Consider the following 91305-nt stretch of genomic DNA (forward strand, 5'->3'; position numbering starts at 1 on the left):
GAGGTCTGTGGGCGTGAATGGAGACCAGCCGGGGGCAGACCCAAGGGGGGCGCCGCTGAGCAACGACGAAGGGGGCGTCCCGCGCGGGCCGCCCCCTTCGTCGTTCGCGGTCTGCGCCCGCGCGGGGCTCAGACGGTGCGGCGGCGGAGCGCCATCGCACCGGCGCCGATGAGCAGCATCGCGCCGAACGCCCAGGGCCAGGGCGCGGGCGCTCCGGATTCGGCCAGCCGCGCCGGAAGCGCCGCGTTGCCGTTGCCGCCGCCGTTTCCGTCACCGCCGCCGTCGGTGGCCGCGGTCACGGTGATCGGCGTCCACCCGGCGAGGGCCGCATCCGTCGTCACGAACGCGAGCGCGTGCGCTCCCGCCGTGATGCCCGCCGGAACAGGGGCGGTCAGCGCGCCGGACGCGTCGGCGCGCAGCCATCCTCCTGCGGTGGGGGATGAGAACCACCACGCGAAGTACCACTCGTTCGGCGCCAGACCCGACACCGTCGCCGCGGCTCCCACCGCGACCGAGGCGCCGGCGACGACGCCCTGGCGCGTGTCGTCCGTCAGGCGGTCCGCGTGCGGCACCACGGGGCGGGCGACGCGCACGATGGTCTGGGCGCTGAGTCCCAGATCGAACTCCTGGCGGATGCCGAGGTTGAGCCGGTCGACCCGGGTGCCGGGATCGAACGTGGCGGTCCAGCTGTCATCCGCGTTCTGCACGAACTCGCCGCGCACCGGCTGATCCTCGTCGTCGCCGGAGAAGACGAAGCTCGCGCTGTCGAGTTCGACGGAGTCCGGCAGTGTGATGCTGACGGGACCGGGCGCCAGCAGCACCTCGCCGTCGTCGGTGATCGTGGCGCCCTCGATCCGCCATCCCTCGCCCAGCGGGTCGCCCAGCTCGGAGGTGAGATCCGAGGTGCGCTGCGAGACGACGGGCATGCCGCGGACGAAGAGGACGGAGAACGGCGAGCCGTCGGGCACCGCCACGACCGAGATCGCGTAGGTGCCGGGGGTGAGACCGGTGAATCGCGCGGTGCCGGCCCCATCCGTGACGGCGTAGTGCGTGACGCCGCCGCCGGCGGACGCGGCGACCTCCATCCCGGTCACGGGTGCGCCGCCGGGGCGGATGAGGGTGACGTCCAGCCCGCCCGAGAGGTCGATCGCGACATCCGGGTTCTGCACGGCCGACTGCACGGTCACGTCGCGGAGGGCCACGATGTCGTACCCGTCCTCGGTCGCGACGTACACGGCGAGCGTGTAGGCGCCCGGTGCCGCGTCGACCGTGAAGGAGCCGTCGGCATCCACTTCGTCCAGCGCGATGCCGGTGTACCAGGGGTCCTCGGGCAGCGGCATGTCCGACGGCACGAGGTCGACGACGGCCTGCGGGGCATCGGCCGCGCGGGTGATCGTGCCGCCGACGCGTCCCGCGGGGCGCAGCGCCGCATCCACTCCCTCGGTGTCGCCCTGCAGCACCTCGACGGGCTCGGCGCCCTCGGCGAAGGCGGCGTCGATGAAGTAGCGCGCCGTGTACCCGAACGGGGCTTCCTCGGTCGACACCGCATCCGGCAGGAACCGCACGGTGTAGTCGTCGATGGGAAGGCCGGTCGCGATGTAGCGGCCGTCATCGGCGGTCCGCACGCTCGTGTGGAAGCCGTCGTCGCCGGTCAGCTCCGCGGTGCCGGCGAGGGGTGTGCCGGCGGCGGAGCGGATGACGCCCGCCAGGCTTCCCGTCCCGGGTTCTGCCGCGTGCGCCGCGGGTGCCAGCGCCGCCAGCACGGCGGTCGCCGTGAGCAGCGCCGCACCGCGTCGCCACCATGCGCCGGGTGTGAGTGGTCGTCTCGTCGACATGGTTCCCCCTCGGATCCGGAGGCCGGGCGCGACAGGACGCGGCGGGTCTCGCCTCGACGGTAGCGGCAGAGCACGCCGGGGGCGGATCGGTCTGGGTAGTTTCCCGCGTCAGAGACGGCGTCGGCGGCGCGTGAGCCTGACCCCGGGCAGCGGCGGCGCCGGGACCCGCTCGGGGCCGTGGCCGACGACGGGCGCGAACCTCTCGTCACCGGCCTCCCACGCCTCGCGGGCCGCCTCGATCTCCTCGTGCTCGCGCGCCACGAAGTTCCACCACATCACGATCTCGTCCTCGAACGGCTCGCCACCGAGGAGGAAGACGACCGCCCCGTCGGGGCCCGCGTCGATCACCGCGCCGTCGCGGCCCCGCCCCAGATACAGCAGCTGCATGACCCCGAGCGGATCGCCATCCTCGACGACGGGTGCGCCCTCGACGGGCACCAGGGCGTACTCCCAATCGCGGCGCAGCGGCACGCGCACGCGGCCGCCGGCGGGCACCACGATCTCGGCCCCCACGATGGGGGTGTAGGTCGTGGCGGGGGAGTGCACCCCGGCGAACTCGCCCAGCACCACGGTGGCCGAGGCGGCGTCGCCAGCCTCGGCGGGCAGCGAGAGGTGCGGCAGATCCGTGTGCTGCTCGAAGGCGGCCGCACCGTGCCGTCGCGACTCGGGCAGGGCCACCCACAGCTGCAGTGCGTCGAGCGGGATCGGGTCGTCGCCGAGCGAGTACTCGGAATGCGCGATGCCCGCGCCGCTGGTCATGAGGTTCAACTGGCCGCGCGCGATGAGCACATCGCTGCCGACGCCGTCGCGGTGGCGCACCTCGCCCACCAACGGCCACGTCACCGTCTGCAATCCGATGTGCGGATGCGGCTCGACCCGCATCAGGGTCTCCTGCGGCCCGAAACGGTCGAGGAAGCACCAGGCGCCGATCATCGGCAGCTCGCGCTGCGGCAGGGCGCGCATCACCTGCATGCCGCGGAGTCCGCCCAGCGGCACCTCGCGGCTGTCGAGCACGACCCGGCGCGGGCCGTCGCACTCGACGGCGCCCTCGGTGTGGACGTCGGCGTCCGCATCCAGGCGGGTCATGCGTCGGGCCAGTCGATGCGCAGGTCCGCCACCTCGTGCGTCTGCAGGTACCGCACCACGAACGGGCAGCGGGGCACGACCGTCTCGCCCCGCGCCGCCACATCCGCCATCGCCTCGGCGACGAGCGTCGTCGCGAGCCCTCGACCGCTGAAGGCGGGATCGACCACCGTGTGGGGGAAGACGAGCCGGCCCTCGGCGTCGGGTCGGAAGCGGGTGAACCCGGCCTCGTGGCCGTCCACCGTGATGACGTAACGGTCGTCGGCACGCTCGACGCGGACATCCTGCGGTTCGGCCATGGCGGGTCCTCTCGTGGCTGTGCTTCACGGTACCTCCGCCTCAGGGCGGTCGGGTTCGGCCGTCCGGGCGGTTCATCGGGTGCGATCAGGCAGACTCGGACGGTGACCGCTTCTCTCGCCGAACTCGCCCGGACCGCCGGGGACGACGCGGACGCGGTCTACGACGCGTTCGTGGACTGGACGATCGGGCGCGGCCTCACGCTGTATCCCGCGCAGGACGAAGCGGCGATCGAGCTCGTGTCGGGGGCGAACGTCGTGCTGTCGACCCCGACCGGCACCGGTAAGTCGCTCGTCGCGGTGGCCGCCCATGCCGCTTGCCTCGCCCGCGGGGGGCGCACCTATTACACCGCGCCCATCAAGGCACTCGTGAGCGAGAAGTTCTTCGCCCTGGTCGACATCTTCGGGGCGGAGAACGTCGGCATGGTCACGGGCGATTCCTCGGTCAATCCGGATGCGCCGATCGTGTGCTGCACGGCCGAGATCCTGGCGAACCTTGCGCTCCGCGAGGGCGCGGACGCCGATGTCGACCAGGTCGTGATGGACGAGTTCCACTTCTACGGCGACCCCGACCGCGGCTGGGCCTGGCAGGTGCCGTTGCTGCTCCTGCCCCGGGCGCAGTTCCTGCTGATGTCGGCGACCCTCGGCGACGTCACGGCGATCACCGCCGATCTGTCGCGGCGCACCGGGCGTCCCACTGTCGAGGTGACCGGTGTCGAGCGGCCCGTGCCGCTGCATTTCGCGTACGCGCGCATCCCCATCCAGCAGCAGGTCGAGGCGCTGCTCGAGAACGGCGACGCGCCGGTCTACATCGTGCACTTCTCGCAGGCGCAGGCCATGGAGCGCGCGCAGGCGCTCGCGAGCGTCAAGGTCGCCACCCGCACGCAGCGCGACGAGATCGCCGAGGCGATCGGCGGATTCCGCTTCACCACCGCGTTCGGCAAGACGCTGTCGCGGCTCGTGCGGGCCGGCATCGGCGTGCACCACGCGGGCATGCTGCCCCGGTACCGGCGCCTCGTCGAGACCCTCGCTCAGCGCGGGCTCCTGCGGGTCATCTGCGGCACCGACACCCTGGGGGTCGGCATCAACGTGCCGATCCGCACCGTGCTGATCACGGCTCTGTCGAAGTTCGACGGCACGCGGATGCGGCAGCTCAGCGCCCGCGAGTTCCACCAGGTCGCGGGGCGCGCGGGACGCGCGGGGTACGACACCTCGGGCAACGTCGTGGTGATGGCCCCTGAGTGGGAGATCGAGAACGCGGTGGCCCTGGCGAAGGCCGGCGACGACGCATCCAAACGCAAGAAGATCGTGCGCAAGAAGGCGCCGACCGGCGTCGTGAACTGGGGCGAGGGGTCGTTCGACCGCCTCGTCGTCGCCGAGCCCGAGCCGCTCGTGCCGCAGATGCAGCTCACGGCGGCCATGCTCATCAACGTCATCGCCCGCGGCGGCGACGTGTTCGAGAACGTGCGCTCGCTGGTCTTCGACAACCACGAGCCCCGCGCGCGCCGCTACGCGCTCGCGCGCCGGGCGATCGCGATCTTCCGCACCCTCCGCACCGCCGACATCGTCGAGGTGACGGAGGGCGGCCGCGTCCGGCTCACCGTCGACCTGCAGCCCAACTTCGCCCTCAACCAGCCGCTCTCGCCCTTCGCGCTCGCCGCGATCGGCCTGCTCGATCCGGGCATCGAGGTCGGCCGGGGGCCCTCGGTGGAGGCGGGTGCGGCGGGTGCTGGTGCGCCGGGCGCTGGTGGAGCGGCGGGTGCTGGTGTGCCGGGCGAGCCGGTTCTCGGAGAATCCGACGTTTTTCGGACCGTCGCGCCCGAAACCTCCGAGAACGGCGCGGATCTCCGAGAAGCGTTGGGTGAGGATGCGGCGCCGTCGGCCGGCGGCGCGAGGGTCGGCGCCGGGCGCACAGCCGGCAGCGGGCACTACGCGCTCGATGTCGTCAGCGTGATCGAGGCGACGCTCGACGATCCGCGTCCCGTGCTCGCGCAGCAGGAGTTCAAGGCGCGCGGCGAGGCGGTCGCGGCGATGAAGCGCGACGGCGTGGAGTACGAGGAGCGGATGGCGGCGCTCGAGGCCGTGACCCACCCCAAGCCCCTCGCCGACCTGCTGGCGGACTCGTTCGAGGTGTTCGCGTCGAGCCAGCCCTGGGTGCGGGACTTCGAGCTGCGTCCCAAGTCGGTCGTGCGCGACATGTTCGAGCAGGCGTTCTCGTTCGGCGAGTTCGTGTCGTGGTACCAGCTGGGGCGCAGCGAGGGCCTGGTGCTGCGCTATCTCAGCGATGCGTACCGGGCGATCCGTCAGACGGTGCCGGCCGAAGCGCGCACCGAGCAGTTGCTCGATCTGATCGAGTGGCTGGGGGAGCTGGTACGACAGGTCGACTCGAGCCTGGTCGACGAGTGGGAGCGGCTGGTCAACCCGGGCGATCCCGACGAACCCGTCGTCCCGCCCGCGCCGCCCTCGGTCGTCGCGAACCGCCGGGCGTTCACCGTGCTGGTGCGCAACGAGATGTTCCGCCGCGTGCAGCTCGCGGCGCTGCAACGCGACGACGACCTCGTCGCCCTCGACCCGGATGCGGGATGGCCCGAGGCCCTCGACGGGTACTTCGCCGATCACGACGCCCTGCTCACCGGCGGTCCCGCCCGCTCGCCCGCGCTGTGCGCGATCGACGAGTCCGAGGCCGGCGCCGGCTTCTGGACGGTCGAGCAGATCCTCGACGACCCGGAGGGCGACCACGACTGGCGCATCCGAGCGCGGGTGGATCTCCCCGCATCCGCCGAGGAGGGCACCGCCGTCGTCACCGTCACCCAGGTCCTCCGCCTCTAGCCCGCCGTCGGTGCTGCCCTTCGGCCGGTGCTGCCTCTCGGGGACCCGTCTCCATTGCCGAGCGCACATCCTGTCGTCGAGCGCATACCGTCCGGGATGTCCTTTCGGTGACGGGATGTGCGCTCGACCGGGGGAGCCCCGGGAGGGAGGAGCGTGAGGCATCCGCCGCGGGGTTCCTCCCGTGACGGGCCCGTCTCTTCTCGCCGAGCGCACATCCTGTCGTCGAGCGCATACCGTCCGGGATGTCCTTTCGGCGACGGGGTGTGCGCTCGGCGGGGAAGCGCGGCCGGGGAGCTCGGCGGGGAAGCGCGGCCGGGAAGCGCGGCGGGGAGCGCGGCCGGGAAGCACGGCGCGATGCTCGGCGGGGGAGGTCGGCCGGGAGATGGCGGGGCGCATTCACGGCGGGGGCGGGGGAGACTGGGGGGATGAGGATCGCGCGACGGATGAGGGTGGCGGCTGCCCTGGCGGCCGTGCTGGGCGTCGCGCTCGCCGGCTGCGCCGCCGAGCGGCCCGCCCCGGTGCCCTCGCCCACAGCGGCATCGCCCACGCCGTCGCCCACTCCGACGGCGGTCGATCCGATCGACGCCCTGACGCTGGAGCAGCGCGTCGGACAGCTGTTCATGGTGGGCACCTCGGTCGACGGTGCCGATCCGACGACCCTCGCGGCCATCGCCGACCCGGGTATCGGCGGCATCTTCCTGCACGGGCGATCCACCGCGGGAACCGCGGGCACCGCCGCGCTGGTGGCTCAGTTCACCGCGGTGCACCCCGCATCCGCCCCGCATCTGTGGGTCGCGACCGACCAGGAGGGCGGTGACGTGCAGGTGCTCGCCGGCGACGGCTTCGAGCAGATGCCGACCGCGCTCACGTCGGCGCAGCGCGACGACGCGACGCTCCGAACGGATGCTGCGCGGTGGGGCTCGCAGCTGGCCGCCGCCGGGATCGACATGAACCTCGCGCCGGTCGCCGACATCATCACGAGCCCCGAGACATCGCGCCTCAATCAGCCCATCGGCATCTACAACCGCCACTACGGCTACGACGAGGCCACCATCGCGGGCAAGGCCGGAGCATTCGCGCAGGGCATGCGCGACGCGGGGATCCTGCCCACGATCAAGCACTTCCCGGGGCTCGGCCGCGTCACCGGCAACACCGACTACGCCTCCGACGTCGTCGACACCGAGGTCGGCGCCGACGCTCCGGATGTGGCCGTCTATCGCACGCTGCTCGCCGAGGGACCCTCGGTGGTCATGATGGCGACCGCGGTGTACGAGCGCATCGACCCGACCGCGCCCGCCGCCTTCTCGGCGCCCGTCGTGACCGGTCTGCTGCGGGAGGACCTCGGCTTCGACGGCGTCGTGATGACGGACGACCTGTCGGCTCCCGCCCAGGTCGAGAAGTGGGCCCCGGCCGATCGGGCGCTTCTCGCGGTGGATGCGGGCGTCGACCTGCTGCTGCTCTCGGCCGATGCCTCGGTGTTCCCCGAGATGTACGGTGCCGTCCTCGACCGCGCCCGCACCGACCCCGATTTCGCGGACAAGGTCGACGACGCAGCTCGCCGCATCCTCGCCCTCAAGGCGTCGTTCCCCTGACGCGGAGCCGTCCTGCCGCTCCTCCCGCACGGGCTCGGGTCACCGCATCCGCCGGCCGGCCGGCGCCTTACCGTGCTGAGCGGAGGAGATCGAGCGAGCGGAGGGCGGATGTGGCCCGGTCGATCCTCCGCCGGGTGGATCTCCTCCGCTCGGCAGCAGAAGCCAGCAGAAGCCAGCAGAAGCCCCCACCCCCAGCACCACCCACCCCCAGCACCACCCACCCCCAGCACCACCCACCCCCACCACCCCACCCCTTCCGCCGCGGGCGTCGGCACGCCACAATGGGCCGGTGCCGACCCACCTCGCGTTCCTTCGCGCCATCAACCTCGGAGCGAAGCGGGTCTTCCCCAAAGACGACATCCGCCGCACGGTCACCTCGCTCGGGTTCGACGAGGTCGTGACGCACCTCAACACCGGCAACGTGCGATTCACCACGCGGATGCGGTCGCGCCGGCGTATCGAGGAGTCACTCGAGCGGGCGTTCGCCGCCGACCGCGGGTTCGACGTGCCGACGATCGTGTTCACGGTGCCCGAGTTCGTCGACATCGCCGAGACCGCCCGGGAGCTGTCGGCGGCGCGGCCGGGGCTCGCGCGCCACTACGTGTACCTCCTCAAAGAGGAGCTGAGCGCCGAGGCGGCGGCCCAGGTGGAGGCTACGAGCGGGCCGATGGGCGAGATGGTGGTGCGGGGCCGGGCGGCGCACGCGCTCCTCGGCCCGGGGTACGCCGACGGCACGGTCGATCCCCTCGCCGCCGCGAAGCTCCTGGGCGTCGCCACCAACCGCAATCTGAACGTCGTGTCGGGTCTCGCCGATCGCTGGTGCTGACGGCGCGGGGCGTCGGTGGGCCTGGTTACGCTGGAGGGATGAGTTCGTCGCATCCGGATCCCTGGGACACCCCGCCGGATGCGTGGGCTCCGCCGCTCGAAGAGGAGCCCCCGTACGACCTGGCGTACGAGCCGAGTCCGGCCGCGGGCCCGCCCTACGATCTCGCGCCGCCGGATGACGGCTGGATCCCGCCCGAAGACCCGGCTCCCGCCGCACCCCGCCGCGATCTGACGGGCTCCGACCCGCGCGATGTGCTCAAGCAGGTCTACGGGTACGACGCGTTCCGCGGCGATCAGGCCGAGATCGTCGCCCACGTCATGGGCGGCGGCGACGCCATCGTGCTCATGCCCACCGGTGGCGGCAAGAGCGTGACCTATCAGGTGCCGGCGATGGCACGACCGGGCACGGGCCTGGTCGTGAGCCCCCTGATCGCCCTCATGCACGACCAGGTCGAGGCGCTGCTGGCCAACGGCGTGAGCGCGGCGTTCCTCAACTCCACGCAGAGCCCGACCGAGCGTGCCGCGGTCGAGCGCGCGTACGTCGCGGGAGAGCTCGACCTGCTCTACGTGGCGCCCGAGCGCCTGAACCTCGCGGCGACCACCGCGCTCCTGAAGCGGGGCACGCTCAGCGTCATCGCGATCGACGAGGCCCATTGCGTGTCGCAGTGGGGCCACGACTTCCGCCCCGACTACCTCGCGCTCGGCGGGCTCGGCGAGCTGTTCCCGGGTGTGCCGCGGATGGCGCTCACCGCCACGGCGACGCACGCCACCCACAAGGAGATCACCGAGCGGCTTCATCTCGACGACGCCCGGCACTTCGTCGCCAGCTTCGACCGTCCCAACATCCAGTACCGGGTCGAGCCGAAGGTCGATCCGCGTCGGCAGCTCGTGTCGTTCATCCGCTCCCAGCCCGAGAACTCCGCCGGCATCGTCTACGCGTTGAGCCGCAAGAGCGTCGAGCAGACCGCCGAGTACCTGCGCGCGCAGGGGCTCGACGCGCTGCCGTACCACGCGGGTCTCCCGGCCGAGATGCGGGCGACGCACCAGTCGCGATTCCTGCGCGACGACGGTGTGGTCATGGTCGCGACGATCGCGTTCGGCATGGGCATCGACAAGCCGGACGTGCGTTTCGTGGCGCACGTCGACCTGCCGAAGTCCGTCGAGGGCTACTACCAGGAGACGGGCCGTGCGGGTCGCGACGGCGATCCGTCCGTCGTGTGGATGGCATACGGACTGGGCGATGTCGTCCAGCAGCGCCGCATGATCGACCAGAGCCCGGGCGATCGCTCGTACAAGATGCGGCTCGGCCAGCATCTCGACGCCATGCTGGCGCTCTGCGAGACGGTGGGATGCCGCCGGCAGAACCTTCTGGGTTACTTCGGCCAGCCCTCCGAGCCGTGCGGCAACTGCGACACCTGCCTGACCCCGCCCGAGACCTACGACGGGCTCGTGCCGGCGCAGAAGCTGCTGTCGACCGTCGTGCGGTTGCAGCGCGAGCGCAACCAGTCGTTCGGTGCCGGGCAGATCATCGACATCCTGCGCGGCGCCGACACCGAGCGCATCCGGCAGCAGCGCCACAACGAGCTCGCCACCTACGGACTGGGCGCCGACCTCTCCGACCAGGACTGGCGCAGCATCGTCCGGCAGCTGCTGGCCCGCGGCATCCTGGTCGCGCGCGGCGACTACGGCACGCTCGCCCTCGGCGAGGAGGCCGGCGGCGTGCTGCGCGGTGACACCCCGGTGCCGCTGCGCCGTGACGTCATCGGCCGGCCGAGCGGCGGCGGAGGGTCGCGGGCGCGCAAGTCGTCGGCCTCCGACAGCCTCCCCGAGGGCGATCGCGGGCTGTTCGAAGCGCTCCGCGAGTGGCGCGCGCAGACCGCGCGCGAGCAGGGGGTTCCGGCCTACATCGTCTTCGGCGACGCCACCCTCCGTGCCCTCGCCGAGCATCGCCCGGGCAGCATGGGCGACCTCGACGGCATCACCGGCATCGGCGCCAAGAAGCGCGACGCCTACGGCGAGGCGGTACTCGAGGTCATCGCGCGCGCCTGACCCGCGCGATCGCGCGGCTGACCCGCCCGATCGCGCTCACGCCGAGCCCGACTCGATCCTCACACTCCGCTCGGCGACGTCAGATCGAGCGCCCAGGCCGTGACGGTGAGCTCGCCGCCGCGCCAGGGCTCGGTGAACGTGCGGCCGCGCACGAAGCCGGCACCTCGGCAGAGCGCGTTGGATGCGGGGTTGTCTGCCCCCGGGTAGGCGACCAGCAGACGCCGGTCACCGCGGGCCCGTGCGAGCCCGATGATCTGCCGCAGCGCTTCGCGGGCGATGCCGCGCCCCTGGTACGCGGTCTCGACGCCCCAGCCCGTCTCGTAGGACGGCTCGCCGTCGTGGTCGATCCGCCAGAACCCGATGCCGCCGACGGCCACCCCGTCGAGGTCGATGCGGTACATCTGCGCCTCGCCCGAGGTGTTCAGCCGCAGATACCGGGCCTGGCGCTCACGCACCTGCGCGTCGGTCTCGGGGCCACCGAGATGCCGCGTCATGGCCGGGGTGTTGGAGCGTTCCAGCACCGCGAGGTCATCGGGGCCCCAGAGCGTGAGTGCGATCGTCATCGTGCGCCTCCCGCATCCAGTGTGCGCGCGGCATCCGACATCCGCGCGCACACCGATCCGACTACTTGATGGAACCGCGCATGACTCCGGAGATGACCCAGCGCTGCGAGAAGATGTAGACCAGCAGCAGCGGTGCCATCGCCATCAGGTACGACGCGAACGCGACGGTGTAGTCGGTGTTGTACTGCCCCTGGAACACGTACTGCGCGAGCGAGAGCGTGCGATCCGAAGGCGAGGTGAGCACCACGAGCGGCATGATGAAGTCGTTCCACGCCCAGACGCACGTGAGGATGCCGACCGTGGCGTTCATCGGCATCAGCAGGGGGAACACGATCTGACGGAAGACCCGCCAGGTCGAGGCGCCGTCCATCCGCGCCGCCTCTTCGAGCTCGATCGGGATCGAGCGGATGAAGGCGGTGTAGATGAAGATGTTCAGGCTGAGGCCGTAGATCGTGTAGAGCACGATCATGCCCGCGGGGTTGTCGAGCCCGAGCAGCGAGGTCTGCTTGACCAGCGGCAGCATGATGATCGGGAACGGGATGAACAATGCCGCGAGCAGGTAGTAGAACACGCCCTTGAAGAACGGCCGGTGCAGGTTCCGCGCCAGTGCGTAGGCCACGAGCGAGCTCGTGAACAGCGTGAACACGACCGAGCCCACGGTGATGATCGCGGTGTTCAGCAGAGCCTGCGGGAAGTCGGTGCGCTCCCACGCCACGGCGAAGTTGCCCCAGTTGATCGGCCAGGGCAGCTCGAAGCCCGTGCCCGCCGCGAGCTGAGCCGGCGTCTTCAGCGCGACGGCGACAGCGAGGTAGAGCGGGATGATCACGGTCAGCGAGCACACCGCGATCAGCGCTGTCGCCCACCAGTTGGTGCGTCGCGTATCGGTTTCGTCCGCGCCGCCTCGGCGCCGCCGGCGGGGGAGCACGATCGCGGTGGTCGAGTCGGCCTCGATGGGGGTGGTGACGGAGCTGGACATCAGAAGTCGGCCTCTCTGCGCTGAAGGACCCGGAATTGGAGGAGCGAGACGATCGTGATCACCACGAAGAAGATCACCGCGTTCGCGGTCTGGTAGGCGAACTCGCCGCCCGAGAATCCGCCGCGGAAGATGAGCATCGTGACCGATTCGGTCGACGTGCCCGGCCCGCCGTTGGTGAGGGCGATGATCGGGTCGAACACCTGCAGGAACCCCTTCAGGCTCAGCACCACGTTGATCGTGAAGAAGGCGCTGATGAGGGGGAAGGTGATCGAGCGGAACTGCCGGGCGCCGCTGGCCCCGTCGATGGATGCCGCTTCGTAGATGTCGGCGGGAATGGTCTGAAGACCGGCGAGATAGATGATGATCGAGAACGCGCACGCCTGCCACACCGCGAGCACGACGACCGCCGTCCAGGCCCAGTCGGGGTTCGTGAGGATGTTGTCGCGGAACAGGGGGATGCCCTCGAGGATCTTCGGCAGCGAGTTCGAGAACAGGAACTGGAACACGTATCCGACGACGAGCACCGCGAGGATGTAGGGAACGAAGTACACGCCGCGCCAGAAGTTCCGTGCGCGGATCTTGGCGTTGAGCCCCATCGCGATCGCGAGCGAGATGGCGTTGGTGGCCACGGTGGCCACGATCGCGAACAGGAACGAGAACCCGTAGGCCTCGAGTACGCGGTCGTCCCGGAAGATGTTCAGGTAGTTCGCGATGCCCACGAAGTCCCAGGTCCCATACCCGGCGTAGTTCGTGAAACTGAAGAACACGCCGATGATGACGGGCAGCGTGTGGAACGCGGCGAACGCGAGCACGGCGGGCCAGACGAACCAGTAGTACGCACGCGGTGCGAGCGCTCCGCGCCGGCGGGGCGTTGCGGTCCGTCTCCGGGAGGCCGACGATGCGCGGGTGGCCTCGGATGCGGTGAGGGCGGCCATCTCAGTCCTCCTTCGGAGTGATCGTGCGGGCGGCGACCTTGCGCCACTCGTTGTCGAGGGTGCGCAGTGCTGCATCTGCGTTGTCGTCGTACAGGAACTGCTGCACGACGCCGACCACGGGGATGGCGGTGGGTACCTGGTGATCGATGAACCCGGTGATCCGGCCCTCGTCGAAGTACGGCGCGACCGACTGCAGCGCGGGGTCGTCGCTCAGCTCGGCGCCGACGACGGAGGGGACCATGGTCTGCGATGCCGCGAAGCGTTCGATGATCTCGGGCTGGAAGAGGAACTCGATGAAGCGGAGCGCCTCTTCCCGGTGGGGGGTGTCGCGCGCCATCGTCACGGTGACGTCGACGCCCGAGACCAACACGCGGTCGTCGGGATCCTCGGGCACCGGGTAGGGGAAGATGGCCGCGTCGATGTCGGGGTTGACCGCCTTGACCGGGCTGAGTGCCCAGATGCCCTGGAGCATCATCGCGGCGCCTCCCTGCGCGAACAGCGAGGTGCTGTCGTCGTAGGACGCGCCGCGGTAGCCGTCCTGCGAGTACTGGAACAGCTGCGCCTGCTGCGCCATCGCTTCCGGGAAGTCTTTCTCGAACGACGCCGGAGCATCGGGTCCGACGTTCTCCCCCTCGGCGCGCATCTCGTCGAAGAAGCCGTCCTGGCTGTAGTACGCCCCGATGCCGTTCCACGACGGCATCGCGGTCCAGTTCTCGGCGAGCGATGTCGAGAACGGGGTGATGCCCCGCTCGACCAAGGTGTCGCACAGTGCGATGAGCTCGTCCCAGGTCTCGGGAACCCCCAGGCCCTGCTCGGCGAAGATCGCCCGGTTGTAGATGATGCCGTTGGCGTTGTTGACGTAGCCGAGGCTGTTGACCTCGCCGTCGGCGTTGCCGAGTTGCGCGAGGATCTCCTGCACACCGGGGTTGATCGTGTCGAGCACGGGCTCATCACTGAAGTCGTAGAAGACGCCGGCCTCGGCAAGGCGCCCGAAGTTGCCGTTGGCGTTCAAGGTGATGACGTCGGGCGTGCGGTCCTTCACCAGCAGGGTGCGGATCAGGGTCTCGGAATCCGCCACCTGGTTCTGCACGATGCGGATGTCGGGGTTCTGCGCCTCGAACTCGTCGATGATCGTGGCGAAGTCCCCGGTCGCCTCTCCCTTGAACTGGAAGAAGTCGAGTGTGGTCACCTGATCGTCTCCGCCGGCACAGCCGCTCACCGCGAGAGCGGTGACGACGACGCCGACGGCCGCGACCGCGGCTCGTACGGTTCTGGATCTCATGGAAGCGCCTCCTTGCGCGGGGGGATGGAAGGGATCAGACAGCGGTGAGCTCGAGGACGACGGCCTGCTGCGGGTGCTGGACCGGAGGGCGCACGCCGACGGCGCCCAGCGCCCGCCCCGAGAGCACGGTGTCCTGGTGCGCCCAGACGAGCGGCGACTGGGCCGGTTCCTGCACGAGGCCGCCGGGCGTCGCCACGCGGAGGCGGTAGGACCGATCGGGGTCGAGCCCGGGAAGACGCACGCGTCCGCCGGGGGACGCGACCATCGAGGTGACCTGCGTGAGGGTGAAGAACGCCGAGGCGCCGTCGTCGGCGACGACTCCGCGCACGTCGAGCGCCTCCTCGCCCGTGTCGACGTGGATGCTGCGTCCCGTGGCGACCAGCGGGCGCACCCGCTGCGACAGCGCGACCCAGGCGGCGACCGCATCCCGTTCGTCGTCGGTGAGGGTGGTGACGTCCCACTCGATGCCGAAGTGGCCGAACAGGGCGACGGCGCCGCTGAGGCTCAGCGACACCGTGCGGTTCGTGGAGTGCACGTGCGGTGTGGTGAGGTGCATGCCCATCATCTCGGGCGGGACGACGAGCGAGGTGTACCGCTGGTTCTCCAGGCGCTCGATCGGGTCGAGGCAGTCGCTCGTCCAGATCCGGTCGGTGCGGTCGAGGATGCCGAGGTCGACGCGGGCTCCGCCCGAGGCGCAGCTCTCGATCTCAAGGCCCGGGTGCGCGCTCTTCAGCTCGTCGAGCAGCCGGTACACCGCACGGGTGTGGGCGTGCACGCGCGCACCGCCGCCCGGGCCGGAGCCGGCGTCGACGAGATCGCGATTGTGATCCCACTTCAGATAGGAGATGGGGTACTCCGCGAGCAGCGCCGTGAGCGCATCGCGAATGTGGGCGTAGGCCTCGGGTCGACTGAGATCGAGCACCTGCTGTTGACGCGCGGAGGGCGGCAGATCCGTCCGGCCGCGCAGGATCCAGTCCGGGTGGGCCCGCGCGAGCTCGCTGTCGGGGTTGACCATCTCGGGCTCCACCCAGAGCCCGAACTCCATGCCGAGCGAGGTCACATGGTCGACGATCGGATGCAGTCCCTGCGGCCAGACGGCCGGGTCGACCGTCCAGTCGCCCAAGCCGGCGGTGTCGTCGCGACGGCCGAGGAACCACCCGTCGTCGAGCACATAGCGCTCCACGCCGACGGTGGCGGCGACATCCGCCAGACGCGTGAGCGTGTCGAGCGAATGGTCGAAGTAGACGGCCTCCCAGGTGTTGAGCGTGACGGGGCGGGGGCGGGCGGGGTGCTGCGGGCGGGCGCGCCACATGTCGTGGAACCGCCCGGCCATCTCGTTGAGCCCGTCGCCCCAGGACCCGTAGGCCCACGGCGTGGTGGTCTCGGCGCCGGGGGCGAGGGTGAGCTCGCCGGGGCCGAGCAGTTCGCCGGCGGCGAGGAAGGCGTCGCCCGTGGGGGTGCGCTCGGCGAGGATGCGGGTGTTGCCGCTCCATCCCAGGTGCACGGCGTGCACGCGCCCGGTCTCGAACCCGAAGCCGGGGCGGCCCGCTGCCAGCAGCAGCGTGGCGTCGGCGCCGGGGCGCCCGCGGCGGCTCTCGCGGAGGTGCGTGCCGAAGGTGAAGGCGTGGCGCTGCGACGACCGCTCGCGGAGGTGGCGTCCGCTCGTGTCGAGGATCTCGGTGGCGTCCCACGGCACGGGGAAGCTCGCCTGGAGCGAGGTCACCGTGTACGCGTCGTCGCCGGCGTTGCGCAGACTGATCCGTTGGGCGAGCACGCCGCCCTCGCGCAGCCGCAGGTCGATGCGGGCGCGGAGCCCGGCCTCGTCGTCGCGGAGGTCGATGGCGAGGGCGTGCGCGGTGGCATCCGCATGACGCAGCGTCAGGAGCGCGCTCACGCCGCCGCCGTCCGGTCGGTGTCCTTGCAGGCCGGGTGATCCCGCCCATCCGCTGGCGTCGGTGCTCAGCAGGCTCAGCGTGGCCGTGGTGTCGAGTCCGCCCGAGATGCGCTGGGCGTGCGCGGCCGTCGCGAGCGATCGCAGTTCGTCGTCGGATGCGGCGCCCAGATCCTCGCCCCAGTGCACGATGCTCGGGGTGCTCCCGGGCGTCAGATCGACGACGACGCTCGTCCCGTCGCGGCGGAGGTGGGCCACCGTGGGGGGCAGGGGCGCGGCGGCGGATGCGTCGTCGTTGAACATGGGATTACTTCTAGCACGGAATTAACTAGGCGGTCAAGAAGGGTCTCGGCGCGCGCGGAGGCGTCGAATTCGTTCGGCTTCGTGCCAAGATGGAACGAAAGCGCACGAAGGGGAGCGAACTGGATGGTCAGCGAGAGCGAAGTGGCCCTGGCCAAAGCCGTCCTCATCCACGGTCCCCTCTCGCGCAGCGCGCTCACCTCCACGCTCGGGTTGTCGCCGGCCAGTCTCACCCGCCTCGCCAAGCCGCTGCTCGAGCGCGGTGTGATCGTCGAACTGGATGACGTCGCCGACGGCTCGGTCGGACGCCCCTCGCGCCCGCTCGACATCGCGCCGGGACTGGGATCGTTCGTGGGTGTGAAGCTGACGGGCGACCGGGTCTACGCCGTGGCGACCGACATCCGTGCCGAGTCGCTGCGGGGAGAGGAGCGCCGCATCCTCGCCCGTGACCCGGATGCGGTCATCGCCCAGGTCGTCGAGGTCGTCGGTGCTCTCGCGGTCTCCGATCTCGCGGGCATCGGCATCAGTGTGGGCGGTGTGGTGCACGACGGTGTCGTGCGCCACGCGCCCTTCCTCGAGTGGCAGGACGTGGCGCTGGCGCGCCGGTTGGAACAGGCGCTGGGCGTTCCCGTCTCCGTCGAGAACGACGTCGTGGCTCTGGCCGAGGCCGAGCGGTGGTTCGGGCTGGGCCGGGGGATGTCGGGCTTCGCGACCCTCACGATCGGTGCCGGCGTCGGCTACGGGCTCGTCGTCGGCGGCGACGTCGTGCACACCCCCGATGCCACCGCAGGGACCGGCGGCCACATCCCGCTCGACCCGTACGGACCCCTCTGCCAGGACGGTCACCGCGGGTGCGCGCAGGCGATGCTCTCGGCGGGATCGATCGCCGCGCAGGTGTCTGCGGCGCTGCGGCGTCCGGTCGACTACGACCAGGCGCTCGCGCTCGCCGCCGAGGGGGAGCCCGCTGCCCGCGCCGTCATCGACGCCGCCGGGACGGCGCTCGGGCGCATGATCGCGCTCGCCGCCAACTTCAGTCTGCAGTCCTCGGTCGTCCTCGCGGGCGAGGGCGTCGCCCTGTTCGCCCTCGTGGAACCCCTCGTGCGCGCCGCCATCGAGGCGGGACGCGATCCGTTGGCGCAGCCGCTCGACATCCACGTCGACGAGTCCGGCTTCCCCGCCTGGGCGCGGGGAGCGGCCGCCGTGGCGATCCAGGCGGCGATGGACCGCCTCGACGCCCCGGCCTGACCCCGTCGTCATCGCGGGCGAAGCACAACGCGGCAGATGTAGCGCAGGCACAACCCGTTCGCGCCGCATCACCCCGGCCGCTTGTGGAACACATCCAATCGAGTTGGGCAGGCGTTGTGTGCCTCCTACCGTCGGGGGTGTTCTCCCGATCCCACCGAAGGGTGACCTCATGACCGACGCCGTCGTCCGTTCCACCACACCGGCCTCCAGCACGCGCACCCCCGCCGGCGGTGCCCCGGAGGCGCCGCACACCGCCGCGCAGGCCGCCGAGGCGCGGATCGACCTGCGGGCCGTCAACGACCTGCTGCTGGGCACCTGGGCCGACACCCGCCGGGACGCCCGCGAGATGATCAAGGACTCCGCGTTCTGGCGCATCGACGGTCAGACCGTCGCCGAGCACCGTGAGCGTGTGCTCAGCCAGCTGCACCTCCTCGTCGACAACGGCGCCGCGGCCCGGGCCTATCCCGCCGAGTACGGCGGCATCGACAACAACGGCGCCAACATCGCCGGCTTCGAAGAGCTCGTGCTGGCCGACCCCAGCCTGCAGATCAAGGCGGGCGTGCAGTGGGGGCTCTTCGGGGCCGCCATCCAGCAGCTCGGCACCAAGAAGCACCACGACCGGTGGCTCGCGGATGTGGCCTCGCTCGCGCTCCCCGGGGCGTTCGCGATGACCGAGACGGGACACGGCTCGGATGTGGCCGCCATCGGCACCACGGCGACGTACGACGCCGACACCGAGGAGTTCGTCATCCACACGCCGTTCCGCGGCGCCTGGAAGGACTACCTCGGCAACGCCGCCCTGCACGGGCGGGCCGCGACCGTCTTCGCGCAGCTGATCACGGGTGGCGTCAACTACGGCGTGCACTGCTTCTTCGTGCCGATCCGCGACGAGGAGGGGCAGTTCCTCTCCGGCATCGGTGGCGAGGACGACGGCGTCAAGGGCGGGCTGAACGGCATCGACAACGGACGCCTGCACTTCGACCAGGTGCGCGTGCCCCGCGAGAACCTGCTCAACCGCTACGGCGACGTCGCCGCGGACGGTTCGTACTCGAGCGAGATCTCGAGTCCCGGCCGACGCTTCTTCACCATGCTGGGCGCGCTCGTGCAGGGACGCATCTCGCTCGACGGCGCCGCCACCACGGCATCGGCGCTGGGGTTGAAGATCGCGGTCACCTACGCCAATCAGCGTCGCCAGTTCGACTCCGGCGCCGGCACGCCCGAGGTGATGCTCCTCGACTACGGCAAGCACCAGCGCCGGCTCATGCCGCGCCTGGCCACCGTCTACGCCCAGGCCTTCGCTCACGACGAGTTCCTGCAGAAGTTCGACGGCGTGTTCTCGGGGCGCACCGACACGTCCGAAGAGCGCGAGGACCTCGAGACGCTCGCCGCCGCGCTGAAGCCGCTGTCGACCTGGAACGCGCTCGACACCCTGCAGGAGTGCCGCGAGGCCTGCGGCGGCGCCGGGTTCCTCGCCGAGAACCGCCTCGTGGGGCTGCGCTCGGACCTCGACGTGTACGTCACCTTCGAGGGTGACAACAACGTGCTCCTCCAGCTCGTCGGCAAGCGGCTGCTCGCCGACTTCGCCCGGCAGTTCAAGGGCAAGGACACCGCGGCGCTCGCCCGGTACGCCGTCGGCCAGACGGCGGGCAAGGTGTTCCACGGTGCGGGGCTGCGTCGCCTGGGCCAGTCGGTCGCCGACCTGGGGTCGACGGCGCGCTCGGTCGAGCTGGGACTCCGCGAAGACCAGCAGCACGAACTCCTCGCCGATCGCGTGCAGCAGATGGTCGCCGATGTCGCGGGGCGTCTCCGTCCCGCGGGCAAGCTCGCCCCGGCCGAGGCCGCGGCGCTCTTCAACGAGAACCAGGCCGACCTGATCGAGGCCGCCCGCGCCCACGGCGAGCTGCTGCAGTGGGAGGCCTTCACCGACGCCATCCACCGCATCAACGACGACGGCACGCTGCAGGTGCTCACCTGGCTGCGCGACCTGTTCGGCCTCAGCGTCATCGAGAAGCACCTGGCCTGGTACCTGCTGCACGGGCGCCTGTCGACGCAGCGCGCCGGCGCGGTGTCGCGCTACATCGGCCGACTGTCCTCCCGCCTCCGTCCCCACGCGCAGGACCTCGTGGATGCGTGGGGCTTCGAGCCCGAGCACGTGCGCGCCCCCATCGCCTCTGGCGCCGAGCAGGCCCGCCAGGACGAGGCCCGGGCGTACGTCGAGGCGCTCGTCGCATCGGGCGATGCGCCCGTCTCCGAGAAGTCGCTGTCGAAGAAGTGACGGTGCGCCGCCGCCCCGGCCGTGTCCGCTGTCGCGGCTAGGGTGGCGGTGTGATCGACCTCGTGAGCACGGACGGGCGCCCGCGGTGCGGGTGGAGCGGGAGCGATGCCGAGTACATCCGCTATCACGACGAGGAGTGGGGTCGGCCGCTGCACGGCGACCGGGCGCTCTTCGAGAAGATGAGCCTCGAGGGGTTCCAGGCGGGCCTCAGCTGGATCACGATCCTGCGCAAGCGCCCGCGGTTCCGTGAGGTCTTCGCGGACTTCGACGCACCGAGCGTGGCGGGCTTCGGCGACGCCGAGATCGAGCAGCTCATGGCGGATGCGGGCATCGTGCGCAACCGCGCCAAGATCGAGGCCGTCATCGGTAACGCCGGGATCGTGGCCACGATGGCGCCCGGTGAGCTCGACGCCCTCGTCTGGTCGTTCCGCCCGCTCGCGTCGCGGGAGAGGCCCGTCTCGTTCGCCGACGTTCCCGCCGTCACGGTCGAGTCGACCGCTCTGAGCAAAGAGCTCCGTCGCCGCGGATTCCGTTTCGTCGGACCCACCACGATGTACGCGCTGATGCAGTCCGCCGGCCTGGTCGACGACCATCTCGTGGGGTGCTGGCGCGCCGCCTGAGCCGTGCGGTCGCGTCAGCGGCCGGTGTCGAAGAGGATTGCGGAGAAAGCTGGGCCGTCGCGAGCTGCCGCTCGGCGCGGTCTACCGTCTCCGGGTCTGTGCAAGCACCCACACGGCGCCGGCCACCGTCACGACGCTGAGCAACGCCAACGGGATCGCGTTCCCTCCAGACGCCGAAACCAGAAGCGTTGCGACGGACACCAGGATGACCGCGAGTATCGCCGCAGAACGAAGCAGTGTCTTCACACGAGTCCCCATGCGTACGCGGTACTCACGCCAACGCTAAGAGTTCCGAAGCAAGTCCCGGCCCACACTGTCACGCCGCGCCAAGCGCCAGCCTTGGTGCCCCCGTCGGCTCGGGCTCGCCTGCCCGGCGGAGCTGAGCGGAAGAGGAGCTGCCTGCACCGGTCATCCGTTTCCGTCTCGTTCGCCCGTTCTTCTCGGGCGTGCTCTCAATGACATCACCAGTTGGATGATCGTCACGACCATGCCTACGACGAAGCCAACTCCAAACAAGATGAGGATCGGGAGGGGAATGTCGTCGAAGCCGGCGATGAGGCCCCAGATCATGCCCAGGAGGACAGCCGCGGAAGCAAGGGATCCGATGCACATGACCCTCACGAGCTCCGTCGACTTCTCGTCCAACGTTCCCCCTTCCTGGGCGAAGGTGACGAAGAGCTGGGCGACGAGCGGGTATGTCGTTTTGGTGAGCGGCCGAGCCCCCTGCCCCACGCCTCTATGCAATCAGTCAGCCGAACGCCCGTAAAGGAAATCTGGATGTCCGCGCTGGGCGGAGGGATACCCTGCGTACGAGCAATCCCGCTCACAGATCGCCCTCGCGAAGGTGTTCAGGAGGTTGCGATGCGGAAGAGTCGTGTCGCGGGCGCGATGGGCTGGTGGATCGTACTGCTGCTGGTCACAATCGGCGCCCTTGTCATCACGTCGTTCTCGCGGCTCAGCGTGGCCGGTTGCTCGGAGTCATGTGACTACGGCGCTTTCGGATGGGCGATGTACAGCTTCTACATCGCCGCCGCAGTCATCCTATTCGCCGCGCTTGGGAGCATCTATCTTCTCCGCGATCGTGGATGGTTCGCCGTGGCTGCGCCGTTGCTGGGGATGATCCTGCTGGTGGTGGCGTTCGCCGTCAGCTACGCCTTCGCGCGAGCCGCCCTCGACATGCCGTTGCTGTGATCCGACGCCTTCTCGCTCTCGCGACTATCGCTGCGGCGTCACTGCAGCTTGCATCGTGTGCGACGCCGGCCTCTCCGGTCGAGAGTCGCAATGGCGAGGCGCTGATGGTGGCGGTCAACGGCGAGGAATCCGCCCTGTGGTCAGCGGTTCTCGATGAGCGGACATTGGTGCTGACGGTTCCGGAATCGGCCGGTTGCACGATCGATCCGACGCTGTCCGGCGTCGATGATGCCGCGAAGGTCGTGCACGTAGAGGCAACGTCCGTCAGCGACGGCGAGTGTGCAGCGAACCTCTTTCTCGCGGCCAAGGAGCTGACGGTGGGGACGGACGTGCGTGGGTACGCCGTGCATGTCCGCTTCGACGCTGGCTAGCCGACGGCGGTCAGCGGCCGGTGTCGAAGAGGTGGCGTCCGTTGTGGCCGAGCACCTTGACCACGACGCCCCGGCGATGAAGCTCGGCGACCGTGCGTGTCTCCTCGTCGATGTCGCGCCCCAGCGCGTGCACGCTCGCGACGACCAGCACATCGCCCGCGACCAGGCGGCCGAACAGTCGCGCGAGCCGCGACTCCCAGCTCTCCAGCGTCTCGGGCGCCGGGTGACGGAAGCCGTCGATGGGCACGCCGAAGCGCGTCAGCTCATCGCGCTGCGCGACGACGGAGGGCATGTCGTCGCGGTTGATGACGAGTCCGACCAGCCGCGACCCGGCGGGGCGGGCGCGCCACCAGTTGCGGTCGGACTGGAGCTCGGTGAAGCACTTGGGGCACTCGGCGGCCTGGTGCGGCAGATGCACGGGGCTCGTGACCGCGTCGTCGAGCACAGCGTCGTGCACGTGGGTTGCGTCGGTCATGCGTCCATTCTCTCCCGGATGCGGCGCAACCCGGTAGGCCTCAGTCCTCGTCGTCGACGCGCAGCTCGAGGCTCAGCTGATCGGCATCGAGCTCGGCCAGAGCGTGTCGCAGCGCCGCGGTCGAGAAGGTGCCGCTCGCGCCCACCTCGATCAGTCGCACGCGCATGGCCTCGATGAGCACCAGTCGCAGCTCCAGCACTTCGCGCGCGGCCGCCGACACGTCATCGTCGGGTGGGTCGACCAGCCGCATCCCCACCTTGTCGACGATGCGTTCCGTGAAGGGCGACCCGTCGCGCCGCGCGAGCGCCGGGTCCTGCAGGGCGGCCGAGGCGGCGGTGCGCAGCTCGTCGTCGAGGCGGCGCTGCTCTTCGCGGGTCGGGCCGGCGGGCTCCACCGGGATGCGCAGCATCCGCACGAGGAGGGGGAGCGTGAAGCCCTGCAGCAGCAGGCTCACCACGGCCACCATGAAGGCGATGAAGATGAGCAGCGGCCGGTGCTCGGTCTCGCGGGGAAGGGTCTGCGCCGCGGCCAGGGTCACGACGCCCCGCATCCCCGCCCACACGATGATCGTGCCGTGCTTCCACCCGAGCGGTGCGTTGCGGTAGTAGTCGAAGTCGGCCATCATCCGGCTGACGCGCAGGCGCAGGCCCGGAATGCGGCGCTGCAGTTTCTCGGCGTCGATCGGGCGCCGCGGCGCGCGGGTGCCGTCGGCCAGCCCGTCGATGTGCGCTTGGATGCCGCTCCAATCGGCGCGCGCGTACCGCTTCGCGCGTTTGCCCTGGGTCCAGATGAGGATCGCGACGTAGACACCGCGGACCGCGACGATGATGCCGAGCGCGGCGAGGGCGAGGGACGTCCCCTTCCACAGGCCGCCGTTCTCGGAGAGGTTCGACGAGACGACATCCGACAGCTCCAGGCCCATCACGAGGAAGACGCCGCCCTCGAGCATGAGCTCGATCGTGCGCCAGTTGAGCTCCTCCGACAGGCGCTGTTCGGCGGTGAACCACCGGGCGGCCCCCTGCCCCGTCACGATGCCCGCCACGACCGCGGCCACGAGTCCCGAGCCGCCCAGGGCCTCGGTGGGGATGTAGGCGATGAACGGCACGGCGAAGCTGATGGCGGTGTTGGCGGCGGAGTGACCGATCCACGCGCGCAGACGGAGGTTGAGCAGACCGACGATGGCGCCCACGACGAGGGCGATGAGCACGCCCCAGAAGAAGGTGCCGAGGGTGAGACCGAACGAGAAGCCGCCGGCGATGGCGGCGATCGCGGTGCGCAGCAGCACGAGCGCCGTGGCGTCGTTCAGCAGGCTCTCGCCCTCGAGCATCGTCACCACGCGCGGCGAGATGCCCATGCGCTTGACGATCGAGGTGGCCACGGCATCCGTCGGCGACAGGATCGCGCCGAGGGCGATGCCGAGCGCCAGGTCGAGGCCCGGGATGACCCAGGAGAAGAAGAAGCCCAGCAGCACCGCGCTGCCCACGACCAGCAGCACCGACAGCCCGGCGATCGGCCGGAAGTCGCGACGGAACTCGATCGCGGGCAGCGAGACGGCCGAGGAGTACAGCAGCGGCGGCAGCACGCCGACGAGGATCCACTCCGGATCGATCGGCGGGATGTTCGGCACGAAGGGCAGGAGCGCCAGCAGCAGACCGATCGCCACGAGCACGAGCGGACCCGCGATGTTGAGGCGGCGACCGAGGGCGGTGACGATCGCCACGACGACGATCCCGCCCACGACGACGGCGAGCTCGCCCACGTCAGATCTCCCCGCGGTCGGCGGTGCGGTGCGGGCGAAGGCACGTCGTCATGCGTCGAGCATATGGGGCGCCGAGGGGCGCCACAGTGCGGCGTCGGCGCGGAGACCGGGGCGCCGTCCGCGGTGATTCCGCGGCGGCACGGTACCGTGAAGCCATGACCGTGAGCGAACTCGACGACGTGCTGTACCCGCCGATCGAGCCGTTCGAGACGGGTGAGCTGTTCGCCGGCGACGGCCAGCGGATCTACTGGGAGCAGTCGGGCAACCCCGAGGGCAAGCCCGTCGTCTTCCTCCACGGCGGGCCCGGCGGCGGGACGTCGCCCTGGCACCGCCGCTTCTTCGACCCCGAGCGCTACCGCATCGTGCTTCTCGACCAGCGCGGATGCGGCAAGTCCACGCCGCACGCGAGCGACCCGGCCGCCGACCTGACCTACAACACGACGTGGCACCTCGTGGCCGACCTCGAGCTGCTGCGTCGAAACCTCGGGATCGACCGGTGGCAGGTCTTCGGGGGATCGTGGGGCAGCGCCCTGGCGTTGGCCTACGCGCAGGCGCATCCGGATGTCGTCTCGGAGCTGGTGCTACGCGGCATCTTCACCCTTCGTCGTCACGAGCTGGAATGGTTCTACGAGGGCGGCGCCGCCGCGATCTTCCCGGATCTCTGGGAGGACTACGTGGCCGAGATCCCCGTGCTCGAGCGCAGCCGCATGATCGAGGCCTACCACCGGCGGCTGTTCGACGCCGACCCGGCGGTGCACCGCCCGGCGGCGCTCGCCTGGACGCGCTGGGAGGCGTCGACGCTCACCCTCCGCCCGGACCCGGTGCTGGTCGAGGGCATGACCGATGCGGACGCGGCCACCGCGTTCGCCCGGATCGAGAACCACTACTTCGTCAACGCGGGCTGGTTCCGCGAGGGGCAGCTGATCGAGGACGTCGACCGCATCCGACGCATCCCCGCCGTGATCGTGCAGGGGCGCTACGACGTCTGCACCCCGATCATGACGGCCTGGGACCTGCATCGTGCTTGGCCCGAAGCGGACCTCGTGGTGGTGCCGGACGCATCCCACTCGGCATCGGAGCCGGGGATCGCCGCCGAGCTGCGCGCCGCGACCGACCGCTTCGCGAGCTGACCGCGCCCGCTTCTCGGAGAAACACGCGTTTCTCGGAGCTTTCCGCCGGAATCGTCCGAGAAGCGGGCGTTGCTCCGACAACCGTGCGTCGCGAACGGCGGGCTCAGGCGCCCATCGCGAGCGCCAGGGTCACCGCGAGCCCCGCGGGGTTGCGGTCGATCAGGTAGCGGGTCAGGCCCTCGCTGACGGCGGCGCCGGTGCGGGCCGTCACGAACCACGGCGGGGTCGGCAGCACGGTGAACCGGCCGCCCGTCGCCCAGCGCGGGAAGGGCCGGAAGGGCCCGCGCAGCACGGACCGCTCCACCGCATCGAGCAGCAGGGTGTTGTGCACGACACCGATGCCGCTCCCGACATCCCGGATGTCGGAGCCCGGGAACGCGCCCCACGACAGGATCGGCGTCGCGAACAGCACCCCCGTCCAGGCGTTGATCGCGATGCCGCCGTACCGCAGGGCGGCGACCGCGCGCTCGAAGCCCGCGCCGAGAGCGATCTCGGTGTCGGGGTCGACCAGGATGTTGGCGCCGAGCGTGCCCGTGAGGTGGTCGTTGGCGTGGGCGACGGCGGCGTCGAGGAACACCTGCCCCTCGCCCTGCAGCTGCACGACGCCGAGCACCGGCGCGAAGTACTCGGTGGACTCGATCGCGCCCGGCTCCTGCCCGCGCGGCACCTCGACGAGCAGGCGCGAGTGCGCGGCCGACGACTGCGCCTGCGGGTACGCGGCGGTGGCATCGGCGAGCCGCTCGTCGGCGCGCGGGTACCAGACCGGCCGCTCGGGCGCATCGGCGTAGGCCGTGTGCAGATGGCGCAGGAAGGCCTCGCGCTGGGGCCAGTCCGCGCTGAGGATCACGACCTGACCGGCGATGCAGTTGTGCCCGCTGTTGTGCAGGCGCATGGTCGCGATATGCGCGGCCTGGAAGCGCAGGTCGGCCTCGGTCCATTCGCCCGGCACGACGATGATGGGCGAGACGCCGCCGAGCTCGGCGGTGATGGGCACCGCGAGTCGCGGGTCGTCATCGGCCCGTCGAGCCGCGGCGGCGTCGCCCGTGCCCCACACGATCGCGTCGAAGGTCTGCGCCGATCCCGTGATGTGGATGTGGTCGATGCCCGCGTGCGTGGTGAGGTACGCGCCCACGTCGCCCGCGCCGCGCACGATGCGGAGCGCGTCGATCTCGATGAGGGGCGCCAGCGCCTGCTCGAAGACGGGCACCAGCGCATCCTGCGTCGGGTTGACCTTCAAGAGCGATACCCGGCCCTCGGCCAGCAGTTCGTAGAGCACGTCGAGCACGGGGATGGCGGTGATGTTGCCGGCGCCCAGCACGAGGCCCACCTCGGGGCGCTCGCTCCGGCGCACCTGCGCGAGGCCGGCGTCCCGCACGGCGTCGGCCGCCGTGGTGCCCGGCCGCAGCCACACCTCGCCGGTGAAGCCCGAGAGCAGCAGCGCGTCGATGCGCGTGCGCGGAAAGACATGGGCGCGGGTGCGGTCGCCGGGAGCGGTGTCGATCCGCACGCCGTCGAGCGGGCTTCCTCCCGCCGCGAGGCGGCGCAGCGTCGCGATGTACCCGTCGAGCGCGCCGAGGACGGCGTACGGGCCCGAGAGCCATTCCTCGCCCCGGAGCGGGTGGCCGGGGGCGAGTCCTTTGGATGCGGCGGCCACATCCGCCCACGTGGCCGCGACGTCGCCGACGCCCGCGTGGATGCGTTCGAGCACCTCGGCGCGGCGGGTGAGCGACAGCGCCGCCCAGCCGGCGGCTCCGGTGCGCAGGACGCCGATGTGGTGGTCGAGCTGTTCGTGCCCGTCCGGAAGGCCGGCCTCGGCGGGGCGGGCGGGGTCGGCTGCGGGCACGGCGGTCTCCTTCGGGGTCGGCCCGGACGGGCCAGCACCAGTCTGGTCGATGATCCCGCCCGTCCGACAGTGCCGAGGGGCGACGGCTCTCAGGTGCGACGGCGCGCCCGCTCTCGCATCAGATCAGACCGAGCGCGGCGAGGTCCCACCGCAGCACGGGCGCGATCCGTTCCGAGTACGCCGTGGTCAGGTGCGTCTGGTCGTACTTGGTGGGGATGTCGCCCGCGAACGCCGGGCACACCCCCTCCCAGCAGCTGAAGGGCAGCGAGCTGATCGCGTGGTCGCCGGTGGACGCGGCGGTCTGCTCCGCGGCGGTCTCCATCTGCTGCCAGGTGGACGACACCGAGACGGCGCAGTCGTAGGGCGAGGTGACGGGCGAGTAGCAGCGCCCGAGATCCGCTCCCTCGGGCGGGGGCGCGAGGTAGACGATGCGGCCGGGCAGGCCGTAGCTCGCGGCCTCGGCCTGCTGCGATGAGATGAGCGCCGCCGCCGACAGGTTCGCCCCGCCCGGCGTGTGGCCCAGCGTGTAGGCGTTCGACATCACGACGAGCGAGGGGGCGTCGGCGATGACCATCGCCCGCACGTCGGCCTTCCGCCCGGGGCACGCGTCCATGACCCCGGCGCCATCGTTCTGCACCGGCAGATCCGTGAACCGACAGCCGTAGAGCCCCACCGTCGTCACGCGGATGGCGCCGCCGCTGTCGTCCGCCATCTTGCGGAACGCGGGCGCGTAGGCCATGGCCGTCGAGTCGCCGACGAGGTAGATGTGCGTCGGGGCGTCGGCGCTGCCGGTGCTGCAGCGCCCGGCATCCGGGGTCGTGTCGGGGGAGAAGCAGTCGCGGGCGGGGTTGGTCGCCGAGGACCGGGCGATGACCTCGTCGAGCGAGGGGTGGAGGCTCGGCCACTGCGTGGCGCCCGCCGCATCCGCCAGCTGACGCTGCAAGGCCGGGGTGGGATCGGGGGTATCGCCGGCGTCGGGCGCGGCCGACACGAGCGGGCCGAGCGAGGGGCCGCCGAAGGTGCTCTGCACGACCAGCACCACGGCGAGCGCGGCGATCGCGAAGCCCGCGCCCGTCAGTGCGACCTGCGACCCGAAACGTGCCCGCCACGCGGCCCATGCCGATTCGGCGGGGATCGTGCCCGTCGCCGCCTCGAGGGGCGCGGCGGTGCGCGGGGGGACGAACGGCTCGGGATCCGGGTCGGCGAGCACGGGGGCGTCCGCAGGCTCGATCGCTGCGGCCGGGAGGGGGCGGGGCGAGCCCGGGTAGTAGCGGGCGGTGCCGGGCGCCCAGCCCGCCGGGCGGGTCGTGACGATCGCGGCCCGGGGTGCCGGGGCAGCGACGGCCGGGGCATCGGTGAGCGGGGCGTCGGCGGGTGCGGCGTCATCCGCCGCGCGCGCCGAGGGCGCCCGGCCGCCCAGGAACGGCGCGTAGCGCAGCGGCTGCTCGACGACGAGATATGACGTGAGTGAGAGCACCGCGATGGAGCCGAGCATGAGCCAGGTCGATACGTCGCCGTCGGGCAGCAGCACGGCGGCGAACACGATGACCGGGAAGTGCCAGAGGTACAGCGAGTACGACATGTCGCCCACGAACACGCTGACCGGGTTCGTCAGCGGGAAGAGATGGCGGTGGCGCGGGTCGCCCGCCACCCCGCCCGCGATGACGAGCGCGGCGGCCGCCACGGGGAGCGCCGCCCACGGCGCGGGGAAGGCGGTGGCCTCCGGGTCGATCACGGCGAACGACGCGACGATGCCGCCGAGCCCGATCCATCCCATCGCGGCGCCGAGGCCGCGCGGGATCCGCGCGAGCAGGGGCGCGGCCGCGGCCAGAACGGCGCCCGCGGCGAGCTCCCACACCCGGGTGAGGGTGGAGAAGTAGGCGACCGTCGGCTGGCTGCCGGTCTGCACCAGGGCCCAGGCGAACGAGGCGACGACCACGGCGCCCGCGGCCGCGCCGACCACCCATGCGAGCCGACGCCGGGTGCGGGCGGCGGCCGGAACGAGCAGCACGAGGATGAGCAGCAGACCCGGCCACACCACGTAGAACTGCTCTTCGACCGACAACGACCAGAAGTGCTGCAGCGGCGACACCGCGTCGGTCGCGTGGAAGTAGTCCGTGCCCTCGGCGGCGAAGTGCCAGTTGGCGGTGAAGACCGCCGACCAGACGGCGTCCCACAGCGTTTGCTCCGCGCGGACGCGGTTGAACACGACGAACCCGGCGGTCGCCACGAGCGCCAGGACGGTCACCGCGGCGGGCAGGATGCGGCGTGCCCGGCGGGCATAGAACCCCCGCAGATCCACGCGGCCGTGGGCGTCGAGCTCGCGCAACAGGAGCCCCGTGATGAGGAAGCCGGACACCACGAAGAACACGTCGACCCCGACGAACCCCCCGCGGGGCCAGCCGAACGCGTGCGCGCCGACGACCGCGAGCACGGCCAGGGCGCGGAGGCCCTGAATGTCGCGGCGCGCGCGGGAAGGAGGGGTGGGGAGGGAGGTGTTCACATACGGTCCGGAAAGCCGCATACGAGTGTAGTGGGAGCGATCCCACACCGGGTGGCGGCTCGTGCCGCCGCAGGGTCAGATCAGCGCGAGCGAGCGGAGCTTCGCCTCGACATCGGCGTTCGAGGGTTCGACGTGGTGGGATGCGTCCGGGTACACCACGACCGGGATGTTGGTGCGTCCCGAGATCTCGTGCGCCACATCCGCCGCGGCGGGGTCGGCGACGAGATCGACGTACGTGTACGCGACGCCGAGCTCATCGAGCTGGGACTTGGTGCGGCGGCAGTCGCGGCACCAGTCGGCGCCGAACATCGTGATCCCGGATGTGGTTTCGGTCATGCCAACCAGCGTACGAGTGAACGGGCGGTGGCGGGCGGGTGACGAATTGCTTAGCGGATTCCTGTGGGGATGCCCAGCCCTGTATTTCGGGGCCGTGCTGCGTGTCAGGATGGTGACCGACGCCCGAATTCGAGCGCCGATCGGTCTCTCTTCGAGGCGGTACGCATGCAGGTCACGGTGATCGTTCCCACGTTCAACGAGGCGCCCAACGTGGCAGAACTCGTCCGTCGGATCGCCGCGGGAGCTCACGGCTTCGACATCGACATCCTCTTCGTCGACGACAGCACGGACGACACGGCGGATGTCATCCGCACCGTCGCCCGTACCTCTCCCGTCCCCGTCCGGCTCATCCGGCGCGACGAGCCGACCGGCGGCCTCGGCGGCGCGGTCGCCGCGGGCCTGGAGGCGGCGGCATCCGATGTCTGCGTCGTGATGGACGGCGACCTGCAGCATCCCCCGGAGGACATCGCCCGGCTCGTCGCGCGGTTCCGGCGCGGCGACGTCGACATGGTGGTCGCCTCCCGCTACATCGCGGACGGGGCGTCGGCGGGGCTCGCCGACCGCAGCCGCGTCTTGGTCTCGCGCGGCTCGACCGCGGTCACGAAGGCCATGTTCCCGGTGCGCCTCAAGAACGTCTCGGACCCGATGACCGGGTTCTTCCTCGTGGATCGGCGAGCGATCGACCTCGAGCAGCTGCGTCCGCGCGGGTTCAAGATCCTGCTCGAGATCCTCGCGCGCCGCCCCCTGCGCGTCGCCGAGATCCCGTTCTCGTTCGCGCACCGGTTCGCCGGGGATTCGAAGGCGTCGTTCTCGCAGGGGCTCAGCTTCCTCGCCCAGCTCGCCGCGCTCCGCTTCGGCAAGATGTCGATGTTCGCCGTCATCGGCGCCGCGGGCGCGGTGGCGAACCTGGCGATCGTGTGGGTCCTCTCGCACGCCGGCATGACGGATCTCGCTGCCATGATCATCGCGGCCGAGACCACGATCCTCGCCAACTTCCTGCTGCAGGAGCGCTACGTCTTCCAGGACATGCGCGATCAGGCATCCGGCTTTCTCAGTCGCTTCCTGAAGTCGTTCTTGTTCAACAACGCCGAGCTCCTCATCCGCATCCCGCTCACGGCGCTGATGATCTCGACGTGGCATATCTCGGTCGTCATCGCGACCGGCATCACGTTGGTCGCGGCGTTCGTGGTCCGCTTCCTGTTCCACTCGCTCGTCGTCTACGCGCCCCGCCGCCGCAAGGCGGAGTCGTCCGTGCCCTCCCGCGCGCGGCACTTCGTCGAAGAGCTGGACCGTCAGGCGCTCCGCCCCGGCGAGCTCTGAGCCCGCCGGCCGTGCGGCACCTCAGCCGACGAGGTTGATGAAGGCGTCCAGGCCCATGCCGTAGTTGATGCGGATCGTCGGCATGGCCAGCTTGTCGGTACCCGCGCGGACGTACCCGGGCTCGACCGTGCGTGCCATCTCGAAGCCCGCCTGACGCAGCGCCTCTTTCGCGTTCTCGTCGTAGTGCCCGAACGGGTACGCCATGACCTCCTTCGCCCCGAGGATCTGCGCAGAGGTCTCCATGTCGGCGACCATGTCGGCGACCGGCCAGTTGACCATCCGACCCTGGCCGTTGTCGCCGGCGGTGTGCATGTCGTGCGTGTGGGAGCGCTGCAGGACGTACATGTTCGGCGTCGGCTCGGTGCGCGCCGAGGTGATGACGAACGACGTGGTCGGGATGCCGTAGGCCTGCACGACGGGCGCGGCGAGCTCGAGCCAGCTCGAATCGGCGTCGTCGTCCGTGACGACCGCCGAGCGGGACGGCAGGTACAGTCGCCCGTCGATGAACGCGCTCACCTCATCCCACAGCGGCAGGTAGAACCCGGTCTCGGCCAGGTACGACATGTGCGCGTCGAAGTCGCCCGTGTACGCGTAGTTGGCCTTCAGCCACCCGCTCTCGCCCTCGGGCTTGGTGGTGAACTGGTGGTACATCAGGATCGGCAGGCCGACGTCCTCCGCCGCCACCTCGTCGGGGGTCTTCCACGATCCGTAGAGGGTGGTCTGCGCATCGGCGCAGGTGACCACATCCGCGCCGTTGACGCGCGCGCCCACCGTGTAGGCGGCGGCATCCTCGGGGGTCGCGTACCAGCCGGCGAACACCGCGCCCTCGCGGGCGGGGATGGGCAGGTAGGCGTACAGCGCGCCCTGCGATTGCAGCTGCGGAGCATCGGTGATGCCGTCGCCGGCGAAGCTCACGGCGCAGGCGTTCGGGTCGTCGCTGCCGGCGAGCAGCTGCTGGGCCGGGGTGAGCGGAGGGGGCGTCGGGGTCGCGGTGGCGGGCGCGGGCGTCCCGGCTGTCTCGGGCTCCACCGGGCCCTGGGCGCGGATGAGCGCGACGGCGGTCACCGCGACGACGGCGATCACGAGGGCGACGGCGGCGACGATCGTGACGGTCAGGCGGCGACGGCGACGAACCGTGAGGTGGCGTCCGCGCTGCTGGCGTCGCGTGGCGTTCATGTGTCCCCCGTGGCCGTTCAGCCCTCGCGCGCGGCGGGTGCCGCGACCGCAGCGATCCTAACGGGCGGCGGCTGTTTCCCCCGGGATGCCCACCCGGTGCCGCCCGCATCGACGGTCGTAGACTGACCCGGCCCGCAGCTCCGGGCGCGACGGACCCCGAGGAACGAAGATCTCATGCCCCACTCCGCTGCCGGCCTCGCCTATCGCGAGGCCCGCGACATCCTCCTCACCCACGCGCACGACGCCGACGCCGCCCGCGCCGACTTCGTCTGGCCGGATGTGGGCGACCACTTCAACTGGGCCGTGGACTGGTTCGACGCCATCGCCGCGGGCAACGAGCGGCTCGCGCTGCGCGTGCGCGAGGAGGACGGACGCGAGCAGTCCCGCACGTACGAGCAGATGCGCGCGCGGTCCAACCGCGTCGCCAACTGGCTGACCTCCATCGGCGTGCGCCGCGGCGAGCGCGTCCTGCTCATGCTCGACAACCGGGTCGAGCTGTGGGAGGCGATGCTGGCGATCATGAAGATCGGCGCCGTCATCCTGCCGACCTCGGTGGTGCTCGGCGCCGACGACCTCGCCGATCGGATCGCGCGGGCCGCCGTCCGCGTCGTCGTGGCGGATGCGGAGGACGCGGCAAAGTTCGACGGCATCGACGGTGACTTCCTCCGTGTGGCCGTCGGCGGCGACCGGGACGGGTGGGCATCGTTCACCGACGCGGATGCGGCATCCGATGCGGCCCCCGGAGTGGTCGTCGCCTCGAGCGACACGGCGATCGTGTACTTCACCTCGGGCACGACCTCGCGCCCGAAGATGGTCGAGCACACGCACGTCTCGTACCCGGTGGGCCACCTCAGCACGATGTACTGGATCGGTGTGCGCCCGGGCGATGTGCACATGACGATCAGTGCGCCGGGGTGGGGCAAGCACGCGTGGAGCCTGTTCTTCGCGCCGTGGATCGCCGAGGCGACGATCTTCGTCTACAACTACGGGCGGTTCGACGCGGTCGCGCTGGTCGACCAGCTCGACCGCGCCGGTGTCGACACGTTCTGCGCGCCACCGACGGTGTGGCGGATGCTCATCCAGGCCGACCTGGAGAAGAAGCCCCGGGCGCTGCGCGAACTGCTCTCGGCGGGGGAGCCGCTCAACCCCGAGGTGATCGCGACCATCCAACGCTGGTGGGGCCTCGGCATCCGCGACGGGTACGGGCAGACCGAGCTCACGGCCGTCATCGGCAACACTCCGGGAGCGCCGATGGTGCCCGGATCCATGGGGCACCCCCTGCCGGGCATCGACGTCGTCCTGCTGGATCCGGTGACGGGCGAGCCCACCGACGAGGGCGAGATCTGCCTGCCGACGGAGCCCGTGCGTCCGCTCAACCTGACGCCCGGCTACATCGGTGAACCCGACCGGACGGCGAAGGTCGAGTACGGCGGTTTCTACCACACGAGCGACGTCGCCTCGCGGGACGCCTCGGGCGCGCTCACCTTCATCGGCCGCACCGACGACGTCTTCAAGGCCAGCGACTACAAGGTGTCGCCGTTCGAGGCCGAGTCGTTGCTGCTCGAGCATCCCGCGGTCGCCGAGGCGGGTGTCGTGGGCGCGCCCGATGCGGTGCGTCTGAACACCGTCAAGGCGTATGTCGCGCTCGCCGCGGGCTGGGCTGGGGATGCGGCCACGGCACGCAGCATCCTGGCGCACGCCCGCGAGCACATGCCGCCGTACATGCGCGTGCGCCGCGTGGAGTTCTTCGAGCTGCCCAAGACGATCTCGGGCAAGATCCGCCGCGTCGAGCTGCGCGAGCGCGAGGAGCGCCGCGCCCACGAGCGCATCGACACCGAGTTCCGCGAGTCCGACTTCCCCGACCTCAAGCGCTGACCCCGGGGCCGGGCGCGAGCCGGTTGGCGGTGCTGGTGCTGGTGCGAGTGCTGGCCCGGTGCTGATGCGAGTGCGGGTGCGGGTGCTGGCCCGGTGCTGATGCGAGCCCGCGAAACTCTGCTCACTCGTCGCATATGCAGGGTGCGCCGGCGCGGGACCCCGCTTTCGCGACGAGCGAGCGTGCCGCGCCGTGCCATCCTTTGCTCACTCGTCGCATATGCAGTGTGCGCCGATGCGAGACCCCGCTTTCGCGACGAGTGAGCATGGATGACGCGACGAGTGAGGATGGATGACGGGTGAGCGCGGACCTCACCGTCTCCTCCGTTGCTCACTCGTCGCGAATGTGGGGTGCGTCGGCGCGAGGACCCGACATATGCGACGAGTGGGCAAGGCGGCGGCACCAGGGGCGCGACGGCACCGCGCACGCGCCGGCACCACAGGCGCGCCGGCACCGCGCACGCGCCGGCACCACGGGCGCGGGCCGCGCGTGCGTCTACGGGCTGGGGAGGGCGGCGTCAAGGCCGCGCCCCGTTCACGCGGGCGCCGTAGCATCGCCGACATGTCCGACGCGAACACGACCCCCGACACTCTCGGATCGACCGATGGCGATGCCGTCGAGAAGGATCCCGCCGATTGGGTCACAGGCGATGAACCCATGACGGCTCCCCAACGCAGCTACCTCGACACGCTCGCGCGTGAGGCCGGCGAAGAGGTGACGGCTGATCTGACGAAGGCCGAGGCTTCTGAGCACATCGACCGGCTGCAGGAGAAGACGGGCCGCGGCACCAGCTGACCCATCCTTGACGACGAGGGGCGTGCCATCCGGCGCGCCCCTCGTGCATTGCGGTCAGTGAACGGCGGTGTCGGCGGGCGCGGTGCGCCACTCGTGCAGCGTGACCGTGAGGTCCGATCGCGTCGGTGCGCACACATACGGACCCGCGGATGCGGTGAGGGTCTCGTCGAAGGGCAGCACACGCAGGAGTCGCAACTCGTCGCCGTCGACCCCGGCGCGGACGATGAGCGCCCCGAGGCTCCAGCTGACGCGGACGCGCACCCGCTCGCCCTGCCACTCGGGCACGGCGCCCACCGACCAGTCGGAGCGGACATCGGTGACGACGGCACCCGCGCCGAGCGTTCCCTCGGCGTACTCGAGCCCGGCCTTGATCCAGCGCTCGTCATCGACCCGCACGAACACCCCGGCCTGGTCGAACTCGCCGGTGAAGTCGGCGGTGAACACGACTTCGACGGCCGTCCCCGCCGTGAACGGGGCGAGCAGCGCGTGCTCGGTGTCGTGCACGAATCCGTAAGCGGTGTGGCGCCAGGCGTCGCTCGTCTCGACCGCTGTCACGAGAAGATCCTGACCGTTCTCCACAGCGGCAACAGGCGGATGCGTCCAGGTGCCGGTCGACCAGTCGTTCCGGGTTCCACGCGGTTCGGTCATCCCTCGATCCTGGCAGGTCCGGTGCGCGCCGCGCATCCCTAGGATGAGCGCGAGCGAACGAGAACGAGGAGACCTCATGGCGTTGACGAGCTTCTATCCCGTGCTGCAGGTGGCCGATCCGCGCGCGGCCGCGGCGTTCTTCACAGCGCACCTCGGCTTCGAGGAGACGTTCGCGGCCGAGTGGTACGTGAGCCTGCGCTCCGGCACGTACGAGCTCGCTCTGTTGCAGCACGACCACGAGACCATCCCCGCCGACTTCCGCGGCCGTGTGTCGGGGATCCTGCTCAACGTCGAGGTCGCCGATGCGCGCGCCGAGTATCGGCGACTCGTGGATGAGGCGGGCCTGCCGGTGCGGCGCGACCTGCGTGACGAGGCGTTCGGTCAGCGGCACTTCATCGTCGAGGGCCCGGAGGGCGTGCTCATCGACGTGATCGAGAACATCGAGCCGTCGGCGGAGTTCGCCGAGGCCTACGCCGGCTGATCGGGCTCACCAGGCCTCGCCGGGGCGCGGGAGGCGCACCGTCCATCCGAGGCGCGTGAGGGCGGTGTCGAGTCGTTCCGCCTGCACGGTGGCCACCTCCAGCGATGCGTCGGAGCACACGTCGACCGTGAGCGGCGGGGGATCGGCGAACTTCGGGATCTGCACCTCGGCCCAGGCGTTCGGCGCGAGACCGACCCGAGGGAAGGCGGTGCCCGCGTGGTCCACGACCGAATCGGCGGCGAACGCGATCACATCCAGTGCGTCGAGCTTGGTGATCGGCATGTCGACGACGAGGGTGACGACGAACGGTCCGCTGGCGGTGTCGCGCATGTCGCCTCCGTGGTCTGAGTGGTGCTCCCGCTGCGCAGCTGAGAGATGCACGAGAGGGATGGATGCCGGGCGCCCGCCGACTCATCATGTGGTGTCCGTGAGGATACGCCCTGCGGCCGTTCGGATCGCGTGAGGGAGCTCGGATCCGCCCGGGAGCGCGCGTAGACCGAACACCATGACTCTCACCGCCCTCCTTCCCACTCTCCGCGACAGCATCCCCGCGCCGTTCGACGCCGCCGCATGGCCGGCCGGATCCGCGCCCACCCTCGACGACGTCACCGTGCGCGCGATGTCGGTGGGGCGTTACGCGGATATCTGCGGCACCCCCTGCGTCTGCACGGGTCCCGCCGTCATCCCGCTCTCGGGTGGGATGGCCTCGACGACGCTGTCGACGACCGTCGTGGTGGCGACGGTCGTCGAAGTCGCGAGCGGCACGCTGCGCCTGGACGCGTGCGTCGTCGGGCTCGGAGCCGTGTGGCGCGAAGCGCGGTTGATCGGCCGCATCTCGCACGCCTACGACGTGCGCTTCTCGGTCGCCGGTGCGCACGGCGAGGATGCCGGCGGGTCGGTGGTTCTCCCCGGTGACATCCGTGTCGGAGACCGCATCGCGTTTCCCTGCCCCGGATGCCGCACGGTCGGAGAGGTGCGCTGATGCTGCTGCACACGATCGTGTTCGCGTCGCGCTGCGCGCGGGTTCAGGCGGAGTTCCTCGCGACGGAGCCCGAGGACGACGAGCCTGAGGAGTGAGCGAGTCCGGCGAACACCGAGCGGCGCACCGCGCCGTTTGCGCGGCTCAGAGCGGCACCTCCGTGCGTGAGACGCGTGGATGCGGCCGCGTCAGCAGGACGCTCGCGATCAGCAGCACGGCCGCCACCGCAGAGATCAGGGCGACCGCCACGGGCACGCCGGAGAGCTGGACCAGCACCCCGGCGAGGGCGCTGCCCGCCGACGCACCGATGTTGTGGCCGGTGTTGACCCAGGTCGTGGCGGCGTTCTGACGGTGCTCGCCGCCGGCGCGGTGTGCGGCGATGTACGCGACGATCATGACCGGCGAGAAGAAGACGCCGGCGACGGCAACCACCGCGCTGACCGCGACGGCGCCCGAGACGAGCGCGACGACCGAGCTCGTCGCCACGAGCGTGGCGCCGAGCGCGACGAGCTGCTGCGCGGGCGAGCCGGGCACGCGCAGCGCACCGTACGCGAGGCCGCCCACCGCGCTTCCCGCCGCGAAGAGCCCGAGGGCGATGCCGGCTGCGGCGGGACCGCCGTGATCGGCGACCGTCACGGGCACGGTGATGCTGATGCTGCCGGCGATCCCTCCCGCCACGAGCGCGGGGATGAGGATGCCGACGAACCGCGCGTCGCGCAGAAGCGCTCGTGTCGGTGCGGCGGCTCGGGCAGTGCGGTCGTGCGGTCGCATCTCGCCGACGACGCGGGTGGCGGCGAACGAGAACCCGCCCACCAACACCACCACGGCGGGCACCGCCAGCACGATGCCCGGCGGGATGACGGCCAGGGCGATCCCGGCCGCGGCGGGTCCGGCCAGGTAGAGGAGCTCTTCGACGACCGCGTCCAGACTCAAGGCCTTCTTGAGCAGCGCGTCCGTGGGGGCGAGGCGGCCCCACGCGACCCGCATCGTCGGACCCAGGGGTGGGGCGAAGACGCCGGCCAGGGCGCCGAGCCCGATCAACACCGCGCCCTCGGCATCCCGCATCGACGCGACGGAGATCGCGGCGAGCGTGGTGCCGAACACGGCGGTGAGCACGGCCAGGGCGGGCCGAGCACCGTATCGGTCTATGAACCAGGCGCGGACGGGTGCGAGGAAGCTCGCTCCTGCTCCGTAGATCGCGATCGCGACACCACCGAGCGCGATGGAGCCTGTGGCATCGGTGACCGCGTAGAGCAGGGGAAGAAGCACCAGCGCGTAGGCGCTGCGCCCCACGAGGGCTACTCCGAACGTGGTGGGAACGCGCGGCAATCTGAGCACGTCGACATAACGTGCTGTCCGGTCGGACGGCATGAGGACTCCAGGCTGATGAGCACGCCGAGGCGTGCGATGAGAAGGATCGGCGTCAGCGCGACGAGAACCGTCGCGGGCATCGATCAATCACGGCTGGAGTGCATGGCGTCATCCTATCGACGCGCCGCGACGACGCCGGCGGACGACCAGGACGACGAGGACGGGATGCGGCGCCCGCTAGCATCCGGATGTGTTCCTCGACCACCCGCGCGGCTTCCGCGATCCCGCTCTCATCGACGCGCGCGAGCGCCTGCTGCTGACGGAGCCGACGGTGCAGTCGCTCCGCGCCTGGGCCGACGATCTCGCCGACCGGCGCGGAGCGGTGGTGCCGCAGTTCGATCCCGCCGAGGGCGGTGACCAGGCGCGCGTTCTGTTCGTCTTCGAAGCCCCCGGGCCGATGACGAACGCCGGCAACACGCGCCCCGGCTCCGGTTTCATCTCGGTCGACAACAACGATGCGACGGCCGCGAACATGTGGAACGCGCGGGCCGAGGTCGGCCTGCACACCGGCGCGCTCGCCTGGAACATCGTGCCCTGGTATCTCGGGGCGGCATCCCGCAAGCCGACGGCAGCGGAGCTCGGGCAGGGGGCTGCCGAACTCGTCGACCTGATCGGCCGCCTACCGCGGCTCGAGATCGTGGTGCTGGGCGGTCGCTACGCGCAGAAGGGATGGCGCCGCCACATCGGCTCGACCCGGTTCAGTGGGCCGGACGTCGTGGACCTCTGGCATCCGTCGCCGTTGTCGCTCAATCAGCCCGGCCGCCGCGATGCGTTCGTCGAGACGCTGCGCGGGGTGGCCCAGAGGCTCGAGTGAGCGCGGTGATCGCCGCCCTAGGAGGGGCGGCCCTCGATCGCGATGGTGTCGGGCAAGTCGTCGCCCGTGTCGGTCGCCCCGCGACGGGCGATGTCACCGTCGACGACGTACATCCCGGCATTCGATCCGGTGATGAAGAACTGGCTCGCGGCGTCGTCCGGCAGCATCGTCGGCGTCAGCCACAGCGCGTACTCCGTCCCGACCTCCAGGAGCGGTCGAGAAGCCGGATCCTGACGGACGTCGACAAGGTCGCCGACGACGACCAGTTCTGCCTCCGGTGCCGTGGAACCGAGCCCTGGGGACCACGGTGCGTTGGACACCTCGATGGTGGAGATCGTCGCGTCGCCATCCGTTCGCTGCTCGGTGACCGTGCCGATCACGATGGCGGTGCTGTCGCTCGCGAGGCCCTCGATCGAGTCGTACAGCACGGCGCGACTACCGCTCGCATCGTCGACGCTGGAACCGCTCGCACAGCCCGACGCAAGAAGCGCGAGCGACACGAGGACGGCTGCGACCGCACTCTTTCGACGTGAACCGGCCATGAGACTCCCCCTCCATCGCAGGAAGCTCAACCCTCTCACGCCGCCTGGCGCTGGCGCAGGAGCGGAGGCATGACGGTGCTCGGTATCACGCAGCTCTACTGCACCCGCTCCTCGGACCGTTCGCAGAGGATCGCGCCGACGGGTCGTCGGCCCCTCTCAGTGCGCCGGTGCGTCTCGACGATGTCGAAGCCGACGGATTCGAGCGCGAGTTCCAGCTCCTCCACCGGCCACCGGTACGCGCGGACCACCGCATGATCGAATGACTCGATCGAGCTTCCCTCGAAGTAGCCGAGAAGAAGAGTGCCGCCCGGCCGCAGAATCCGCGCGAACTCCGCGAGTGGCGTCGCGATGTGGGACGGATCGTGATGGATGGTCGAGAACCACGCGAGGATGCCGTCGAGTGCGTCATCCGCCTCGTCGATCGTGTCGATGCTCCCGATGTCGAACGGCACGCCCGGATAGGTCGCGCGGGCGTGACGGATGAACGGTGGAACGAGGTCGATCCCGCGGATGTCGGCGCCGCGGCGCGCGAGGTGATGCGTCCAGTGTCCCGGTCCGCATCCCGCGTCGAGCAGGCGCCCTGGCGTCGCGTCCGCCCACGTTTCGATGAGCAGGCGGTCAGCGGGATGCATCGCGCCCATCGATCCGAGCGCATCCGCGTACTCGGCTGCTCGACTCGCGTAGGCGGCGATCGTGTCGGTCACACCGCGAGGCTACCGACCGATCGGAAGAACCGCGTGCCGGCGTCGGGTCACGGCTGCGGTCGCGATCCTTCAGCGGCATCGGCGCGGGGGAGCGCCCTCATCGCGGCGACGGCCGATCTCGGTTCGGCCGTTGGAGGTGGCTGGTTTCGGATGGCTTCAGCCAAGTTCCCGGCCCGGGACCGGCCCACAGTCAGGGCGTGACTGTAATCTCACCAGGCGGAAGGGCGAGCTCTTCTTCGGCAGCGTCGTCCACCCCGAAGGCTTCTTCAAGTATTTGGCGGGAGAACTTGGCGTACTGACTCGATGCGTACGGGAATTCGCTCTTCGAGAAGCTCACGTCTACGGATTCGAGGAGCTTCTTGTAACCCGCAAAGTCAAGGACGCCGTGACCTTCCAGAGATCTCCGTAGTGCGATCACGTAGCCGTTGATCGCCGTGGTTGACCGGATCTTGGTCTCCGCTTCATCCCACGCCGCAGAGTTGGTGGCCTTGACCGCGAGAACTATGTCGACAGCACTCCCGCCGCGAAGTCGACAAACTGCTCCAGCTGTGCGCGGAACCGGAACTCGAAAGTGCGCCATGATGACCTCCGAAATGTGGATGTCTTCCAGATGCTCGGCTATGCGCTCTTCGACTTTGATGATCAGTACGGGATCGATCGACTTGGTACGTACTCCTCGCGCTACGGGCACATGACCACATGGGATCTCGGAGAATTCTTGGAGCGCATCGCATGCCGTCCAATCGATCTGGAGCTCGAACGCCAGAAGGTCAAGTACCTGCTCACAGGGCACCCAGGACGCGCCAGCGTCTGCCTATAAACCCGCTGGGCGACGATGGCCCCCACCCTCGCAACTCGCGATGCACCGGTTGCTGTGAGTCACAAGACGGAGCCGCCCGACATTGTGAGGGTATGGAGGAACCCGAATGAGCGCGGCCGATGACAGCGACTTGGTCGAGCAGTTGCGCGACGGCAACAAGCACGCGTTCGACGAACTGATGAGAAAGCACGGCTCGACCGTGTTCCGATACGCGTGGGCTCTGGCGGATTCGCCGGAGCAGGTCGAGGACCTCGTTCAGGACACGTTCCTCACACTATGGCGCCGACGTAGGCGGATCACACTAGTCGGCGGCTCCCTGCTGCCCTGGCTACTCACCACGTGCCGGTTCACCGCCTTCAACTCAAACCGACGGCTCCGACGGTCATCCACCATCCCAATCGAATCGGTTGAGCATTCCCTCACGCTGCACGACGACCCAGCTGAACAGGACACCCTCCGGTGGATCCGCGACGAGGTCGCTCGTCTCCCCGACAGCGACCGCAAGCTCCTCAACTCGTGCCTCGTCGAAGGACGGCCATACGAAGAGGTCGCCAGCGAACTCGGCATCTCAGCATCTACCGCACGCAAGCGCATCCAACGCGTCAGAGCGCGGCTACGCGCCGCCCACCTCAAGGAGGAATCATGATTACTGCACCGCCGGACCCCACCACCATCGACACTCGCCTCACGGCCGTCCGCGCCAAGGCGAACCAGCGGATTCAACGCCGTTCGCACGTCGGCCGCATCGGAATCGGTGCCGCGCTAGCAGGAACATTCACCCTCGCCGGTGCCGGCATCGCCACCGCGTCGTTCCCCGTCACCATCGACATGCAGGGCGTGGTCAAGACCAAGTACGTCGACGAGTTCGTGCAATGCAGCGAGGACGCCGGCGTGGAAACCGTCATCCTCACCGGCAGCACAGCCGCCAACGTGCTCGAGGGTTGGACCGACCTCGACATCGCAACCTACACGGCAGTGGAATCTCGCATGGACAGCCGAGATCAGGGCAGGCTCGGCCGCGCCCTCTCCGCATGTCAAGCGGAGATCGCCGAGCGCGTGGGTGAGCCGATCTCGTGACGAGCATGCCGACGCCCAGACCGAGCGATATCTCTCTGCTACCCACGGAACCGATCGACATCACTTGGTCTTTCCCTCTCGCAGAGGTGGCGCCAGCGAACGTAAAGGCGACCAACGAGCGCCCTCGCTTCACCGATTCGCGCTGAGCCATGACCCAACGCGCACGCTGGTCTCTGGCCGTCCTGTTGGCGGCGGCCGCAACAACTGCGTTGACGGCATGCGCGCAGACCTACGAGACCGGCGAGAACAGTCTGAGCAGCCACCTCGGCACGCCCCTCGAATCCTTCCCTGGCATCACCGATGACATCTACACACTCAGCCTCACCCAGGACGTGCGGTTGGGCAGCCTCCCCCGCGGGGCGAACCAAGTCGCAAAGGACGAGTCCGGCTGGGTAGTAGTGGGTATCTGCGCGGACACATCGACAATCGACCCAGAACAGACAAGGAACGTCACGCTCCGGGTCGTCGCTTCACACTTCGTGGACGCCGCGACATTGGAGTCGATCAAGAGCGGATCGATGCAAGACGGAGTGATCTGCGGCAACGCATCCTCGATCGGCCCCGTCCTGGACTGACCCGGACGGTCAATGCGCAGGAAAGCAGAAAAGAACCTGCGACCGGCCCCAGACCGGCCCAGACGCTGCTGATGGGCGCCTGGACGGCAGCCGATCAGTGCGTTTCGTCCTGCTTCGCTCGCTCAACACCCGGGGACTCCGCTCGCTCGCGAGCGGTACAGAAAACGGTCCCCACCAGCGCAAAGCAAAACCCCCGCCATGTAGAAGCTAGGCGAGGGTTTCTGGGATGACTGTAACGGTCATCCGTGTGGCTCCGACGGGCGTCGATCCCGTGACCTCACGATTTTCAGTTGTATGCGCCGGGTTTGTGGGTGCTCACGAGTGCTCGTTCGCCGCGTGATTCCGCGGAAGTCGTGCTCGTTGGTGACGGCTGGTCGCGGGTTGATTCAGCCGGGTTCCCGGCCCGGAACCGGCCCAGGATCGGCACAGACATTGCGTACGTGATTCGTTGAGCTGTCGAACCGATGCGGGAGCGCTCCGCTACTGGTGATCGTCGAGTGATCGAGAACCAGGAGCCGCGATGGGATATGTCGGCGGCTACTTCTTACCTACAGAGTTCATTGACTCGATGTATTGGTCTAGCAGACCTGCTGAAGCGATCAACCGCCAAGGGTTGCTCTGAGCCGCAATAGACCGATCGGCTTCCTCGATTCTGCACCATGAGCAGCTGACCCCATCGTCGAGGGGCTCGCCACACGATTGACAGCAGCTGGCAGCGCCTGAGATTTCCCCGTCCGTAAAGACGCACGTTGATTCTTCCGAGTTCGTGAAGTAGGGCGTAATGCGACTACGCCCGATCATGCACTTGTATACGCTGCAACCGATTTCCGTTGCGTAGGAACGAAGTTTTGAATCTGTGTGGGCATCGATGTTCGGTCCGAGTATCACCGCGGTCACGCACTGGCGAGGGATTGGAAGGATTGAGACGCCACCCACATCGAGGAGCTTCGACGCATCGTTCAGGACGAGGCGCCGTTCCATCTCGTAGGACCAACACGTAGCCTTCGTGAAGTAGGCGGCATGGTAGACGCTATTGCGGAGAAAGTAGACGTCCCTCGGCTTCTGGCGGATCTGAGCGCGGGCGAGTGAGTGCGCGATGTCGTCGGGGCTCGAGTCGCGATATGAAACGTCCTGAATCACGTGGATGTTGCCGAATTCGGCGCTCAGAGCATCTTCGTCAATTTCGATGACGAAACCCTTGCCATTCTGGCCGTAGTGAGCCCACATCGGAACCACATCAGGGCGACTCGAGAAGCAGGTGGTCGGCATCTGCTCTATGTCTCCGACTACTTCCTCGTAAAATGCAAGGGTTTCGGGGGGAGCGTTACGATCCACGGTGAGGAATAGCTCGAACGGGTCGTTGAAATCGCGTGGCAGGGAGAATTTGAGGGTTGCTCCGTCGGATGAGAGAGCTATTTCCGCAAGCTCAGGGCCGAGGTACTTGTACAGCTTCCGCGTCATTTGGGTCCCTTGTTAGTACGCCACAGCCGCACGATCGTACGCGAACCGGGCATCCGACTCATCAAGCACCTTCGCGCGCACGTCCGCAAGCTTAAAGTCGAGGACTCGGAGCTTCCCGTCGATCCGGCTGATCGCTTCGATGCGATGGAAGTGTTCGCCGTAAGCCTCAGCGAACCGAGCCATGCCGTGCAGCTTCCACGCCGCGTCCGGTAGCCAGTGTCCGTGCGGATCGACGATACTAGCGCGCACACCCTCGTCGGAGCCCGTGAAGAACAAGAAATCCGGCCGCAGAGTACGCCAGTCGCCGTGTGAGTCGCGGTACGCGATGCTCATCGAGTCGCGCCCGCCTGTCGGGTTCCGGTACCAGTCGAGCGCGCCATGACGCGCCATCTCGGTGTCGAGAACTTCGATCTCGTCGGGGTTCAGCTTTCCTACGGGGAACATGCCCTCGGCATCCGAGAGCAGGTGGCGCGCGCGTCGCTCAAGAAGCTGCTCCATGCCGCTCACAGCTCGCCTTGTTTCCTCCTGGCGATTTCTCGGGAGAGCCATCGAGATCAACTGCGGATCGGTGCTCATGGCGGTGATCTCTGCGTAGAGGCTCTGCCGTGACTCGGGCAGGCTCTTAATTGCGACGCGGTATTTGGCCAGCCACTCCTTAGATATGGCGTCGGCCTCCTCGTCGAGCTTTGCGCGTGTCTGCGGCAGCATCGCGAGTGCAGCGACCCGCACATAAGCGTCGCGATAGTCATCCTCGTCATCGGCGTCGGCCGTGAGGTGCTCGATGTAGCTGCGCGCTACGTCAGGCGTGATTGTTCGGGCGCCGCTCCGGTAGGAGTCCTGGATCGCGCGGTCATCCGCGGCCTCGGTCCAAGACTCGTCACGCCGCATGCCGTGGCGAGCCTGGCCGCGCACGGTGCCACCGGCGACCGTGAGCACGTCCTCTCGCGCCTTCGCGAGGTCCTTGGCGTACTGGGCCGCCAAGCCGTTGAGCACGCCGTGCAGTCGCTCGTGAGCGATCTTGCCCGCGTCTGGGACAAACCCGTCCGCTGCGAGGGCATGGGCGAGCGAGGTGACCCGCTTGATCGGATTCGCGTGCTTCCTCGGCAGTGTCTCTGCGGGCAGCGATTGGAATAGCTCCCAGACCTCGTCGGGAACTGCATCACTGGGGGTCATGAGTTGCGGGTCGACGAGCACACGCTGGCCTGTGTCGCCGCCACCCGTGAGGTCATTGCCCATGATCTTCTCCAGCACAAGGCTGGCCGTCGCTTTGCTGAACTTCGGCAGGATGCACTCGACGCTGTTGAGCAGGTCGTCGCCCTCGATGCGTCGCGCTAGAGGCGTGCGGATCATCCGTCCTAGCAGCTGGGTGATGTGGGTCTCGTCCTTGGCGGAACGGAACGACACCATCACCTCTGCACGTGGGCAGTCCCAGCCCGTGCTGATTGCGTCCTTGGCGAGCAGCACGCGGACGTACGAGGCGTCCTGCACCCGCTCCGGCGAGATGTAGGGCACGCTGTGCATTCCGAACGTCTGCGCCGTGTGGTCGCCGAAGACATGGGCGATCGCGTCGGACTCCAGCTCCGGCCACTCGTCGCGGATCACGTCGATGGCCGAGGCTACTTCGTCGGCAGCGGGCTTGTTCGGCACCTGAAGCACCATCAGCGGCTTAATCGGTTCTGCGCCCTGCTCGGCGGCATAAGCAGCCCATGCGTCGGAGAGTGCCTTCACCTTGCGCACACCGCGGCGCAGCAGCACGGTATTGAAATCGCCGGTTTCCGCCGGGAAGTCAAGCACGATGTCGTCCTTCAGGAGACCCGACTCCTGGATGCGCACGGGGTCCACCTGAATCGTACCGAGGTGCACGCGGTTCGACTGGACCTCTGCCTCTGTCATCGCCGCTTCGAAGCGCTGCACGGTCGCGGAGATGCCCCACACAATCGGCACCGGCGGAACGCCACTGTGGCCGTTGATGAGGCGCCTCACGATGGTCGGCGTGTCCGACGGGCGCTTGCCCATGCCTCGGTGAGCCTCGTCGAGGACCATGTAGAGCGTCAGGCCGTCGTCCTCGATCGTGCTCCGCAGTGTGTCCCAGAACGTGAACGGCACGGTGTCGGGGTGAGATTGAACGCCGTCGAGTGTGTTCGTGTCGTCGTAGCCGCGCACCAGGAGGCTGTTGCGCGAGAGCTTCGACGTGTTCAGGAAGTAGACATGGCCCGGCAGCAGCTTCGGGTAGCGGAACGGGTGCTCGACTGTCACAAGCCTGTTCCGCAGACGGTCAGACGCCTGCTCAAGCCTGTGGCGCGTTTGCTGGTTCAGGGCGGGATCGTCGCTGAACCACAGCACCACGGCGCCTTCATCGGGCACAACGTCAAAGTCGTCGCTGCCCCAGAACATCGCCTCGATGACGGCAGCGGCCATGACAGTCTTGCCGGCCCCGGTCGTCGCGGTCAGGGCCACGGAGGAGACGCGCTTGCTTGCGCTGCGGTAGAAATCCCGCGCCGAGGCGAGCTCGCGCAGAGTGTCGCCGACGGCATCGGCCTGGTAGTCCTTCAGCGTGAAGCGCATCAGATGTCACCCGTGCTCTCGCAGTTGCGCAGATAGTCCTCGTAGAGGCGCACAGTCTCGATGCCGGGGATCTCGCTTGCGACCTGCTGGTAGCGCCCGTCGTCGTCGGTGACGACGTAGGCGATTCTGATGCCCTCGCGACGCTGAAGCTCGGTGACGAAGTCGCTGGCAAGGTCGAGGTCCTTCAGGATGCCGTAGCTTTCGGCCACTGCCCAACCGTTCTCGATGGAGTCGATCCGCTCTCCGATGGCGCCAGCTCGCAGCCAAAGCATCGGTGCAATTGCGGCGAACGCCTTGTCTGCCTCGACCATCCACGGCGACTCGTAGCTCAGGGTGAAGAACGCTGCGTTCTCCTCGAAGCCGTCGGCCATCGGGAAATCGTCGACGAACTTGTAGTCGCTCTTGATGGGGTCGCCGTCAGGCGTCTCTCCTGTGAGCGCCGCGCGGATGCGGGGCTTCGTGATGTAGTCGCAGATGCCCCACTGTTCCCACTCGGGGTCGCCGGGTCGTAGCTTCTGCTTGCGCAGCTTTGTCTGCTCCTCCGCGGAGACTTCGTTGTTCGTCACTGAGATGCACTGGCGTCGTCCGTCGTCCTGCTTGTTCAGGCGCATCACGGCGTGAGCTGTAGTGCCAGAACCGGAGAAGAAGTCGAGGATGACTGCATCTGGCTTGTCGGCCACGAAGAAGCGCAGGGCGTCTTCGACCGCATAGAGAGACTTTGGGAACGGAAATCGGCGCTTGCCGAGTAATGCCGAGATGAGGTTCGTGCCACCGAGCTCCGCATTGTGAGATGGGGTGTTCCAAACACGTTTAGGGATGACTCCTTTGGCGCTGTTGTAGACGCCGACCACGGCCCCGTCGTCATCGCGACCGGTAATCCCGATGCGACCGTCCTCGACCGCGTCGACGGTTCCGCCCGGCAAGTACTGAACAGATACGTATCTCGAGGCGGGCTTGTAGTTTCGAGCCCTGAAGTATCCCCGAGCCAAGTATTCACGAGCCGTTTCAGGAGTGATTCCCCAAAGTCCTTCCGTGCCATCAGGAAGCAACGGCCACGCGGCAAACGTGCCCGTCGGTGACGAGACCATGTGCCGATCCACACCGGACGCGATGGGATCGCCGATCGACTGGACATACCCAGTCGATTCATCGATGAAGACCGGATAGAACTGATTCGGTCGCGCGCCGCGTCTGGCGGTCGGTTCGCGCCTGCGCAGACCCAGCCAACTGATGGGCTTTCCGATTTGCGATGATGCAGACCTGCTGTCGTCCAGCATGTTGGACTCACCGAGGCCCACTTGCTGTTCACCGATCCGCACGACGAACAGGTACTCCTCGACGCGGGAGAACTGACCCGCTCTAGCTACGCCCTTGGCGCTGATAACCGAGGTGATCATCTCGATACTGGCTTCGGGAAACGTCTGCTCCAGTAGTAGGCCGAGCCGCAAATACTCCTTCTCGTCGATCGTGACGATCAGGACCGAGTCCTCGGGCTTCAGTAGTCGCTTTGCGAGCTTCAGTCGGCGCTCCATGAACGCCAGCCACTTCGAGTGACGGTAGAGGTCGTCGCCCTCGACGTAGTCGTTGTTGTATTTCCAGTCGCGGGAGCCGGTGTTGTAGGGCGGGTCGATGTAGATCGCGTCGACGGAGTTCTCGTGCGTGAACGTGAGCAGCTCAAGCACGTGGAAGTTCTCGCCGTTGATCACCGTGTGGAACGGCTTGTCGCCGCCTCGCTCCACCACGCCGTCCGGCCGGAGGCCGGGGTAAATGCGGTCGCGGAACTCCGCGACGAGGATCAGGTCCTCGACCGTCACCGACTGCGCATCGCGGTCCTCACCGTTCGGTGTCGAGACCTCGGCGATGCCGCCGTTGATCGAGTCGACCTGCCAGAGGCGCTGGTCGCCACGCTCGGCCGAGCCCCGGGGTGGGAGCACACGGACCTTGTTGCCCTTGCGGATGCGATGCCCTGCCAGTTCGACCGCCTCGGGCGCGTGACGCTCGAAGTTCAGGCCGAACGGCAGCCGCTTCTGAAGTGGCCGGATCTCGTCATCGAGATCCTTCGCGAGCTTCGGATCGAGCTGTTCCAGCGTGCGCAGCAGGTCAGACAATCGTGACACCGGCGCTCCTTTCGGTCAGACCACTGAGGTGCGCCAACGTTAGAGGCGCGAGTTGTGGGGTGGGTGCGGCCGAGGAGCGCCCGGACCGCAGCGGAGCGAGGACCGGACGCACCGCAGCGCTGCGCGCACTCCGCCGGCCGGAGGCCGGCCTTGAACGAGTAAAGAAAGTTCTCACAGCTCTTCGTCGCCGAGGTCCTGCAGAGCGCGGCTTGTAGCGCGGGCCTTGTCTGCGGCCGGCAGCCAGGGCTGGAATCCTCGCTCGGCCTCGGCGACTTCCATCGCGCGGTCGAGCGCTTCGGAGATTCCGCGAAGGTCCTTGAAGCCAAGCGCTCGGATGCCCGTGCGAATCGCGTCGAGGTCTGGCTCCTCGGAGAGCAGAGCCTCGATCGCCTCGACGGTCTTCGGCGTGTATCGCTTCGCAAACGACTGAGTGATCGCGCCCTGCATGGCGGCGAGTTCACCGATCGGAGGCTTCGGCTGATGGAACTTGTGCGTGTAGGCGTTGAAGACGCTTCGGTAATCGCGGGTCGCACGATCGGCAGCTTCCGCTGCCCATGACATCTGCAGGAACGCGTCGTCATGGTTCCGCGGAGTCGCGCCGCCGACCTTTTGAGTGTCCATGACGTCGACGCCTGCCGCTGCTCGCTCCTTGAGTCGCTGCAGCACGTTGCGCACGGGCTCGGGAACGACGCCCCACATCGGCACTGCCGGCAGATCGTTCACGTTGGCCCTCCCACGCCTCCGAGCTTACTCGTGTGCTGTTTTTCGTCGCAGACAGACACGAAAGGTGGTGAGTGAGAAAAAAGTTGACTGGATGAGCAAAGAAGTGCAATGCTGTTGCCGTGAGCGAAACGTTCACCAGTTGAGAGGAACTAGCAATGGCAATCCAGTCAGCAATCCCGGTCAACTTCGAGGCTTTCTTCCCGCGCGGCGCGTTCGTCGTGGGCGAGGTCGAACCCATCGTCAAGTGGTCCGACGACGGCGAACGGCAGGGGCAAGACCTCGACAAGAACTCCGGCCACCCCCTCTGGCAGGTCCGCGTTATCGACGCCGACCCCGATGCGCGGAAGGGGCAGGGCGAGGTCACGGTCAAGATCGCGAGCATCTCCGAGCCCCAGCTGCCGCCCGAGCTCAACGGGCTGCCGTTCCGCCCGGCCGTGTTCGAGGGACTCACCGTGACGCCGTACGTCAAGGAGGGGCAGGGCCGCCCTCGCGTTGCCTATTCACTCCGGGCGCGCGAGATGAAGCCGGCGCCCAAGCCGCGGGGTGCCGAGTAATGCGATCCGCCCTCCCGCGAGAGTTGCGCAGCTGGGGCGACGAGATCGGCCTCCTGTTCCGCCGCTGGTGGTGGATCGCCGCGCTCGTCCTGATCCTGTCGTGGTTCCCTCCGGTGCCGGCCGTGCAGGTCGCGTTCACCGTCGGATGCCTCGCGGTGGCCGCCCTCCTAGGTCTCTGGTTTGCGACCACGGCGCGTCGGATGCCCCGACGGTCGGATGAGAAATGGAAGCGCGACGTCTCTCGCAACGTCCTCTCGAGTTGGGCTGCCGTCGCAACGAGAGTCGGCCTCGGCGTTCAGGGTTCCACCACGAACGGTGCGGTGGTCCCTGCGATCAGTAGCCCTGTTTGGGACGGCTGGACATGCGTCGTCGGTGTCGCCCTCCCACAGGGCCTCGGTCGCGAGCATCTACAAGCTCAGGCCGACCTCCTCGCACAGGCGTTCGCGGCCCGCCGCGCGACCGTTCACGGCGAGCAGATCGGTGCGCTGGTGCTGCGACTCGAATACGCCGATGCGCTCGAGCATCCGTTCAGCCTCGAGCTGCCTGCTGCTTGGGATGGGAAGACCGTTGCCATGGGCAAGGATGCAACCGGCTCGCTGTGGTCGCTGCGCCTCGGACCCCACACGCTCGTCGCCGGCTCATCTGGAAGCGGCAAAGCCTCACTCGTCTGGGGGCTCCTCCTGGGGCTGGCCGAGCCGATCCACCGTGGCCTCGTCGAGGTCTGGGGGATCGACCGCAAGGGCGGAATGGAGCTCGCCCTCGGTCGCGCGTTGCTGACACGCTTCGCTGCCGACGCTGAGCGCTCGGTCATCCTTCTCGAGGATGCCGTAGCCGCGATGCAGCAACGCGCGAACGAGCTCGCAGGCAAGACCCGGCAACACACCCCGAGCACCGAGAGCCCGACGGTCGTGGTGCTGATCGACGAGCTCGCTGCCCTCACCGCCTACGAGACCGATCGCGATCTGCTCCGGCGAGCCAATGCCGCACTCGCGACGCTCGCCTCTCAGGGGCGGGCGGTCGGGTTCATTGTGTTCGCCTGCCTCCAAGACCCTCGAAAGGAGACGCTGCCAGCCCGGGGCCTCTTCACGCAGACCGTCGGACTCCGCCTTCGCGACCGCATGGAGACCGCGATGGTGCTCGGTGATGGGGCAGTCGCTGCGGGTGCTCGCTGTCACGAGATCTCGCCCGCGACCCCCGGTGTCGCGTACGTGTTGCCCGAAGACGGCAGCCCTCCGGAACGTGTTCGTGCCGGCGTGATCACCGACGACATGATCCGTCACGTCGCGTCCCGGTTTGCCGCACCGCGGCGGATCCCTGTCGTCATCCCCGAAGCGCCCGCGCCGGAAGAGCGTCAACCCCGCCCACCTCGTGCGCCGCGGACCCAGCGGCGTAGCTCTCGGAAGGAATCAGCATCATGAAACGACTTCATGGCTTCGCCTCTGCCCTCGTCGCTGGCGCCTGCGCCGCACTGGCGACGCCGCCGTCAGGGAGCGCATCCAGAGAATAGAAGGCGCCACCAACTCGTGGGAGTCGCGGTAGCTAGTGCCATCGACGACAGTCGTGAGATGGCGGGCCGTGCTCTGGTCCGGCTCGCCGACGAGGGGGCCACAGGGCCCGGCAGCGAAGCCGAGACTCTGGCTGAGCAGGTCGGCCAACACTCTGCCATCGCCAAGGGACTAGAGCGGTACCGTCGCGACTCGCGTCGAACAGGGCGGGACCGGAGGGCTAACAGATGGCCGAACCAACGACCGCCATGGACCTTGTGCGTCAGGCTCAACACGGAGAGATCTCGGTCGATGAGCTGATCGCCGCGTTGCTGGTGGGAACTCCGCGACAACAGCTTCGAGGTGGTCACATACGCGTTCATCATCGATCTGATTGACGAGGAGCAGTACAGCCGCATATACAGCTACGTCGAGGCAAGAGGCAGTGGCGACGGCGCCGCGGGAGGGTAGCCCGTTGTGCCCGAGCGACCTCGTCGATGATCGTGTTTACAGGCCTTCCAGATCGACACCGAAGCGTTCGGCGACGTTGCTGAGGGATTCGGTTGGCAGATCCCTCCGCTCCCGCGCGACCCGCCGAGCCCCCCGCCCGTCAATCGCATCGGCCAAACCATCGAGCACGGTGTGGACGTCTGTACCTTGGCTCTCCGCAAGCTTCGAGATCTCCTTCGCGGCATCCTCGAGGGTGTAGAGCCGTTGCCACGGGTGCTCGCCGTGACGTGCGATCGCGACCGTCTCGCGAGTGTAGGAGCGTGCGTCGCCGGCGACGAGCCACCGCTCTTGACCCTCAGCGTTGAGGAAGAAGTCGACGATGCACTCTCCGCAGGGCATCTTGTGCACGCCGGGTTCTGTCGGCGCGCTCTCTGTGGCATCGGCGATCATCTTCCGGATGATGCCGTCCCAGTCCTCGTTCTGACCCTTGTCGTCCTTGTGCACCTCCCGGTAGCGAACCGGCAATCATCTCACTTTCTGTCCCGAGCCGTCTAGTGCCGGGGGATCTCCGGGCCCGGATAGCACCGGGTACTCGCGAGTGCAGGCTCGGGACTCCTGCCAACGCCCAGCTCGACGGTAGACTCCGGCACTCGTAAACCAGGGACTAGGAACGGGACGAGCGTGGGCGATACGACCGAAGAACCGATGCGGGTGACCCTGGCCGGAGTTACGTCGGTGGCCGTCGACGCTTTGAACAAGATGTCACCATCGGAACTTGGGCTGCTGGTAGCCAGGTCGATGCTGGACTCAGGCAGAAACGAGTGGTCGGTCCCGAACTATCGCGCCTATGCAGAGGCAAGCATCCGAGAACAAGTCCCGCGCATCGGGGGACGTCGGGCGATGCCTCGCGAGTACGAAGAGCTGAACCTCTCGCAGGTACTCGCAGACGCGTTTGGCTGGTTGCTGTCGCGGGGTTTGCTTGGCCCGGCCGCGGAGAACAGTAGCGCAACAGGCGAGTATCGACTGACTTCAGCCGGACGCGCGGCGGCGGAATCGGGCGACGTCGGACCCGCTGAAGCGGCATATCGGCTGCATGCAGACCTGCATCCTGCGCTGCTTGAGGCTCGACTGCTCTTTGAGCGGGGAAGCTACCAAACCGCAGTCTTTGCGGCTACCCACCAGGTCGAAGTTCGCGTCAGGGATCTCGCTAACTACGGGCCGGACAGCTATGGCGTTGTGATGATGAGGAACGCCTTCAATCCCGACACAGGCCCCCTCGCCAGCGCCGGCGTTCCAGCCGAGCGTCAGGCGATTCAGTCCTTGTACGCGGGAACCATCGGCGCCTTCAAGAACCCCGCAAGCCACCGGATTGTTCACTTCGACAATCCGACGGAGGCGGCGGACATCATTCATCTGGCCGACCTGCTACTCCGTATCGCCGAGCGGTCTGCATCGGAACTGGTCTCCGGCGACGTGCCCTCCACGGACTAGGTGAAGAGAGCGCGCCCGTGGGATGACGTTGACTTTCGGGGGACGGGCGTCCCGGTTGGGCATCTCTCGAGCAGTGCACCGGCGGAGGTAGTCAGTGCGCGTTGTGCAACAGAGACTCGTCGCTGTAGCCGGAGTCAAACAACTTCGGTGTTCCCAGGGGCGTCACCCAAGTCACTCGAAGTCGTACTCGTGCAGTGCCTTGTGGCGGTATCGGAATCGCCTGCGCGAGGCGCTGGGCAACAGCCCACTCGACCGATGTTCGTTCCGACTCGACTGCGAACTTGCGTCGATCCGCAAGCGTCGGTATCTCCAGATGAAATTCCTCCCGCCCGGCCACACTCATCGGTGGATTAGCTTCGACGTCACCCTCGAAGAAGAACTGAGCGACGACATCGTTCGCCGGGCTCTTGCCGATGTTCTGGATGATGACGTGGTGGCTCTGAGCCGCGCTATCCCAGCGCCACTCCTACGCGACATCCGAACGTTCCGTATCGCGAGCTGCCTGCTGATTGATGGTGCCGTTCGCGGTCTCGGCAATTCTGTTGGCCTCGTTCGCGATCTCGTTCGCCTTTTCGGCGATCTTGTTCGCCCCGATCGCGGCTGCTCTAGCTCTGCGCGCTTGCACTAGCCCCACGATTCCGACACTAAGACCGGCGGCTCCGAACAACAGCGCTACGGCGACGCTGATCACCGTCGCCAGGGCCGTGAGTTCGTCCGCATCCACGGTCGAACACTAGCGACAGAAATTCTGGCTGCGGTGCCGAGAGAGTCGTTTCCTCCGATAGGCGACGATTCCTAGACGCGTCACCGTGCGAGTTCAGGTGCCAACCGGCCCCAGACCGGCCCAACCTACTCGGCAGGCGTCACCTGCGTCATCGATCGGAGCGTCTCATGTCGCTTCGCTCGGTCGAACACGCGGGGTTCCGATTGCTGGAGAACCTCACCGAAACCTGCTCGCACCAGTGCAAAGCAAAACCCCCGCCATGTAGAAGCTAGGCGAGGGTTTCTGGGATGACTGTAACGGTCATCCGTGTGGCTCCGACGGGCGTCGATCCCGTGACCTCACGATTTTCAGTCGTGCGCTCTACCAACTGAGCTACAGAGCCGCGCGGCATCCGTATCGCGAACGACGCGATGCCGCGTGCTAAACGAAAGGCCCTCTCGAAAAAGGGCCCGTCGCTCAGAGCGACCCTGACGGGACTTGAACCCGCGACCTCCGCCGTGACAGGGCGGCACGCTAACCAACTGCGCTACAGGGCCATGCGTATTTAATTGTATCCGGTTGTGTGACCCCAACGGGATTCGAACCCGTGCTACCGCCGTGAAAGGGCGGCGTCCTAGGCCGCTAAACGATGGGGCCGGATGAACCCGAGGGGCTCACGCTTACCGAAGAGCAAGCATACGCATGCTCCGCACAAATCGCCAATCGGGATCGGCTCCGCCCGCGCGTCGGTCGTGGACAGTGGTGCCGGACGGGGAGAAGATGGCGCGGGCGCACCCGCATCCACATCCGAGAAACCGTTGCTTCTGTGACTGATGTTGTTACTGTTGTCTGTGTTGCGCCGGTGAACGAGGGGCATTCGTGACTGCCGAAGATCTGTATCAGGCGTCGGAGGACTGCGATTGCGCTCCGACCCCCCGCGAGCGACGGTTCTTGTGGCCCGATCTCTCGCGCCGAGCCGCTATCGGCGTCGGAGCCCTGGGTGTCGTCGGGCTCGCCGCCATCGCCGGTCCGCTCGTGCCCCGCGCGTTCGCGATCGAGGGCTACCCGTCGTGGGACGACGTGCAGCGCGCCAAGAACAACGAGGCCGCGAAGAACGCCGAGATCTCTCGCATCGAGGGCTTGATCGCCCAGCTGCAGGCCGACGTCGCCAACAAGCAGGCCATCGCGCAGACGAAGTCGGACGAGTACTTCGCCGCGCAGCAGGCGTTCTTCGACGCCTCCCAGCGCGCCACCGACCTGCAGACGCAGGCCGACAGCGAATCCGCCAACGCCACGAGCGCCGCCAACAAGGCCGGCCGCGTCGCCGCTCAGCTCTACCGCACCGGTGGCGAGGACGCGTCGCTGCAGCTCTTCTTCGCGGGCTCCGCCGCGGGCGCCGACGACCTGCTCGAGCGTCTCGGCACGATGGACAAGCTGCTCGATCGCAACCAGGCCGTCTACGCCGATGCCGTCGCAGCGCGGAACCTGGCCCAGGTCCTCTCCGACCAGGCCAAGTCGGCCCGCGAAGAGCGCGACAAGCTGCAGCAGGCCGCAGACATCGCGATGCAGGAGGCGCAGGCCGCCGCCGACGCCGCGCAGGCCGCGCTCGACGCGCAGACCGCGAACCTCGGTACCCTCGAGGCGCAGCTCGCCGCGCTCAAAGACACGACGGCCAAGACCATCCAGGACTACCAGGCCGGTGTCGAGGAGCAGAAGCGCCGCGACGAAGAGGCCCGCCGGGCAGCCGCTGCGGCAGCGGCCGCGGCTGCCGCAGCCGCCGCCGAGGCCGCCAAGAACAACCCCCCGCCCTCCACCGGCGGCGGTGGCGGAGGCGGTGGAGGCACCGGATCCGGCTCGGGATGGGTGCGCCCCGCGGGCGGCAACATCACCTCCGAGTACGGCCCCCGCTACTCGCAGTGCGGGCCCAGCTACTGCGCCAGCAGCACCCACTACGGCACCGACTTCGGCGCCGGATGCTGGGGCAACATCTACGCGGCTTCGTCGGGCACCGTGAGCTTCGCGGGCCCCAACGGCGGTTACGGCAACTTCGTGCGCGTCGAGCACGGCGGCGGCATCGCCACCGGCTACGCCCACATCGTCGGCGGCGGCATCCGGGTCTCTCGCGGCCAGTGGGTCAACGCCGGCCAGGTCATCGCGAGCGTCGGCAACACCGGCAACTCGTTCGGCTGCCACCTGCACTTCGAGGTCTACGTCAACGGCAGCCCCACCAACCCGCGCCCCTTCATGGCCGCGCGCGGCGTGGGGTTCTGACCCGCGCGACACCCGTTCTACGCAACGAGAGAGGGAGCGGATGCCACCGGCATCCGCTCCCTCTCTCGTTTGCGAAGAGCGCTCAGAGCGTGTTGGGCGCAGCGCCCTCACCCTGGGTCTTCGTCTGACCCTCGTGCTCCTCGAAGCGCGTGAACGCCTCGCCGACCAGGCGCTCGGCCTCGGCGGCGTTCGCCCACTCGTCGACCTTGACCCACTTGTTGGGCTCCAGGTCCTTGTAGTGCTCGAAGAAGTGACCGATCTCGTTCTTGGTCCACTCGTCGATGTCGTCGACGTCCTGGATGTGGGCCCAGCGCGGGTCCTTCGCCAGCACGGCGACGACCTTGTCGTCACCGCCGGCCTCGTCGCTCATCTTCAGCACGGCGACGGGCCGCACCTTGGCGAGGACTCCGGGGTAGATGTCGCGGTCGAGCAGCACCAGCACGTCGAGCGGGTCGCCGTCCTCGCCGAGGGTGTTCTCGAAGAACCCGTAGTTGCTGGGGTAGCCCATGGGCGTGAACAGCACGCGGTCCAGGAACACCCGCCCGGTGCCGTGGTCGACCTCGTACTTCACCTGGCTGCCGCGCGGGATCTCGATGACGGCGTCGTATGCGCCCATACGTGTGCTCCTTCGAAGGATGTGGGATGTCGCCCCCCAGCCTAGCCGGGGCCGTTGTTCCGCTCCGAGCGCGCACCCCGCCGCGGGTAGCGTGGGCGCTATGCGTCCCGGACTCGACCCCGCCACCGCCGAGCTCCGCCGGGCGGTTCGCGAGGCGCTCGCTGCGCGCGCGGGGGAGCGCGTGATCGTCGCGGTCTCCGGCGGCGCCGACTCGCTCGCCCTGGCCGCGGCCGTCGCGTTCGAAGCGCCCAAGCTCGACATCACGGCCACGGCGGTGACGGTCGATCACGGCCTCCAGGACGGATCGGACGCGGTGGCGCGCACCGCCGCCGGCGTCGTCCGCGACCTGGGCCTCGCGTCGCAGGTGGTGCGCGTCGCCGTGACCGCAGACGGCGACGGCCCCGAGGGGGCGGCCCGCGCCGCGCGGTACGACGCCCTCCGCGACGCCGCCCGCGCCGACGGCGCGCAGGCCGTGCTGCTGGCCCACACCCTCGACGACCAGGCCGAATCGGTGCTGCTCGGACTCGCCCGCGGCGCCGGCGCGACGAGTCTCGGCGGGATGCGGCCGGCCCGCGCCGACGGCGACGTCACCTGGCTCCGGCCGCTGCTCGGGGTCCACCGTGCGACCACGCGCGCGGCGGCGGCCGCCGCGGGGCTCGAGCCCTGGCACGACCCGCACAACGACGATCCGCGGTTCGCCCGGGTGCGCGTGCGGCACGCGGTGCTGCCGGTGCTCGAGCGCGAGCTCGGGCCGGGCATCGCCGAGGCCCTCGCCCGCACGGCCGAACAGCTGCGCGAAGACGCCGAGGCGTTCGCCGAGATGATCGAGGAGACGATCGAGGACATCGTCGAGCCCGCGGAGGCGGGCATCGCGGTGTCGGTCGCGGCCCTCGCCGCCAACCCGGCGGCGCTGCGCCACCGCATCATCCGGCACGTCGTGGCCAGCGAGTTCCACGTCTCGCTCACCCGGGTGCAGACCCTCGAGGTGGCCCGACTCGTCACCGACTGGCACGGGCAGGGCCCGCTCGACCTGCCCGGATGCCGGGCGCACCGCGAGAGCGGCCGCATCGTGTTCACCGCGGCGGTCGACCCGGATGGTGCCGCGGACGACGCCGCTTAGACTCGAACCATGCGCGCAGCGGACATCGCCGACGACCTCACGACCGTTCTGGCGACCGAGGAGCAGATCCTCGCGAAGCTCGAGGAGATCGCGGCCCAGGTCGCCGCCGACTACGAGGGCAAGGACCTCGTCCTCGTGGGGGTGCTGAAGGGCGCCATCATGGTCATGGCCGACTTCTCGCGGGCTCTCCCGGTGCTCGCCCCGATGGACTGGATGGCCGTCTCGTCGTACGGCACGGGCACGCGCTCCAGCGGCGTGGTGCAGATCCGCAAGGACCTCGACACCGACATCCACAACAAGCACGTGCTGATCGTCGAGGACATCATCGACTCCGGTCTGACCCTCAGCTGGCTGCTCGAGAACTTCGACGCCCGCGGCGCCGCCTCGGTCGAGGTGTTCGCGCTGTTCCGCAAGCCCGAGGCCGCCAAGGTGCAGGTCGACTGCCGGTACGTGGGCTTCGACATCCCCAACGAATTCGTCGTGGGCTACGGCCTCGACTACGCAGAGCGCTACCGCAATCTGCGCGATGTCGCGGTGCTCGCGCCCCACGTCTACTCCTGACGCGCCGCCTACCCGGCGAGCCCGGCGGGCGGCGCACTGTACGCCGTGGGCGAATGCACAGATCCCGCATAGCGAGCCCGCGCTACCCTGAAACGACCGCCTGGGAGGCGGTATGTCGACGAAAGGGCCGGGGGCCGCCCCGCACATGGACTTCAAGAAGCTCTCGCGCAACCCGCTCATCTACGTCCTCGTGATCGGGCTCTTCCTCATCGTCGGCTTCTCGCTGATCTCCAGCCTCGGCGCCGCGAAGCAGATCACCACCCAGCAGGGACTCGAACTGCTCAGCGGTGACACCGTCGTCGAGGCGACCAACACGGACGGCGACCAGCGCGTCGACCTGAAGCTGTCGTCGGCCTACGAGGGCGCGACGGACGTGCAGTTCTACTACGTGGGCGCCCGCGCAGACGAGGTCGTCTCCGCCATCGACAGCGCCAACCCCAGCGACGGCTACAACGACATCGTGCCGCGCGCCACCTGGTTCGACGGCCTGCTCTCGCTGCTGCTGCCGATCCTCCTCCTCGGTCTCATCTTCTGGTTCCTCATCTCGTCCGCCCAGGGCGGCGGCAGCAAGGTCATGCAGTTCGGCAAGTCCAAGGCCAAACTCGTGAGCAAGGAGTCCCCAACCGTCACGTTCCAGGATGTGGCCGGCGCCGACGAGGCCATCGAGGAGCTCGAGGAGATCAAGGACTTCCTCAAGGACCCCACCAAGTTCCAGGCGCTGGGCGCCCGCATCCCCAAGGGCGTGCTGCTGTACGGCCCTCCCGGAACGGGTAAGACCCTGCTGGCGCGCGCCGTCGCCGGTGAAGCCGGTGTGCCGTTCTACTCGATCTCGGGCTCCGACTTCGTCGAGATGTTCGTCGGCGTCGGTGCGAGCCGCGTGCGCGACCTGTTCAACCAGGCCAAGGAGTCCAGCCCCGCGATCATCTTCATCGATGAGATCGACGCCGTCGGGCGCCACCGCGGCGCCGGCATGGGCGGCGGGCACGACGAGCGCGAGCAGACCCTCAACCAGATGCTGGTCGAGATGGACGGCTTCGACCCCAAGGTCAACGTCATCGTGATCGCGGCGACGAACCGCCCCGACATCCTCGACCCCGCGCTGCTGCGCCCGGGCCGCTTCGACCGTCAGATCGGCGTGGACGCGCCCGACCTGCAGGGGCGCAAGCGCATCCTCGAGGTCCACGGCCGCGGCAAGCCGCTCGCCGACGGCGTCGACCTCGAGGTCGTCGCCCGCAAGACCCCCGGCTTCACGGGTGCAGACCTCGCCAACGTGCTCAACGAGGCCGCTCTGCTCACGGCCCGCTCCGACGCGCAGCTGATCGACAACCGCGCGCTGGATGAGGCCATCGACCGCGTCATCGCCGGTCCGCAGCGCCGCACGCGCGTCATGCGCGACAAGGAGAAGCTGATCACGGCCTACCACGAGGGCGGTCACGCCCTCGCCGCGGCCGCGATGAACCACACCGACCCCGTCACGAAGGTCACGATCCTTCCCCGTGGCAAGGCGCTCGGCTACACGATGGTGCTGCCGCTGGATGACAAGTACTCGGTCACCCGCAATGAGCTGCAGGACCAGCTGACCTACGCCATGGGCGGCCGCGTCGCGGAGGAGATCGTGTTCCACGACCCCACCACGGGCGCGTCGAACGACATCGAGAAGGCCACCAACATCGCCCGCAAGATGGTCACCGAATACGGCATGACCACGGATGTCGGTCCGGTCAAGCTCGGCGCCTCGTCGGGCGAGGTCTTCATGGGCCGCGACATGGGTCACGGCCGTGACTTCAGCGAGCGCGTGGCCGAACGGGTCGACGTGCAGGTGCGTGCGCTCATCGAGCAGGCCCACAACGAGGCCTACCAGGTGATCAACGACAACCGCGACGTGCTCGACAAGCTCGCGCTCGTGCTGCTCGAGAAGGAGACGCTCGACCACCTCGAGCTCGCCGAGATCTTTCGCGACGTCAAGCGCCTCCCGCCGCGTCCGCAGTGGCTGTCGAGCTCGGAGCGTCCCGTGTCGGCGCTGCCCCCGGTCGACGTGCCGCGTCGCGCCGAGGCAGCATCCGTCGCGGCGCAGACCGAGGCCGACGCCACCGCGACGGCCCCGGCCACCCAGCGCCAGCCGTCCGGACAGGCGCGACCCGCGACCGCGTAGGCTCGGGCCGTGGGCCTGGACCGGATACGCATCGCCGCGCTCGTGCGTGAGCTGCTGACGGCGATCGGCGAGGACCCCGACCGCCCGGGGCTGACGCAGACCCCGGAGCGGGTCGCCGAGCTCTACGCCGAGATCTTCGCCGGCGTGGGCGAGGATGCCGCGGCGCCGCTCGCCCGCACCATCTCGATCGCGCGGGGACCCGCGCCCGAGACGCTGCCGTCGGGAGCGGTCATGCTGCGCGACATCCGCTTCCGCTCCGTGTGCGAGCACCACCTGCTGCCGTTCGCGGGTCGCGCGCACATCGCCTACCTGCCGGGCGAGCAGGTCGTCGGCCTCGGCGCGTTGCCCCGCGTCGTCGACATCCTCGCGGCCCGGCCGCAGGTGCAGGAGCGCCTGGGTGAGCAGGTCGCCGACACGATCGCGCACTCCCTCGACACCCGGGGCGTGCTCGTCGTGCTCGACGCCGTGCACGAATGCGTCACGATGCGCGGCGGGCGCCAGCCCGACGCGAGCACGGTGACCATCGCCGCGCGCGGTGAGCTGGCCGAGCCGGCGGCGCGGGCCGAGCTCATGGCGCTCATGGCGGGGAGGGCCGCGTGAGCACCCTCATCATGGGCATCGTCAACGTCACCCCCGACTCGTTCAGCGACGGCGGGCGGTTCCTCGATCCCGCTGCGGCCGTGACCCACGGGCTCACGCTGCTCGCCCAGGGCGCCGCGATCCTCGACGTCGGCGGGGAGTCCACCCGCCCGGGTGCTGCGCGCGTGCCGGTCGAGGTCGAGCAGGAGCGCGTCGTCCCCGTCATCCACGCCCTCGTCGAGAGCGGCGCGCGCGTGAGCATCGACACCATGAACGCGTCCACGGCGGCGGCGGCGATCGCGGCGGGCGCCCGGATCGTGAACGACGTCTCCGGCGGACTCGCCGACCCGGCGATGCTGGATGTGGTCGCCGACTCGCCCGCCGACATCGTGCTGGGGCACTGGCGCGGGCCGTCCGACCAGATGTACGCCGCCGCGCAGTACCGCGACGTGCGTCGCGAGGTCATGTCGGAGCTCATCGGCCGCATCGAGGCCGCCGCCGCGGCGGGCATCCCCCCGACGCGGATCGTGCTCGACCCGGGCATCGGCTTCGCCAAGCGCGCCGAGCAGAACTGGGACGTCCTGCGATCGCTGCGCGAGCTCGACGGGCTCGGGCCGCGCCTGCTCGTGGGCACCTCCCGCAAGCGCTTCCTGCGCGACGCCATCGGTGCCGAGCCGGAGGACACCGCACGGTTGGACCTCGCCACCGCCGTCACGAGCGCTCTCGCCGCGCGCGAGGGCGTCTGGGGCGTGCGCGTGCACGATGTCGTCGCGACCCGAGACGCGCTCGCGGTGGCGCGCGCCTGGCGCGGGGTGAGCGCATGAGCGACACGATCACCCTCACGGGCCTGCGCGGACGCGGGTTCCACGGCGTCTACGCCGACGAGAAGCGGGACGGGCAGGACTTCATCGTCGATCTGACGCTGCACGTCGACCTCGCCCCGGCCGCGCGCTCCGACGACGTGCGCGACACGGTGCACTACGGCGAGGTGGCCGACGACGTCGTCGCGGTGGTCGAGGGCGAGCCGGTCGATCTGATCGAGACTCTCGCCGCCCGCATCGCCGGCGTCGTCCTGGCGCGTCCCGCGGTGGCACGGGTGACCGTGACGGTGCACAAGCCGTCGGCGCCGATCACGGTGCCGTTCACCGACGTGAGCGTCTGCATCACCCGCGAGAGGGGTCAGCTGTGAACCGTCGTCTCGCGCAGGGCGTGGCCACCGGGCCCGCCGCATCCACGTCACCCACGACGGTCGTCATCGCCCTCGGCTCCAACCTGGGCGATCGGGCGGCGCTCATGGCCGCCGCCGTCGCCGACCTCCACCGCCTGCCGCTCACCACGGGCGTGCGGGTGGGGCCGATGATCGAGTCGGTCGCCATCCGCCTCGACGGTCCGGATGAGGACGCCCCCGCCTACCTCAACACCGTCGCCCTGGCCGAGACCCGGCTGGCGCCGTCGGTCCTGCTGTCGTTCCTGCACCGGATCGAGGCCGACCACGGCCGCGAACGCCGGGAGCGCTGGGGCGACCGGACGCTGGATCTCGACCTGATCGCCTACGGCGACGTGCGCAGCGATGCGCCCGAGCTGACGCTGCCGCATCCGCGCGCCGCGGAGCGGAGCTTCGTGCTGCGCCCCTGGCTGGCGCTCGACCCCCACGCCGTCCTGCCCGGCATCGGACCCGTGGCGGAGCTGCCGGCCGCCCGTGAGGAAACGTCATGAAGCGCACGAACCCCGCGGTCCTCGCGATCGCCGTCGTGCTGGGCGCGGGGGTGGGCTTCCTCGTCGACCAGATCCTCACGGCGAGCGGGCAGGCGACGTTCACGCCCGTCATCACCCTCCCGGTGCTGCTCGCCCTCCTCGGCGCGCTCGTGCTCGCGCTGGCGATCCCGGTGCGCCGCGCCAGCCGCGGCCGCTCCGCTCCCATCGACCCGTTCCGGGCCGTGCGCATCGCGATGCTGGCCAAGGCGTCGAGCATCGTCGGAGCGGCCATGGGCGGCTTCGCGCTGGGGCTCATGATCTTCCTCCTGACCCGCCCGGTCGTGCCGTCTGTAGGCTCGTTCGGGACGACGATCGCGACTCTCGTGGCGTGCGTCGCGCTGGTCGCCGCGGCCCTCACCGCCGAAAGCCTGTGCACCATTCGGAAGGACGACGATGACGACCAACCCGGTCCCGGGGATGTCGGGGGAGACCCCCTCGCCCCGATCTGACGCCGAGGCGCCGGCCGCGTCGACCCTCGATGAGGGCACGTTCGACGCGATCCTCGAGCCGCGACGGTCGGGGCTGTTCGTCGGAGACGGCCGGTGGCACCAGCTCGCCCGCGCCTACCGCACGGTGCAGATCCTCTCGCTCGCCGGGTCGTTCGTGCTCGTGGTCGCCGCCGCCGTGGTCGTGTCCCTCCTCACCCGCATGCCCTGGGTGTGGTTCGCCGCCGGCGCCGTGCTGATCGGCATCGTCGTGTCGCTGATCATCACGCCCCGGCAGATCCGGGCGTTCGGCTATCGGCTGCGCGAGGACGATCTGGTCATGCGCCGCGGCATCCTGTTCCAGCGGATCGTCGCGGTGCCCTACGGCCGGATGCAGCTCGTCGACATCACGCACGGTCCTCTCGACCGCGCGTTCGGCATCGCCCAGCTCAAGCTCGTGACGGCCGCCGCGACGACCGCCGTGGTCCTCCCCGGCCTCACGCAGGACGGTGCCGAGGAACTGCGCGATCTGCTGATCGAGGTCGCCGAGACGCGTCGGACCGGTCTGTGAGCCAGCCCGACGCGGAGGTGGTGCGTTCCTCGCTGAGCGACGGCGAGTGGCACCGGCTGCATCCGCTCACCCCATTGCTGCGGGGCGGACTGTTCCTCGTCGTGGTGATCGGCTTCGTGATCGCCAACCTGCGCGAGCGGCTGATCGAGATCTTCTTCCCGGCGCTCGACCCCGGCTTCAGCGGTGAGGTGCCCGCCGATCCGGTGGAGTACGTGCTCAGCCACGACCTCATCCTGATCGCCCTCCTCGTGGTGCTCGGCGCGCTCGTGCTGCTGATCGCCCTGTTCTGGGCGTCGTGGCGGTTCCACACCTTCCGCATCACGGGCGACGACGTGGAGGTGCGCAGCGGCGTGGTCTTCCGCACCAACCGGCGCGCTCCCCTCGACCGCGTGCAGGGCGTGAACCTCACCCGTCCGCTCGTCGCGCGCCTGGTGGGGCTGGCCAAGCTCGAGGTCGTCGGTGCCGGGCTCGACGCCAACGTGCGCCTGGAGTACCTGTCGACATCCAACGCCGAGCAGGTGCGCGGCGACATCCTGCGCTTGGCCTCGGGCCGGACGCTCGGCGCCGCGGCGGCCCCCGCCGGGCCTCCGGTGCCGTGGCGGCAGGGCGCCGTCGGCACGGTCAGCCGTGCGGTGGAGGGCCTCGTCGACGGCGTCGAGGAGCCCGTCGCCGAGCCGGAGTCCGTCGTCCGGATCCCGCCCGGCCGTGTGCTCGGATCGCTGCTGCTGCGCGATTCCACGCTGTACCTGCTGCTCGGCATCGCCGCGATGATCGTCGCCGCCTCGTCCGGCGTGGCCTGGGTGCTGTTCGCCCTGGTGCCGACGGTGCTCGGTTTCGTCACGTACACGGTGCGCACCGCGGCCCGTTCGCTCCGCTACGCGATCGCCCCCACCGACCATGGCGTACGCATCGTGTTCGGGCTGTTCACGACCGTCACCGAGACGCTGCCGCCGGGCCGGGTGCACGCCATCCAGGTGCGCCAGCCGCTGCTCTGGCGCGGGCCCGGATGGTGGACGATCACGGTCAACCGGCTCTCGGGCACGCGCTCGGGTCAGGACGCGACCGAGGCCTTCACCCGGGTGCTGCCGGTCGGCACCCGGGCCGACGCCGAGCGCGTGATCGGACTGCTGCTGCCCTGGCTCGACGACGAGGAGCGCGGCCTCGTCTTCACCGAGGGGCTCTTCGCCCCCGACGGAGCGCCGGGGTACACGACCACGCCGGCGCGGGCACGCCTGCTGCGCCCCCTCTCATGGCGCCGCAACGGCGCCGCCCTCACCGCCACCGCCCTGTTCCTGCGGCGCGGACGGCTGTCGCGCTCGGTGACGATCATCCCCCTCGCCCGCATGCAGAGCGTGGCGCTGCACCAGGGGCCGCTCGCGCGGCGACTCGATGTGGCCGACCTGCGTGCGCACACCGTCGCGGGCACCGTCATCACGGGCGTCGGCGTCCTCGACCGCACTTTCGCGCAGGACCTGTTCGCCGGGGCGGCGCGCGGGGCCGTGCGCACCGGGGCCACGGATCGTTCGCACCGCTGGTCGGTCGTCGACAGGGCGCCGGAGGGCGAGGCCTTCACGCCCGCCGCGGCGGAGCCCGCCGGCCCGGCCGCGGCACCGGACGTGCCCGCGGACGTCCAGCCCGGGGCGCATGCTCCCGGCGTTCCCGCGGATGCCGCGGCGGAGGCTCCCGCGGACACACTTCCCGAGTCGCCACGAAAGGACGACGCATGAATCGTGACGGACGCCTCGGCGTGGGCGTGATCGGTGCCGGACGCGTGGGACCCGTGATCGCCGCCGCCCTCGCGGGCGCCGGGCACGCGCTGGTCGGCATCACCCCGGGATCCGACCCCGACCGCGTCGACGCCATCCTTCACGGCGTCCCGGTCATCGATGCCGCCGAGGTCGCACGGCGCAGCGAGCTCGTGGTCATCGCCGTGCCGCACGGCGAGCTCGCGGGGCTGGTCGCGGGGCTCGCCGAGCTCGGCGCGTGGCAGCCCGGCCAGCTCGTGCTGCACACCGACCCGGGCTACGGCACCGAGGTGCTCGCTCCCGCGCAGGCGCGCGGCGCGATCCCGCTCGCCGTCCACCCCGCCATCACGTTCACCGGCACGACGATCGATCTGCGGCAGCTCTCGGCGTCGTACGCCGCGGTCACCGCGCCCGCCGCGGTGCTGCCCATCGCGCAGGCCCTCGCCGTCGAGATGGGATGCGAGCCCGTCGTCGTGCGTGAGGCGGATCGCCCGGCCTACGCCGAGGCCATCGCGACCGCCACCGAGTTCTCGCGGTCGATCATCGGGCAGGCGACGGGCATCCTCGCCGGCATCGGCGTGGAGAACCCGGGCGGGTACCTGTCGGCCCTCGTGCGGTCCACGATCGACGATGCGCTGACGCGCGCCGACCCGCGTGGCGCCGTGCCGCCGGTGCTCGGCGATACGATCGACGGATGATCCGCACCATCGCGGGCCTGCGCACCCGACTGGCCGAGGCCAGAGCCGCAGCCCCGACCGGTTCCCGTGTCGCGTTGGTCTCCACGATCGGCGCGTTGCACGACGGCCACATCGCCCTCATCCGCGCCGCTCGGGAACACGCCGACATCGTCGTGGTGTCGTCGTTCGTGAACCCGCTGCGCTTCGCGACGGCCGGCGAGGCGGCTGCCTACCCGCGCACCCCGGACGAGGACGCCGCGCTGCTCTCCGAGCTCGGCGTCGACATCGTCTTCGCCCCGGATGTGGCGGAGCTCCTTCCCGACGGACGCGTGACGACCCGTGTGGGCGCCGGAGACCTGGGGCTCCGGTACGAGGGGCGCACCCGGCCGTTCTACTTCGACGGCCTGCTCACCGTCGAAGCCAAGCTCCTTCAGATCGTGCGCCCGGATGTCGCCGTGTACGGTGCCCGCGACCGTCAGCGCGTCTTCCTCGTGCGCCGGATGGTGCGGGATCTCTTCTTCGACGTCGACATCGTCGAGGTCGACACCGTGCGGGGCGACGACGGTCTGCCCGTGTCGACACGCCTCGACGCGCTGGACGGCGCCGACCGTGCCGCGGCGGCCCTGCTGCCGCGCGCGCTCGCGGCGGCGGCATCGAACGCGGATCGCGACGTGGACGCCTGCATCGCCGCCGCTCAGTCGACCCTCATGGGGGAGTCGCGGATCCGGCTCGAGTACCTGTCGGTGGTCGACCCGTCCACCTTCCTGCCGGTCGATGAGGGCTACCGCGGTCCCGCCGTCGCACTCATCGCCGCCTCGATCGGCGAGAACCGCTTCATCGACAACGCCGACATCTTCCTCCGCTGATCGGGCATTTGCGCCTGTGGCGCCGGTGCTGCCGGGTGGGGCGGGTGCGGAAGGCGCCGCGGATAGACTTGTCGACGACTTCCGAGGAGCCCCCACGATGACCTCTCAGCCCGATTCCGCTGTGCCCGCCGAGCCGTCCGCCGAGGACGTCTTCGAGCAGAAGGCCGTGCGCCTGGCCAAGCGCGAGCGTCTCCTCGCAGAACGCGTGGATGCGGCCGGTGGCGCCTACCCGGTCTCGGTGCCGGTCACCGACACCATCCCCGCCCTCCGGTCGCGGTTCGCCGACCTGGCCGCGGGCGACGAGACCGGTGTCACCGCCGGCGTCGCCGGCCGGATCGTGTTCAGCCGCAACACCGGCAAGCTCTGCTTCGCGTCGCTCCAGTCGGGCGACGGCAGCCGCATCCAGGCCATGGTGTCGCTCGCCGCCGTCGGCGAGGAGTCGCTGCAGCGGTGGAAGGAACTCGTCGACCTGGGCGACCACGTCTACGTGCGCGGCGAGGTGATCTCGAGTCGCCGCGGCGAGCTGTCGATTATGGTCGACGACTGGGCGATCGCGTCGAAGGCGCTGCTGCCGTTGCCGAACCTGCACGGCGAGCTCAGCGAGGAGACGCGCGTGCGCTCCCGCTTCCTCGACCTGATCGTGCGCGACCAGGCACGGGCCACCGTCCGTGCGCGCGCCGCCGTGAACGCGAGCCTGCGCGCCACGTTCACCGGCCACGAGTTCATCGAGGTCGAGACGCCCATGCTGCAGGTGCAGCACGGCGGCGCCTCCGCCCGCCCGTTCGTGACGCACTCGAACGCCTTCGACACCGAGCTGTACCTGCGCATCGCGCCCGAGCTGTTCCTCAAGCGCGCCGTCGTGGGAGGCCTCGACCGCGTGTTCGAGATCAACCGCAACTTCCGCAACGAGGGCGCCGACTCCACGCACAGCCCGGAGTTCGCGATGCTCGAGGCCTACCAGTCGTACAGCGACTACAACGGCATCGCCGACCTCACGCAGGAGCTCATCCAGGACGCCGCGATCGCGGTGAACACGCTCGCGGGCCGCCCCGAGGCCGGCCACGTCGTGACCTGGGCCGACGGCACCGAGTACGACCTGGGCGGCGAGTGGGACCGCGTCTCGATGTACGACTCGCTCAACGAGGCGCTCGCCGCATCCGGGGCCACCGCCGATGCCCCGCGCATCACTCCGGAGACCCCGGTGGCCGAGCTCGCCGCGCTCGCTGCCGCATCCGGCGTCGACGAGCCCGCGCACGCCACCCACGGCAAGTACGTCGAAGAGCTCTGGGAGCACTTCGTGAAGGGCGCGCTCACCCGCCCCACCTTCGTCATGGGCTTTCCGATCGACACCAGCCCACTCGTGCGCGAGCACCGCTCGATCCCCGGTGTGGTCGAGAAGTGGGACCTGTACGTGCGCGGGTTCGAGCTGGCGACGGGGTACTCCGAGCTCATCGATCCCGTCATCCAGCGCGAACGCTTCGTCGAGCAGGCGAAGCTCGCCGCCCGGGGCGACGTCGAGGCCATGCGCATCGACGAGGAGTTCCTGCGCGCCATGGAGCACGGCATGCCCCCGATGGGCGGCATGGGCATGGGCATCGACCGGCTGCTCATGGCCATCACGGGACTCGGCATCCGCGAGACCATCCTCTTCCCGCTCGTCAAGTGATCCGCCGCCGACGGGCGTCCGGCGGCACGAACGCCCAGTCCGGCAGGTAGCTCGCGGCGACCATCGACGCCACGATGCAGCTGAGCCCGTGCTCGGGGTCGATCTCGCGGGCGAGATCGGTGTAGGCGCCCGCGTGGGACGAACGGCCGAGCGCCCAGGCGAGCCACGCGCACACCGACAGTGCACCCGGCCGGGCCTCGCGCGGGGCGAGGGCCGCCGCGAGGCGGCACTGCGCGAGAGCCGCGGTGAGACGCTCGGGATCGGGGCGCGCCCCCTCGCCCGTCATCCACGCGGCGAGATCGGCCGGGTACTCCGCGCCGTCCTCCCAGCGCTGCTGGGCCTCGACGGCGTCGTCGCCCGCGTCGATGCCGCGCACCCACGTGGCCAGACCGATGTCCCGCAGCGCCGGCCGCGCCAGGCACCAGATCAGCGCGGCAGAGGCGTAGGCGCTGTGGCGGGCCGCATCCGCCGGGGTGTTCCCTCCGCCGGCGCGCACCGGGTCGTCGATGGGCGATGCGTCGCGCACGAAGCTGTCGAACAGGTGGGGGACGTCCTCGAGCAGGAGCGTGCTCGCGATCGCCGTCGGGTGGATGCGGGTGCCTTCCTCGGCGTGGGCGGCGGCATCGGCGGTCGGTGCGAGCCAGCGGATCGCGCGGTCGAGCTCGCGCAAGGCCGTGCCCACCCGCTCCCGCTCCGCCAGGTCGGCCGAGGGCAGGACCGCGCCGGTGTGCTGATCGCCGTCGGGCACCGGGGGCGCCGCATCCGTTGCCGGCAGATCGGCGACCGGGGCTCCGGCGGCCGGGTCGAGGTACGACTGCCAGCGCGACGCCCCCACGAACAGCGCATCGACGACCCGCAGCCCGCAGGCATCGGCGCGCGCGGTGAGCGCCGACAGCAGAGCGGCGTGCGGCGGCCCGCCGCGCCCGCGGTCGGCGGGCGGAAGGTCGGCGGGCGTCGGGTGTGCTGCGGGCGGATCCGCGTCGTACACGACGGCGACGTAACCGTCGCACGCGCGCACCCGGCACAGCATGCCGATCAGGGTGGAGGCGACCGCATCCAGATCGGCGCCCGCGGACGGAAGATCGACGCGCATCACGCCGATGCTGCGGTTGTCGGCGAACGGCACGAGCACGAGGCTGCGCGTCGGGGTGAAGCCGAGCATGCTCGGCACGAGAGAGAGGAAGTCGGCCGCGGTACCGGCCTTGATGATCGTGGTCATGCCCCGACTGTGCGCGCGGGTGTCGGCGCGGCGACCGAACTCACAGGGGTGCGGACGGCTTTCAGGGGGTGGGGAGGACAGGACGCGTACGATGGGAGGGTGGACAACTTCTGGGTAGCCGTCGCGTGGTCGATCCTGCCCACCATCGTCGTCGTGGCGGCGTTCTTCTTCGTCTTCCGCTCGATCGTGCGCATGGATCGCACCGAGCGCCGCGTCCACGCCCGCATCGAGGCCGAGGAACGCGCGAAGCGCGGCCTTCCCCCGGTCGCCGCCGCATCCGACAGCTGATCTTCTCGGTCCCGGCTCGCGTCGGAGAGGCCGCTACGCTGAGCTGACAAGTGCGGGGGAGCGTTCATGCTGGAGATCGGTATCGACCTCGACGATCCGTGGTGGCTCGTCGCGGTCTTCGTCTTCGATCTCGTGATCCGTGTCGCCGCGGTCATCATCGTGCCGCGCAACCGCCGCCCCACCGCCGCCATGGCGTGGCTGCTCGCGATCTACTTCATCCCGTTCGTCGGGGTCTTCCTGTTCCTCATCATCGGCACGCCGCGACTGCCGAGGAAGCGTCGCCGTCAGCAGCGCGCGATCAACGAGTACATCCAGCAGGCGACCGCCGATCTCGACCTCGGCACCCTGCGTCCCGATGCACCGGAGTGGTTCACCTCGCTCGTCCGCCTCAACACGAACCTCGGGGCGATGCCGCTTTCGGGCGACAACGACGCCCACCTGATCTCCGACTACCAGGAGAGCCTCGACGCGATGGCGGGCGCCATCCGCCGGGCCGAACGGTACGTGCACGTGGAGTTCTACATCCTGCAGTCGGATGCGGCCACCGACAACTTCTTCCGCGCGCTCGAGGATGCGACCGCCCGGGGGGTGACGGTGCGTGTGCTGCTCGACCACTGGGCCAACCGCGGCAAGCCGTTCTACCGTCAGACGCTCAAGCGGCTGGACGCGATGGGGGCCAGCTGGCACCTCATGCTGCCGGTGCAGCCCCTGCGCGGCAAGTACCAGCGCCCCGACCTCCGCAACCACCGCAAGCTCCTCGTCATCGACGGCACGGTCGCCTTCATGGGCTCCCAGAACGTCACCGACTCGACGTACAACCTGCGCAAGAACATCCGGCGCGGCCTGCACTGGGTCGACCTCATGGCGCGCTTGGAAGGGCCCGTCGTCGAGAGCGTCAACGCGGTCTTCCTGTCGGACTGGTACAGCGAGACGAACGAGATCCTGAGCGACGAGGTCGACGAGTTCGACCTGCGCCGTTCCACGGGCGACCTGGACTGCCAGATCGTGCCGTCCGGCCCCGGGTTCGAGTTCGAGAACAACCTGCGGCTCTTCCTCGGCCTCATGTATGCCGCCCAGCGGCGGATCGTGCTGGTCAGCCCCTACTTCGTGCCCGACGAGTCCATCCTCAACGCGATCACCACCGCCTGCCACCGCGGCATCGAGGTCGAGCTGTTCGTCTCCGAGGAGGGCGATCAGGCGATGGTCTACCACGCGCAGCGCAGCTACTACGAGGTGCTGCTGCGGGCGGGCGTGCGCATCTGGATGTACCGGAAGCCCTACATCCTGCACACGAAGGCCATGACCGTCGACGACGAGGTGGCCGTCATCGGGTCGAGCAACATGGACATGCGCTCGTTCGGTCTCAATATGGAGATCTCGATGCTGGTGCGCGGCGGCGAGTTCGTCGACGAGATGCGCCGTGTGGAGGACAAGTACCGCAGCCTCAGCCGCGAACTCACGCTCGAGGAGTGGCAGAAGCAGCCCCTCCGCTCGACCGTGCTCGACAATCTGGCGCGTCTCACCTCCGCGCTGCAGTGACGGCGCGGGCGGGATCGTGATCTCGCCGTTACGGCTTTTTCCGGGTCCGTGCAGGCCCGTGCGACAGGATGTTGAGGGTGGCGCCGGGGGCGCCGCATCCCTGTCCGCGGTTCGCCGCGCGTCGTCACCGGAGGAATCATGAGCCGTCGCCTGACCGTCACCACCGCCGTCGGAGCCGCCCTGCTGGCTGTCGGCCTGCTCACCGGATGCGCCGGCACGGGCGCGCCCGCCCCGACCGATGTCGAGGAGCTCGAGCTGGATGCCGCCTGGCTCGACGGCGGCCGCTCGATCGCCGTCACGACCTGGGGCAGCTCGGGCTGCATCCCCATCGCCGAGGCCGCCGAGGTCGACGCGCAGGGCGCGCTGACCGTCACCCTCGTCGACCGTCCGAACGACGGCGACACGGAGCAGGCGTGCACGACCGACTACGTGCAGCGCGCGACGGTCGTGGGGGTTCCCGAGGGTGTCGACCCGGCGCAGGAGCTCGAGATCACGGTGACGTACGGCGGCGCGGTCGGCGACACCGACCTCGACGGGATCGCGGGTCAGCCCGGACCGGGAACGCCCACCGAGTACACCCCGAGCGCCGGATGGGTCGACGACGACGGCACGTTCGCGCTGCTCACGTGGGGCTCGTCGACCTGCGCCCCCGTCATCGAGGATGTGCAAGCCGCGGGCGCCGAGATCACCGTGACCTTCGTCACCCCGCCGGCCGACCGCATCTGCACGATGGACATGGCCCCGCGCGTGACCCTCGGCGTGGTCCCGCAGCTCGACGACGCCGAGGCGTACGAGCTCGTCCTGCAGGGCGACACCTTCACCGGCACCCGCGTCCCCGTCCTCGGCTGACCCCGGCTGCGCCGCGCGGGGCGCGCGCGGTGCCGGCTGCCGCCTGCGCGCGGTGCTGCGCGGTGCCGCTTGGCGCGCGGCGCGGCGCTGCGCGGCGCGCGCGGGGGCGCTGCCCTGCGAGCGGCGCCGCCTTCGCGCGCGAGCCGGCGCGGCCCGCGCTGCCCTGCTCACTCGTCGCAAAAGCGGGGTGCGGAGCGCCGTAACCCCGCTTTCGTGACGAGCGAACCGTGCGCCGGCACTCCAACCCTGCTCGCTCGTCGCAGATGCGGGGTGTGGGGCGCGGCGACCCTGCTTTCGTGACGAGTGGATTCCACGAGGTTGCGCGGGTACGGCGTAGCCGCGACGGCGGCGTCACCCCGACCCTGCTCGCTCGTCGCAGATGCGGTGTGTGGAGCGTCGTAACCCCGCTTTCGTGACGAGTGACGCACGAAGGGCTTCCTGCTGTTCATTCGTCGCGTACGCGGGGCGGCGTCACCCCGACCCTGCATTCGCGGCGAGGGGGGTGCGGGTTGGCTCCTCCACAGGGGGTGAATCGTGGTGCGGCGCCTGTGGAGGGGCGGGCGGGCGGTGTCGGCGCGGGCAGAGTGCCGGGATGCAGCGACGAAATCTTCCGCCGGAGCTCGGCGACGCCTTCTCTGTCACGGATGCGATGCGCGCCGGTGTATCGCGCGGCCGGCTCGGCGCGACCGACCTCATCCGGCCGTTTCACGGAGTTCGCGCGCGCAGAGAAGAGCCGAGCGGTACCGGGGCGGAGCGCCTCCACCAAGAGCGCATGGCTCACTACGCGTTGCGGATGGAGGAGGGCGAGTTCTTCAGTCACGTGTCGGCCGCCGTCGCGTGGGGCGTCCCGCTCCCGGCCTATCTGGTCGGTGAGGACGCGCCGCTCGACGCATCGGTTTTCTGGCCGAGGCGGAGTCCCCGAAGTCGCGGCGTTCGTGGCCACGCCGTGCTGTCGCGGTCGGCCACGGTGCGCGTCCTGCAAGAGTCGGGTCATCGTGTGGCCGACCCTGCCGCGACCTGGGTGATGCTCGGGGCGGTGCTGCGGCATCCGTACGACCTCATCGCGGCCGGCGACGCCCTGATCCGCCGGCCGCAGCATCCCGCCGATCCGCCCGCGCTGGCGACGTACGCCGAGCTCGAAGCCGCCGTCGCCGCCGGTCGGCGGCCCGGAATCGTCGCGCTGCGAGCCGCGCTTCCCTGCATCCGCGACGGCTCGGCGTCGCGCCCCGAGACGTGGGTGCGGCTCACGCTCGTGGATGCGGGCCTGCCCGAACCTGCGCTCAATGTCGATGTCTTCGAGGATGGGCGGTGGTTGGGTCGCGTCGATCTGGCGTACCCGCACCTCAAGATCGCCCTCGAGTACGAGGGGGAGCACCACGTGATCGATCCGCGACAGTGGGCAGCCGACATCGAGCGATACGACCGGTTGGCGGCAGCCGGATGGCGCGTCATCCGGATCACGAAGACCGATCTCTTCGACGCGCCGGGGCGTCTCGCCGCCCGTGTGCGGGCGGCGCTGCGGGCGCACAGCTGACCTCGCTCGTCGCAGATACGCGGCGCATGGCCGCCGGGCCCCGCGGATGCGGCGAGTGAGCAGGCGGGTAGGACGCCGCAGGGGACGGCTACTCGCGGGCGAGGCTCGTGTGGACGGCGGTCCGCGCGAGCGCAGCTCTGTCCGCTCGTCGCATATGCCCGGTGTGGTGGTCTGCGGACCCCGCGTATGCGACGAATAAGCAGGGCAGAGGATGCATGCACACCGCGGGGGTGCCCGTGGGAGGGGGCGCCGTGCCGGCGCGGGTGCGCCCGCACCCTGGGTTCGCTCGTCGCATGTGCGCGGTGCGTGGCTAGCGGACCCTGCGTATGCGACGAGTGAGCAGGGGGGAGCGGGGCCCTGGGTTCGCTCGTCGCATGTGCGCGGTGGGTCGCTGGCGGACCCTGCGTATGCGACGAATGAACACGGGAGCACAGCGCCGGGGGGTCAGGGGGTGCGGACGAGGAGGTCGCCGATCTCGCAGTCGAGGGCCTCGCAGATCGCCGACAGGGTCGTGTAGCGGATGGCGCGGGCGCGGTCGTTCTTCAGCACGGAGAGGTTGACGACCGAGACCCCGACGCGCCGCGAGAGCTCGGCGAGCGTCATCCCCCGCTCGACGAGGAGCTCGTCGAGCCGGCAGTGGACACCGCTGGGTCCCTCGTCCTCGGCGGGGGTCATACGAGACCTCGGACGTCGTGCCGCATCCGGGTGCCGATGCTGAAGGCGGCGGAGACGAGGGCGATCCCCATACCCCACGCCACCGGCGCGAAATCGAGAGTGAACATGAACCCGACGAAGCCCTCGGTGTGGCCCGCGCCGTTGTCGTGGGCTGTCATGAGCTCGGGCGGGCCGAGGAACAGGACAGTCTCGGATCGGGCGATGCCGCCGATGAAGGGCGCGACGAGACCGGCGACGATGATCACGATCGCCACGACGCCGAGCACGGCAGGGAAGGCGCGGGCGAAGGGATCTCCGCGCAAGAGGGCCAGTGCGAGCCACGCGACCCCGACCGCGATCACCAGGGCCGTCACCAGCGGCAGCGCGCTCTCGACCCACAGCAGCGTGCGGATGTAGCCGGGGAGGTTCGCGACCTCGACCCAGGCCGATTCGTACCCCGCGTCGACGGGGGCGTCCGAGGCGCGGAGGAACGGTGGGTAGGCGGCGTTGGCGAGCGGGATGCCGTCGACGTGGACCGAGACGGAGGCGGCCAGGGTCACGCCGCGCGCGACGATCGCGTACAGCGACACGGGGATCGCGATGAGCGCCCCGCCGGCCACGAGCGAGACGATCGCCCGCTCGATGCGGCCGCTGAGCGACGCCGCGCGATCGGCGAATCGTCGGTAGAGGACGACGGCGATGATCACGGGACCACCGAGGATCACGAACAGCATGAGTGCGTGCAGACCGGGCATGTCGCCTCCATATCGATCATCGTTGTTATCGACAAACGATATGCCTCCGGGATTGTTTCGGCAAGTGCGGATGCCGTGCGCCCACGGCGAACACGCGCGCTCCTCCCGTGTGCGCTGGTTAGCCTCTTTGTACGGCGCCAGGAGTGCGCCCGGAGGAGTGGACGCGATGTTCGAGAGATTCACGGACCGAGCCCGTCGTGTGGTTGTTCTCGCCCAAGAAGAGGCGAAGATGCTCAACCACAACTACATCGGTACCGAGCACATCCTGCTCGGTCTCATCCACGAGGGCGAAGGCGTCGCCGCCAAGGCGCTCGAGAGTCTGGGCATCTCGCTCGACGCTGTGCGCGAGCAGGTCCAGGACATCATCGGCCAGGGTCAGCAGCAGCCGACCGGCCACATCCCCTTCACGCCGCGTGCCAAGAAGGTGCTCGAGCTGTCGCTGCGCGAGGCGCTGCAGCTGGGCCACAACTACATCGGTACCGAGCACATCCTGCTCGGTCTCATCCGCGAGGGCGAGGGCGTCGCCGCGCAGGTGCTCGTCAAGCTCGGCGCCGACCTGAACAAGGTGCGCCAGCAGGTCATCCAGCTGCTCAGCGGCTACCAGGGCAAGGAGCCCGCGGGCGTCGCCTCGGGCCCCGGCGAGCAGAGCGCACCCGGCGCGCAGGGCGGTTCGGCCGTCCTCGACCAGTTCGGACGCAACCTCACCCAGGCCGCGCGCGACAACAAGCTCGACCCCGTCATCGGGCGCGAGAAGGAGATCGAGCGCGTGATGCAGATCCTCTCGCGTCGCTCCAAGAACAACCCCGTCCTGATCGGCGAGCCCGGCGTCGGCAAGACGGCCGTCGTCGAGGGCCTCGCGCAGGCCATCGTCAAGGGCGATGTGCCCGAGACGCTGAAGGACAAGCAGGTCTACTCGCTCGACCTCGGCTCGCTCATCGCCGGTTCCCGCTACCGCGGTGACTTCGAGGAGCGCCTGAAGAAGGTCACCAAGGAGATCCGCACCCGCGGCGACATCATCGTCTTCATCGACGAGATCCACACCCTCGTGGGTGCGGGTGCCGCCGAGGGTGCGATCGACGCCGCGTCCATCCTCAAACCGCTCCTCGCCCGCGGAGAGCTGCAGACGATCGGTGCCACGACCCTCGACGAGTACCGCAAGCACTTCGAGAAGGATGCGGCCCTCGAGCGTCGCTTCCAGCCGATCCAGGTGGCGGAGCCGAGCCTGCCCCACGCGATCAACATCCTGAAGGGGCTGCGCGACCGGTACGAGGCGCACCACAAGGTGCAGATCACGGACGGCGCCATCGTCGCCGCCGCGAACCTCGCCGACCGCTACATTTCGGACCGCTTCCTGCCCGACAAGGCCATCGACCTGATCGACGAGGCCGGCGCACGTCTGCGTCTGTCGATCCTCTCGAGCCCGCCCGAGCTGCGAGAGTTCGACGAGAAGATCGCCAAGGTGCGCGAGCAGAAGGAGACCGCCTCCGAGGAGCAGGACTTCGAGAAGGCCGCGTCGCTGCGCGACGAGGAGAAGTCGCTGCTCGCCGAGCGCCTGCGTCTCGAGAAGCAGTGGAAGAACGGGGATGTCGCAACGACCGCCGTCGTCGACGAGGGTCTGATCGCGGAGGTCCTCGCGCAGGCCACCGGCATCCCGGTCTTCAAGCTGACCGAGGAGGAGACCAGCCGTCTCGTCTTCATGGAGAAGGCGCTGCACCAGCGCGTCATCGGCCAAGAGGAGGCGATCGCGGCGCTGTCGCGCACGATCCGCCGTCAGCGTGCGGGCCTCAAGGACCCCAAGCGCCCCTCGGGCTCGTTCATCTTCGCCGGCCCCACGGGCGTCGGAAAGACCGAGCTGGCCAAGGCGCTCGCCGAGTTCCTGTTCGACGACGAGGGCGCGCTCATCTCGCTCGACATGAGCGAGTTCGGTGAGAAGCACACCGTGTCGCGTCTGTTCGGTGCCCCTCCCGGGTTCGTCGGCTTCGAAGAGGGCGGGCAGCTCACCGAGAAGGTGCGCCGCAAGCCGTTCTCCGTCGTGCTGTTCGACGAGATCGAGAAGGCTCACCCGGACATCTTCAACTCGCTCCTGCAGATCCTCGAAGAGGGCCGCCTGACCGATGGTCAGGGCCGCGTCATCGACTTCAAGAACACCGTCATCATCATGACGACCAACCTCGGTTCGACGGCCATCGCCGGCGGTCCGGTCGGGTTCCAGGTCGAGGGCAACGCGCAGACGACGTACGAGCGGATGAAGGGCAAGGTCGACGAGGAGCTGAAGCGTCACTTCAAGCCCGAGTTCCTCAACCGCGTCGACGACGTCATCGTCTTCCCGCAGCTGAACAAGGACGAACTGCGTCAGATCGTCGGACTGTTCACCAAGCGTCTGGCCGATCGCCTGCTCGATCGCGACCTGACCATCGAGCTCTCGGATGCCGCCAAGGACCGCCTGATCGAGATCGGGTTCGACCCGACGCTCGGAGCGCGTCCGCTGCGTCGTGCCATGCAGCGCGAGGTCGAGGACCAGCTGAGCGAGGAGATCCTGCACGGTCGCCTGAACGCCGGCGATCACGTGAAGGTCGACACGAAGGACGGCAAGTTCGTCTTCGAGACCTCGCAGCGCGGGGAGTCGGTCGCCATCGGCGCCGGCCCGGCCGGCGAGATCGCGGCGACCCCCGACATCGTCGCGGGCGGCTGATCGACGAAGTGTGACACGGAGGGGCGGATGCTGCGGCATCCGCCCCTTCGTCGTTCGCGCGCCCGCGGGTCGGCCGGCGGTGCACCGGCGTAGGGTGGCAGGGTGAGCGAGTTCACCGTGCGGCCCGCGCGGACGGCAGACGTCCGCGGCATCCATCGGATGCTGGAGCCCTATGTGCAGCGCCGCATCCTTCTCGGCAAGGACATCGTCGTGCTCTACGAGGCGGTGCAGCAGTTCGTCGTCGCCGAGGACGCCGACGGCCGCCTCATCGGATGCGGTGCCCTCCACGTCATGTGGGACGACCTGGGCGAGATCCGCACCCTCATCGTCGACGACGGCTGGCTGCACCGCGGCGTGGGTCGCGGCCTGGTCGAAGCGCTCGAGCAGTCCGCCCGCACCCTCGGCATCGAGCGGCTGTTCTGCCTCACGTTCGAGGTCGACTTCTTCACCCGGCGGGGATTCGCGCCCATCGGGGAGCACGTCGTGGATCCGGACGTGTACTCGCAGCTGGTCCGCAGCCCCGACGAGGGCATCGCGGAGTTCCTCGACCTGGCGCACGTGAAGCCCAACACCCTGGGCAACACGCGGATGCTCAAGCGCCTGTAGGCCCGGTGGGAGTGCGCGCGTCGGGCCGTTGATTCGGCTCGTCGCCGCTTAGCCTGGTCGGGTGAGCACCCCTGTCCGTCGTCGCCCCTCGCCGGCCGTCTACCGTCGGCGCCGCCTCGTGCTGCTGTTGGCCGTCGTCGCCGTCGTGGCGATCGTGTGGGTGCTCATCGCTCAGCCCTGGCGCAGTCAGGCCTCGACGCCGGCCCCCGAGGTCAGTCGGTCCGCGTCGGCGACCCCCTCGGTGAGTCCGTCGCCGTCGGAGGCGCCGGCCGCATCCGACGCCGTTCCGGGCGAGAACGCCGACGCCGCGCCGGAAGGCGAGACGGATGCGGGTCTGCCCGCCTGTGGCAACGCGGACGTGTCGGTCGAAGCGCTGACGGATCAGTCGGGCTACGCCGCCGACCAGAACCCGCAGCTGTCGATCCGGCTCACGAACACCTCGGCCGAGGACTGCACCCTGAACGTGGGGACGACCGGCCAGTCGTTCACGATCACGAGCGGCAACGACACGTGGTGGCGCTCGACGGACTGCCAGAGCGAGCCGAGCGACATGGTCGTCACGCTGGCCGCCGGTCAGAGCGTGACGAGCGCGACGCCCGTCACCTGGGACCGCACGCGCTCCTCGGTCGACACCTGCCAGAACCCGAACCGCGCCAAGGCGCCGGCGGGCGGGGCGTCGTACCACCTGGCCGTCGCGATCGGCGGCATCCCGTCGGGCGCGACCGCGCAGTTCCTGCTCGAGTAGTCGGCGGGCTCAGCGGCGCGTGCGGCTGCTGCCGAGCGCCAGGACCAGGCCGTAGCCCGAGAGGCCGCCGGAGATCCACGAGACGTAGTGCAGCCACGACGGGGCGCCGTTGAGGTCCCAGATCACGAACAGCGTGGCCAGGATGAGGCCGACGACGGCCAGGACGATTCCGATGATGCGGTCACGGTTCACGCTCTCACCGTAGGGGCTCGGTGCCCCCGTTCCATACGAGGAAGACGTCGATCTCGTCCTCGCTGTCGAACGCGAAGCCGTGGCGCTCGTAGAGTCGGCGCGCCGGGCTGCCCTGCAGAACGTTGAGCCGCAGGGGGACCGCGGGGTCGGCGCCCGCGAGCACGCGCATCAGCACCCGTCCGCCGAGCCCGCGTCCCTGGTGCGCCTCGGCTAGGTAGAAGTGCTCAAGCCACACCCCGTCGGATGCGGGGCGCAACGCGATCGATCCCGCATCCTCGCCGTCGGCCACGATCACCCAGGTGTGCGCGGGGTCGTACGCGTCGAGAAACCGCCGCCGCACCCGCACCGGGTCGTACCGTTCGAGACGTTCCAGGTCGGGGCGCATGACATCGGCCCGGAGTTCGGCGATCCACGTCGCATCCGTCGCCAGGGCCTGCCTCATCCGCCACTCCATCCCTCGATTCAACCCGACCGGGCGGGCGGAGGAGAATCGAGGGATGACCCGCACCGAGACCCGCGTTCGCGCCGTCGATACCGGCGCCGACGATCGGGCTGCCGTCGCCGCGCTGCTGGCGGCCTATCACGCCCGCACCGAGGCGGAGAAGGTCGCGCACGGTCTACAGGCGGAGGGGCCGCTCGCTCCCGCCTATGCGGCCGAGATCGCCGACCCGGCGGCGGCCTTCGCGGGATCGAGCGTGCTGATCGCCGAGCGTGGCGACGAGGCGCTCGGGATGGCGGTGCTGCGCGTGCCGCCGGGGGTCGCGGGCATGGACGAGGGCGCCGCGGCGGGTGACGCCGCGGGTGACGCGGAGATCAAACGGCTCTGGGTCGACCCCGGGGCTCGGGGTGCGGGCGTCGGGTCGGCGTTGCTGGCGGATGCGGCGACGCGCGCACGAGCCGTGGGTGCGGCATCCCTGCGCCTGTCGGTCTGGGACTGGCGCGACGACGCCATCGGGCTCTACCGCGCCCGCGGGTTCCAGGTCGCACCGTCGTGGGAGTCCCGCGAGCGCCTCGTCTGCCTGCGCCTCCCCCTCTGACCCCGCGCTCCCCCATCCCCCTCGCTCAAACGCGGCCGAGCGCACATCCGGTGGTCGAGCGCACATGGTCCTGCGTATGCGCTCGCCGACGGGATGTGCGCTCGGCGGTTCGGTGAACGGGGCGGGGGCGGGGGCAGGGCAGGGCAGGGGCGGGGAGGGGGTTACTTGTCGAAGAGTTCGGACTCCAGGGTGTCGTAGCCCTCGGCCTGGGGGTTGCCGTGCGTGCCGCCGGAGAGTGCGTACTCCTCTTCGGGCGAGAGCACCAGACGCTTACGGCCGTAGACGGCGAAGCCGATGAAGATGATCGCGTAGACCGCGATGATCGCCACGATCGCGAGGAAGTACGCCGGGTTGAACAGCAGCCCCACGAACACGATCGCCGCGATGATCGCCGCCGAGTATGCCCCGAACAGGCCCCACGGGCTCTTGTAGGGACGGTCCACATCCGGGAACTTCCGGCGCAGGATGATGAACGACACCATCTGCAGGAAGTACGCGAGCACCGCGCCCCAGACCGCGATGTTCAGCACGATGGCGCCGGCCGGGCTCGCGTCGCCCCCCGCCGCCTGCACGATGACCAGAGCGAAGAAGCCGATGACCGCTCCCACCACGAGCGCGACCCACGGCGTCTTGCTCTTGCCCGTGAGCGAGAGCCAGCGCGGGTAGTAGCCGGCGCGCGAGAGCGAGTACATGTTGCGGCCGTAGGCGAACATGATGCCCATCAGCGAGGCGAGGAGTCCCACGAGGGCGAGGAGCGCGAGGATCGCGGCCGCCTGGTCGCCCACCATCACCCGGAACCCGTCGAGCAGCGGCTCGAGCGATCCGCCCGTCGCCTCGGCGCCCAGCACCCCGGTGTTGAGGAACAGCACGATCAGACCGGTGACGATCAGCGTGCCGCGGGCCCAGAGGCCGGCACGCGGGATGTCGCGGGCCGGGTTGCGGGACTCCTCGGCCGCGAGCGGCAGTTCCTCGATGCCGAGGAAGAACCACATGGCGAAGGGCAGGGCGAGCAGGATCGATCCGACGCCGAACGGCAGGAACGCGCTGCCGCCCTCGGCGGGGGCGATGTCCCACAGTGCGTCCCAGCTGAAGCTGCCCGAGAAGATCGCCATGGCGCCGAAGACGACGATGATGCCGATCGAGATGATCGACACGACGATCGCGAAGCCGAACGAGATCGCCGCACCCGCCGCGTTGAGCGCGATGAACAGGGCGTAGAGGATGATCCACCATACGAACGACGGCAGGCTCACGCCGGTGAGCAGCGACAGCGCCGCATCCGCGTACTGCCCGGAGAAGTAGACCACCACCGCCGTCGTCGCGACGTACTCGATGGTCTCGGCGAGACCCGTCGCGAGGCCGCCCCACGGGCCCATCGCGGATCGGGCGAACGAGTACGCGCCGCCCGTGTGCGGCATGGCCGCCGCCATCTCGCCGATCGAGAACGTGAGGCCGTAGTACATGATCACGAGCAGCACGAAGGCGATCAGCATGCCGCCGAAACCGGCGAAGCCGATGCCGAAGTTCCAGCCCGAGAAGTCGCCCGAGATCACGGCCGCGACGGCGAGGCCCCACAGGCCCCACACTCCCGCCGAGCGCTTCAGGGTGCGCTTCTCGAAATACTCGCTGCCGGCGCGCGTGTAGGTCGCTCCCGCGACCCGGCGCGCATCATTGCTCTGAGACATCCATCCTCCGGAAAGGCATCGGGTGGTGCGCTGAGAAGGCGCGCGGCGTTGCGCACCCGTTTCGGATGATTGTGGAGGTCAAAGGAAGGTTGTGTCTACCTTTGAATGTCAAATCCTCGTTACAGTGAGCGCACATGGATCGGTCATCGTGCCCGTAAAGGTAGGTTGATCCCCACACCCTGCCGGTGGACGAGAGGACGACGGATGCCGGGAAACCTGACCGCCGACGCGCTGGATGCGGCCATCACCGCGGGCGAGATCGACACCGTCGTCGTCGCCTTCCCCGACGCGCAGGGCCGGCTCGTCGGCAAACGCGTCTCGGGGCGGATGTGGCAGGACGTCGTCGCCGCGCACGGTGCCGAGGCCTGCAACTACTTGCTGTCGGTCGATGTCGACCTCAACACCGTCGACGGGTACGCGATGTCGAGCTGGGAGACCGGCTACGGCGACATGGTGCTCATGCCCGACATGGCGACGCTGCGGAAGATCCCCTGGCAGGACGGTGCCGCGCTCGTCATGAGCGACCTGCGCTGGGAGAACGGCGAGCCGGTCGTGCCGTCGCCCCGCAGCATCCTGAACCGTCAGCGCGACCGCCTGGCCGCCCGCGACCTCGTGGCCTACGCCGGCACCGAGCTGGAGTTCGTCGTCTTCGACGAGACCTACCGGGATGCGTGGCGCAAGGGCTACCGCGACCTCGCCGCATCCACCGACTACAACGTCGACTACAACCTGCTCGCGACGACGCGCCTCGAGCCGCTGCTGCGCGACATCCGCAACGGCATGGAGGGTGCGGGCCTCTACTGCGAGGGCGTGAAGGGCGAGTGCAACTTCGGGCAGCAGGAGATCGCGTTCCGCTACGACGAGGTGCTCGCCACCGCCGACGACCACACGATCTACAAGAACGGCGCGAAGGAGATCGCCGACCGCCACGGCAAGGCCCTGACCTTCATGGCCAAGTTCGACGAGCGCGAAGGCAACAGCTGCCACATCCACCTGTCGGTGCGATCGAGCACCGGCGAGCCGGTGATGTCGGGCGAGGGCGAGCACGGGTTCAGCCCGCTCATGGAGCACTGGATCGCCGGGGTCCTCAGCACGCTCCGGGAGTTCACGCTGCTCTACGCGCCCACCATCAACTCGTACAAGCGGTACGCCAAGGGCTCGTTCGCCCCCACCGGCGTCGCCTGGGGCATCGACAACCGCACGTGCGCGCTGCGCGTGGTCGGTCACGGCCAGGGGCTCCGCGTGGAGAACCGGGTGCCCGGCGGCGACGTCAACCCGTACCTGGCGATCTCGGCCATCATCGCGGGCGGGCTCCACGGGATCGAGAACGAGCTGACGCTGCCCGCGCCGCTCACCGGCAACGCCTACACCTCGGGCGTCGACACGTTGCCGACCACGCTGCGGGAGGCCGCGGCGCTGTTCTCGGCCTCGACCATCGCGCGCGAGGCCTTCGGCGACGACGTCGTGGAGCACTACCTCAACCAGGCGCGCATCGAGGTGGAAGCCTTCGACGCCGCCGTGACCGACTGGGAGCGCGTGCGTGGCTTCGAACGACTCTGACTCCGGCGCTGCGACCCAGGACGCGACGCCGGTGGTGGGCCTGACGACCTACCTGGAACGGGCGAAGCAGGGCGTGTGGGATGTCCGCGCCGCGTTCCTGCCGCAGCAGTACTTCGACGCGGTGACCGCATCGGGTGCCGCGGCGCTGCTCCTGCCCCCGCAGCCCTCCGCCGCCCGCGCGGCCGAGGCGGTGCTCGACGGGCTCGACGGGCTCATCCTGACGGGCGGTCTCGACGTGCAGCCCGAACTCTACGGTGCCCCGCGGCATCCGCTCACCGACCCCGCGCGCGCCGACCGTGACGAGTGGGAACTCGCGCTGCTGGCGGGAGCGCGCGAGCGCGGCATCCCGGTGTTCGGCATCTGCCGCGGCCTGCAGCTGATCAACGTGGCGCTGGGCGGCACGCTGCACCAGCACCTGCCCGAGGACCTCGGCACCGAGCGCTACCGCATCGGCGGCGGCATCTTCGCCGAGAACACCGTCGAGGTCGCGCCGGGCACGCGCCTGGCCGGGATGCTGGGAGCCGGCGCCTTCGGCGTGCACAGCTACCACCACCAGGGCGTCGACGTGCTCGGCTCCGGCGTGGTCGTGACCGCGGTCACGGACGACGGCCTCATCCAGGCGTTCGAAGCCCCGGGCGACGAGTACCTCGTCGCCGTGCAGTGGCACCCCGAGGAGAACGCCGCCGACCGGCGCCTGTTCCTCGGGCTCGTGGCCGCCGCATCCGCCTACCGTGCGTCGCGCTCCGCGCGCGCCCTGACCCGAGAAGACGTGAACGCATGAGCGCCGACACCTTCACCGTGATCGACCCGACGACGGCCCGCCCCATCGTCACGCTGGACCGGGCCGACCTCGACGAGGTGGATGCGGCCGTCGCCCGCGCCGTCGTCGCGCAGCGGCGCTGGGCCGCCCTCGCCCCGGGCGCCCGGGCCGACGCGCTCCGGGCCTTCGCCCGCGTCGTCGAAGACCACGTCGAGGAGCTCGCGCAGCTCGAGGTGTCGAACTCGGGGCACCCCGTCGGCTCGGCCCGGTGGGAGGCCGGTCACGTCGCCCAGGTGCTCAACTACTACGCCGGGGCTCCCGAGCGCCTGCTCGGCGCGCAGATCCCCGTGGCGGGTGGGCTCGACGTGACCTTCCACGAGCCGTACGGCGTGGTCGGCATCATCGTGCCGTGGAACTTCCCCATGACGATCGCCGCGTGGGGCTTCGCGCCTGCGCTCGCCGCGGGGAACGCGGTGCTCGTCAAGCCCGCCGAACTGACCCCCCTCACCGCGCGGCGTCTGGGCGAGCTGGCGCTCGCCGCCGGGCTGCCCGAGGGACTCTTCCAGGTCGTGACCGGCTCGGGATCGGTCGTCGGACAACGCTTCGTGACGCATCCCGACGTGCGCAAGGTCGTCTTCACCGGATCGACCGAGGTGGGGGTGGATGTGGCGGCCGGCTGCGCGCGGCTGCTCAAGCCCGTGACCCTCGAGCTCGGCGGCAAGAGCGCGAACATCGTCTTCGACGACGCCGACCTGGCTCGGGCCGCGGCCGCCGCGCCCGGGGCGGTATTCGACAACGCCGGCCAGGACTGCTGCGCGCGCAGCCGCATCCTGGTGCAGCGATCGGTGTACGACCGGTTCCTCGAACTGCTCGAGCCCGCCGTCACGGGATGGCGGGTGGGCGATCCCTCCCGCGACGACGTCGACATGGGGCCGCTCATCTCGGCGTCGCATCGCGAGACCGTGTCGGGCTTCCTCGACGGCGCCGACGTGGCCTTCCGCGGCTCGGCCCCCGAGGGCGACGGCTTCTGGTTCGCGCCCACCGTCGTGCTCGCCCAGCCCGGCGACCGCATTGCGCAGGAGGAGGTCTTCGGCCCCGTCGCCGCGGTGCTGCCCTTCGATGACGAAGCCGACGCCATCCGCCTGGCCAACGACACGATCTACGGACTCGCTGGATCGGTCTGGACCGAGAACCTGGGGCGCGCCATGCGGGTCTCGCGCGGCGTCAAGAGCGGCGTGCTGTCGGTGAACTCGCACGCGTCGGTGCGCTACTGGACCCCGTTCGGCGGCATGAAGGCGTCGGGTCTGGGGCGCGAACTCGGACCGGATGCGGCCGAGCACTTCACCGAGACGAAGAACGTGTTCTTCGCGACCGACGACTGACCCCCGCCCTCTGGGTGTCCGGCCGAGGAGCCCGACACCGGTACGACCCGAGACACCGAGTCCATCGAAAGGAACACCATGGACCTCACACAGCGTCTGCGCGACCGCGTCGCCATCATCACCGGCGGCGGCAGCGGCATCGGCCTCGCCACCGCACGCCGTTTCGCGGCGGAGGGCGCGCGCGTCGTCATCGCCGACATCGACCCGGTCGCCGGCGAGCGGGCGGCCGCCGAGGTGAACGGCCTCTACCGGAGCGTCGACGTCGCCGACCAGGCCTCGGTCGACGCGCTCTTCGACGGCATCGCCGAGGAGTTCGGGCGTCTCGACATCGCGTTCAACAACGCGGGCATCTCACCGGCCGACGACGACTCGATCGAGACGACCGAGCTGCCGGCGTGGGACCGCGTGCAGGACGTCAACCTGAAGAGCGTGTACCTCTGCTCGCGGGCGGCGCTGCGTCACATGCTGCCCGCCGGTCGCGGGTCGATCATCAACACGGCGTCGTTCGTCGCCCTGCTGGGATCCGCCACCTCGCAGATCTCGTACACCGCCTCGAAGGGCGGCGTGCTCGCCATGACGCGCGAGCTCGGTGTGCAGTTCGCGCGTCAGGGCATCCGCGTCAACGCGCTCTGCCCGGGCCCCGTGAACACCCCGCTGCTGCAGGAGCTGTTCGCGAAGGACCCCGAGCGCGCGCAGCGGCGGTTGGTGCACGTGCCCGCCGGTCGCTTCGCGGAGCCGGAGGAGATGGCGGCCGCCGTCGCCTTCCTCGCGTCGGATGACGCCTCGTTCATCACGGCGACGGCCTTCGTCGTGGACGGCGGCGTCACGAACGCGTACGTCACCCCGCTCTGAGCGCACGGGGTGATCGGGGCATCGGTGCCGGCGGGGGAGGATGGAAGGCGCAGGACCGGATCGAGGGGGTGACGCGGTGAGCGACAGCGGATGGGACGAGGTGCAGCGCGCCGTCTATCGTCCGGTGCGCCGGGCGAACGCCCTCGAGAACACGGTCTCGCGCATCGTCCAGACGATCCGGATCGGTGTGGTGGCGCCCGGCGAGGCGCTCCCGCCGGAGCGCGCGCTCGCCGAGATGTACGGTGTCAGCCGCGACACCGTGCGCGAGGCGATCCGCGAGCTCGCCGACACCGGCTGGCTCGTGCCGCGACGCGGGCGCTACGGCGGCACGTTCGTGGCCGATCCCCTGCCGCGGCCCGAGGCACCCGCATCCATCGATCCGGCCGAACTCGACGACACTCTGCGGATGCGGCTGGTGCTCGAACCCGGCGCCGCACGCGCCGCGGCGCAGCGCACCATGACCGCCGAGGAACGCGACGCCCTGTGGCAGCGGCACACGGCCGCGTCGGCCGCGTCGCTCGACGAGTACCGCCGCCTGGACTCGCTGCTGCACCTGTCGATCGCCGAGGCCGCCGGCATCCCGTCGCTCGTGCCGTTGATCGCCGACAGCCGCGCGCGGGTCAACACCTGGCTCGACGCGTTCCCGCTGCTGCCGCGCACCATCGAGCACTCCGAGGCCCAGCACGAGCGGATCGTCAGTGCGATCCTCGCGGGGCGCGCGGATGCGGCCGAGGCGGCGATGCGGGATCACCTCGCGGCGTCCGAGACGCTGATGCGCGGCTTCTTGTCCTGAGCGGGGCGCTGCGGGCCGGGGCGGGGTCGGGGGCCGAGGGGCGGGCCGGGGTCGCGGGCCGGAGGCCGGGGGCCGAGCGGGGCCGGATACCCTGGGGGGATGGCGGGAAAGCAGAAGCGCGGCAAGAAGGGCGACGGCCCCGAGCTGGAGTTCCGCAACACGGCCCTCTCGGATGCGCTGCAGACGCAGGACATGGCGGCGGTCGCGTTCGCCCTGCGGCACGGTCCGACCGTCGTGCCGCTGATGCGCACCGGGGCGCGTGACAATCCCCTCGACCAGGGTGAGATCTGGACCTATCGCGACCCGTCCAACGGGCAGGTGGCGCTGCTGCTCTTCAGCGATGCGGCGAACAAGCCCGAGACCCTGCCGCCCCATGTCGGCCTCCAGGGGCCGGACTGGTTGCGCGTATTCCTCGACGCCCACCGCGACGAGATCACGACGGTGTTCCTCGACATCGCCGGCCCCCATCCGATGCAGGCGACGCCGACGGATCTGCTCGCCGCGCTCCAGATCTGACGATCTCCCGTGCGGTGCCGTGCGGTGCCGCGGATTCCGGCTTAGCGGTGTGCCGTCCGGTCGGGCTCCGGCTCAGCGGTCGGAGGACGCCGGCGTGGGGATCCGGACGCGTTCGAGCGCCGACAGCAGGTCGGCGATGCCCGAATCGACGACGGTCGAGTAGCCCAGACGGGCCGCTTCGGTGCGGCGCTGCGCGAGACGCGCGACGGGGCGCACCTCTCCGGTGAGGCTGAGCTCGCCGATCGCGGCGACCGTGTGGGGGATGGCGCGATCGGTCGTGGCGCTGGCGATGGCGAGGGCGATCGCCAGATCGGCGCCGGGCTCGTTGAGCCTCACACCGCCGACGGTCGAGACGTACACGTCGCGGTCGCCGAACTTCAGGCGGGAGCGGCGCTCGAGCACCGCCAGGATCATCGCGACGCGGGACGCCTCGACGCCGTTGACGACCCGCCGCGGGTTGGGCGTGGACGAGCTGACGACGAGCGCCTGCACCTCGACGGGCAGGGCGCGGCGCCCCTCGAGCGCGACGGTCACGCAGGTGCCGCTCACCGCGGCTCCCTTGCTGAGGAAGAGTCCCGAGGGGTCGGGGACCTCGCTGATGCCGTCGCCGGTCATCTCGAAGCAGCCCACCTCATCCGTGGGTCCGAAGCGGTTCTTCAGTGCGCGCACGAAACGCAGCGACGTCTGCCGGTCGCCCTCGAAATGGCAGACGACGTCGACCAGGTGCTCGAGCAGGCGCGGGCCGGCGATCGAGCCGTCCTTCGTGACGTGCCCGACGATGAGCACGGGCAGATCGCGTTCCTTGGCGATGCGGATGAGGGTGGCCGCGACCTCGCGCACCTGGCTGGGGTGGCCGGCCAGGCCCTCGCTGAGCGACGACGAGACGGTCTGCACGCTGTCGACGATGAGCAGCGACGGCTGCACCTCGTCGACCTGGCCGATGACGGTCGCCAGGTCGGTCTCGCTCGCCAGATACAGCTCGTCGTGCAGCGCGCCCGTGCGTTCGGCGCGGAGGCGCACCTGACCCGTCGACTCCTCGGCGCTGACGTAGAGCACCCGGTATCCGTCGCGCGCGGCGCGTGCGGCGACCTCGAGGAGGAGCGTGGACTTTCCGACGCCGGGCTCTCCTGACAGGAGGATGGCCGCACCCGGCACGATGCCGCCGCCGAGCACCCGGTCGAACTCGGGAACGCCGCTCGGGCGCCGGGGCGTCTCGGCCGTGCTCAGCTGTGTGATGGGCCGCGCGGCGCGGCTGGCCGACGGCGCGACCGGCGACAGCGAGCGCAGCACGCCCGTCTGCTGGGCGGTCTCGACCACCGAACCCCACTGCTGGCACTCGCCGCAGCGTCCGGCCCACTTCGAGGTCGTCCAGCCGCACTCGGTGCAGCGGAACGGTGCGGGCGCGGGTCGACGGGTGGCCATGAAATCAGGCTACGCGCCCCATCCGACACCGCCCGCGCTTCCGGTGCGGGCGGGGTGGGTGTGGGTGTGGGGGTGCGGCGTGTGGGCTTCGGTGTGCCGGGCCGCCCGCATCCCTCGCCGTGCGCAGCGGCGGACGCGCGAGTCGCCCCATCCCGTGCCCAACGGCGGACGCCTGCGTCGCCCCATCCCCGTGCACAACGGCGGATGCGGCGGGCGACACGCCGGGGCTGGGGGTGTGGATGCGGGGTGTCGCGCCCCTTGGTCCGCCGTTGTGCGGCCGGGCCCGGCGGGGCC

85 protein-coding genes and 3 tRNA genes are annotated in these 91305 nt (G+C 69.8%); 50 read left to right on the forward strand and 38 right to left on the reverse strand.

Translation table 11 applies throughout. From position 1 onward, the window contains the following. Nucleotides 1-128 precede the first annotated feature (128 nt). The 3 genes from AB0N73_RS10460 to AB0N73_RS10470 form a co-directional block, all read right to left on the reverse strand. A complete protein-coding gene (locus tag AB0N73_RS10460) occupies nt 129-1835 on the reverse strand; it encodes a carboxypeptidase-like regulatory domain-containing protein (protein ID WP_363563128.1) in 1707 nt (568 codons plus the stop codon). Nucleotides 1836-1943: 108 nt separating this feature from the next. After that, a complete protein-coding gene (locus AB0N73_RS10465) occupies nt 1944-2921 on the reverse strand; it encodes a pirin family protein (RefSeq protein ID WP_363563130.1) in 978 nt (325 codons plus the stop codon). After that, nucleotides 2918-3217, reverse strand: a complete 300-nt coding sequence (locus AB0N73_RS10470; protein WP_363563132.1) for a GNAT family N-acetyltransferase — start codon at nt 3215-3217, stop codon at nt 2918-2920. Before AB0N73_RS10470 ends, AB0N73_RS10465 begins: the two co-directional genes overlap by 4 nt. Before the next feature lie 102 nt (nt 3218-3319). Here AB0N73_RS10470 and AB0N73_RS10475 point away from each other — a divergent pair, with 102 nt between their 5' ends. The 4 genes from AB0N73_RS10475 to recQ all read left to right on the forward strand — a co-directional run bounded on the left by AB0N73_RS10475 (nt 3320) and on the right by recQ (nt 10509). After that, nucleotides 3320-6043, forward strand: coding sequence for a DUF3516 domain-containing protein (locus AB0N73_RS10475; protein WP_363563134.1), 2724 nt, complete (start codon nt 3320-3322; stop codon nt 6041-6043). A 425-nt stretch (nt 6044-6468) separates the two neighbouring features. Then, nucleotides 6469-7635 carry a glycoside hydrolase family 3 N-terminal domain-containing protein gene (locus AB0N73_RS10480; RefSeq protein WP_363563136.1) on the forward strand — a complete coding sequence of 389 codons (1167 nt, stop codon included), beginning with the start codon at nt 6469-6471 and terminating at the stop codon, nt 7633-7635. Between the two features lie 289 nt (nt 7636-7924). After that, the gene (locus tag AB0N73_RS10485; RefSeq protein ID WP_363563138.1) at nt 7925-8461 is read left to right on the forward strand and encodes a DUF1697 domain-containing protein; all 537 of its coding nucleotides are present in this window, start codon (nt 7925-7927) and stop codon (nt 8459-8461) included. Between the two features lie 38 nt (nt 8462-8499). Beyond that, nucleotides 8500-10509: a DNA helicase RecQ gene (gene recQ, locus AB0N73_RS10490; protein WP_363563140.1), complete on the forward strand. Its 2010-nt coding sequence runs from the start codon at nt 8500-8502 to the stop codon at nt 10507-10509. A gap of 59 nt (nt 10510-10568) precedes the next feature. Here recQ and AB0N73_RS10495 read toward each other — a convergent pair whose 3' ends face one another. The 5 genes from AB0N73_RS10495 to AB0N73_RS10515 form a co-directional block, all read right to left on the reverse strand. Further along, nucleotides 10569-11072 (reverse strand): GNAT family N-acetyltransferase, encoded by a 504-nt coding sequence (locus AB0N73_RS10495; RefSeq protein WP_363563142.1) that lies wholly within the window; start codon nt 11070-11072, stop codon nt 10569-10571. 61 nt (nt 11073-11133) lie between these two features. Next, complete coding sequence (locus AB0N73_RS10500; protein ID WP_363563144.1) at nt 11134-12048, reverse strand: carbohydrate ABC transporter permease; 915 nt, start codon at nt 12046-12048, stop codon at nt 11134-11136. Next, entirely contained in the window at nt 12048-12983 is a 936-nt protein-coding gene (locus AB0N73_RS10505; protein WP_363563146.1) for a sugar ABC transporter permease, read from the reverse strand. Before AB0N73_RS10505 ends, AB0N73_RS10500 begins: the two co-directional genes overlap by 1 nt. A 1-nt stretch (nt 12984) precedes the next feature. Then, a complete protein-coding gene (locus tag AB0N73_RS10510; protein WP_363563148.1) occupies nt 12985-14265 on the reverse strand; it encodes an extracellular solute-binding protein in 1281 nt (426 codons plus the stop codon). Nucleotides 14266-14299: 34 nt separating this feature from the next. Beyond that, nucleotides 14300-16459 carry an alpha-galactosidase gene (locus AB0N73_RS10515; protein WP_363563150.1) on the reverse strand — a complete coding sequence of 720 codons (2160 nt, stop codon included), beginning with the start codon at nt 16457-16459 and terminating at the stop codon, nt 14300-14302. Nucleotides 16460-16582: 123 nt separating this feature from the next. Here AB0N73_RS10515 and AB0N73_RS10520 point away from each other — a divergent pair, with 123 nt between their 5' ends. The 3 genes from AB0N73_RS10520 to AB0N73_RS10530 all read left to right on the forward strand — a co-directional run bounded on the left by AB0N73_RS10520 (nt 16583) and on the right by AB0N73_RS10530 (nt 20596). Continuing rightward, nucleotides 16583-17701, forward strand: coding sequence for an ROK family protein (locus AB0N73_RS10520; RefSeq protein WP_363563152.1), 1119 nt, complete (start codon nt 16583-16585; stop codon nt 17699-17701). Between the two features lie 169 nt (nt 17702-17870). Beyond that, on the forward strand, nt 17871-19976 hold the full coding sequence (locus AB0N73_RS10525; protein WP_363563154.1) for an acyl-CoA dehydrogenase: 2106 nt from the start codon (nt 17871-17873) through the stop codon (nt 19974-19976). Between the two features lie 53 nt (nt 19977-20029). Continuing rightward, the gene (locus AB0N73_RS10530) at nt 20030-20596 is read left to right on the forward strand and encodes a DNA-3-methyladenine glycosylase I (protein WP_363563292.1); all 567 of its coding nucleotides are present in this window, start codon (nt 20030-20032) and stop codon (nt 20594-20596) included. 408 nt (nt 20597-21004) lie between these two features. Here the strand turns inward: AB0N73_RS10530 and AB0N73_RS10535 are convergent, their stop codons facing one another. Beyond that, nucleotides 21005-21328: a hypothetical protein gene (locus AB0N73_RS10535; protein WP_363563156.1), complete on the reverse strand. Its 324-nt coding sequence runs from the start codon at nt 21326-21328 to the stop codon at nt 21005-21007. A 129-nt stretch (nt 21329-21457) separates the two neighbouring features. Between AB0N73_RS10535 and AB0N73_RS10540 the strand changes: the two genes are divergently transcribed. Together AB0N73_RS10540 and AB0N73_RS10545 are read left to right on the forward strand one after the other, a co-directional pair. After that, nucleotides 21458-21787, forward strand: a complete 330-nt coding sequence (locus AB0N73_RS10540; RefSeq protein WP_363563158.1) for a hypothetical protein — start codon at nt 21458-21460, stop codon at nt 21785-21787. After that, complete coding sequence (locus tag AB0N73_RS10545) at nt 21784-22158, forward strand: hypothetical protein (RefSeq protein ID WP_363563160.1); 375 nt, start codon at nt 21784-21786, stop codon at nt 22156-22158. The genes AB0N73_RS10540 and AB0N73_RS10545 overlap by 4 nt, the downstream gene beginning before the upstream one ends. Before the next feature lie 10 nt (nt 22159-22168). Here AB0N73_RS10545 and AB0N73_RS10550 read toward each other — a convergent pair whose 3' ends face one another. Together AB0N73_RS10550 and AB0N73_RS10555 are read right to left on the reverse strand one after the other, a co-directional pair. After that, the gene (locus AB0N73_RS10550; protein ID WP_363563162.1) at nt 22169-22633 is read right to left on the reverse strand and encodes a recombinase family protein; all 465 of its coding nucleotides are present in this window, start codon (nt 22631-22633) and stop codon (nt 22169-22171) included. Nucleotides 22634-22673: 40 nt separating this feature from the next. Beyond that, the gene (locus tag AB0N73_RS10555; protein ID WP_363563164.1) at nt 22674-24392 is read right to left on the reverse strand and encodes a sodium:proton antiporter; all 1719 of its coding nucleotides are present in this window, start codon (nt 24390-24392) and stop codon (nt 22674-22676) included. Nucleotides 24393-24547: 155 nt separating this feature from the next. Between AB0N73_RS10555 and pip the strand changes: the two genes are divergently transcribed. Beyond that, nucleotides 24548-25522 carry a prolyl aminopeptidase gene (gene pip, locus AB0N73_RS10560; RefSeq protein WP_363563166.1) on the forward strand — a complete coding sequence of 325 codons (975 nt, stop codon included), beginning with the start codon at nt 24548-24550 and terminating at the stop codon, nt 25520-25522. A gap of 103 nt (nt 25523-25625) precedes the next feature. Here the strand turns inward: pip and AB0N73_RS10565 are convergent, their stop codons facing one another. The 3 genes from AB0N73_RS10565 to AB0N73_RS10575 all read right to left on the reverse strand — a co-directional run bounded on the left by AB0N73_RS10565 (nt 25626) and on the right by AB0N73_RS10575 (nt 30204). After that, on the reverse strand, nt 25626-27365 hold the full coding sequence (locus AB0N73_RS10565) for an aldehyde dehydrogenase family protein (RefSeq protein ID WP_363563168.1): 1740 nt from the start codon (nt 27363-27365) through the stop codon (nt 25626-25628). Nucleotides 27366-27483: 118 nt separating this feature from the next. Continuing rightward, nucleotides 27484-29868 (reverse strand): acyltransferase family protein, encoded by a 2385-nt coding sequence (locus AB0N73_RS10570; RefSeq protein ID WP_363563170.1) that lies wholly within the window; start codon nt 29866-29868, stop codon nt 27484-27486. A gap of 75 nt (nt 29869-29943) precedes the next feature. Continuing rightward, on the reverse strand, nt 29944-30204 hold the full coding sequence (locus AB0N73_RS10575) for a glutaredoxin domain-containing protein (RefSeq protein WP_363563172.1): 261 nt from the start codon (nt 30202-30204) through the stop codon (nt 29944-29946). A 165-nt stretch (nt 30205-30369) separates the two neighbouring features. On the opposite strand from AB0N73_RS10575, the gene AB0N73_RS10580 reads away from it, so the two are divergent. Continuing rightward, on the forward strand, nt 30370-31524 hold the full coding sequence (locus AB0N73_RS10580; protein WP_363563174.1) for a glycosyltransferase: 1155 nt from the start codon (nt 30370-30372) through the stop codon (nt 31522-31524). A 21-nt stretch (nt 31525-31545) separates the two neighbouring features. Here the strand turns inward: AB0N73_RS10580 and AB0N73_RS10585 are convergent, their stop codons facing one another. Beyond that, on the reverse strand, nt 31546-32700 hold the full coding sequence (locus tag AB0N73_RS10585) for a polysaccharide deacetylase family protein (RefSeq protein ID WP_363563176.1): 1155 nt from the start codon (nt 32698-32700) through the stop codon (nt 31546-31548). A 174-nt stretch (nt 32701-32874) separates the two neighbouring features. On the opposite strand from AB0N73_RS10585, the gene AB0N73_RS10590 reads away from it, so the two are divergent. Both AB0N73_RS10590 and AB0N73_RS10595 read left to right on the forward strand, forming a co-directional pair. Continuing rightward, nucleotides 32875-34575, forward strand: coding sequence for an AMP-binding protein (locus tag AB0N73_RS10590; protein ID WP_363563178.1), 1701 nt, complete (start codon nt 32875-32877; stop codon nt 34573-34575). 559 nt (nt 34576-35134) lie between these two features. Next, nucleotides 35135-35368: a DUF3072 domain-containing protein gene (locus AB0N73_RS10595; RefSeq protein WP_363563180.1), complete on the forward strand. Its 234-nt coding sequence runs from the start codon at nt 35135-35137 to the stop codon at nt 35366-35368. A gap of 54 nt (nt 35369-35422) precedes the next feature. Here the strand turns inward: AB0N73_RS10595 and AB0N73_RS10600 are convergent, their stop codons facing one another. After that, nucleotides 35423-36016 carry a DUF1349 domain-containing protein gene (locus tag AB0N73_RS10600; RefSeq protein WP_363563182.1) on the reverse strand — a complete coding sequence of 198 codons (594 nt, stop codon included), beginning with the start codon at nt 36014-36016 and terminating at the stop codon, nt 35423-35425. Nucleotides 36017-36092: 76 nt separating this feature from the next. Between AB0N73_RS10600 and AB0N73_RS10605 the strand changes: the two genes are divergently transcribed. Further along, entirely contained in the window at nt 36093-36497 is a 405-nt protein-coding gene (locus AB0N73_RS10605; protein ID WP_363563184.1) for a VOC family protein, read from the forward strand. A gap of 6 nt (nt 36498-36503) precedes the next feature. On the opposite strand, the gene AB0N73_RS10610 is transcribed toward AB0N73_RS10605, so the two are convergent. Next, entirely contained in the window at nt 36504-36827 is a 324-nt protein-coding gene (locus AB0N73_RS10610) for a hypothetical protein (RefSeq protein WP_363563186.1), read from the reverse strand. A 175-nt stretch (nt 36828-37002) separates the two neighbouring features. Between AB0N73_RS10610 and AB0N73_RS10615 the strand changes: the two genes are divergently transcribed. Further along, entirely contained in the window at nt 37003-37479 is a 477-nt protein-coding gene (locus tag AB0N73_RS10615; RefSeq protein ID WP_363563188.1) for a hypothetical protein, read from the forward strand. A gap of 141 nt (nt 37480-37620) precedes the next feature. Here the strand turns inward: AB0N73_RS10615 and AB0N73_RS10620 are convergent, their stop codons facing one another. Continuing rightward, nucleotides 37621-38769 (reverse strand): MFS transporter, encoded by a 1149-nt coding sequence (locus AB0N73_RS10620; RefSeq protein ID WP_363563190.1) that lies wholly within the window; start codon nt 38767-38769, stop codon nt 37621-37623. 268 nt (nt 38770-39037) lie between these two features. On the opposite strand from AB0N73_RS10620, the gene AB0N73_RS10625 reads away from it, so the two are divergent. Next, a complete protein-coding gene (locus AB0N73_RS10625; RefSeq protein WP_363563192.1) occupies nt 39038-39661 on the forward strand; it encodes a uracil-DNA glycosylase in 624 nt (207 codons plus the stop codon). Nucleotides 39662-39678: 17 nt separating this feature from the next. Here AB0N73_RS10625 and AB0N73_RS10630 read toward each other — a convergent pair whose 3' ends face one another. From AB0N73_RS10630 to AB0N73_RS10640, 3 genes are all read right to left on the reverse strand, one after another. Further along, entirely contained in the window at nt 39679-40203 is a 525-nt protein-coding gene (locus AB0N73_RS10630; RefSeq protein ID WP_363563194.1) for a hypothetical protein, read from the reverse strand. A gap of 95 nt (nt 40204-40298) precedes the next feature. Next, nucleotides 40299-40907 (reverse strand): class I SAM-dependent methyltransferase, encoded by a 609-nt coding sequence (locus tag AB0N73_RS10635; protein WP_363563196.1) that lies wholly within the window; start codon nt 40905-40907, stop codon nt 40299-40301. Nucleotides 40908-41097: 190 nt separating this feature from the next. After that, nucleotides 41098-41700 carry a hypothetical protein gene (locus AB0N73_RS10640; protein WP_363563198.1) on the reverse strand — a complete coding sequence of 201 codons (603 nt, stop codon included), beginning with the start codon at nt 41698-41700 and terminating at the stop codon, nt 41098-41100. A 133-nt stretch (nt 41701-41833) separates the two neighbouring features. On the opposite strand from AB0N73_RS10640, the gene AB0N73_RS10645 reads away from it, so the two are divergent. From AB0N73_RS10645 to AB0N73_RS10655, 3 genes are all read left to right on the forward strand, one after another. Beyond that, a complete protein-coding gene (locus AB0N73_RS10645; protein ID WP_363563200.1) occupies nt 41834-42373 on the forward strand; it encodes a sigma-70 family RNA polymerase sigma factor in 540 nt (179 codons plus the stop codon). Further along, a complete protein-coding gene (locus AB0N73_RS10650) occupies nt 42370-42804 on the forward strand; it encodes a hypothetical protein (protein ID WP_363563202.1) in 435 nt (144 codons plus the stop codon). Before AB0N73_RS10645 ends, AB0N73_RS10650 begins: the two co-directional genes overlap by 4 nt. Nucleotides 42805-42953: 149 nt before the next feature. Beyond that, nucleotides 42954-43379 carry a hypothetical protein gene (locus AB0N73_RS10655; RefSeq protein WP_363563204.1) on the forward strand — a complete coding sequence of 142 codons (426 nt, stop codon included), beginning with the start codon at nt 42954-42956 and terminating at the stop codon, nt 43377-43379. 537 nt (nt 43380-43916) lie between these two features. On the opposite strand, the gene AB0N73_RS10660 is transcribed toward AB0N73_RS10655, so the two are convergent. The 4 genes from AB0N73_RS10660 to AB0N73_RS10675 all read right to left on the reverse strand — a co-directional run bounded on the left by AB0N73_RS10660 (nt 43917) and on the right by AB0N73_RS10675 (nt 50245). Next, nucleotides 43917-44840 carry a DUF2971 domain-containing protein gene (locus tag AB0N73_RS10660; protein ID WP_363563206.1) on the reverse strand — a complete coding sequence of 308 codons (924 nt, stop codon included), beginning with the start codon at nt 44838-44840 and terminating at the stop codon, nt 43917-43919. 12 nt (nt 44841-44852) lie between these two features. Beyond that, nucleotides 44853-47405 carry a DEAD/DEAH box helicase family protein gene (locus tag AB0N73_RS10665; protein ID WP_363563208.1) on the reverse strand — a complete coding sequence of 851 codons (2553 nt, stop codon included), beginning with the start codon at nt 47403-47405 and terminating at the stop codon, nt 44853-44855. Beyond that, nucleotides 47405-49522, reverse strand: coding sequence for a DNA methyltransferase (locus tag AB0N73_RS10670; RefSeq protein WP_363563210.1), 2118 nt, complete (start codon nt 49520-49522; stop codon nt 47405-47407). Before AB0N73_RS10670 ends, AB0N73_RS10665 begins: the two co-directional genes overlap by 1 nt. 171 nt (nt 49523-49693) lie before the next feature. After that, nucleotides 49694-50245 carry a hypothetical protein gene (locus AB0N73_RS10675; RefSeq protein WP_363563212.1) on the reverse strand — a complete coding sequence of 184 codons (552 nt, stop codon included), beginning with the start codon at nt 50243-50245 and terminating at the stop codon, nt 49694-49696. Nucleotides 50246-50400: 155 nt separating this feature from the next. Between AB0N73_RS10675 and AB0N73_RS10680 the strand changes: the two genes are divergently transcribed. After that, nucleotides 50401-50799: a plasmid replication, integration and excision activator gene (locus tag AB0N73_RS10680; protein ID WP_363563214.1), complete on the forward strand. Its 399-nt coding sequence runs from the start codon at nt 50401-50403 to the stop codon at nt 50797-50799. Continuing rightward, a complete protein-coding gene (locus AB0N73_RS10685) occupies nt 50799-52217 on the forward strand; it encodes an FtsK/SpoIIIE domain-containing protein (protein ID WP_363563216.1) in 1419 nt (472 codons plus the stop codon). Before AB0N73_RS10680 ends, AB0N73_RS10685 begins: the two co-directional genes overlap by 1 nt. A gap of 573 nt (nt 52218-52790) precedes the next feature. Here AB0N73_RS10685 and AB0N73_RS10690 read toward each other — a convergent pair. Further along, nucleotides 52791-53237: a zinc ABC transporter ATPase gene (locus AB0N73_RS10690; RefSeq protein WP_363563218.1), complete on the reverse strand. Its 447-nt coding sequence runs from the start codon at nt 53235-53237 to the stop codon at nt 52791-52793. Nucleotides 53238-53414: 177 nt separating this feature from the next. Here AB0N73_RS10690 and AB0N73_RS10695 point away from each other — a divergent pair, with 177 nt between their 5' ends. Beyond that, nucleotides 53415-54224, forward strand: a complete 810-nt coding sequence (locus AB0N73_RS10695) for a TIGR02391 family protein (RefSeq protein ID WP_363563220.1) — start codon at nt 53415-53417, stop codon at nt 54222-54224. Nucleotides 54225-54690: 466 nt separating this feature from the next. Here AB0N73_RS10695 and AB0N73_RS10700 read toward each other — a convergent pair whose 3' ends face one another. The 4 genes from AB0N73_RS10700 to AB0N73_RS10715 all read right to left on the reverse strand — a co-directional run bounded on the left by AB0N73_RS10700 (nt 54691) and on the right by AB0N73_RS10715 (nt 55584). Beyond that, nucleotides 54691-54948 carry a hypothetical protein gene (locus tag AB0N73_RS10700; RefSeq protein WP_363563222.1) on the reverse strand — a complete coding sequence of 86 codons (258 nt, stop codon included), beginning with the start codon at nt 54946-54948 and terminating at the stop codon, nt 54691-54693. Between the two features lie 309 nt (nt 54949-55257). Continuing rightward, a tRNA-Phe gene (locus tag AB0N73_RS10705) sits at nt 55258-55330 on the reverse strand. 80 nt (nt 55331-55410) lie between these two features. After that, nucleotides 55411-55484: transfer RNA gene (locus AB0N73_RS10710), tRNA-Asp, on the reverse strand. Between the two features lie 27 nt (nt 55485-55511). Next, nucleotides 55512-55584, reverse strand: a tRNA-Glu gene (locus AB0N73_RS10715). A 222-nt stretch (nt 55585-55806) separates the two neighbouring features. Here AB0N73_RS10715 and AB0N73_RS10720 point away from each other — a divergent pair. Beyond that, nucleotides 55807-57198, forward strand: coding sequence for a peptidoglycan DD-metalloendopeptidase family protein (locus AB0N73_RS10720; protein WP_363563224.1), 1392 nt, complete (start codon nt 55807-55809; stop codon nt 57196-57198). A gap of 82 nt (nt 57199-57280) precedes the next feature. Here AB0N73_RS10720 and AB0N73_RS10725 read toward each other — a convergent pair whose 3' ends face one another. Further along, the gene (locus AB0N73_RS10725; RefSeq protein WP_363563226.1) at nt 57281-57814 is read right to left on the reverse strand and encodes an inorganic diphosphatase; all 534 of its coding nucleotides are present in this window, start codon (nt 57812-57814) and stop codon (nt 57281-57283) included. Nucleotides 57815-57905: 91 nt separating this feature from the next. Here AB0N73_RS10725 and tilS point away from each other — a divergent pair, with 91 nt between their 5' ends. From tilS to lysS, 13 genes are all read left to right on the forward strand, one after another. Beyond that, nucleotides 57906-58934, forward strand: coding sequence for a tRNA lysidine(34) synthetase TilS (tilS, locus tag AB0N73_RS10730; protein WP_363563228.1), 1029 nt, complete (start codon nt 57906-57908; stop codon nt 58932-58934). 9 nt (nt 58935-58943) lie between these two features. Further along, nucleotides 58944-59495, forward strand: coding sequence for a hypoxanthine phosphoribosyltransferase (gene hpt, locus AB0N73_RS10735; protein WP_363563230.1), 552 nt, complete (start codon nt 58944-58946; stop codon nt 59493-59495). A 145-nt stretch (nt 59496-59640) separates the two neighbouring features. Beyond that, nucleotides 59641-61647 carry an ATP-dependent zinc metalloprotease FtsH gene (ftsH, locus tag AB0N73_RS10740; protein ID WP_363563294.1) on the forward strand — a complete coding sequence of 669 codons (2007 nt, stop codon included), beginning with the start codon at nt 59641-59643 and terminating at the stop codon, nt 61645-61647. A 9-nt stretch (nt 61648-61656) separates the two neighbouring features. After that, complete coding sequence (folE, locus tag AB0N73_RS10745) at nt 61657-62247, forward strand: GTP cyclohydrolase I (protein WP_363563232.1); 591 nt, start codon at nt 61657-61659, stop codon at nt 62245-62247. 11 nt (nt 62248-62258) lie between these two features. Further along, nucleotides 62259-63050, forward strand: coding sequence for a dihydropteroate synthase (folP, locus tag AB0N73_RS10750; protein WP_363563296.1), 792 nt, complete (start codon nt 62259-62261; stop codon nt 63048-63050). Continuing rightward, on the forward strand, nt 63047-63415 hold the full coding sequence (gene folB / locus AB0N73_RS10755; protein ID WP_363563234.1) for a dihydroneopterin aldolase: 369 nt from the start codon (nt 63047-63049) through the stop codon (nt 63413-63415). Before folP ends, folB begins: the two co-directional genes overlap by 4 nt. Then, complete coding sequence (gene folK / locus AB0N73_RS10760; RefSeq protein WP_363563236.1) at nt 63412-63942, forward strand: 2-amino-4-hydroxy-6-hydroxymethyldihydropteridine diphosphokinase; 531 nt, start codon at nt 63412-63414, stop codon at nt 63940-63942. The genes folB and folK overlap by 4 nt, the downstream gene beginning before the upstream one ends. Then, complete coding sequence (locus AB0N73_RS10765; RefSeq protein WP_363563238.1) at nt 63939-64430, forward strand: DUF3180 domain-containing protein; 492 nt, start codon at nt 63939-63941, stop codon at nt 64428-64430. Before folK ends, AB0N73_RS10765 begins: the two co-directional genes overlap by 4 nt. Further along, nucleotides 64375-64977 carry a PH domain-containing protein gene (locus AB0N73_RS10770; protein WP_363563240.1) on the forward strand — a complete coding sequence of 201 codons (603 nt, stop codon included), beginning with the start codon at nt 64375-64377 and terminating at the stop codon, nt 64975-64977. The genes AB0N73_RS10765 and AB0N73_RS10770 overlap by 56 nt, the downstream gene beginning before the upstream one ends. Continuing rightward, complete coding sequence (locus tag AB0N73_RS10775; protein WP_363563242.1) at nt 64974-66704, forward strand: PH domain-containing protein; 1731 nt, start codon at nt 64974-64976, stop codon at nt 66702-66704. Before AB0N73_RS10770 ends, AB0N73_RS10775 begins: the two co-directional genes overlap by 4 nt. Then, nucleotides 66701-67420, forward strand: coding sequence for a DUF2520 domain-containing protein (locus AB0N73_RS10780; protein WP_363563244.1), 720 nt, complete (start codon nt 66701-66703; stop codon nt 67418-67420). Before AB0N73_RS10775 ends, AB0N73_RS10780 begins: the two co-directional genes overlap by 4 nt. Next, nucleotides 67417-68265, forward strand: coding sequence for a pantoate--beta-alanine ligase (gene panC, locus AB0N73_RS10785; RefSeq protein ID WP_363563246.1), 849 nt, complete (start codon nt 67417-67419; stop codon nt 68263-68265). The genes AB0N73_RS10780 and panC overlap by 4 nt, the downstream gene beginning before the upstream one ends. Before the next feature lie 97 nt (nt 68266-68362). After that, the gene (gene lysS / locus AB0N73_RS10790; protein ID WP_363563248.1) at nt 68363-69931 is read left to right on the forward strand and encodes a lysine--tRNA ligase; all 1569 of its coding nucleotides are present in this window, start codon (nt 68363-68365) and stop codon (nt 69929-69931) included. On the opposite strand, the gene AB0N73_RS10795 is transcribed toward lysS, so the two are convergent. Continuing rightward, entirely contained in the window at nt 69924-71150 is a 1227-nt protein-coding gene (locus tag AB0N73_RS10795; RefSeq protein WP_363563250.1) for a DUF4192 family protein, read from the reverse strand. The genes lysS and AB0N73_RS10795 overlap by 8 nt on opposite strands. Nucleotides 71151-71249: 99 nt before the next feature. Here AB0N73_RS10795 and AB0N73_RS10800 point away from each other — a divergent pair, with 99 nt between their 5' ends. From AB0N73_RS10800 to AB0N73_RS10815, 4 genes are all read left to right on the forward strand, one after another. Next, nucleotides 71250-71438, forward strand: a complete 189-nt coding sequence (locus AB0N73_RS10800; RefSeq protein ID WP_363563252.1) for a hypothetical protein — start codon at nt 71250-71252, stop codon at nt 71436-71438. 66 nt (nt 71439-71504) lie between these two features. Then, the gene (gene cls, locus AB0N73_RS10805; protein WP_363563254.1) at nt 71505-72977 is read left to right on the forward strand and encodes a cardiolipin synthase; all 1473 of its coding nucleotides are present in this window, start codon (nt 71505-71507) and stop codon (nt 72975-72977) included. A gap of 138 nt (nt 72978-73115) precedes the next feature. After that, the gene (locus AB0N73_RS10810; protein WP_363563256.1) at nt 73116-73826 is read left to right on the forward strand and encodes a hypothetical protein; all 711 of its coding nucleotides are present in this window, start codon (nt 73116-73118) and stop codon (nt 73824-73826) included. A gap of 772 nt (nt 73827-74598) precedes the next feature. After that, nucleotides 74599-75360, forward strand: coding sequence for a hypothetical protein (locus AB0N73_RS10815; protein WP_363563258.1), 762 nt, complete (start codon nt 74599-74601; stop codon nt 75358-75360). Between the two features lie 444 nt (nt 75361-75804). Here AB0N73_RS10815 and AB0N73_RS10820 read toward each other — a convergent pair whose 3' ends face one another. Then, nucleotides 75805-76035, reverse strand: coding sequence for a helix-turn-helix transcriptional regulator (locus tag AB0N73_RS10820; RefSeq protein WP_363563260.1), 231 nt, complete (start codon nt 76033-76035; stop codon nt 75805-75807). After that, nucleotides 76032-76769 carry a hypothetical protein gene (locus AB0N73_RS10825; RefSeq protein ID WP_363563262.1) on the reverse strand — a complete coding sequence of 246 codons (738 nt, stop codon included), beginning with the start codon at nt 76767-76769 and terminating at the stop codon, nt 76032-76034. The genes AB0N73_RS10820 and AB0N73_RS10825 overlap by 4 nt, the downstream gene beginning before the upstream one ends. Before the next feature lie 166 nt (nt 76770-76935). Here AB0N73_RS10825 and AB0N73_RS10830 point away from each other — a divergent pair, with 166 nt between their 5' ends. From AB0N73_RS10830 to AB0N73_RS10840, 3 genes are all read left to right on the forward strand, one after another. Then, nucleotides 76936-79461, forward strand: a complete 2526-nt coding sequence (locus AB0N73_RS10830) for an ATP-dependent Clp protease ATP-binding subunit (RefSeq protein ID WP_363563264.1) — start codon at nt 76936-76938, stop codon at nt 79459-79461. A gap of 102 nt (nt 79462-79563) precedes the next feature. Next, nucleotides 79564-80067, forward strand: coding sequence for an amino-acid N-acetyltransferase (locus AB0N73_RS10835; RefSeq protein WP_363563266.1), 504 nt, complete (start codon nt 79564-79566; stop codon nt 80065-80067). Nucleotides 80068-80128: 61 nt separating this feature from the next. Continuing rightward, nucleotides 80129-80812, forward strand: a complete 684-nt coding sequence (locus AB0N73_RS10840) for a hypothetical protein (RefSeq protein WP_363563268.1) — start codon at nt 80129-80131, stop codon at nt 80810-80812. A gap of 9 nt (nt 80813-80821) precedes the next feature. On the opposite strand, the gene AB0N73_RS10845 is transcribed toward AB0N73_RS10840, so the two are convergent. Beyond that, on the reverse strand, nt 80822-81004 hold the full coding sequence (locus AB0N73_RS10845; protein WP_363563270.1) for a hypothetical protein: 183 nt from the start codon (nt 81002-81004) through the stop codon (nt 80822-80824). A 4-nt stretch (nt 81005-81008) separates the two neighbouring features. Further along, the gene (locus AB0N73_RS10850; RefSeq protein WP_363563272.1) at nt 81009-81446 is read right to left on the reverse strand and encodes a GNAT family N-acetyltransferase; all 438 of its coding nucleotides are present in this window, start codon (nt 81444-81446) and stop codon (nt 81009-81011) included. Between the two features lie 55 nt (nt 81447-81501). On the opposite strand from AB0N73_RS10850, the gene AB0N73_RS10855 reads away from it, so the two are divergent. After that, nucleotides 81502-82041 carry a GNAT family N-acetyltransferase gene (locus AB0N73_RS10855; protein ID WP_363563274.1) on the forward strand — a complete coding sequence of 180 codons (540 nt, stop codon included), beginning with the start codon at nt 81502-81504 and terminating at the stop codon, nt 82039-82041. A gap of 161 nt (nt 82042-82202) precedes the next feature. Here AB0N73_RS10855 and AB0N73_RS10860 read toward each other — a convergent pair whose 3' ends face one another. Beyond that, on the reverse strand, nt 82203-83726 hold the full coding sequence (locus tag AB0N73_RS10860) for an amino acid permease (RefSeq protein WP_363563276.1): 1524 nt from the start codon (nt 83724-83726) through the stop codon (nt 82203-82205). Nucleotides 83727-83930: 204 nt separating this feature from the next. Between AB0N73_RS10860 and AB0N73_RS10865 the strand changes: the two genes are divergently transcribed. From AB0N73_RS10865 to AB0N73_RS10890, 6 genes are all read left to right on the forward strand, one after another. Next, nucleotides 83931-85286, forward strand: coding sequence for a glutamine synthetase family protein (locus AB0N73_RS10865; RefSeq protein WP_363563278.1), 1356 nt, complete (start codon nt 83931-83933; stop codon nt 85284-85286). Next, nucleotides 85267-86067, forward strand: a complete 801-nt coding sequence (locus tag AB0N73_RS10870) for a gamma-glutamyl-gamma-aminobutyrate hydrolase family protein (protein WP_363563280.1) — start codon at nt 85267-85269, stop codon at nt 86065-86067. The genes AB0N73_RS10865 and AB0N73_RS10870 overlap by 20 nt, the downstream gene beginning before the upstream one ends. Continuing rightward, a complete protein-coding gene (locus AB0N73_RS10875; RefSeq protein ID WP_363563282.1) occupies nt 86064-87428 on the forward strand; it encodes an aldehyde dehydrogenase family protein in 1365 nt (454 codons plus the stop codon). The genes AB0N73_RS10870 and AB0N73_RS10875 overlap by 4 nt, the downstream gene beginning before the upstream one ends. 78 nt (nt 87429-87506) lie before the next feature. Beyond that, nucleotides 87507-88280: a 3-oxoacyl-ACP reductase gene (locus AB0N73_RS10880; RefSeq protein WP_363563284.1), complete on the forward strand. Its 774-nt coding sequence runs from the start codon at nt 87507-87509 to the stop codon at nt 88278-88280. A 76-nt stretch (nt 88281-88356) separates the two neighbouring features. After that, a complete protein-coding gene (locus tag AB0N73_RS10885; RefSeq protein WP_363563286.1) occupies nt 88357-89073 on the forward strand; it encodes a GntR family transcriptional regulator in 717 nt (238 codons plus the stop codon). 99 nt (nt 89074-89172) lie between these two features. Next, on the forward strand, nt 89173-89589 hold the full coding sequence (locus AB0N73_RS10890) for a dehydrogenase (RefSeq protein WP_363563288.1): 417 nt from the start codon (nt 89173-89175) through the stop codon (nt 89587-89589). A 72-nt stretch (nt 89590-89661) separates the two neighbouring features. On the opposite strand, the gene radA is transcribed toward AB0N73_RS10890, so the two are convergent. Next, a complete protein-coding gene (gene radA / locus AB0N73_RS10895) occupies nt 89662-91011 on the reverse strand; it encodes a DNA repair protein RadA (protein ID WP_363563290.1) in 1350 nt (449 codons plus the stop codon). Nucleotides 91012-91305: the final 294 nt, after the last annotated feature.

The sequence above is a fragment of the Microbacterium sp. NPDC089189 genome, from assembly GCF_040685095.1.
In the GTDB taxonomy this organism is placed as follows: Bacteria; Actinomycetota; Actinomycetes; order Actinomycetales; family Microbacteriaceae; genus Microbacterium.

Excerpts from the sequence above, each read along its gene's own strand:
- AB0N73_RS10460 (WP_363563128.1), bottom strand. The coding sequence starts at position 1,835 with ATGTCGACGAGACGACCACTCACACCCGGCGCATGGTGGCGACGCGGT.
- AB0N73_RS10465 (WP_363563130.1), bottom strand. The coding sequence starts at position 2,921 with ATGACCCGCCTGGATGCGGACGCCGACGTCCACACCGAGGGCGCCGTC.
- AB0N73_RS10470 (WP_363563132.1), bottom strand. The coding sequence starts at position 3,217 with ATGGCCGAACCGCAGGATGTCCGCGTCGAGCGTGCCGACGACCGTTAC.
- AB0N73_RS10480 (WP_363563136.1), top strand. The coding sequence starts at position 6,469 with ATGAGGATCGCGCGACGGATGAGGGTGGCGGCTGCCCTGGCGGCCGTG.
- recQ (WP_363563140.1), top strand. The coding sequence starts at position 8,500 with ATGAGTTCGTCGCATCCGGATCCCTGGGACACCCCGCCGGATGCGTGG.
- AB0N73_RS10495 (WP_363563142.1), bottom strand. The coding sequence starts at position 11,072 with ATGACGATCGCACTCACGCTCTGGGGCCCCGATGACCTCGCGGTGCTG.
- AB0N73_RS10500 (WP_363563144.1), bottom strand. The coding sequence starts at position 12,048 with ATGTCCAGCTCCGTCACCACCCCCATCGAGGCCGACTCGACCACCGCG.
- AB0N73_RS10505 (WP_363563146.1), bottom strand. The coding sequence starts at position 12,983 with ATGGCCGCCCTCACCGCATCCGAGGCCACCCGCGCATCGTCGGCCTCC.
- AB0N73_RS10510 (WP_363563148.1), bottom strand. The coding sequence starts at position 14,265 with ATGAGATCCAGAACCGTACGAGCCGCGGTCGCGGCCGTCGGCGTCGTC.
- AB0N73_RS10515 (WP_363563150.1), bottom strand. The coding sequence starts at position 16,459 with ATGTTCAACGACGACGCATCCGCCGCCGCGCCCCTGCCCCCCACGGTG.
- AB0N73_RS10520 (WP_363563152.1), top strand. The coding sequence starts at position 16,583 with ATGGTCAGCGAGAGCGAAGTGGCCCTGGCCAAAGCCGTCCTCATCCAC.
- AB0N73_RS10525 (WP_363563154.1), top strand. The coding sequence starts at position 17,871 with ATGACCGACGCCGTCGTCCGTTCCACCACACCGGCCTCCAGCACGCGC.
- AB0N73_RS10540 (WP_363563158.1), top strand. The coding sequence starts at position 21,458 with ATGCGGAAGAGTCGTGTCGCGGGCGCGATGGGCTGGTGGATCGTACTG.
- AB0N73_RS10550 (WP_363563162.1), bottom strand. The coding sequence starts at position 22,633 with ATGACCGACGCAACCCACGTGCACGACGCTGTGCTCGACGACGCGGTC.
- pip (WP_363563166.1), top strand. The coding sequence starts at position 24,548 with ATGACCGTGAGCGAACTCGACGACGTGCTGTACCCGCCGATCGAGCCG.
- AB0N73_RS10575 (WP_363563172.1), bottom strand. The coding sequence starts at position 30,204 with ATGACCGAAACCACATCCGGGATCACGATGTTCGGCGCCGACTGGTGC.
- AB0N73_RS10580 (WP_363563174.1), top strand. The coding sequence starts at position 30,370 with ATGCAGGTCACGGTGATCGTTCCCACGTTCAACGAGGCGCCCAACGTG.
- AB0N73_RS10585 (WP_363563176.1), bottom strand. The coding sequence starts at position 32,700 with ATGAACGCCACGCGACGCCAGCAGCGCGGACGCCACCTCACGGTTCGT.
- AB0N73_RS10590 (WP_363563178.1), top strand. The coding sequence starts at position 32,875 with ATGCCCCACTCCGCTGCCGGCCTCGCCTATCGCGAGGCCCGCGACATC.
- AB0N73_RS10595 (WP_363563180.1), top strand. The coding sequence starts at position 35,135 with ATGTCCGACGCGAACACGACCCCCGACACTCTCGGATCGACCGATGGC.
- AB0N73_RS10600 (WP_363563182.1), bottom strand. The coding sequence starts at position 36,016 with ATGACCGAACCGCGTGGAACCCGGAACGACTGGTCGACCGGCACCTGG.
- AB0N73_RS10605 (WP_363563184.1), top strand. The coding sequence starts at position 36,093 with ATGGCGTTGACGAGCTTCTATCCCGTGCTGCAGGTGGCCGATCCGCGC.
- AB0N73_RS10610 (WP_363563186.1), bottom strand. The coding sequence starts at position 36,827 with ATGCGCGACACCGCCAGCGGACCGTTCGTCGTCACCCTCGTCGTCGAC.
- AB0N73_RS10615 (WP_363563188.1), top strand. The coding sequence starts at position 37,003 with ATGACTCTCACCGCCCTCCTTCCCACTCTCCGCGACAGCATCCCCGCG.
- AB0N73_RS10630 (WP_363563194.1), bottom strand. The coding sequence starts at position 40,203 with ATGGCCGGTTCACGTCGAAAGAGTGCGGTCGCAGCCGTCCTCGTGTCG.
- AB0N73_RS10645 (WP_363563200.1), top strand. The coding sequence starts at position 41,834 with ATGAGCGCGGCCGATGACAGCGACTTGGTCGAGCAGTTGCGCGACGGC.
- AB0N73_RS10650 (WP_363563202.1), top strand. The coding sequence starts at position 42,370 with ATGATTACTGCACCGCCGGACCCCACCACCATCGACACTCGCCTCACG.
- AB0N73_RS10655 (WP_363563204.1), top strand. The coding sequence starts at position 42,954 with ATGACCCAACGCGCACGCTGGTCTCTGGCCGTCCTGTTGGCGGCGGCC.
- AB0N73_RS10660 (WP_363563206.1), bottom strand. The coding sequence starts at position 44,840 with ATGACGCGGAAGCTGTACAAGTACCTCGGCCCTGAGCTTGCGGAAATA.
- AB0N73_RS10665 (WP_363563208.1), bottom strand. The coding sequence starts at position 47,405 with ATGCGCTTCACGCTGAAGGACTACCAGGCCGATGCCGTCGGCGACACT.
- AB0N73_RS10680 (WP_363563214.1), top strand. The coding sequence starts at position 50,401 with ATGGCAATCCAGTCAGCAATCCCGGTCAACTTCGAGGCTTTCTTCCCG.
- AB0N73_RS10685 (WP_363563216.1), top strand. The coding sequence starts at position 50,799 with ATGCGATCCGCCCTCCCGCGAGAGTTGCGCAGCTGGGGCGACGAGATC.
- AB0N73_RS10725 (WP_363563226.1), bottom strand. The coding sequence starts at position 57,814 with ATGGGCGCATACGACGCCGTCATCGAGATCCCGCGCGGCAGCCAGGTG.
- hpt (WP_363563230.1), top strand. The coding sequence starts at position 58,944 with ATGCGCGCAGCGGACATCGCCGACGACCTCACGACCGTTCTGGCGACC.
- ftsH (WP_363563294.1), top strand. The coding sequence starts at position 59,641 with ATGGACTTCAAGAAGCTCTCGCGCAACCCGCTCATCTACGTCCTCGTG.
- folP (WP_363563296.1), top strand. The coding sequence starts at position 62,259 with ATGGGCATCGTCAACGTCACCCCCGACTCGTTCAGCGACGGCGGGCGG.
- folB (WP_363563234.1), top strand. The coding sequence starts at position 63,047 with ATGAGCGACACGATCACCCTCACGGGCCTGCGCGGACGCGGGTTCCAC.
- AB0N73_RS10765 (WP_363563238.1), top strand. The coding sequence starts at position 63,939 with ATGAAGCGCACGAACCCCGCGGTCCTCGCGATCGCCGTCGTGCTGGGC.
- AB0N73_RS10770 (WP_363563240.1), top strand. The coding sequence starts at position 64,375 with ATGACGACCAACCCGGTCCCGGGGATGTCGGGGGAGACCCCCTCGCCC.
- AB0N73_RS10780 (WP_363563244.1), top strand. The coding sequence starts at position 66,701 with ATGAATCGTGACGGACGCCTCGGCGTGGGCGTGATCGGTGCCGGACGC.
- panC (WP_363563246.1), top strand. The coding sequence starts at position 67,417 with ATGATCCGCACCATCGCGGGCCTGCGCACCCGACTGGCCGAGGCCAGA.
- lysS (WP_363563248.1), top strand. The coding sequence starts at position 68,363 with ATGACCTCTCAGCCCGATTCCGCTGTGCCCGCCGAGCCGTCCGCCGAG.
- AB0N73_RS10795 (WP_363563250.1), bottom strand. The coding sequence starts at position 71,150 with ATGACCACGATCATCAAGGCCGGTACCGCGGCCGACTTCCTCTCTCTC.
- cls (WP_363563254.1), top strand. The coding sequence starts at position 71,505 with ATGCTGGAGATCGGTATCGACCTCGACGATCCGTGGTGGCTCGTCGCG.
- AB0N73_RS10810 (WP_363563256.1), top strand. The coding sequence starts at position 73,116 with ATGAGCCGTCGCCTGACCGTCACCACCGCCGTCGGAGCCGCCCTGCTG.
- AB0N73_RS10815 (WP_363563258.1), top strand. The coding sequence starts at position 74,599 with ATGGCTCACTACGCGTTGCGGATGGAGGAGGGCGAGTTCTTCAGTCAC.
- AB0N73_RS10820 (WP_363563260.1), bottom strand. The coding sequence starts at position 76,035 with ATGACCCCCGCCGAGGACGAGGGACCCAGCGGTGTCCACTGCCGGCTC.
- AB0N73_RS10825 (WP_363563262.1), bottom strand. The coding sequence starts at position 76,769 with ATGCCCGGTCTGCACGCACTCATGCTGTTCGTGATCCTCGGTGGTCCC.
- AB0N73_RS10830 (WP_363563264.1), top strand. The coding sequence starts at position 76,936 with ATGTTCGAGAGATTCACGGACCGAGCCCGTCGTGTGGTTGTTCTCGCC.
- AB0N73_RS10850 (WP_363563272.1), bottom strand. The coding sequence starts at position 81,446 with ATGAGGCAGGCCCTGGCGACGGATGCGACGTGGATCGCCGAACTCCGG.
- AB0N73_RS10855 (WP_363563274.1), top strand. The coding sequence starts at position 81,502 with ATGACCCGCACCGAGACCCGCGTTCGCGCCGTCGATACCGGCGCCGAC.
- AB0N73_RS10860 (WP_363563276.1), bottom strand. The coding sequence starts at position 83,726 with ATGTCTCAGAGCAATGATGCGCGCCGGGTCGCGGGAGCGACCTACACG.
- AB0N73_RS10865 (WP_363563278.1), top strand. The coding sequence starts at position 83,931 with ATGCCGGGAAACCTGACCGCCGACGCGCTGGATGCGGCCATCACCGCG.
- AB0N73_RS10875 (WP_363563282.1), top strand. The coding sequence starts at position 86,064 with ATGAGCGCCGACACCTTCACCGTGATCGACCCGACGACGGCCCGCCCC.
- AB0N73_RS10880 (WP_363563284.1), top strand. The coding sequence starts at position 87,507 with ATGGACCTCACACAGCGTCTGCGCGACCGCGTCGCCATCATCACCGGC.
- AB0N73_RS10890 (WP_363563288.1), top strand. The coding sequence starts at position 89,173 with ATGGCGGGAAAGCAGAAGCGCGGCAAGAAGGGCGACGGCCCCGAGCTG.
- radA (WP_363563290.1), bottom strand. The coding sequence starts at position 91,011 with ATGGCCACCCGTCGACCCGCGCCCGCACCGTTCCGCTGCACCGAGTGC.